The sequence below is a fragment of the Gilvimarinus chinensis DSM 19667 genome, from assembly GCF_000377745.1.
Classification (GTDB): Bacteria; Pseudomonadota; Gammaproteobacteria; order Pseudomonadales; family Cellvibrionaceae; genus Gilvimarinus; species Gilvimarinus chinensis.
The window spans coordinates 160730-267227 of the sequence record NZ_KB898710.1; the positions used below are offsets into that span (position 1 = coordinate 160730).

The window sequence follows — 106498 nt, forward strand, 5'->3', positions numbered from 1 at the left end:
AAGACGGCCGCGCCACCATTATGATGCCGCACCCCGAGCGAGTGTTCCGCGCGGTGACGAACTCATGGCATCCGGATGACTGGCAAGAAGATGGCGCCTGGATGAGAATTTTCCGCAACGCGAGAGTGTTTGTGGGGTAAGCACCGGAGACAACCGCAATATGAAAAAGCGAGCCAGTTGGCTCGCTTTTTTTTTGCTCAGAAGAAAGAGTGTTATGCGAGAAATCCAGCTGTTTTCGAGTCGCTTGGTTTGGCGAAAAGTAAATAGTTAAACCATACTCAGAGAGGGCAAAGACCTGAGGTACCTAATAAAAATTTGCAAGACAAAATCCTGCCGGCAAACGGCACGAATACGCTGAAATATAAGTTGAATACTGTAGAAGAGGAATACGAAAATGGGTGTGAATAACATCAGCGAGGGAAAGTGTCCTGTTATGCACGGCTCTCGGACCAAGTTGGCGGATGAACGCACTGGTAATGAACACTGGTGGCCCCATCAGTTAAATTTGAGCATATTGCATCAAAATCACCCCAGCGCTAATCCGCTGGGGCAGGCGTTTGATTACGCCGCCGAGTTCAACAAGCTGAACTTGGCCGAAGTGAAACAAGACATCGAGAAAGTTCTAAAAGACTCGCAAGACTGGTGGCCGGCGGATTATGGTCACTATGGCCCCTTTATGATTCGTATGGCCTGGCATAGCGCGGGTACCTACCGTTTGGGTGACGGTCGCGGTGGTGCACGCACGGGCACCCAACGCTTTGCACCGCTCAACAGTTGGCCGGATAACGGCAACCTGGATAAAGCTCGTCGTTTGTTATGGCCGATTAAGAAAAAGTACGGCAATAAACTCTCGTGGGCAGATTTGTACATTCTTACCGGCAATGTGTCGCTTGAGTCTATGGGGTTTAAAACCTTTGGTTTTGCCGGTGGTCGCGAAGATGTGTACGAACCCGAGCAAGACATCTACTGGGGCGCCGAGAAAGAGTGGCTGGCCACCAGCGATAAAGAAGGCAGCCGCTACAGTGGCGAAAGAGATCTGGAAAACCCTCTGGCCGCCGTACAAATGGGTTTGATTTACGTCAACCCTGAGGGGCCGGATGGCAACCCCGACCCTCTGGCTTCGGCGCGGGACATTCGCGACACCTTCGGCCGCATGGCCATGAACGACTATGAAACTGTCGCCCTGACCGCCGGCGGCCATACCTTTGGTAAAACTCATGGTGCAGGCGATGCTGCCAGTGTTGGCCCCGAGCCAGAGGCCGCCGACATCGAGCTGATGGGCCTTGGCTGGATTAGCAGCCACGGCTCGGGTAAAGGCAGTGATACCATTACCAGCGGCCTGGAAGGTGCTTGGACGCCTACTCCGACCCAGTGGGACATGAGCTATTTCGACGTGCTGTTTGGCTACGACTGGGAGCTGGCGAAAAGTCCGGCGGGCGCGCACATCTGGGTACCCAAAAACCTGCAGGACAAAGACCGCGCACCGGATGCCGAAGACGCCAACAAGCGTGTCGGTATCATGATGAGTACCGCCGATATGGCCATGCGCGAAGATCCCGAGTACCGCAAAATCTCCGAGCACTTTCATAAAAACCCGGATGAGTTTGCCGATGCGTTCGCCCGTGCCTGGTTCAAATTAACCCATCGAGACATGGGGCCAAAAGCTCGCTATTTAGGTCCAGAGGTTCCCGCTGAGGAGTTAATTTGGCAGGACCCAGTGCCAGAGGTAGAGCATCAGCTGGTGGATGATGGTGATGTGGCTACCTTGAAAGAGAAAATTCTCGCATCGGGACTCAGTGTGTCTGAGCTGGTGTACACCGCCTGGTCTTCGGCTTCTACCTACCGTGGGTCGGATATGCGCGGTGGCGGCAATGGCGCGCGTATTCGTCTGGCGCCGCAAAAAGACTGGGAAGTCAATCAGCCCGAGCAACTGCAGAAGGTTTTATCGGTGCTGGAGGGGATTCAACACCAGTTTAATGGTGCGCAGTCGGGTAATAAGCAAATATCCGTGGCGGATTTGATTATTTTGGCCGGCTCTGCCGCCATTGAAAAAGCCGCAAAAGAGGCGGGCATGAATGTTACCGTGCCTTTTAATCCGGGCCGTGGAGATACCACCGATGAGCTGACCGATGCCGAGTCCTTCGAGCCGCTGGAGCCAGAGGCTGATGGCTTTAGAAACTACAGCCGCAAGCTGTACATTACCTCGCCCGAGGAAATGCTGGTTGATAAAGCGCAGCTGTTGGGCTTGAGCGCGCCGGAAATGACGGTGCTAGTGGGCGGTATGCGGGTGCTCGGTGCTAACTACCAGGGCAGCACAGACGGCGTGTTCACTGACAGGCCCGGCCAACTCAGCAACGACTTTTTTGTGAATGTCACTGATCTAAACACCGAGTGGAAATCCACTGGCGAGAACGCTTACGAGGGCCGCGATATGAAGTCCGGGGCACTTAAGTGGACGGCTACGCGAGTGGACTTGATATTTGGTTCTAACTCACAGTTACGTGCTCTGTCTGAAGTGTACGCACAGGACGATGCCAACGAGCGTTTTGTGCGTGACTTTATCAGCGCTTGGGTAAAAGTAATGAATGCGGACCGCTTTGATCTGTAACGGATGCCTCTTGGCCAAGGGTCGATAGATCCATTGGCCTTATGTTGAAAATTAGCCCCAGTGGGGCTCGTTTTTTAGACTACCAGCCGTTGATTACCTTACGGAAATAGATTGATTCGCTAGAGCCAATACAAAATAACTGCTCGCTTAAAGTCCATGCCATACCCTCAAAGGTTTTATATTTCTGTTATTGCCACGGCGTTTTTCCGTATGCTGCTTTAGCCTTTTCTGGGGTGAATACGAGCGTCTAATGGACACTTTTAACCGTGGGTAGTTCTGCCCCGCAATGCTTACAGTGAGCCGCGTCGGCTTCGTGACCGCTGCGTTTGCATTCAGGGCAGTGGCGGCGGTAGCGATCACGTTGCATTTCCTGGGCAAGCTCTGCTGTGAGAATGCCGGTAGGCACAGCGATGATGGAGTAACCGGTAAGCATGGCCGCTGCTGAAATTATTTGGCCCAAGATGGTTTGTGGCACTATGTCCCCATAGCCCACTGTAGTGATGGTAACGATGGTCCAGTAAATACTTTTGGGTATGCTGGTAAACCCATGAGCAGGACCTTCAACCATATACATCAATGAGCCAAAAATTACCGACAGCACCAAAACCGACGAGAAAAATACAAATATTTTTCGCCGTGCCAAAAGCATGGTGCGCATCAACAGGTTAGCTTCGCTCAGGTATCGGGCCAGCTTTAAAATCCGGAAAATGCGCAGCACCCGCAACAGACGAATAATCAGCAAGTTGTTCGCGCCCGGTATAAAGAAGGCCAGATACGAAGGCAGTATTGAGAGCAAATCGACAATGCCGTAAAAGCTTTTTACATAAGCCCAGCGCCTTTCGGCGCAATAGACACGGGTTAGGTACTCGGCAGTAAACAGCAGCGTAAATGTCCACTCCGCCGCCCTTAGCCAAAGATCATACTCGCGTACAATCCATTCCACAGACTCCAGCATTAGCACGAGAACACTGATGCTGATGGCCCAAATTAAACAGACATCGAATAACTTTCCGGCGGGGCTTTCCCAGCCAAAGATAATTCGGTTCAGCTTCTGACGTAAGCTTTCATTCGCTGGCGGCGAATATTGCTCGGTAGGCTCTGTTGGGTCCTGGCTTGTCGTTTCTGGCGCTGCCATACGCATCCTGAATTCAAAGTGAATTTGACCCGATTGTACGGGTAAATAGGGTTGCCGTCATGATTCCTGTGCCCATACCAGGACAATGGGGCTTAGAGGTGTCTCTCTATTGAACTAAGCCGGCTCTTGTAACCTCCGGCATTCGAGCTTGTAACTCTTACCAAATACTCACTCCCGCATTCCTTTCGCACCTATCGCAAGCACTTTTTATAAAACGATAACGTTTTGTTTCGCTGTTGGACATGATTGTTTTTTAAACGTATCTGCACGAATTCGCACATTATTCTGTGCGTTGATCACATTGATCTGGGAAAAATGTGAAGAAAATCTAACTCCAACTGGGTGCGCAAAGATTCTGGCATGAGGGTTGCGATAACCCGTGCGTAATCGCTTAACCCCTGTCTGTTAGCGATCTGTATTTAGGATGATTTAGGAGTAGTACCTATGATTAAGCAGGTTTTTTCAGTATGTGTTCTGTGCGCGTCTTCGGCTTCCGTATTGGCTCAGTCAGCAGACAATGGCTGGCGCTTTGAACCCGAGCTCTCAGTTGGGGCCGGTTATGGTGTGACTAAGATGAAAGACGGGGATTTTGATGAAGATGAAGCCGCTAAAAAGGCTTTTGCTCTGGTCAAGTTTAACGAATACATCGGCGTTGAAGGTGCCTACATTGATTTTGATGAGGCCAGTAACGACGTTGTCACTTTTGACCCGTCGGGTGCCTCTCTGGCGCTGATTTTAGAAGCGCCTATTACCAAGGTTTTTTCTCTCTACGCGAAAGGCGGTCAGCTTTGGTGGGATAGCGACACGCGCTTAAATACAGATGTGGCTAACCTGGAAGAGGAATTTGACGGCGATGATACCTTCTGGGGTGTGGGTACAAAATTTCAGCTGGCCGAACACCTAGACCTGCGGGTTGAGTATGAACGTTTTAATTTTGATATCGAACGAGACGAAGTCAATGTGCTGCAAAGTGAACCGCTGAATATGGATGTGGATTACGCCAGCGTCAACTTACAGTACACATTCTAATACCACGGACTTGGGGGTAAATTCAGGGCGCTTAGATTTTCCTGAGCGCTTAAATTACCAAACCATTGAGGTGATTTTATGAGTACTTTACGTAAATCTCTGTATACAAAATCGGCTGTTATTGCTCTTGCAGGCGGTTTGCTAGCTTCTCCAACTGTGTTGGCGGACGAAATGAAAGAGGCAGGCGAGCGAAGCGTATACCAGTCGTCGGTTAATTTAAAATCTTTCTCCCAATTGGATCAAGACACAAGCGGGAAGATTGAGTATCCCGAGTTGTCAAAAACCTATGAGAAGGATTTGCAGCAGCGCGACTGGAATAAAGACAAAGTGATGGATCGCTTTGACGATAACGCCGACGACGCATTAAACAGTGAAGAATATGCCGTTTTTGCACGGGAATTACTGCGAAGCGATAGGTTGTCTGAATCCGAGCAGCACACTGGTGGCCAAGCGCACTCACTGGCCAGTCATCCGCAGGGTTCCGGCATGAATGCTGAAATGGACGGTGAAGGGCAAGGCGTTGCGCAGTACAACACCAACGAAAGCCCGAAATCTGTACCAAGCGATGGTCCTTCGTTAGCATCCGCCCCAGCGACTCAGGCCAAAAACCTGGAGGGGCGCGATGTGGTGAACCGCGAGGGTAAAACCCTTGGTGAGATTGAAAAGGTGATAGTGAAAGACAATCGCGTGACCGATCTTGTGATCAGCGTCGGCGGTTTTATTGGCATTGGCGACAAGGACGTGTTGGTGGACGCCCGTCAATTGAAGGCCGAAGGTAATCAGATTGTGTGGGATACGCCGATGAGCGAAGACCAGCTGGATAATTTACCCGAGTATCGTGCAGAGCAATACTCTGTGAACTATTAATTTTTGTGGTTGTTCGCAATATAAACCTGCCTTCAGGTTACCCGAAGGCAGGTTTTTTTATTTAAAGCCATTATTGGTTTAACAAGTGTTAATAAAAATCCTGCTGCGAATTTTGATGGATAACGCTGGCTTTAATATCATCGCAGTCGTTATGCAGTTCGACCAAACCGATGCCGCACTGATTGAGTAAACGATCGTGCTTTTGTCCGCATACGTGCCGCTGTCGTATTCGCATGCGTCGTCGCTTGGTGAACATGTTCAATGGCGATCGACTGGCGTAAAGCCATCGGTTGAGTCTGTCGAACCATTTCAGGAGTGTGTCTGGAAAAGTGTTTTTTAAACCGCTGGCGGTAATTTGGGTAATCTCAGGGCTGCACTTACGCCGACGTATGGTGACATCGTAAACAAATGAGTAATGCACATCACCGGATAAAATAATAAAGTGAGGTGGCGTTTTATGGTGAGAGAAAATGTTCAGCATCACGTTGGCCGCGCCCGGGTGAGCCATCCAGTTTTCCGCATCCACCATCAGGGCCTTTCCAAAAAAAGTAAATATTCTCTGAACCACTTCAATCAGTTTGACCCCGAAGACTGGACTTGGCGATACCATGATCACGCTTTTATGGCCAATCAGCTTTTGTTGCATATCCGTCAGCGCTTCCCAATCCATGAGCCCGGAAGGCCGATTGGCATTGGATTCTGATCGCCAGCGTCGGGTACGGGTATCCAGCACCAGGATCGGCGGCTGGGTGTCGAGTTCGTAATGCCACTGTTCCCAATTCAGTAAAGTGTCGACCAGTTGATCCTGGTGGTTTAGTGTTTGCCCGGCGAATACAGAATCCAGCTTTGCCATTAAGGGGGTAAAGGTTTCCGGGTTATTGCCCCATCCCTGACACAACCAATAGGCGATAAGGGCATTGCCGATAATACGACGTGAAAATGGATGGCCGTAGGCGGTCTCTTCCCAGCCGCGCGTAAGGTTCCAGTCATCGGTGACGTCGTGATCATCAAAGATCATATACGTCGGTACATGAGCCAGCAGTCTTTGCACTTTATCCAAACCTGCCGCGAAGTCATTGATGGCCTTGAGCTCTTCAAAATACTGCTCGTGGTATTGCGTTTTTACGCCCGCCGGTGGCGTTTTCAGGTTCACCAGATCCCAGCACAGCGGAGACCAGGTAAGTATGTACATGGCCAGCATTTCACTGAGGGAAATTAAATGATTATGCGCTCCGACAGAGGTGAAAATTGGCTTTTCGGCGCCGCCGAAAAAAAGCTCCAGCAGGTCGCGGTTCCCTTTATTGCGTGGGAGTAATTGATCGCGCTGGTAGTAGTTATTATCGCAGCGAAACAGCGCTTGGGTATCGTCAACAGTGGCACCACTGAAATGTTCACCGGCAAGGCCCAGTTTCTCGATTAGCTGATGAATGGCACTAAGCATCGGCCCTGCCACATCGTCTGCGTAAACTTGGTCGCCGGTCATTAACAGTAAAGCGGGCGTTTGTTCACTATCGTGCCGTGTTTGCGCCATGAAGGTATCGGCAGCGCACAAACCATCCTCTCCTAGGTGATGGGGCTTGCGGCAGGAGCCATGCAATAATCGCTTGAGGGTCGGCTGGATAATAAAACTGGGATGAGTCTCGTCGTTGTAACACAAGTGAGGAAGGCGGTCTCGCAACAGGGTTTGTTGCTCGCCGTTAAATATTATTTCGTAGCCGATAGCCGCACCCTCGGGCAGTGGTGTCGACAGGTCCAGCTGCAGCAGTTGCATATAGCAGTGAGTGCCCAGCGCGACCTGTTGTTGCTTGGGGGTATAGGTTTGCAGCTCGTCATCTGGGAGGTGCAGTTGCAATTCTATACTGCAGCGGCAACTGGTACACAGCCACAAGGTGATCGTTGTGGCGGTGGTATGGCGCAGTAGGGGGCCTGCGAGAATCAGCGGCAGATCTGTCATAGCGGGGTAAGTCCGTTACAGCATGGTTAAGGTGTTGCCTGAGGGTGTTCAGTATGCAGCTCAGTGCGTAGCTTATAGAGAATGTATCAGTGGTTTTAACACATTCAGTGGATGGTAACGAAATTAAATCTATGATGAGTTGCCACTATCCAACGACTGCACACAAGTTCTAAAATTGGCTCATGAGTCTTAAACATATCGACAAATTATTACATCCTGCATCGGTAGCTGTTATCGGCGCCTCTAACCGAGCCAATCGGCCCGGTAACGCTGTTATGCGCAATTTATTGCAGGCAAATTTTGCCGGGCCCATCATGCCGGTTAACCCAAAGTACTCGGCCATAAACGGTGTGCTCGCCTACGGCTCGATCAACGAGCTGCCCGTGGTGCCAGATTTGGCGATTATCTGTACCCGCGGTGATCGCGTACCGGACATCATCGAGCAGTTGGGCGAGTTTGGTTGCCGCAATGCCATCGTGATTGCGGCGGGGCTTGCACAGCTTCAGGTGGATGGTGGGAGCGTGCAAGAGGCTATGCTCGCCGCAGCGCGGCGCTGGCAGATGCGTATTCTCGGCCCCAACAGCCTTGGGCTTATGGTGCCGGGGTTGGGGTTAAATGCCAGCTACGCCCATACCGCTGCCTTACCCGGCAAGCTTGCCTTTGTCAGTCAGTCGTCTGCAGTGTGCACCACTATTCTGGATTGGGCTGAAAAGCGCGGTATTGGCTTTTCCCATTTTATTGCGCTGGGTGATGGCGCCGATGTGGATTATGACGAGCTGTTGGATTATTTGGGGCGCGACGCCAAAACCAATGCCATTTTGTTGTACGTAGAGTCTATTCGCAGCGGCCGTTTGTTTATGTCCGCCGCGCGGGCCACCTCGGTATATAAGCCGGTTCTGGTCATTAAAACTGGCCATACCCTGCAAAGCCTTGAGGCCGCGGCCACCGTTGCTGCAGATCAAATCGGCGCCGACAGTGTGTACGACGCCGCCTTCCGCCGCGCGGGGATGTTGCGGGTGGGAGAGTTACGCGAGCTGTTCGCCGCCGTAGAAACTCTCGCCCATGGTAAGCCCATTCACGGTGAAAGACTTGCCGTACTTACCAATGGCATAGGCCCGGCGCTGATGGCGGTGGATACGCTCATCAACAATGGCGGCCGACTGGAAACCCTTAGCGAACAAACCCTGCAGCGATTGCGCGATGTGGTGCCGGTAGGTGGGCACAGCGGCAACCCGGTAAACTTGTTGGGCGATGCTTCGCCAGAGCTGTATCAACGGGCGTTAGACATCCTTTTAGACGCGCCAGAGGTTGATAATTTACTGGTATTACACGGCCCCTCGGCGCTGGTGTCCGGAGAAACCTACGCGGCCAAAGTGATTCAAACCATCAAGCGAAAACCGGGGCGCATCCCCAATGTGCTGGTTGCGTGGATGGGCGAGGGGGCTTCGGTGGCGGCGCGGCAAAAATTCTCGCGCGCGGGGGTTGCATCGTTTCGTACACCCGAAGGGGCTGTGGGCGCGTTTATGCATATGGTTCAATACCGCCGCAACCAAAAACTGTTACTGGAAACACCCGAGTCGGTACCTGCCGGCATCCCTCACGATATTCTCAGTGCTCGCAAAGTGGTTAATCTGGCCCATAGCCGGGGTGACAATCAGTTAACCACCGAAGATATTGTGCCGCTTTTGCAGGCGTACGGTATTAAAACCTTGCCCACCTCTACCGCACTGACTCCTGGTGAAGCGGCGCTGCAGGCCTCAAGCATCGGCTTTCCGGTAGCGCTTAAAATTGTCTCGCAGGATATTTTGCATAAATCGGAAGTGGGTGGCGTGGTTCTCAATTTACACGCCGCGCAAGAGGTGCACCAAACCGCCGAGAACATGTTAAAGCGCGTGGCCACCACTTATCCCAACGCCCGCGTCGAAGGCTTCACCTTACAGCAAATGGCCCGGCGCGCCGGTGCGTACGAGCTGCGCATTGCCGTAAAAAATGATCCGGTATTTGGCCCGGTTATTTTGTTAGGCGAGGGCGGCACCGAGCTGGATACGGATCGCCATACCGTCGTCGCTCTGCCGCCATTAAATATGGCGCTGGCCCGGTACTTGGTTATTCAGGCGCTGGCTGAAGGTAAAATCCGCGACCGCAACTTGCAGCAGCCGCTGAATCGTCACGCGCTTGAAGTACTGCTGACACAAGTAAACCAAATTGTTATTGACCACCCGGAAATTCAAGAGCTGGATATTAACCCCGTGCTGGCCTCCGGCGCCGAGCTGACGGTGCTGGATATCAGCGTTAAGCTTGGCGACCCCAATGCACGACAGCTCGCCATCCGTCCTTACCCCAAGGAGCTGGAAGAAAACATTCGCTTGAACAATGGCCGCGATGTCATTTTGCGGCCTATTCGCCCCGAAGATGAGGCAACTCATAAAGAGTTTGATCGGCGCCTACTGGGGGTCGATCGCTATAACCGTTACTTTTCTGAAATGCCAAGCCTGGGGCACGAGCAGTTAGCACGGCAAACACAAATTGATTACGACCGTGAAATGGCGTTTATTGCCAGTGCTGTATGTGACGATGGACGCGAAGAAACACTGGGCGTTGTACGCGCCTTAATGGATCCGGAAAACACCGAGGGCGAATTTGCCGTTGTGGTGCGCGCCGATATGAAAGGCCAGGGCCTGGGCAAGCGTCTGCTAAAAAAAATGCTCGACTACTGTCGTGATAGCGGTATTGACTATTTAACGGGCGAAACCATGCTGCAAAATCACGGTATGGCAGGATTGGCCCGCTCTTTGGGTTTTGTGGTAAAGCGCGATATGGACGAGGGCGTTATTACCATGCGGTTTGATTTTAAACCGTTACAATAACCATTGTATCTGCTTGGTAGTTTTTCAGTTGTTTATAGAAAACTATTGAAAGAAAGATTAACTTCCTATGAAAGTACCTGATAGCGTTGTGCCCCTTCTACAAAAAGTAACCTCCCAGCGGGCATGTGAAATTGAGTTTTGGCGGTATTTAAAGGAAGAGGACTTTCTCGATTCCCTTTTTCAGTTATCTGATGAACTAATGCTATCGGAAATAGAAGAGAGTTCTCTTCCAGAAGGTTATTTTCTTGTGGCATACATATTTAATTGGGAGACCAACTGTCAATTCAGTGATTGGTATGCGATTGAAAATAAGCGTGATGAAATGGAAAAAATCATCTTATGCTATCGAGAAGTTGGATTATACTCCGAGGCCGCTGCCTTAACGAAAGCGGTTAAGGCTTGGGAGGTAAGTCAGCGAGACGAGGCGGCAGTGAGTCTTGCGTACAAGTCTGTATCAAATAAATACAGTGATGAAGACGTACGGTTCGAGTATTTAGCAGACTTCTTTTCTCGGTATTCCGATTCCTGCTTTTACGAGCACTCCTGCTGAACCAAGGTAAATGCAGCTGAAGTGCTCGCTGGTGATATTTTGTATCGCTTTAGCTTAGAAGCTCTGAATCGGCATATCCCGCCACCTTGATGCTGGCACCGCAGGCTCCGGGCAATCCGGATAATCACCACGGTCTTCGTGCAACAGCGTTGCTACCTCGGTAAGCACAGCCGGTTCGTGGGTTTCTGGCGGTGTGATAAAAATCCCTTTAGTTCGCAGCCATTGGCCAAGAGATAAGCTGCTGCTGTAGCGCACGATAGGCGCGGCCAGTACCAGGCCGGCCAGCACCGGGGTCATCCACCAGAAGAACACGGGGGTGAGTACGTAGGTGACGGCGCCCCAGGCGATCGCCACCAGGGTGGCGGGCAGGGTATGAGCAAAGGCTTCGCGCCACGGTACCATACGCCCTTCACGTGCCTGAGCGTTCCAGCTGACTTTGTGGCCCACCAGTACCGAGATCACAAAGTAGGCATGAAACACCATCATCAATGGTGCAATTAAAATGGCAAAAGCGGTTTCGACCACCGCACCAATCATCAGTTTAAAGGCTCCGCCAAATTCTCCGCGCCGATGTAGTAAAGCGATAATTACGCCGAACACCTTGGGCAAAATAAGCAGCGCCACGGTTAAGCTGAGCAGGGAAAAAATTAACCCGGTTTTAGCGATGGGCCAGTTGGGGAATAATTGAAAACCGGAGGTAAAAAATTCGTTGCTGGTGGTGGCACGCACGACCGCATCGATACTGCTGAGCGCGAGCATACTAAGCCACAGTAATGACGACACGTAGGCGACGGCACCTTGAAAAAAGTGTAAGCGACTTAACCCATGCAGGCCTTTGCCACGGATAATCCCCATGTGTTGAATATTGCCCTGCACCCAGCGTCGGTCGCGGGTAGCGTAATCGAGCATATTGCTGGGCACTTCTTCGTAGCTGCCGCGCAAGTCGGCCAGCAGTATCACATCCCAGCCTGCGCGCCGCAGCATGGCAGCTTCCACAAAGTCGTGGCTGAGAATTTCACCGCTAAACGGGCCGCGGCCTTTCAGCTCTGGCAGGCCACAGTGCTGCATAAATGGCTCGATACGAATAATAGCGTTGTGGCCCCAGTAGTTGGCCGTGTCGGTTTGCCAAAAGGCGAGGCCGGTAGCGAGCATCGGGCTGTAAAGATCGGCGGCAAACTGCAAAAAGCGACCGAACATGGTGTGCTGGCGTACCGGTACTGGAACGGTTTGCACCAGGGCGGTTTTGGGGTTTTGCTCCATGGCGTGCACCAGCGATAGCATGCACTCGCCACTCATGACGCTGTCGGCATCCAGCACAATCATCGATTCGTACTTGTCGCCCCAACGACAGCAAAAGTCGCTGACGTTACCGACCTTGCGCCCAGTGTTCTTAACTCGACGCCGATAAAAAACTTTTTCCGCAAGCGGGCCCAAGCGTTCACACAAGCGCTGCCAGGCACCGGCTTCGGCGCGCGCGATTTCGGGATTTTGTGTATCGCTGATAAGGTAAAAGTCGAAGGCGTCCAATTGGCCGGTTTTTTCCAGGGAGCGCAGACTTGCCTCAAAGCCCGCAATAACGCGAACCGTGTCTTCGTTGTACACCGGCATGACAACAGCGGTGCGAGTGCTGACTTTCGGGTACGGGTCGGGTATCGATGTTTGTCGCTTTAACGTAAGGGGGTCCAGCTGAAACAGCTGTAATACAAAGCCGATAGCGCCGCTAGTAAAGGCGAATACGATCCAGAGAAACGTAATGGCGAATAAGCCTAACAAACTTATTTCAAGCCAGGTAATGTCGTTGGGGCGCAGAATTTCAAACATCATGCCCACGCCTAGCGCTCCTAGCACCAGTACCATGGTGAAGAAAAGCACCCGGCGTGCGGTTATGCCCGGCATAGCGATGGTATTTTCCGTCAGATGCTCTGCGTCGCTTGCGGGGTTTTGCTCGTCGGTTGATGGTTGCGACGACATTTTACTGTACAGCGTCGGGGTACCAGACATAGCTCCAAACCTCGCTCAGTTGTTGGTCGCGCATGGATAAAGACACTTGCATATCGGCAGGACCTTCGCCTTCGGGAATCAGGGTAAAGGCGATCCGCCAAGTACCGGGTGCGGGTAATGATTGAACCACCACGTCGGTAATTTCACCCCCGGTGACGGCGGTTTTTGCTTTCAGCTCGGCCTCGGGTGAAATGTTGTGCAACTCGCCGCCGCTAAAGTCGATGGCAAACTTACGGTGTGAGCGAGGCGGTCCATCCTCCTGGCCCGGAATGGCGGCCCAGCCCGTGCGCGTGCGCTCTACCTGGGCGAGAGATTGCTCGGGCAGGCGGTCTTCAAAGGTACGCAGCTGATAAGCGTACAAATGTTCGGCTTTGGGCTGCAGGGGTTCCTGCGGTACCCAATAGGCAACGATGTTATCGTTGGTTTCGGAGTTGGTGGGAATTTCCACCAACTCAACCCGTCCGGCACCCCATTCACCTTTAGGGCTTACCCACAGGCTTGGGCGTTCAGCGTAATGAGCTTCAGCGTCTAAATAACTGTTGAAGTCGCGGTCTCGCTGCAGCAGGCCAAAGCCTTTGGGGTTAGTTTCCTGCAGGGAGGAAACACGCAAAACCCTCGGATTGCTTAGCGGGCGCCAAGTCCAGTTGTTCTGAGCGTTTTGCACCAAAAGGCCGTCGGAGTCGTGAATTTCAGGGCGAATATCGTCTACGTAGCGTGTACTGTTTTCGCCGTGAAAAAACATACTGGTTAAAGGTGCGACGCCAACTTTATTAATTTCGGTGCGCGGGTAAAGCGCAGCATCCACATCAACAATGGTGGGGGCGCCGGGCTTTAGGGTGAAGCGATAAGCGCCGCTTATGGATGGGCTGTCCATGAGTGCTACCACGGTTAATGTGGTTTGCTCTTTATCGGGCTGTAGCAGCCAGAAATCTCGAAATACCGGAAACTCCTCACCGCTGCTTTCGGCTGTATCTACGGCAAGACCTCTGGCAGAAATGCCATACACCTGCCCCGGCCCCACAATGCGAAAGTAGGTGGCACCCTGAAAGACAATAAATTCGCTTTTGCGATCGGCCTCGTTGAGAGGGTAGTGCACTCGAAAACCCGCGTAGCCGAGATCGGCCGTAACAGCGTCGGCGATGGGTTTAGCCTGATCACCGTAGCGGAAAAATTCGGGTTTAAAAGGAATACGGGCATTGGCACCGGCGCGGTCTACGGTGGTGATGTTGACCGGCTCATTATAGTAAAAGCCCGGGTGAAAAAACTGCACTTCAAACAGCGAGTCGTGCTGCCACAGGCCAGCTTCGCGACGAAAATGAATGGAGCGGTATTGTTCGTAATTCATCTCGCGCAAGGTTTGCGGCACATCGTATTCGGGTTGCTGATAGGGCTGTTCAGCAAGCTTAGACGCGCGACCTTTGGCGATGTTGAAGACAACATCGGGCGCGTTTTTTTCTGAAGTTTGCGCAGCTCCTGGCATGGAAATGCCACTAAGCGCAAGGCAGGAAAAAAATAACAGCGCGTAGAAAACCTTACTCGCCAGTTTGGTTTGGGCAGGCCTTGAAGAATCACGGTAGCCGCGCGAAACATTGCTCATGGAGGTATCCCGGGTAAAGTTGACCAGACAGAACCCTCATATCAGCAATTATTTTGCCAGTTCATTAATTGTGTTTTAAAAGGCTTAATTTGAGTCGAAAAGGTTTCAACGTCGAGAAAAATGATCATTTTTGTGGGTGTTAAAAGGCTGGGAGCAGGACGAGGTAAAAGAGTCTTTGTAGGCTTTACACGGCGATGGATAATCGTTGCAGAGTGGTAAGCATTAAAGTTTGGCAAGACCTTTTATATGAGCAACAACACTGCGACCCAGCGCGGGTAGGTCGTACCCCCCCTCTAGCATAGAGACAATGCCTTTGCAGTCTGGGTGAGTGTCCACATAGTCGCGTAGGGTTGCACTTACCCATTGATAGTCCTGCTCAACCAGGCTGACCGACGACATATCATCGAGCAAATGGGCATCGAACCCCGCCGATATAAACAGTATCTGCGGTGCGAAATTTTCCAGCGCGGGCAACCAGGCTTGTTCTACAGCGCGGCGAAACTCAGTGCCCTTAGCCGTAGCCGCGAGAGGGGCGTTGACGATATAAGGGCGGTCAGGTTGAGTGTCGGTGTGGGGGTAGAAGGGGTGCTGGAACGTTGAGCAAAACAGGACTCGGGGCTCGTCGAGAAAAATATCCTGCGTGCCGTTGCCGTGGTGAACATCAAAATCGAGAATAGCGACGCGGTTTATGCCGGCCTGATCCAGCGCATAGCGAGCGGCAATGGCAATATTATTGTAAAAACAAAAACCCATGGCACGGGCCCGCTCGGCGTGATGTCCAGGGGGGCGAACATTGCAAAAGACGGCTTTTGTGGTGCCCTGCAGCACTAAATCCACGGCTTGCGGGCCGGCCCCGGCGGCGTGGCGTGCCGCCGTTAACGTGTGTGGGCTCATCCAGATATCATCGGCAAAGGTACGCACGCCGCGCGAAGGAGGCATACCCTCAAGGCTTGTTAAATATTCTTTGTCGTGTACTGCATGTAACTGTGCATCGGTGGCAGGCTGGGCGTCTCGTTCGCTGATGACAAACTCTAAGCCACTGGCGATCAGCTGATTGCGAATGGCCTCAATGCGCTCGGGGCATTCGGGATGCCCCTCGGGGGATAAGTGTTCAAGGCAGCTCGGATGGCTGATGATGATCATAACGGTTGAGCCCAGACTAGAGTTTTAATTTCACTCCTAGTCTACTCAAAAATGCACCAATCCACATAATGACCAGAGCGAATCCGACAGACCACAAAATGCCAGCGGTTCCGGAGTCGAATAATACGGGCCGGTAAGCGATGCCCATCAAACCAAAAGCGGCAATAACGATGTAGGGCAAAATATAAACCAGTAGCGGATTTGCCGCTGCCGGAGCAAAAAACTGGCACCAGCGGTTGTGGCCGCGGACATCCACCAGCCAATAGGTGAAGCAAAAAATTAAGCTGCAGAAAAATACGCTAAACAATCCCCAGCTGGGTGTCGCCCAGATTTTTGAAATGGGCGAAACTTGCCACACCTGAAGCGCAAGAACGCCACTTAAAAGAACGAACAGGCTGGCGGATAGGGTTTTGCTGCCAGACAATTGAGTATTATAAAAAAGCGTCGAGAGTGCCGCGCCCGCGAGCACGATCGCGGCGTGAGTGTTGTTACGATTGTTTTCTTGCACAACGGCAAAAACCGAGTTGGCGTCGGCGTGAATATTTTCAATAGCAAAAAACAAGGCGAATAAAATCAGAGCGCCGCTGACAATAAACGCCAGGTGAGCTGCTGCGCGGCTGGTGTTTAACGACAGTAAATAAACGACACTGGCCATTAAATAGGCCCAGCCGATTAACCCTAAAATGCCCCACCATTGGGTCGTCATACCCTGGCCATTATTGCCTTCGTACAGGTACCAGAGAGTCAGCAGTAATAGAGCGCCGAGCAGTTTGGGTATACGGCTGGCGACGGAAGACCAGTGCCGGGGGTAGTGACACCAAATTAACAGCACGGCGGCGTACATCAACAGTACCCATGCGTTCATGGGCAGCGCCATGGCTTCCTCGTCGTAACCACTTATAGTGTTGACCATAAATACCCCGATAACGATCAAGCTGAGGCTGCGCACCAGTACATGGCCAAAAATGTCTCTTAGGTTATCCCCTTTGTTCAGCCGTGCCGCCGTGGCAAAGGGTATGGACATGCCAACGATAAATAAAAACGCCGGGAAAACTAAATCGACAAACGTCATGCCGTCGACATCGGCCGGTAAGTGTTTCATCCAGGTGGGAATGTTTTGCACTCCGGCCAGTTCATTCACGAACACCATGGTAAGAATGGTAATGCCGCGGAAAACATCGATGGAGAGTACGCGCTGCGCTGCAATGGATAGTTGAGTCATGTAAGCCGATGTTGTTGTTATTGTGAGTGGCGCACCCGTATAAGCGGGGTGCGCCTGCGAAGGTGTTATTGCCCCAGCTTTTTCTCCAGCTGCTGGTTCTCTCGCTCAATATGTTTAAAAAACTCCGGATCGCTTAAGGCGCTGGCGGCGTCTTCGTCAATGATCAGTACCGCGTCTTTGTGCAGTTGCAAGGCTGACGCTGGGCAGGCCGCAGTGAGTGGGCCTTCGACGGTGGCTTTAATAGCCTCTGCTTTGGCGGAGCCGGTAGCTAACAGCACGACTTTTTTCGACTCTAATATCGTGCCTATGCCCATGGTGATGGAAAGGTGAGGCTGGTATTCACCCTCGGCAAAAAAGCGTGCGTTGTCGTCAATGGTGGCTTTGGTTAAGGTTTTTACCCGGGTGCGTGATGCCAGAGAGCTGGACGGCTCGTTAAAGCCGATGTGACCGTTGCGGCCAATTCCCAGCAGCTGGATATCAATGCCGCCGGCGGCGCTAATGGCTTGTTCATATTCCTCACACGCAGCTACTGGATCGGCGGCATTACCCGGTGGAACCTGAGTGTTTGCTTTGTCGATATCCACATGATCAAACAGCTTTTCGTTCATAAAAAAACGATAGCTTTGTGGGTGGTCGCCATCGAGTCCCAAATACTCATCCAGGTTAAAACTTTTGCTGTGCTTAAAGCTCAATTCGCCCTTGTTTGCTAACGCAATTAATTCGTTGTAGAGGGCAACCGGAGTGGAGCCTGTGGCCAGACCCAGTACCGAGTCGGCTTTTTTGTTCAATTGTTTTTTGAAAATTTGTGCCCCGTAGGCGGCGACTTCAGCGGCGTTTTTTAAAATAACGACTTTCATTGTTGCTCCGAAAATTAATGTTGTTTGAAATCGCCAGCCACCCAGGTGGCGGTGACAGAAAAGTCATCGGTAAAGTGGACTAAATCCGCGCGATAATTCTGCTCGATACGACCGAGCTGGTTGTGCAATTGCAGGTACTCGGCCGGGTAGAGTGACGCCATGCGCAGACACTCGTCGAGGCCCAGGCCAACATCCTGATGGGTAATGCGAACCGCGTCGATCATGCCAATGGCGCTACCGGCAAGTCGGCCTTCGGCATTCACCAACGCGCCGTCTTTTTCAAAAATTTCTTCGCCGTAAATAGTGAACGATTTCTGTACGCTGCCCACAGTAGACATGGCATCGGTCACTAAATAGACCTTACCTTTGGGTTTGGCGTTGATCGCGGTGCGTACCGAGGCCGGGTGAACATGGTGGTTGTCGCAAATAATGCCGCACCAGGTGGTGTCGGTATCCAGCGCCGCACCTACCACGCCTGGCTCACGACCGGTTTGCGGGCGCATGGCGTTGTACAAGTGAGTAAAGCCGGACAAGCCTTCCTCTACCGCTTGCACTACTTCTTCGTAATGGGCATTGGTGTGCCCGGCACAGACGATAACCCCGGCCTCAACCAGCTGGCGGATTTGGCCGGGCTTAGCGTGTTCTGGGGCCAGCGTCAGCATCACCTTGGCATCGCCAATGTGCGTTAACCAGTCGAGGTCTTCGCCTTCGATCTCGCGAATATACTTGGCATTGTGGGCACCGCGTTTGTCCATATCGAAAAAAGGCCCTTCGATATGAATACCAAGCACACCGGCCATCTTTTGTTTCAGGGCGTCGCTAACGGCTTTAACGCCCGCTTGGTGGGTGTCGCGCGTGTCGCTGATGAGCGTCGGCAACATGCCGGTCGTGCCGGTAGGGCGGTGGCCGTCGAGCATGGTTTGCAGAGCACTGACACTGGTGTCGTTAGTAAAAAACGCGCCGCCGCCGCCATTGACTTGTAAGTCGATAAAGCCGGGCGCGAGAATACCGCCGTTGAGCTGCACGATTTCGGCGTCCGGATACGCTTGGACAACGTTGTCATTTTCAAGTAAAGCAAAAATTTCTGAGCCGTTGATAATCAAGGCCTGGTTGTCTATAAAACCGTCGCCGGTAAAAATTCGGGCGCCCATTAAGGCTTGTTTCATGGTGTTTTACCTGTCGCTTGTGTTCGCTTGCAGACATTATCGGCCGAGTGTGGTGATTTTGCAATCAGTGACGCAGGTGCTAGGGGCGCGCAGCAGATTTGGTAAGGCCGAAGCGGTTGACCAAATGAGGCGCGGCGGTTATGGTGTGGGCCTGATTTCTCCTGTCATTTATTTTAAGTCGCATAGCGTGAGAGAGTTGTTATGAAAATTGCGTTAATGAACGAATTTAGCCAAGCCGGTAAAAACCCTATTATTCTGCAAGAGTTGCAGGCGGTGGGCGCCGAGCAAAATCACGACATTTTTAATGTGGGGATGGATGGCGATAACGACCATCGTTTGACTTACATTCACCTGGGAATTATCGCCAGCCTGTTGTTGAACTCTAAAGCCGTGGACTTTGTCGTCAGTGGCTGTGGCACTGGCCAGGGCGCACTGATGTCGTTAAATGCTTATCCCGGTGTGTGCTGCGGCTATTGTATTGACCCTGCCGATGCCTACTTATTCGCGCAAATTAACAATGGCAATGCGCTGGCTTTGCCTTTTGCAAAAGGTTTTGGCTGGGGCGCCGAGCTGAATATCCGTTACATTTTTGAAAAAGCTTTTACTGGCGTGACGGGCCAGGGCTATCCGCCAGAGCGTCGTGAGTCTCAGGTTGCCAACGCTGGCATTTTGAACAGCGTTAAAGAGGCGACTTCAAAGAACTATCTGGATGGTCTGAAGGCGTTAGATCCCGAGCTGGTTAAGCAGGCTGTCGGTGGTGAGCGTTTCCAGAAGTGCTTTTTTGACGGTTGTCAGCACGCGGAAATAGAAGCGTTTGTGCGCAGCTTTATTTAAATCGACGTAAATAAAAAAGCCCGGCATGTGGGTAACATGCCGGGCTTTTTATGTCCGATAACGCGAGATTAACCGTGGTTAATCACCATAACATCGGTATCAAGTGCATCAATCAAGCGCTCTGCGGTATTACCGCGGCGTGTTTTCGTCATGCCGTTCTGACCCAAAGTACCCATTACCACTAAGTCGGCATTGATTTCTTCGGCAACCTTCGAAACAACGTCTGAGGTGTAGCCGTGATCGACGTGAATGTGGTCAGCAGACAGACCCGTCTCTTTGACCAGGCGGCCGCGATCAGGGTAATTCATTGAATCCATATAGCCGTTTACAACGTGCAAATCTGCACCGTATACGTTTGAGATATAGCGTGCACTGGAAAGAATTTTTTCATTCAGCTCGATTTGCACGTCGCGCGTGGCTTGGAAGTTAACCGCAGCAAGCACAGTTTTGCGTTGGTCGTGAGCGCCAGGACGAATCAGAACCACTGGGCAATAAGCGCCTTTGAGCAGATCCCACTTCGATTCGGTAAACAGGAAGCGACGGCTGCTGGTGGTTTGCGCGTGCACAGGCAGATAAATTAAATCGGCGTTGGCGCGCTTGGCCGATTGCATGATGGATTCTTGCCATTCCGATGACCAGGAAACCTCCACCAAGTGTTCAACGCCTGCTTCGGTTAGCACTTTGCGGATTTTTTCTTCAAACCAGCTCTGATCGCGCACCAGATTGGCGTTGTAGGCTCGGGTGTCTACCGCATCGCCATCGACGGCGACAAACACGTGTACAAAAGGTTTGACCTCTTGTAACTGTGAGGTCATTTTTACGCGTTCCAGAGCGACGTGTTGCTCGTCGTTCGGGTCCACAACGACAAACATCTTCTGTTGTTTGGACATGGGTTCTCCTGCGTATCCCTGTAAAGTTAATGAGCCGTAGCTCTCTATTATGAGCCGTCAAGCATAGCAACTTGCCGCGCTTGTGGGTAGCGTGGTGTTGCCGTTATCAGAGTACAATGGCGCTTTTTTGACAAAGAGCAAGCCCATCTATGAGTCAGTTACACGCTATCGCCTTTGGCGACCTGTCCCTAGAGCAACAAGCCAGCTACAGCAAAACCTTGAGTGCTGAAGATATAGCACTGTTCGCCGCCACCAGTGGTGATGTTAACCCGGTACACCTGGACGCAGCCTATGCTTCCACCACGCCCTTTCAAGAACCGATCGGGCATGGCATGTGGTTGGGGGCGCTGGTGTCTGCCGCTATTGCTACTCGCATGCCGGGGCCTGGCTCTGTGTATCGTGCGCAATCGCTGCAGTTTAAGCAGCCCATTAAAGTGGGTGATACCGCAACGGTGACTTTGACTGTGACCGGTTTGAAGCCACGCGTTCGCTTAGTCACTATTGGTTGTGAGGTTCACAATCAAGACGGTGTGCTACTGGCTAAGGGGGAGGCCGAGGTGATAGCCCCGGCTGAGGGTGGCGTGGTGCAGGCCCCGGATTTACCGAAAGTAACGGTTGAGAGGTAGCGCTCTGTGTTTCGGCGACTTCTGTGCTAAGCCAGTGGGGGTGGCCACCCGCCCAATTCTCGCCAGCGATTAACGATCAGACAAAACAGCTCAGCGGTTTTTTCGGCATCATAAGCTGCTGAGTGAGCCGCGCTGTTGGAAAATTCGATGCCGGCAATCTGGCAGGTTTTGGCCAGTACGGTGTGGCCGAACGCCAGTCCCGATAGCGTTGCGGTATCAAAGCACGAGAAGGGGTGAAAAGGATTGCGTTTAATCTCGCAGCGCTCGATGGCGGCGTTGACAAACCCTAGGTCAAAGTGTGCGTTGTGGCCCACCATGACCGCCCGGGTGCAACCGTTGTTCCGCACTGCGCGGCGAATGCCCTGCAGCAGCTCTGTCATCGCCATGGGCTCTGGGTCTGCCATGCGTTCGCTGCTTTCTAAATCAATGCCTGTGAAATCCAGTGCAGATTGCTCGATATTGGCGCCGTCAAAGGGCTCGATGTGAAAGGCCAGTGTCTCGTCAGGGCGCACCAGACCATCGTCATCCATAGTCAGGGTAACGGCGGCCACTTCCAGGAGGGCGTCTCGGGCACTGTTAAAGCCCCCGGTTTCCACATCCACTACCACAGGAAGAAAGCCGCGAAAGCGCTGCGCCATGGGTGAGGCATTGTCTTTTTCAAACTCGGGGGGCTGGGGCTTCACAAAAATTCCTTAAGCCTTGATTTGCCAGTTGATGGTTTCGCCGGCGCACAGGGGCACAATAGTTTCATTTAAATAGGGCAGGGTTTCTGGTAATTGCCAAGGGGTATTGGTGAGCGTAATGCTCGAGTCGTTGCGTGGCAAGCCGTAAAAGTCGGCACCGAAATGGCTGGCAAATCCCTCAAGCCTATCCAGCTTGCCAGCACGATCAAAGGCCTCGGCGTAGAGCTCAATAGCACTGAAAGCGGTGTAGCTGCCAGCACAGCCACAGGCCGCTTCTTTTTTGCTTTTAGCGTGCGGGGCCGAATCGGTGCCCAGAAAGAATTTGGGGTTACCGCTGGTAGCGGCTTCAATTAACGCCTGTTGATGGGTGTTGCGTTTTAGTATCGGCAGGCAGTAATAGTGGGGCTTAATGCCGCCCACCAACATGTGATTGCGGTTGTAAAGCAAGTGGTGTGCGGTAATGGTGGCACCGATATTGGCCGGAGCCTGGCGCACAAATTCGGCGGCATCGGCGGTGGTGATGTGTTCTAACACAATTTTCAATGCGGGAAAGTCATTCACGACCGGTGCGAGCACGGTTTCAAGAAAGACTTTCTCTCGGTCAAAAATATCAATGGCTGTGTCGGTTACCTCACCGTGAACCAAAAACAGCAGGCCCTCTTGCTGCATGGCTTCGAGCGTGCCGCGAATATTGTTAATGTTGGTCACGCCAGAGTCAGAGTTGGTGGTCGCGCCTGCTGGGTACAGTTTGCAGGCAACCACGCCCGCGGCTTTAGCGGCGCGAATATCGTCGGCGGTGGTGTTGTCGGTCAGGTACAGCACCATCAAAGGTTCAAAATTACCCTGGCTGTGCGTCAAAATGCGTTGGCGATAGGCCACTGCCTGTTCAGCATTCAGTACGGGCGGCACCAGATTGGGCATAACGATGGAGCGCTGAAACTGCCGTTCGGCGTCAGCGACTGTACGTTTTAATGAATCACCATCGCGAAGGTGAATGTGCCAATCGTCGGGGCGGGTGAGGGTAATTTCTCGGTTCATGGGGCTTCGCTGTCTGTTAAAGGCTCGCATCCTAGCAAAATTGCCGCTAAAGCGCAGCCGTAGCTAGCCGATACCCTGTTTGAAATAACCATTGAGGTCGCTATGTTTTCCGCTGCACGTTTATTGGTCGCTGGTTTTGTTGTGCTTAGCAGTGCCCTTTTGGGGGGACATGCTGGTTGGGCTGCAACTTATTCTGGCCCTATGGAGACCACTCGCTGGAAAAACGACTCCAGTGTGTTTGCGTGTAAGTTGTATCAACAGGTGCCGCAGTGGGGGCGCGCGGTATTTTTACATCGCGCAGGGGAAGAGCAGCGGTTTTATCTCGCGCAGGTGAATCGGCAGTTAGCCCCCGGTGCTGCGAACTGGTATTCGTTAACCCCGTCCTGGCGAGCTTTTGGGCAGCATCAGAGCGTAGCCAGTGCGCAGGTTACTGAATCCACAGAGCCTGTTAGCCATAATTGGCGAGAGTCGCAATTATTGTTAGAGCAGTTGCGAGAGGGTAATCAACTGTTGCTGCGCGGGCAGGCCTGGGCTGCACGTGGTGAGCATGACTTTGCCGATATTGTCATTGAGCCGTTGGGTTTTCGGGGGGCACTGGATGATTTTCAGCGGTGCCTTGGTTCTTTGCTGCCGGTTAATTATGATCAAATTCATCGCAGCACCGTGCACTTTGCTGGCGCTTCGGATGAATTTAATGACGACGAGCGCGAGCTGTTGGATAACCTGACACGCTATGTTCTATCAGACCCTTACGTAACGGGCATTGTGGTGGATGGCCACACCGATGGCTCGGGACTTCGTGCCGATAATTTAGAGTTGTCTCAGCGTCGGGCGGAGTTTGTTGCCAACTATCTACAGGAGCGGGGTATTTCGGCGGATATGCTGCAAGTGCGCTGGCACGGCGAACGCTACCCTATAGCGTCAAATCGTACTGTAGCGGGTCGGGCTGAAAATCGTCGAGTAACGATTAGGGTGGATCGTTTCGAGCCACCAGAGGAAACTCTGGCCCAGTCGCGCTAGTTGGTGGCGCGACACTTCACCGAGAGTGCTGGCGCCGTTAAATTTTTGTAATGGGTCGCCTGGTTCGGAATTTTTGCAGTCAGTTTGTGTCCAAGTCGCCGCTTTTATACAGCCCTGATTCCAGTCAGGCGCGTGTAACTCAGGCCCTGTTGAGGGTGTGTTTGGTACTTACGATACAGAGGTATTCACTGCATGCAGCAAAAAGTGTTCATCATCAAACTGTTGTTGGTAACTTGCTTGCTTTTTACCGGTTTAATGGCGCGCGCGGCGGCACTGCCGGAATTTACGGATTTAATTGAAAAGAGCGCGCCGGCGGTGGTAAAGATCACTACCAGCAAAACCATAACCACTCAGGGGTCGCCATTTGGTCAGTCCCCGTTTGATCAGCACGAATTACCTCCGTGGTTTCCTCAGCCCTCCCCCCAAGAGCGACATTCCGGCTCCATGGGGTCTGGTTTTCTAATTAGCACCGATGGCTACATAGTCACCAATAATCACGTGATTGATGGTGCGGATGAGGTAAATGTACGTTTGCACGACAAACGAGAATTTGTAGCTGAAATCGTCGGTGCAGACCCTCTTTCAGATTTGGCGTTGTTGAAAATTGACGCTGATGATTTGCCAAAGCTTAATTTCGCCAAGGCGGATACGCTAAAAGTCGGCCAGTGGGTGGTGGCCATAGGCTCGCCTTTTGGGCTTGATTACTCGGCCAGTGCCGGTATTGTCAGTGCAAAGGGACGCTCTATTGGTGCCAACCAAAGCCAGTATGTGCCATTTATTCAGACCGATGTTGCGATAAATCCGGGTAACTCGGGCGGGCCTCTGTTCAATATGGACGGTGAGGTTGTGGGCATTAACTCGCAAATTTACAGCCGCTCCGGTGGTTCGAACGGTTTGTCCTTTTCTATCCCCTCCGATGTGGCGGAGGAGGTGGTGGCTCAGCTCAAGGATGGCGGTCGGGTTGAGCGCGGATGGTTAGGTGTCATGATTACAGATGTTAATCGAGATCTTGCTATTTCTTTTGGGTTGGACAAGCCTGTAGGCGCTTTGGTAAACGATGTAGAGCCGGACAGTCCCGCCGAAAAAGGTGGGTTAAAACCCAGTGACATTATCATCGCCTTTGATGGCGAAGAAGTGCTGGATTCGGGCATGCTGCCGCAGCTGGTGGGTCGCGTCGCACCAGGCACAGAGGTGGACGTAACCGTTATGCGTAACGGTAACAAAGAGACACTTGAAGTAACCTTGGGAGAGCGTGAGGTGAAAGGCGGTGTAGCGGATGCGGCGGGAAGTAAAAAAGGCGGCAGCCTTGATCGCTTGGGGCTGAAGCTGGATGAAATCGATCAGCGTTACCGTGAACGTTGGAAGCTGGATGGCGGTGTGTTAGTGCGTCAAGTAGAGCCCAACTCGCCAGCGGCGGATACAGGTTTGCGCCCCGGCGATGTGATTGTTCAGCTGGGCTACGATGAAGTGAATACTTTGGATGACTACGAGGCGTTGGCGGCGAGCCTACCAGCGGACAAATTGTTACCAATACGTTTCTATCGTCGCGGTCAACCCATGATTCGTACCATTCGTATCGAGAATGAATAAGTATTCGGGGTGGCGTGCGCGCGCGTCGCCTCATCTATATCTTATCTGTATACTGGCGCCATCTTTATATGGCTGGAGTATGTAGTGGAAAGAAATCGACTGTTTTGGGGTAGCCGCCGCGGCATGCTTGAGCTCGACTTAGTGCTGCTGCCGTTTTTGGATAATGTCTACCCCGGGTTAGAGCAGGCCGACAAGGAGCGTTACTGGAAGCTGCTTGAGTGTGAGGATCAGGATATGTTTGCGTGGTTTTTACATCGTCAGGACCCGGAAGACCCTGAATTACAAAGGATTGTGAAAATTGTCCGCGATAATACCGGAATGCCGAGACAAAGCTGACAGCCCTCTGCCCCGGCATTTTCACGGTCGGGTCTATTTGGATGCTGATATTCTTCCCTCGGCCCATCTGCGTGTTGTTTCTATTGTCGTCATTGTCAGTGCTTTTCTGTTGACGCTTTTGGCTTTTTACCCTCTGTTGCCAGACTCCTGGCTTGTATTGTTGAGCGTGTCGTTTACAGAAGCTGCTTGTGGAGTGTGGTGTTTGCGAGCAACACCTATGAGACGATTGCGGCTGGATCACACGGGGTGGTCTCTCGCAGAGGCAGCAGGTCCGCTACTGCCGGTTGCAATTGAGAGCGAAGTGAAGCTTTGGGGGTGGTGCGCGATAGTTGGTTTTCGTTATCGCGGTGGCCGTCGGGTGCGGCTGGTGATATTACCCGATTCCATGGCTCCTACCGAATACCAGCGTTTAAGGGTGTGGCTCGTCACTCAAGCCGGCCCTTAAGCGCTGACGATAATATCTTGAGCGGCAAAGTTGGTGGGCACCAAAATGGTATCTCGGGCTATAGCGCTCATATCCGGGTGGTCCAATGAATAGTGCAGCCCCCGACTTTCTTTGCGCTCCATGGCTGAGCGGATAATAAGTTCTGCCACGGTGGCCAAATTACGCAGTTCGATTAAATCCCCACTGACTTTATAGTTGCTGTAGTACTCGGCAATTTCTTTTTGCAGCAATTTGATGCGATGCGTAGCGCGTTCAAGACGTTTATGCGTGCGTACAATGCCGACGTAATCCCACATAAAGCGGCGCAGCTCATCCCAGTTGTGCGAAATAACAACATCCTCATCGGAGTTGGTGACTCGGGACTCATCCCAGTTAGGAGACACTTGTGGTGCAGGTACGTTTGCCAGTCTGGATGCTATATGTTCGGCGGCCGATTGAGCATACACAATACATTCAAGCAACGAGTTGGAGGCCATACGGTTAGCGCCGTGCAGACCGGTGAAGGAGGTCTCACCAATCGCGTATAGGTTTTCTAAATCTGTTTGGCCATTGTTGTCTACAACGATACCGCCGCAGGTGTAGTGTGCAGCCGGTACCACAGGAATGGGGTCGCGTGTGATATCGATGCCAAACTCTAAGCAGCGGGCTTTTACAGTCGGGAAGTGTTCAGTGATAAATTCAGGTGATTTGTGGGATATATCCAAATAAACACAGTCACACCCGAGGCGCTTGATTTCGTGGTCGATAGCTCGGGCTACAATGTCGCGTGGCGCCAATTCGGCACGCTCATCAAATTTGGGCATAAACCTTGTGCCGTCGGGTAAGCGTAAATACGCCCCTTCGCCGCGCAGAGCTTCGGTCATCAAAAAGCTTTTGGCCTTGGGGTGGTAAAGGCATGTAGGATGAAATTGGTTGAACTCCATATTGGCCACCCGACAGCCTGCGCGCCAGGCCATGGCAATACCGTCACCAGAGGCGCTGTCGGGGTTGCTCGTATACAGGTAAACCTTGCTGGCACCACCGGTAGCCAAAACAACGGTTTTGGCCTGAAAAACATGCACATGGTCATCGGCGCGGTTCAGAGCGTAGGCACCGGTGCAGCGTAGTTTGCGTGAGCCTGCGTCTGCTTGGGTTATCAAATTCAGAGCAACATGATGTTCAAAAATTTCGATAGAAGGATGATGTTGAACTTGCTCAATTAAGGTGCTGTGGACCGCTTTGCCGGTGGCGTCGGCGCTGTGAATGATGCGTCTGTGACTGTGTCCGCCCTCTTGCGTCAGATGATAGTCGTCGGAATTTTGTTCTCGGGTAAAATCTACTCCCTGATGAATCAGCCACTTTATAGCAGATTTGGAGCGTTCAACCGTAAAGCGCACGGCATCCTCATGGCACAGGCCGGAGCCGGCCACTAAGGTATCAGCAACGTGAGCCTCAATGGAGTCTTCGTCGTCCAATACGGCGGCAATGCCTCCCTGGGCAAACCAAGTGGAGCCGGTGTTTACGGCGCTTTTGCTAAGTACGGCCACTTTCGCGGATTTGGCCAGGCTGAGTGCCAGGGTGAGCCCTGCGGCACCCGAGCCGATGATGAGTACATCGTGATCAAAATGTCGATTCATAGAGCGTGTTCACAGTTTGTCAGGGGCGGAGTATAGCAAGAGCCGGTGAGTAAATAAGAGTCTTTTACGCTGCTGCACGGGCTGCGGGATCATAAAAGCGTATAATTAGCTTGGAACTTCTCATAGAAGATATTGGTCTATGGGGCCATTGCAAGTGGCGCTAGAAGCCCCGATGTTACGCGTTTGAAGACAAAAAGGTTACCGTCTGTATGGATTGCAGGCGTAGAAATTAGAGTATCACCCGAATATGCCGGGTGTTTTGGGGGTAGTGAATGACAGCGCAACCGGCGCCAGACACCGATCAACAACTGGTCGAGAGAGTTCAAAAGGGTGATAAGCGCGCCTTCGATTTGTTGGTTATTAAATACCAGCACAAAATTTACTCCATTATTGGCCGTTACGTGCGAGATCAGGCGGAAGTACAGGATGTTGCACAGGAGGCATTTATAAAAGCGTATCGCGCGCTGGCTAAATTTCGTGGCGAGAGTGCGTTTTATACCTGGTTGTATCGTATTGCGATTAACACGGCGAAAAACCACTTGGTTTCGCGCTCGCGCCGTCCACCGGCTTCAGATGTCGAGGTGGATGAAGCTGAGTTTTACTCGGGTTCTGATTTGCTGAAAGATACTGAGACCCCGGAAAGTAATTTGCTGTGTGCCGAAATTCAACAGGCAGTGGATGGGGCCATTCGTGATTTGCCCGAAGACTTGCGCTCAGCGGTCACTTTACGTGAGATGGAGGGGCTGAGCTACGAGGATATTGCAGCCATTATGGATTGCCCGGTAGGAACGGTACGGTCACGTATTTTTCGCGCACGAGAGGCGATTGATAAAACGATTCAGCCATTACTTTCTAGTAGCGAATAAAAAGCTGAACATTAGCTGAACCTTTATAGACAGGGAGTGTCTGATCGGAACAGCGGGTGTAAATCTTTGTAATTCTGGCTCTGCTGCGCTATGTTAGCGAACGTTAAATTGCGCCACAATGCTAGATTCACCAGACCATGAAAGCGCTAGGCGCTATATGTAAAGGTAACGACGAGCATGACAGATAAGTTCGAGGAACAATTGGCCGAATCCCTATCGGCTGCGGTCGATAGCGAAGCTTCTGAGCTGGAGTTAGCTCGTATCCTCAAAGCCTCGGCGGACAGTAATCAAGCGAGACTTAAGTGGTCTCGTTATCAGGTTATCAGTGCCTCGGTGCGCCGCGACATGCCAGAACAAATGGCCCCCAGCGGTTTTGCGAGTCGTATCAGTGAAGCATTGGAGGACGAGCCAGTTTACAGTGCTCCGCGTCAATCACGTTGGCTAGTGGGCTTGGGCCGTGTTGCTGTGGCGGCGTCTGTCGCCGGTGCGGTTATTGTCGGGGCTCAATTTTATCAGCAGGATCCCACCGGCAATGCGGCTGGCATGGTCGCTGAGTCTGGTGCAAGTGCTCCAGCGCCTGCAGATGTGTCTCTGCCAGCTGGCTTCAATGCGCCGGCTCTGTCTGCCAGGCCAGTCAGTGTGCAGTCGGGTTATCAGACCATTCCACGGCGTCAGGTGGTGGTGGAGCCACGCCGCGCCGATGTTCAAGTGTCTAACGAAAAGGTTCGGATTTATCTGCAGCAGTTGTTGGAGCAACACACAGACCATGCTGCGGTTAACAGTGCCAGTGGTGTCGTGCCACACGCGCGCGTTCCTCTAATTGAAGAAGAGTAAATCATGAGTCGGCTTGCCGGCGCCTTGTTGCTGACGTTATTGCCGTTCAGTGTTGTACAGGCGCAACCCCTCCCAGACGAGACTATACCTGTCTCGTCTGCCAGTTCTTCGGCCCTTTCTGAAGATTCCGCCATTCGCTCGGTAAGCGAACTGCTGGCAAAAGTGACCCAGCAGCAGCGCCAGCTCAATTATCAAGGCATTTTTACCCACCAAGACAGCAACGGCAGCGACAGCTTTCGGCTGCAGCATTGGGTGGAAGATGGAATTGAATACCAGAGGGTTTATTATTTGCAGGGCCCGGAGCGAGAGGCGGTTATTAACAAGCCGCTAGGTTGTCAGGGAGCTGCAGAGCAACTGTTATTGAATCGCGCGGCCGGGTTACAGGCGCAGCATTCACAACTCGAGAAACTTTATAACTTTCGCCTACTGGGTGTGGATCGCATCGCCGGGCGAGAGGCGACGATACTACATATCGTACCCCGAGACCCTTTCCGCTTTGGCTATGTATTCAGTATAGATCGCGCTACAGGCCTGGTGACAAAGTCGATTCTACTGGATGAAAATCAACGTCCGGTCGAGCAGTTTCAATTCGTCGAGTTGGAAACCGAAATACCCGTAGAATCCTTTGCCAGCTCTACCGCCCCTAAGGTCTCGCATCAGGTGCGCGCCGAGGACATGACCGATTGTGGTGTCGCTGCCAAGGCCGAACCTGCTGTATGGCAGTTAGGTTGGGTTCCTGAGGGTTTTGCCTTTGCCGGTGAGCGTCAGGTGCGCGATAACATTCAGATGCTGATGTATACTGACGGCTTATCAACGTTTTCGGTGTTTCTTGATCCTGCGGCGCAAGATGTCGCTATCGAAGCACGTGCCAGGCGCGGCGCTACCAATTTTTATCTTGGTGGTGTGACTCGGGGGCAGCAGCTGTATCAGCTGACTGTGGTTGGCGAGGTGCCCGCCAGTGTGGCAGAGCGAATCGGGCAAGGGTTACAACCCAAATCTTAAGGCGTATCGAGTTATCCAATGTTAGTCGAGTCGGGAAAAATTGTTGCAGTAGAGGCGGACGGCTTGTGGGTTGAAACCATAGCCAAGTCCACATGCGGCAGTTGCGCGGCACAAAAGGGTTGTGGTCAGAGTTTGCTGGCAAAATTTGCCGGTCATACGACGTTTATCTGGGTGTCTTTGGCAGGGCGTGATGCAGCGAGCTATCAGATTGGCGATGCGATTGAGCTTGGAGTTCCCGAGCAAGTGGTCGCTAATGGCTCCATACTGGTTTATCTCTTGCCGTTACTTACGCTGCTCGCTGCAACGGTGAGCGCACATCAATTCGGCACGGGTGAAGGTTGGACAACGATTGCAGGGCTTGGGGGGTTGTTGCTTGGCGGTGCCTTCGTACGTTGGCGAGCTTATGTAACCCGCCACGACAGTCGTTTGCAGCCAGTACTTCTGGATGATCAGCAACCGCTTAAATTCGCTTGAATAGCCCTTGTTCCCTCGCCATTAGGTAATTCCGCGATACCTGGCACCTTGGTCCATAAGTTTTGGCTCAACTGTGAAAGATTTTGTGCTTTATCTTCAACAATCCAGCGGCTTATCGCAGCGGAAACGTCAGGGTAGGGGGTTGGTGCCGGACGGGCCGCCTTTAACCACTGCGAAATAATTTCATGTGACAGCCTGTGGGCGGTAGTGGCGTAGCCCAGTGCCTGTAACGCCAGAGCGTTAGACTGTTGCTCCATTTGCCCTATTACCGGTTCCACCAATAATTTCTTTCCCAATTCAATAGTCTCACTTGGTAATTCAAACCCTGCGCTGGAAATTACCCCTTCGCTTGAGTGCAAATGCGCCTGAAAGCCTGAGCGGGAAAATGGACATAGTTGTATATGTCCCATATCTTTCGCTTCGGCTAGCTTGTGATAGACGTAGAAGCGATACTCGGTAAAAGGTTCAAGCAACTTTAAAATGTCGTCTAGGTCTGCGAAGGGCAAGTACACTAATATCTGATTTTCTTTAAAGGTATTGTTGTGGTTGGAGGGCTCGACTATCGGTGGCAGCAGAGGTTGATCAAAGTGATGCCAGTGCACGCCAACAGGGGTGTCAGTGGGGGCAAACCAACGCATGAACGTATCGGTAACCAGGTTGTTGGCCCGTTTGGGGATGGGGTACAAAAACGAATTTTGATGGGAAATGCCAATGGATCTGACTCCTTGCTTTCTCGCTGCCCAAGCGGATACTGGCTCAAAGTCACTGACCACCAAGTCATACTGTTGCATGGGTAAGGAGCGGATGTCACGGTAAAGCTGTAGAAGGTTACTCTTGAGTACAGTTTTGGTCATCTTGACCTTGCCTTTTTGGGTTTGCAAGGTCATGCCTTGATAGCATTGGAAGTCGCCAAAAATCTCCATATCGAAAAAATCAGATTTGGCGCGCCCCGAAAATAACCAGTCTACCTGAACATCGTAATCCGCCAATGCACGCGCCATGGAGCGTGCACGTGTCAGGTGACCATTACCCGTTCCCTGTACGCCATAAAGTATCTTCATCCTACCAATCCTGTATACATGAGGCTGCCGAGCATTGCACAAGCGGAACCGAGAGCGGCCCCCGCGACTATATCTGAAGGGTAATGGACCCCCAGCAAAACACGAGATACGCCGATTAAGCAAGCCAGTGCATAGGCTGCGAGAGCGAATACGGGAAAGAACATCAGGATTAAATAGGCAAATACAAAAGCGGCCGCTGTGTGGCCCGAGGGAAAGCTAAATTGATCCGATGGGGTAATCCAGCTTTCAAACATGTCAATTTTTACGGCGGGGCGATCACGTTTGATAACATTTTTCAAAATTAGGTAGAGCCCTACATCCAGCGCATAACAGCACAAGCCCATGAATAAAAAAGTATCACTATGGGGCACTTCAAATGCAATCAGCGCGAGAGCGATAGTGGCATAAAGCGGGCCATCGCCGCAGCGAGATATCCAGCGAACTGTGCGCCGGTACGGAAATCGTTTAGTGACGTGCAGCCACATAAATGCCAGGGTGTCGAGCTGGTGGACTCTCTGCAAAAAAGCATTCATAGTTTCACCCTTTGTGCGTTATCGGTGGGGACGGCTAAGAGATACCACCGCAGTATGACGCTTGTGTGACAGAATTTTTAAGGGGGTGTGACGAATGAAGCCAGGTAAAAGAGGGGTTACCCGAATAGCACATGCTTTGGGCTATTCCCTGCAGGGGTTGGGAGCGGCATGGAAGTTTGAAGCTGCTTTTCGCCAAGAGGTGATTATGGCTTTTGTACTGGTTCCCAGTGCATTTTTGTTGGCGACTAATCATATTGAATTGGTACTGCTTATCTCCAGTGTTTTTTGGGTGTTGATTGCCGAGTTGATTAACTCAGCGGTAGAGGCTGTGGTCGATCGCACCGGCTCAGAAATTCATGAATTGTCCGGACGGGCTAAGGATATTGCTTCGGCGGTAGTGCTGCTGAGCTTAATTCTCTTAACGGTGATATGGGGAATTATTGCCTGGAACCGATTTGCTTGAATCGCTGACTATTTTGTTTTCGCAATAGGAAGTTAACGGCCAGGAAGGCTAGTATATTGAAGAGAGTCGAACTGACGCGATAGTGTCGACATCATCAGGAAGTGATTTATGAGTGCAGCGAGCCCCCGGTCGTCCGTATCTAATGCCACATTGTTTGGCCTTATCCTTGTTATTTTTCTCGGTTTGCAGGCCTGCTCTAAAAAGCCACCACCGGCACCAGAGGTAAAGCCTTCGGTGTCTGTGTACGAGGTGGCTCTGCGGCCCGTGGGCACCTACCGGGAGTTTGTAGGGCGCACTGAGGCTCGAAAAACTGTGGCTTTGCGGGCGCGTATTGAAGGTGAGCTGAAGCAGCGGGGTTTCGCTGAAGGGGCCGCAGTGCTCCAGGGACAGTTGTTGTTCGCTATTGAAGACTCACCCTACATAGCTGCGGTACAAGGCGCTCAAGCTGAACTTGATCGCGCTCGAAGTGAAGTGGATCGAACCACGAAAGAACTTGCCCGCGGTGAGCAGCTGGCCCCAGAAGGCTACTTGAGCCAGCAAGATCTGGATAAATTAGAGGCTGCTGCCAGTCAGGCAAGGTCGACGTTAAAAGCTGCTGAGGCGCAGTTGGAATCGGCAAGTATTAATCTCGGTTACACACGAATTACCGCTCCTTTCGATGGTGTGATAGGCAAAACCCGTTACAACGTGGGAACTATTGTTGGCCCTTCCAGCGAGCCACTGGCTGAGCTCTCAGCTTCTGACCCTGTTTACGTAAACTTTCAACTTGAGGAAAGTGCTTACATCACGTATTTGCAGCAGCGCCAGCGTGAGGGCAAGCTCAATCAGTCGCCCCCTGTGGATATCAGCATGCGCCTGCCAAATAACGACATTTATCCAGAATCGGGATCATTAAATTTTGCCGATACGCAAGTGGAACCGACGATGGGCACCGTTAGCCTGCGTGCCGAATTTCCCAATCCAGACGGCGTTGTGGTGCCAGGTATGTACGTTACTTTGCTGGTAGAGGGGCGAGAAAAAGACAATTTACCGGTGGTTCCGCAGGCTGCGGTGCAGGCTGTGCAGGGTGGCTATTCAGTTTTGTTGGTGAGCGGCGACAATACTGTCGAGCAGGTGATTGTTCGTATGGGAAGACGTTTAGGTCCCATGTGGGTAGTAAAAGAGGGGTTGCAAGTAGGCGACAGGGTTATCATCGATGGTTTGCAAAAGGTGCGATCAGGAATTGAAGTTGAGCCTGTAGTACATCAGGTAGATTTCGTTACTGGGGCTATTCGCCCCCACAACCAATAAGGTGGGCTGAGCTTATGATCAGCCGGACGTTTATTTATCGCCCTAAATTTGCTTTTGTCATTTCCATTGTCATTACCTTGGTTGGATTGCTTGCACTCAATAGCTTGCCAGTCAATTTGTATCCTCGCCTTGCTCCCCCCAAAGTGCAGGTATCGGCCGTGTACCCTGGAGCCAGTGCGCAAGTGGTAGAAGAGGCTGTGCTAAGGCCACTAGAAGAGCAGATCAACGGTGTGGAGAATATGCTCTACATAGAGTCTTCTGCATCAAACAACGGTGCGGCCAGTATCACGGTAACCTTTGCCACTGGCACCGATGAAAATATCGCCCAGGTCAATGTACAAAATCGGGTCTCATTGGCGACGCCCTCTTTGCCGCAAGAAGTTACCCGGCAAGGGGTTACGGTACGTAAGCAGGCCAGCAATATGTTGTTGGGGGTCAACCTGGTTGCAAAGCCAGGCTATGAGCATTTTGATGAGCTGTATCTCAATAATTATGCCGATAGTTTTTTGGTGGAACCCTTGGGGCGAGTTCCGGGTGTCTCTGATGTTAACTTAATGGGCGATAAGGCCTATGCAATGAGGTTATGGTTAAACCCTGATCGCATGCGTGCTTTGAGTGTAACAGTAACGGATATTACTCAGGCTTTAGGTGAGCAGAATGTGATTGTTGCGGCGGGTAAGTTGGGGCAAAACCCCGTGCCCGATGGCCAAGTATTTGAATACAGCATTCAGGCGCAAGGACGGTTGCAAAGTGCGGATGAGTTTGGCGATATTATTTTGCGTGCTGATGACCAAGGTGCCGTCGTAAAGCTGCGTGATGTCGCACGGGTGGAGCTGGGCTCGCGCAGCTATGGAGTTACTGCGAAATTAAGCGGAGCAGAAACCGCTTTTATGGTGATTTATCAGTTGCCGGATGCAAATGCCTTGGATGTGGCATCCGGAGTGCGGGCGCAGATGCAGGCGTTGGGAAAAAATTTACCTGAAGGAATGGAATACAAACTGATTTTTGACTCCACTGTGTTTATTACTCGCTCAGTGGAAGAGGTTGTTGTCACGCTGTTGCAGGCTGTGGCCTTAGTCATCGCTGTGGTGTTTTTATTTTTACAGAATTGGCGTGCAACGCTTATACCTTCCATTGCAATCCCTGTCTCATTGATTGGCACTTTCGCCTGCATGTTGGCGCTGGGTTACTCCATTAACTTAATCACTTTGTTTGGTTTGGTGCTGGCCATTGGTATCGTTGTGGACGATGCAATTATCGTGATTGAAAATGTTGAGCGTGTGCTGCACGAAGATAAATGTACGGTACGTGAAGCCACGCTTAAGTCCATGGCACAGGTTAGTAAACCAATCATTGCAACCACTTTGGTGTTGCTGGCGGTATTCGTGCCGGTAAGCTTTATGCCGGGTATTACAGGGGTGCTTTATCAGCAGTTTGCTGTGACTATTTCTTGCGCGGTACTCATTTCTTCTATTAACGCTTTAACGTTAAGCCCTGCACTTTGCGCTGTGCTGCTACGGGAGGAGAATAAACCGGCGAGGTTTATGGCTCCTGTGGAGGGCGCTATTGAAAAGTTAACTGCTGGTTATAAAACTATTATAGGGAGCATGTTGCGGCGTTCCGCTCGAGGTGGTGTGGCGCTGGTGTTGATTGTGGCGGGGTTAATTTGGTTGCTGATGAATCTACCTAGTGGATTTGTTCCTGAGGAGGATCAAGGCTATCTGTTTGTGGACGTACAGCTTCCCGATGCCGCCTCGAGTCAGCGTAGCGTTGCAACGTTAGACCGGATTACCCATATAGCGTTGCAGCAGCCTGGTGTTAGTGATGTGATTTCTGTGGCCGGTTTCAGTGTGCTGTCTGGCGCAGGGTCAAATAATGGTTTTGCGGTGGTGGTGCTGGACGATTGGGAGGAACGCACTTCGCCAGACTTAAGTGTGCAAGCTATTCTGGCCCAGCTGTACACAAAGTTTAATGCTATCACCGAGGCGCGAGTGCTGGCTTTTAATTTACCGCCGATTCCCGGTATTGGTGTTTCCAGCGGTTTTGAATTTCAGTTACAAGACACGGCAGGGCGCTCACCGGGTGAACTTGCTCGGGCGATGAATGGCTTGGTGTACGCGGCCAATAGCAGTGGCGATTTGTCTCAGGTGTTCAGTACTTTTCGTGCCAATGTACCGCAGTACTTTCTCAATGTGGATCGAAATAAAGCGAAAGCCCAAGGCATTGCCATCAGCGATATATTTACCACCCTGCAGGCCCAGTGGGGTTCGGTTTACGTAAATGATTTCAGCTTTAACTCACGGACTTATCGCGTGATGATTCAAGCCGATGGTCCCTACCGGTTAAAGCCTGAAGATTTGCAGCACTATTATGTGCGTAATTATAAGGGTGAAATGGTGCCTTTATTGACCTTGGCGAGGCTTGAACCCGTTCAGGGGCCTGTGAGTATCAGTCATTACAACCTTTACCGTTCCGCAAAACTTACCGGTAATCCTGCGCCTGGCTTGAGTTCGGGACAGGCTATTGCCGCGATGGAAAATCTGGCTGATACACATTTACCGGACGGGTTTACCTACCAATGGTCCGGTCAGTCTAAAGAGGAGATCGACGCGGGCAATCTGGTGCCAGTGTTGTTTGCGTTAGCCTTTTTGTTTGTATATTTGTTTTTGGTGGCCATGTACGAAAGCTGGACCATCCCCATAGCCGTCATTATGGCGGCACCTCTGGCCCTATTCGGTGCACTCTTTACGTTACAGTTGGCGGGTTTAACCAATAATCTTTACGCCCAAATAGGTATGGTGTTGTTGTTGGGGATGGCCGCTAAAACTGCGATTTTAATTGTGGAGTTTGCCATGGAGCAGCGCAGCGCGGGCGAAAGTATTGTGAATGCTGCTTATCATGCGGCGCACTTAAGGTTTAGAGCGGTGTTAATGACGGCGCTGTCATTTGTGCTGGGGGTATTGCCGTTGATCTTTTCCAGTGGTGCGGGCGCGGCTTCGCGTATCTCTTTGGGGTTTACCGTGTTTGGGGGGATGATGGCAGCGTCTATTTTAGGTACATTGCTAGTACCGCTGTTTTACTGGGCGATACAAACTGCCCGGGAGCGCTTTGGGGGGCCGTCTAAATCTGGGCAAGAGGTGATTGCCAGCTGATCCTTTTCCTTAATAAAGTCCCCATTTAAAGGGGGCTTTACCTTACTATACCTGTTTTACAGTTCCTTACGTGTCGGTGCTGCCTAAGGCGTCGGCCGAGCCGTAGAATCCCCAAGCATAAACGTGTCCATTAAAGGTGAACGATAAAAATGCTGTACTTGTTTCGCAATGTATTTTCCGGTGTACCGCTAGGCGTTGGCCTGTTGTTGCTGAGCGTGGTTTTATCCGGATGTTCTGACTCCGAACCCTCGAAACAAGCCCGAAGCGATAACAAGCCTCGCCCGGTGATTGCAGCTCAAATTCACTACATCCCCGAGCGGGTTGAAGTTGAAGCCGTAGGCACGTCGCGTGCACTGCACTCAGTAAATATTCGACCTCGGGTCGCAGGTCAGGTGGATAGCGTCCAAATTCAACCTGGGCAAAAAGTAAATCAGGGTGCCGAGTTATTCACGTTGGACAGCCGCGATGAAGAGTTAGCGCTGCGTAATGCCGAGCTGGAGCTTGCCGACGCTGAGCGTTTGCTGGAGCGTTATCGTCAAACCAAAGACAGCGGAGCTGTAACCCAGTCGGCATTGGATGATGCTGATAGCGCAGTGGCGCGAGCCCGAGTAGCGGTGGATCGTGCCAAAGTGAACTTGGCCTATCAGAAAGTACTAGCACCGTTTACGGGGTATGTGGGTTTTACCGATATAGACCCCGGTGCCTGGGTAGATACCAGTACCACCTTAACCACGCTGGATGACCGCAGTCGTTTGTTGGTTACCTTTTCTTTGCCTGAGCTTTTATTGGGCCAAATTGATGTCGGCCAGAAAATTGCCCTGTCTACCTGGCGTGAAAAAGACACCATTGCTGAAGGCGATGTAGTGGAAATTGACAGTCGAGTGGATGATAGCGAGCGTATGTTTCGAGTTCGCGCCCATGTCGATAACACAAATGACGCGCTGCGCCCCGGTATGAGCTTCCGCATTGCATTGCAATTGCTGGGCAATGAATATGCGGTAGTCCCAGAGGTCTCACTGCAGTGGGGGGCTCGGGGTTCTTATGTGTGGGCGGTCGTTGATGGTATCGCTGAGCGGCGTGTGGCCACGATTGTTCAGCGCTTAGCGGGTAAGGTATTGGTGGATGTTGATTTGCCGGAAGGCGCACTGGTTGTGCTGGAAGGCATTCAAATGGTTCGTCAGGGGATGGCAGTCAGGGTAGACCAAATAGTGAACGCTGATGGAAACCCAGTGAGAGAGGGATCCGGCCCAGCAGCAGACATTACCGAGGTGAACGGTGACTGAGCATCACGAGAATTTGCATAAGGAAGATATTGCCAGCCTGAGCATTCGCCGTCCGATTTTAGTATTGGTATTGAATTTATTGATTGCCATTGCAGGCTTGGCGGCCGTTAAGGCGGTTGAAGTGCGAGAACTGCCTGATGTCGATCGGCCCGTTGTTTCGGTACGTGGTGTTTATCCGGGGGCGTCGCCTGAAACCATGGATGCAGAAGTCACCAGCATAGTTGAAGGTGCGGTGGCCAGAGTATCGGGTATTCGCAATATTCGCTCTTCCAGTGAAGAAAACAACATGCGCCTGCATGTGGAGTTTTCTCCCACGGTGGACTTGAACAGTGCCGCCTCGGATGTGCGTGAGGCTGTCAGCCAAATTGAGCGCGACTTACCCCCGGATATTGAATCTTTAACCGTAGTCAAAGCGGACCCAAACGCCAACCCTATTATCAATCTGGCGATGGTGAGCGATAGCCTTAACGAACTGGAGATGACCCGTCGGGCGGAGCAGGATTTAATTCCTGAGTTGATATCCATTGACGGTGTGGCAGATGTCGTGCTTTTTGGTGAGCGGCAAAAAGTGTTGCGGGTAGTGGTCGATCCTGTGCGCCTTGCGAGTTTAGGTTTATCGGTAAACGATGTTGCCGATGCGTTGCGTCAGGCACCTTTTGATGTGCCTTCGGGTAGCTTTCGCTCTGGCGATTTAGAGCTTTTAGTTCGTGCCGATGCATCAGCAGTTACCGAAGAGGCGCTGCAAGCGATCATTGTACGCGGTGATACTCGCCTGGCTGAGGTTGCTCAGGTGTTCTTTGCACCGGAAGACACCAGCTCTTATGTGCGTCTGGATGGCTCGCCGGTAGTGGGGCTTGGGATTGTGCGTCAGTCGCAGTCCAACACCTTGGATATTGCAGAGCGCGTGCATGCGGCTGTTGCACGTTTGAACGAACGATTTAGTGATTCGGAGCTGATTCTAACGGAAGACAGCGCTGAATTTATCAAAGGGGCCATGCGAGAAGTACTCATTAGTATGGCGCTGACGGTGAGTATTGTTATTTTCACCATCTGGTTGTTTATCGGGTCGCTGCGCGTGACGCTGATTCCCAGTGTGGCAATCCCCGTGGCACTGATTGGTACCGTCGCTGCTATTTGGGCGATGGGATTTTCTCTCAACATTCTTACCTTGCTGGCTCTGGTGCTGGCCACTGGACTGGTGGTGGATGATGCAATTGTTGTGTTGGAAAATATTCAGCGGCGGCGACATCAGGGCTTAGGTGCCCGCGCGGCAGCGGTATTGGGCACGAGGCAAGTGTTTTTTGCGGTGATTGCCACCACAGCGGTATTGGTCTCGGTGTTTGTACCCATCGCCATGCTGCCCAGTACCGCGGGGCGTCTATTTCGTGAGTTCGGCTTTGTGCTTGCGTTTGCGGTAGGTATTTCGTCGTTCGTTGCGCTCTCACTTGTCCCTGCTATGGCTGCGCGTATTGTACCGGAACGTAAAGACGAGGCTCACCCGATTCGCGATCGTATGACCGCTATTGGGGATAGGTTAGCCGGCGTTTACGGTCGCTCTCTAGAGCGGGTGTTGCGTTTTCGTTGGTTGGGGTTATTGCTAGCTTGCACGGCGATTGTGGGGGCTGTGCTGGTTTACCATAACGTCGACCAGGAGCTTCTTCCTGAGGAAGACCGGGGTGTTATTTATGTGGATGCCACCGGGCCTGACGGTACTGGGTTAGAGTATACAGCCAGGCAGGTAGCGGCTATGGAAGATCGCGTGAAGCCCTTGCTGGAATCGGGTGAGGCGACTCATTTGTTCAGTATTGTAGGCCGCTATGATCCTAACCGCGGGCGAGTAATTCTACCTTTGGCGGATTGGGAGCAGCGCGAGCGCAGCCAGCAAGAGATGATGTCGCAATTGCGTGAGCCTATGTCGGAAATTCCAGGTGCTTTTGTGCGCATCTCTACGACAAACAGTTTGGGATTATGGAGCGGTGGGGGCGGTATAGACATAGCGCTCGTGGGTAGTGACTACCAAGAGATTTTTGCTGCGGCAGAGTTATTTGCCGCCGCTATTGAAGATCAATTACCTAATTTGTCCCAGCCAGATATTCAATTTCAGCCTACCCAGCCCCAGCTCGCCGTAACGATTGATCGGCGTCGTGCCTCGGATTTAAATATTCCTTTGGAGAATATTTCCACCACTTTGCGTGCAATGGTCGACGGCTATGACTTGGTGGATTTATCGGTCGCCGATGAAGCTATCCCGATTATTATTGAGTCTTCCGGTGATCAGATTAATGACCCAGGGGACTTGGTCAACTTGTTTGTCAGTAACGCGGATGGTCGCTTGCTGCCTCTGTCCACCGTCGTCACCTTGAGTGAAGAGGCGGTAGCGGCTGAGCTGGACAGACACAAGCAGCGCCGAGCTATTGAAATTGATATTGATCTGGCCGATGGCTATCCGTTGCAATCCGCCGTGCAGGATTTACGAGGGTTAGCCGAGCGCGAACTGCCGCCGGGCATAGGGCTTATTTTTCTTGGGGAGGCCGAGACTTTAGATGAAACCTCACAAGAAGTAATGCTCACCTACATAATCGCTCTGATCGTTGTGTTTTTAGTGTTGTGTGCTCAGTTTGAGAGCTTTTCCAGTGCGGTTATTGTTATGTTGACGGTGCCCTTTGGTGTAGCGGCGGCTATATTCGCCCTGTTACTGACGGGTACCAGCATTAATGTTTATTCTCAAATTGGTCTGGTTATGCTGATTGGGCTGATGGCAAAAAACGGTATATTACTGGTGGAGTTTGCCGATCAGCTCCGTGATCGTGGCGCCGATGTTCTGAGTGCTGTCACTCGGGCGGCGAAAGTGCGCTTACGTCCAATTATGATGACGATGATGTCCACTATTCTGGGTGGTTTGCCCTTGATTCTAAGCGCCGGGCCAGGGGCTGAAGCACGCACGTCCATTGGTTGGGTGGTGTTCGGCGGTTTAGGCTTGGCGGCGGTGTTTACCCTGTACCTTACTCCGGTGGTGTACGTGATTGTGGCGCAGTTCTCCAAGGCCCGTGCGGAAGAAGGGCAGAGATTAGAACAGGAGTTGGAGCAGGCTCGATATATTCCCGACAGTGGTGAACAGTGAGGGGAGGGGCTGCATGCGTTACAATAGGGCCACACCAAATGAGGTACCTATGAACCCTGTACAAGATACCATTGAGCACGCTTTGCGCACTGAATTCTCACCTGTGGTGATGCAGGTCGTGAACGAAAGTCACATGCACAGCGTGCCGCCGAACTCCGAAACCCATTTTAAAGTTACCCTGGTGAGCGAAGCATTTGTCGGTAAGCGGCAAGTTCAGCGCCACCAGGCGGTGTACGCGGTGCTGCAGGAGCAGATGGCGGGGCCGGTTCACGCCCTGGCATTGCACACTTTTGCTCCTGATGAGTGGTCGGATACTGCAGTGCCTGAGTCGCCGAATTGCCTGGGGGGAGGGGGAAAATAATCATTTCTTGAGCGAAATCAAGACATTTGCTGGCTGTATAAAAAACAACCGGCTATAATCTCGCCCCCTATTTTGACCTTCAATATACGATTGACCGGAAACCGCACGAGCATGAGTGAAATAGTTGTAGCTGCCCTGTATAAATTTGTTTTGTTGCCTGATTACAAGGAGCTTCGGCAGCCGTTGTTGTCGGAGTGTGAGCGTTTAGGGCTTAAAGGAACCCTACTGCTGGCGGCTGAGGGGATTAATGGCACTATTTCAGGTACTCGTGCGGGGATTGACGGCCTACTCAGCTATTTGAAAAAAGATGAGCGGTTTGCTGATCTGGAACATAAGGAATCCTTACATCAGGATAAACCATTCTACCGCATGAAAGTGAAGCTCAAAAAAGAGATTGTCACTATGGGGGTAGAAGGTATTGACCCTAAGCAGATTGTGGGTACCTACGTAAAACCGAAAGACTGGAATGAGTTGATCAGTGATCCGGAGGTGCTGGTGGTTGATACCCGTAACCACTATGAATACGCCATTGGTTCGTTTGAGCGCGCAGTTGATCCTGAGACTGAAACGTTTCGCGAGTTTCCTGAGTATGTGAAAGATCATCTCAGCCCCGAAAAGCATAAGAAAGTTGCGATGTTTTGTACGGGCGGAATCCGTTGTGAAAAGGCCACCGCCTACATGAAAGAGCAGGGCTTTGATGAGGTGTATCATCTTGAAGGTGGAATCCTTAAATACCTTGAAGAGGTGCCAGAGCAAGAGAGCTTATGGCGAGGTGAATGCTTTGTGTTTGATAACCGTGTGGCGGTGAATCATAGTTTAGAGAAGGGTTCGTTTGATCAATGCTATGGCTGTCGGCACCCGATTACTGAGCAGGAGAAGGACTCGCCGCAGTACCTGAAAGGAGTTTGTTGCCCCCATTGCTTTGATTCATTAAGTGAAGATCAGAAAAAACGGTTTGCTGAGCGACAGAAGCAGATTGAGCTGGCTAAAACTCGCAACGAAGCTCACATCGGTGCGCCCCCGCCGGCTCGGCAGCGTAAAGCTAGGTTAAGTGGCGAATAAACTTTTGACCGCCTTTGCTTACTTGTCGTAAAACTGTCACCTTTCATCAGTAATCTCTTCTGCCCCGTGTTAAATGCGCGGGGTGTACTATCACTTAACATAGGCCCAAACAATGGACTTTGAATCCTGGGAGGTTGATTTAGCCTCCGGTGAGGCGAAGCACGCAAGCGGATGTGTAATCCGCGTCGAAGGGGACCCTCAAAACCCCACGTCGGTAGATCCTAGCAACTTCCCTAAAAATCTTAACTTTGTAGATCAGGCCCGATTATTACGGTGTGGGGTACAGGCCCTGGAAAATGCTGCTCGGGAAGTTGGGTTCACGGGGCAATTCACGGCTCGAGAAGATCGCGCGGTAAAAGTAAAAAGTCGAACGGCACAAGAGCTTGAGCGTCAAGCGCGCATGTTTGCCGAAAATCCGGGCAAGCCAAAGCGCGCGGTTTTATCATTGAAAAAAACGCCCACTTCCGATCGTTAGCGGTTAACCAGAAGGCCGCGTAATTGCAGCTGGGTTTTGTGTTGATCCAGTAATTGCATCATTTGATCAAAGTCTTGCTGAGCAATATCCAGGCCGTTGACAACGATAAGATCCTGGCTGCCGTTGTATACCAGACTGTTCAGTTCACGGTTGGTCTTGTCGATGGCGGCAAAAATCTTATCGGTGGTGGCCTTATCGCGAAAGATGCGACCTTGATCGGTCATGCGTAAATAATCATCACACTCCGTCAGCCAGTCTTTGCGTTGCTCCAGCATCTTTCGAATGTTGTTCATCCCGCCCTTATGACCATTGGGTAATTGTTCAGCTTGGTATTTTTCTAAGCTTTTATAATCTTGGATAAGAAAGTCTGCACGGGTGGTGCTGCAAAAATCTTTGTTTAAATAGCTGGCAAATTTAACCCCGTGTTTTGCTTCAGCTTTCTTTTCACAAGCGTCGTCACACGCCCCAACCCAGCTACTACCGCAAAGGACGAGAACAACCAAGGCCGCAGTTATTGGTAGTTTTTTCATAAGAGCTTCACCTTAATTATCATTTTTGTTATGTAGTTCACGCTCTGGGTATATACGACTTTGTATTTTAGGTCAAGTCTTTGCCGAAATTTACGTATTTTTATGAAATTTTGCACCGATTTTGGGTGAGGGTATTTCGAAGAGTTTTAAAAAACGACCAATACAGAGGTTGGTCGTTTCCCAGAATCAACTTAATGCTGCAAGGCTTTTTGCACTAAATTTGCCATGTCTGGAGACAGGTCTATCTGTAGAGCAGCTTCGTGTCCTAGAGGCGACATTTTGTTCCAGGTTTTGCGGATGATGTCGATCAGTTTGCTTTCATCATGCTTGCTGGCGAAGTCCACTAGATAATATTTGAGAAACACTAGGCACACGACATCTTCAAGAGTTTGAACTTCAGGGTCTAATTTAAGCCGCTTTTTTTGCAGCATATCTGAAACTCTCTGGCAGTCTTCAGAGTGGAAACCATTGGCCTGCATTATTTCAGCCGTGCGCTGAGCATGATGCTTTGCCAGCTGAGTGCGCCATTTTTTATAGCCAGCTTTATCCATGGGGTAGTCGGCACGAGGGATAATCCAGCGCTCGATATGCTGAGCACGAGCTGCTATCTGTAAATGAGCGGAAGCATCAGGGGTAAATAGCATCAGTTCTTCACTCATGCGCTGGGAGTAAAGAAGCTCTTTGGGCGTCCCATTCTCTAGGTGGGGGTCTTTTTTATTGGCCGCATCAATTTCGGTGAGCGTAGCGTGTAATAAAGCTGTTTGAGACATTGGGTATCCTCAGTCGGAGTGATGGGCAAGATTGTGCAGGGCTGTGGAGTCGAGAATTTCAAGCTCTTTGCCGCAGGCCGTAATAACTTGTTGTTTTTGCATTCGGGAGAAAACTCGGCTAACGGTTTCCAGGGTTAGCCCCAAAAAGTTGGCCATATCCCCTCGTGACATAGGCAGGGTAAACCTTGTTGCCGATAGGTTATGCCTCTCATGTCGTGCAGACAGACTCAACAGTAAAGCGGCGACACGAGTATCTGCGCTGGCATGTCCAAGCAGGCCAAAATGGCGCTGCTCGCTCGTTATTTCGCGGCTGAGTAATTGTAATAAATTGCGTTGTAAGCCGGGTACTTGGCGGCTGAGCGACTCCAGTTTAGAAAATGGAATGGCGCACACAGATGTTGTTTGCAGCGCCTGAGCACTGTTGCTTAACCGGTTGGTGGCTGGGCCGTCTAACCCGATGACCTCGCCGGCCAAATGAAAGCCGGTGATTTGTATTTCACCTTCACGGCTGGTTTGCCAGGTTTTAATGGCACCAGATCGGATGGCATAAATTGCGGTAAAGTCATCGCCTGAGCGATATAGTATCTCCCCTTTTTGCAGGGGTTTTCCTTTTTGTACTATGGCATCAAGGCGATCGATATCCGAAAACTCTAATGACAAGGGTAAACAGATACCGCTTAAGCGACAATTGCTGCAGTGGTTAAAGTCGCGATTACCTGAGTGTGAAGTGCAGGTATTGAGTAGGTTTGGCATAATAAGGTTTTAGCCGTTAAGCGGAAAACAGCCTTTATTTTACGTGAAATAGGTTTATAAATCTGGCGATAAGGGGTAAGGCTGCTGAATTTTTAATCGGTAGTAATGGTGCCAGCGTTTTCCTGTTAACCAAAAAGTGTTTGAAGCTTCATGATAGGCGATACCGTTGAGAACATTATCCGCAGCAACCTGCGCTTCTCGTTGCGTGAGTTCAGTCAAATCGACCCAGCCTACAACGCTGCCGCTGATGGGGTGGATGGCAACTACGAAAGAGCTTTGCCATATATTCGCCCATATCAATCCATTGCTGTATTCCAGTTCATTTAATCGCTTGACCGGTTGGCCACTCCAAGTCACCTCCAGTTTCTTTAGCTCACTAAAATCGTTCGTGCTGTGCCAATAAAGTATATGGCTGCCGTCGCTGCGAACTAACTGGTTGTCTATTGCTGTTAAGCCCCAGCCCTGACCCGTGTAAGTAAATTCACTTTCGATACTCCCCGTATCCGGATGGATGATCCAGCCTTTTTGTTGTTGCCAACTTAATAAATAGATACGCCCGTTGACCTGGCTCAAGCCTTCAGCGAAATATGGCGCGGGTAACGGTGTATGCCATAGCGTTTGGGTGTTCTGTTGATTGGGCAAGCTGGTCTTGACTACGTAAGACCGACCTCTTAGGCCGCTGCTTTCGATAAGCTGGTTTCCGTCAAACTCCAGACCCTGTGTAAAAGGGCGGGTATCGCGGGCTATAACATCGATAATTTGATAGTTTAATTGAGGGGGGGCAGCGACACTTGAAGTCGCACTCAGCAGCGTTGAAAAAAATAAAAAAAAGAGTCGATACGGGTTTGCTGACATGATGCTACTGACGTTGTGTGGGCCTTTGAGTTTGGACATAATAACATCAGTTAACAAATAACAAGGCTAGTGGTATGAAGCGTTTACGCTCGTTTGTCGTTCTAACTTTACTTGGTGGCCTCGCGGTAGTTCTGCCGATTACTATTTTTGTTTTACTTTTGCAGTGGTTGGTTGGGGTTATCGTTGACTTGACGGCCCCGCTGAGCGCTTGGCTTGCGAGCTATATAACAGTCAACCAGTATACCGCCGATGTGCTGGGTGTTGCGGTGGTGCTCGGCGCGTGTTTTTGTATCGGCCTGCTGGTGAAAACCGGCATAGGGCGCTGGCTGCAGCGTATGGTGGATGGCGTATTATCTCGTCTGGCTCCTGGCTATAGCACCATCAAAGAAATGGTGGTGCAGATCATGGGAGGGGAAGGCAATGCCTCGCTGTTAAATGGAAAGGTGTGCCGTGCTTATATTATGGGTAGTTCCAGCCCAGTCTGTGTAACAGGAATCGTGACGGCAGAGCATAGCGATGGCGGTTACACCGTCTATGTGCCGACCGCTCCGGTGCCTACTTCCGGATTTGTTTACCACTTGCCCCGTGAATGCGTCACCCTGCTGCCAGATATTTCCGTTGAAGCGGCGATGCGTACGGTGATTGCCTGTGGTAGTGGTTCGCAAATTATTATGCAGTCCACCATTGAACTCACAGACGCTTAAGAAAGCGTTTTTCAGCTTGATATGAGGGTGAGTGGGGTAGGCTAAACCGGTATCCAGTGGATACCCCACATAGCAGTTACTGACGAATAATATTGCGGAGAATAAACCGCGCCGGATGCAGTGCCTGCGCCAGGTGTTGGGTAAGGGGCGGAGTCTCGCGGTTAATAAGGGCGGCGAGAAATTCTGCGCACAGGGGAGTGTAGGCAAGTCCTCGCGAGCCATACCCGGTATTTAGATAAAGGCCCGGGTGATAGCTTGCTTCGCATTCAAGCCGAGCTTTGGCATTTTTACTTAGAGGGGCAAAGCTCTGCTCTAATTGTTGAGCGTCAGGGGCTGGACCAACCACAGGTAAGTAGTCTGGGGTGGTGCAGCGCAGGGCGGCGCGGCCTTTCAGTTGGTCATGGGCAGAGTTGCCGAGGCTTGCTTGCAAAACAGGGCCGAAATCACTGAGGTGGGCCATATTTTTTAGGTGGTCTTCCTGGCGTAGTTGGGTGTCTGTCTCTGCGAGGTTGAACGTCGCCCCTAGGCTATGATGCTGTTCCCAGGATGGGGCAATATAGCCCTTGGCACAAAGCACGGTGCGCAGCGTTTCGCTTTTCGCAGTGGCGGGGATGTGGGTGACTTGGCCACGAATCGCTTTGAGCGGTAAATGCCTTGTTTGCGTAAAGGATCCACATTGTTGCGCCGTGGCGAGAACAAGCACCTCGGCCGTAGCTTTAGATTCTCCGTTATCATCCAGCGCTTGCCATAATGAATCGACTTGTTTTATCGCAGAAATAGCTTGCCCAGCTTTAAAACTGATCAATGGATGGTTAAGTAACTGCTCACACACTGCCGGCGGGTTCAACCAGCCACACCCATTGAAGTAAAGCCCCCCATGGTTGAGTGGCACCCCAGCCTTTTCACTGGCTTGCCTGTTATCGAGCCAAGTGGCAAGTGCGTGTTTCTCACTGATGCGCTGATATTGCTGTGCCTGCTTTTCACTGTAAGCGAGTTGTAGCACACCGCAGGGGGCGCCTAGCGTTGGCCCCATGCGCCAAAAAGGGCGGTAGTGTCTTTGTGCAAACAGCAGAGAATGCAGATTAAAGTCCGGCAAGGTCTCATTTTTATGGCTTAACTTCGCGTAGAGTACCCCCTGGCGATTGCCCGAGCCATGTTGTGCTGGCTTTGCTTCGCTGTCTAATACCTGAACATGCCAGCCGCGCTCGGCAAGTGCTCGAGCGGTGTGGCAGCCGGCAAGGCCAGCACCTATAACAATGGCGTGTCGAACACCGGGCGGCTGCGTACTGCGCTGGTATATTCCCGGTGCATGCCGGTGTTGTGAATAGTCCGTAGACGATGAACAACCCCCGTCATACCGAGCGCTGATCATCTCTCTTTTGCGGCCGAAACCGGGGACTTTCTGAATACTGAAGCCGGCCGACGTTAAGCCGCGTTTTACTACACCGGCAGCACTAAAAGTAGCGAGGGTAGTCTGTTCCCGCGATAGCAGGCCTATGACCCGGAAGAGCTCTTCCGACCACATCTCTGGGTTTTTACTGGGCGCGAAACCGTCTAGAAACCAAGCGTCGACGGTGAAGTTGGGTGTTTGCCAGCGAGGGTCAGGGCTTGGCAGCAGTTGGGCAAAACCGTCGGCGGCATCAGCAATAAGTAAGCTCAGGCGCACGCCGGCAAAGTTCAGGCGGTGGAGGCCCGGCGGAAGATACGTTGGATAGGCGTCTATCAGTTCGTTCGCCAGCGATGACAATTCGGGCCAGAGTCTAAGTGCCCGTATCAGGTCGGGCTTGCTCAGCGGAAATTTTTCGCAACTGACAAAATGCAGCTGTGCGGTGCTCGGGGCGTGCTGCTGCCACAGCTGCCAGGCCGCAAGGAAGTTTAGGCCGGTACCAAATCCGGTCTCGGCGATAGTAAATACCCCGGTTCCGGTGTCGTCTGTTGTCGTTAGCTGCTCAAAGCGCTTTTGTAACTGATTGTGCTCGAGAAACACATGTCGGGTTTCGGCCAGCCCGTCCTGACGAGAAAAGTACACATCGTCAAAGGTAGAAGACAGGGGCTGCCCCTGTTCATCCCAGATAAGACGAGCCTGGTCGGGTGAGTGTGGGTTCACAGTGAGAATTCACGCTTCAGTTGTTCGCACCATAGACTGATGCGCTCTTCGCTAAGATCGAACTCGTTTTCATCGTCCAGAGCTAACCCTACGAACTGTGAGCCGTCTGCCGTCAATGCTTTGGAGGCCTCAAACTCGTAGCCTTGGCGGGGCCAGTAGCCGCACGGGAGGGCGCCTAAAGCGGTTACCTTGGCATGCAAGTACCCCATGGCATCGAGAAACCATTCTGGGTAACCCACCTGATCCCCCAGGCCGTAATGAGCGACTTTTTTACCCTGCCATTCAACTTGATCAATCTCGTCCCAAATCTCTTCCCAGTCTTCTTGAAGCTCACCGTAATCCCATGTAGGGATGCCGAGAATCAGTAGCGAGTAAAAGCTCGCTTCGATAATGGGGGTTTCGGCAATGTTGTATATATCTATGAGCGATTCGCCCAGCGTCTGGCGTATTTTTTCGGCAGCCATTTCGGTGTAGCAGGTGGAGCTGCCGTAAAACAGGGCAATGGGTGCGCGACTCACAGTGCGGACGTCCATTGAGGGAGCCATTGCAGCGTTAATTGTTCTGGGTCATCGCCGCTGCAGGCATCCAACACCAGGGGCTCGCCAATACGCGTAGCACCCAACTCGCTCATAGCGTGATCAATCGCACGGCCGGCCTCAGCGAAGGTGGCATAGCTGCTGTCGCCAAGGTTAATGACACCGTAGCGACGCCCAGCGATATTGGGGAAGTCGCGGGTCAGGCCCAAAAAAAGCGGCTGGATATTACCGGGTAAATCGCCGGCCCCTGTATTTGAGGTGCAAATTAGAAGAATGTCGTCTGGGTTATCCGTAATATCGGCTACCTCAGGCAGAGGGTTAACTACTGCCTCGTAGCCATTGGCTTCCAGATAATCTTTAGCACTGGCGGCCACCATTTCAGCGGTACCCATTTCAGAACCCACCAGAATTTGAATGCGGGGCATACCTAGACTCCTGCCAAAAGGCGACCATCATAATGGTTTTACAGGCATTCGTTAACCGGCGTTACTTGACGCCACTAAGAACCAGAAAAACCCAATTGACGCCAGGCTTCGTATACGATTACCGATACGGCGTTAGACAAATTCATGCTGCGACTTTCGGGCAGCATCGGAATGCGCAGGACTTGATCGGGCGGCAAGGATTCTCGGATGCTTGCAGGTAGTCCTCGGGTTTCGGGGCCGAATAATAAAAAATCGCCTTTGGCGAAGGCCGTATCACTGGGCCGAGCTTTGCCTTTGGTGCTGAGGGCGAAAATACGCTCGGGTTTGGCGGTATCTAAAAACGCTTGCCATCCAGGGTAGGTCTGCATATCACGCCATTCACCGTAGTCCAGGCCTGCCCGGCGCAGGCGTTTATCGTCCAGCTCAAAACCTAACGGTTCGATCAGGTGGACTTGGCAGCCGGTGTTCGCCGCCAGCCTGATGATATTGCCCGTGTTGGGTGGAATTTCCGGTTCAAATAAAACGATATGAAACATGCGTATCTCTTAATCGGCAACAGTTGTGATGGTGCTTATTCTACCGCATTTGCCTTTAGACATTGATTGTCTTCAGGGGGTTTGGCCAAGCCCATGTGCTGACCGTACGAAGGTTATCTTTTACTCGCGCTATAGTCCTGCTTTGTGGTGGTGAAGTAAGCTGGCCTGGCTTTTGCTCCTCTCCTCCTAAATCCAATGCCCCCCGCAATCCCGGGAAGATCAGCACGATTAGGGTGCGTTTTTGCGTTACAACTCTCTATTTGAGTGCGTTTTGTGGTTTGCTCTTTGAGTCAAAGTGGTGCAGCAGGGGTGGTTAGTCTGGTGCGGTGAGCGCTATGAGGTGGCAGGTGTGACTGGAAAGAAGAAAAAACTCCTTATTGTAGGTAATGGTATGGCCGCTGGGAGGTTGCTGGACGAGCTGATAAAACGAGATGTTTCAGGCTTTGAGGTGACCGTTATTGGTGACGAGCGTCAAGGCAGCTATAACCGCATTATGCTGTCGCCGGTGTTGGCAGGGGAGACCGACGTGCCAGCCATTATTGGCAAGCCCAGCAGCTGGTATCGCGACCGCGGTATTCGTTTTGTCAGCGGTGTGCAGGTGAAAGCCGTTGAGCGTGAGCGCAAATGTGTGCTCACCAGTGAGGGCAATCGCTTGCGTTACGATCACTTAATTTTGGCCGTGGGTTCCCGCCCCGCCAAAATTCCTGCTGAAAATCAGCAATTGAATAATATTTACAGTTTTCGCACATTGCGCGATGTAGATCGCTTACTGAATGTGGCGAGATTTCACGATAGGCAAAGTCGTAAAACCGATACCGATGCATTGGTCATTGGTGGCGGTTTATTGGGTCTGGAAGCTGCTTACGGCCTCGCATTGAAAGGCTTGCGTGTGACCTTGGTACATCGGTCGGGTTGGCTTCTGAATCGCCAGCTGGATAAAACCGCAGGCGGTTATTTGCAACGTGTGCTTGAGGAAAAAAACATTCGCTTTATTTTGAACGATGAGGTGGCTCGTTTCAGCGGTTCGCACGAACTAAAATCCGCTGAATTAAAATCCGGACAGTCTCTTAGTTGTAAGCTCTGCGTGATTGCCACGGGTATTACCCCCAACAAAGAGCTGGGTTTGGCTGCTGGGCTTAAAGGTGCGCGTGGGGTTGCGGTAAACCCTTATATGGCCACATCCGATGAAGACATAAGCGCCATCGGTGAGTGTGTGGAGTTTAAAGGCGAAACTTTTGGTTTGGTAGAACCCATTTGGCAGCAGTGCATTACGTTAGCCGAGCGTTTGTGCAACAACATCAAGCTGCCTTTTGAAAACACTCCGGTGCCTACCAAGCTCAAGGTGTCGGGGGTTAACTTATTTTCCGCCGGTGATTTTATAACGACCGATGAGCATCGCGAGTTGGTGTATCGCGATGATAAAGCTGGCATCTATCGTAAATTGTTATTGCGTGATAACCGAATTGTTGGCGCGGTGTTGTTTGGCGATGCCCGCGACGGTCAGGATTACTTCACGATGTTGAGTGAGAAAAAAGACGTTAGCAAGATTGCACCTTTTCTGTTGATGGGTCGAGCTTTTTATCAAGATAGCGATCAGCAGCAAGACAGCGACGGAGCGGTGGCCGCCTGATGAATATGCCAGAGAAGTTAATCGCCTCCGATACGGTCAATACCACCTGTTGTTATTGCGGCGTGGGTTGTGGTGTTACCGCCGCCGTGGCGGATAATCAAGTAGTGGCGGTTGCCGGAAACACCGATCACCCCGCCAACAAAGGCCGTTTATGCATCAAAGGCTCCTCACTGCATGAAACGCAAAGCTCACCGGATCGTCTGCTTACGCCCATGCTTCATGGCAAGGCCGTAAGCTGGGATACTGCGCTGGATTATGGTGCCAGTAAATTTCGAGAAATTATTGAGCAGCATGGTCCAGATGCCGTGGCGTTTTATTTGTCCGGTCAATTGCTTACGGAAGACTATTACGTTGCCAATAAATTGATGAAAGGTTTTATTGGCACCGCGAATATCGACACTAACTCACGTCTTTGTATGGCCTCGGCTGTGGTTGCTCATAAACGCGCCTTTGGTTCGGATGCTGTGCCCGGTTGCTACGAGGATTTAGAGCAAACCGATCTTTTGATTTTGGTGGGTTCAAATACTGCCTACGCTCACCCTGTGGTTTATCAACGCATAGCCAAAGCTAAAGAAGAGCGGCCCGAGATGAAGATTGTGGTGCTGGACCCGCGCCGCACCGCCACCTGCGAAATTGCGGATATTCATCTGCCTTTACGACCAGGCTCGGATGCTTATTTCTTTAATGGCCTTCTCAGTTATTTGGCAGATACCAACGCGTTGGACCGAGAGTTTATTGCGGCTCACACTAACGGTTTTGAGGAAGCGTTAGCGGTAGCGCAAGGGCAAGTTCCCGATGTAACAGCGGCCGCGCACTTATGCCAATTGGACCGTAACGACGTGGTGCGTGTGTATCAGTTATTTGCCGGTAACGAAAAGGTGGTCACGGTTTTTTCGCAAGGCATTAACCAGTCGTCATCCGGAGTGGACAAAGGCAATGCGCTTATCAATTGCCATTTGGCAACAGGAAAAATAGGTAAGGTAGGTGCAGCGCCTTTTTCTATTACCGGGCAACCCAATGCTATGGGTGGGCGCGAAGTCGGCGGCTTGGCGAATCAGCTGGCGGCGCACATGGGTTACGACAACTCCGACGATATTAACCGCGTTGAATCATTTTGGCAGGCGCCCAATATGGCTCGCAAGGAAGGGCTAAAAGCGGTGGATATGTTTCGTGCCATTGACGAAGGTAAGATTAAAGCCGTGTGGATTATGGCCACAAACCCTGCGGTAACCATGCCCGAAGCGGGTCGAATCCGCGACGCCTTACAAAAGTGCGAGCTAGTGATGGTGAGCGATTGCATTGGCAATACCGATACCGCCAAGCTCGCCGATGTGGTGTTACCCGCGACCACCTGGAGTGAAAAGCACGGCACAGTCACCAACTCCGAGCGCTGTATATCTCTGCAAAAAGGTTTTTTAAATGCGCCGGGGCAGGCGCGTCACGACTGGCAAATTATGTGCGACTTTGCCGCCAAGCTGGGTTTTTCTGAGCATTTTGATTATCCGCATCAGGTGGATATTTTTCGCGAACACGCGGCGCTCTCCGGCTTGGATAATAACCACAGTCGCGGTTTTAATATTTCGGCGCTGGCGGATATAAAACGGGAGGATTACGAAAGCTTTACTCCCATTCGCTGGCCCGTTACCACGGGCTCGCCCAAGGGTACCGACCGATTATTTGGCAATGGCCAGTTCTATACTCCGGATGGCCGTGCGCGGTTTATTCCTATTCAGGCGCGTTTACCGGTGCACGAGCCAACGGCTGAGCAGGTGATTTTAAACACTGGCCGTATTCGTGATCAGTGGCACACCATGTCGCGCACGGGCACGGCGGCCAAGCTGCTGGGTCATGTTGACGAGCCTTATATCGATATTCATCCGCACGATATCGAGCGCTTTGGTTTGCTTGAAGGCGATCTTGCGGTGTTGGCCAATCAAGGGCAACGCTATTTTGGTCGGGTAAAAGCCGCCCGCTCGCAGCGACCGGGCGAGGTGTTCGTGCCCATGCACTGGAACGGTAAGTACGCGGCGTCCAGTTGTGCCGATGCGCTGGTGAATGCGGTGGTTGATCCTATTTGTGGACAGCCTGAATTTAAGCACAGCCCGGTGCGCATTAATCCTTTCAAACAAGCCTGGAATGGCTTTTTGGTGTGCGCCGAGGATATTCAGCCACACTGTGAGTACTGGGCCAAGATTACACTCGACGGCGGCTACAAATTTCGCCTGGCCGATGGCGAGTTCCCTGCAACATGGAGTGATTGGATAAAAAACCAGTTTCCGCTTATCGGTGACTGGGTAGATGTACACGATTCTCACGATCAGTTTTACCGCGCGGCGGGTTTTAGCGATGGACGCTTGCAAGTGGTGTTCAGTGCGGCGACCGATAAAGTATCGGCGCGAGAAATGCGGTGGCTGGAGCAGCAGCTGGGTGAGGAAATTGACAGCAATACACGATTTGCGATTTTGGCGGGTATTCCCGGTGCTGGTGTTGAGGATGTGGGAGCGATTGTCTGTTCGTGTTATCAGGTCGGCCAAAACACCATTGCCAAAGCGATTAAAGGTGGTTGCACCAGTGTTGAAGCGTTGGGTGCAAAGTTAAAATGCGGCACCAATTGCGGTTCGTGTATTCCCGAGTTAAAAGCCTTAATGCGCTAGGCTGCAGGTTTATTTACCAAATATACAGATAGCTCAAACTAACACTGTCGTAGTCGCCGGCAATTTTGGATTCAATGGCTGTGCTAATGGCCGCGCGCAGGGCGTGCTTGCGGTGTATCGGGTGCAGCAGTGTCAGTCCCGCGCGGGAGTTTTGCAGCTCAAGCTGCTGGGGGCCGTCACCCACCGTGGCGGCGCCGCCTTTGTACCAGTTGATGTCAAAAGAGGCCCAAGTGCCGTTTTTGAGTACATGCACCAAATGAAATTCTGATGATAGTAAGGGCTCTTGGCTACGGGTTTGATTGAGGTAATCGTCGTTATCTTCGTAAAACCACGCGCCGAACTCTCCTTCAAACAACCAGCGTTCGCTGATGGGTGCAATAAAACCCAGTGCGGGCTTTGCTGCCCAGCGATTAGTACCGGCGTTAAACAGCCGGTCGCTGTCGTATCCACCGGTGGGAATGCTTACCATGAAGCTGGCGCCCACAATCAGCTCGGGGTTTTCCACCAGCTGCTTAAATTGTTCGCCGTTCATGCTGGGTGCGCCAACAAGGTTAATGGCGAGGCGAACGCGGGGGTCCGCGTCGGTACTGATGGAGCGCTGTTTAAATTCGCCGTTGACGAAGCCTTCGGAATCCCCGTGCACGAACGGGTAATTTAACTGCAGGCTGCTGGTACGACCGAAAAGATCAAAGGTGCGTTGATAGGTCAGCGACAGAAAATTGAGTTCTACTTCGGCGCCTTCAACCGGGGTGGACGGGTCCGCGAGTACATCGCCTTGCGAGTGCTGGTAGCTTACTACCGCAACGTTGGTTCCCTCTGGCGCTGGCCAGTAAGCTCTGGGCGCCAACTCTTGAGCGTTAACCTGACTAAAGCCGCCAAGAAACATAAGTATCCGTACTAAAAACGTGGGGCTGGCTCGCATTGAGAGAATCCGCTGAATAAGTGCAAACTCAGTATAGCTGGATCGCTAGCGCCTTTACTATTGTTCCGCAGGCGGTGTTTCCAGGCGAATGTCCACGGCGAGCTCATCGGCAATAACATCCAGATTGTCGTGCAGGTCGTTGAGGTTGACTCCGGCGGGCACGTGAATAACTCCGGTAGCTTCAAACATGGGTTCGCCAGACCAGGGCATGCTGGAGGTGTCGGTTTCCAGTTCGTCGACGCTGATGTTGCGCTCGGCAAACGCTTGAGAAATTTCCACCACAATGCCGGTTCGGTCCGGTCCTACGACACTAAAGTGAAATGCTTTGTGCTCGGCTGAGTTTGTGGGGCTGGCTGTCTCAACCACCACTTGCAGTCCGTCGCCGGACAAACCTTTGAGCGCCTGTTGCAGTGCCTGGCAATGTTCCTCGGCCACGCCAACCTGTAGAATACCCGCAAATTTACCGGCCAGATGAGACATACGGCTTTCCAGCCAATTGCCTTGGTGGTCATTGATTACCTTGGCCAGTTTTTGTACCACACCGGGGCGGTCGTCGCTGATAACGGTAAGAACGAGATACTGATTCACAAGAGTTCCTTATTGTTGTGTCACGCACGAAGGGCCGTTGAGTAGTAAGGCCATAACCATATCATAGGCGAGTATGATCATTCCTTACCAGCATTTACCTGTCAGTACGTTACAGGCTTTGTTAGAAGAATTTATTACCCGCGAGGGCACCGATTATGGCGAAAGTGAGATTGAGCTGGGTACCAAGGTCACTCAGCTGCGCGATCAGCTAAAGCGCCAAGAGGTGGTGATCGTCTTTGATCCTGCCATGGAAACCACAACTTTGGTGGCCAAACGCGAGGCTGAGGCTATGGGGCTTATGGATGAATAAACTCAATCTTTTGTTCGAGCGCTCATCTGCCAAGGCGCCGGTGTTGGCCTTGGCTCACGGGGCTGGCGCGCCTATGGACAGTGAGTTTATGAATCACTACAGCGCCGCGTTAGTGGCTGCAGGGGTCAGCGTATGCCGCTTTGAATTTCCGTATATGCAAGAGCGCCGCAATAGCGGTAAAAAGCGCCCGCCCGATCGCCAGCCGATATTGTTAGAGACTTGGCATAGGGTGCTGGATGCATTGGCTAATGAGCGGTTGTTTATTGGTGGTAAATCCATGGGCGGGCGTATGGCTGCTACGCTGAGCGTTGAGCGCGAGCAGGCGGGGGTGATTTGCCTTGGCTATCCTTTTCATCCGCCCGCTAAGCCCGAAAAATTGCGCCTTGAGCCCTTACAGGAATCAACTTCGCCGATGCTGATTATCCAAGGCAGTCGAGATAAATTAGGCAACCGCGAAGAAGTGGCTGGTTACTCATTGGCGCCAACGGTGAAAGTGCACTGGCTGGATGATGGCGATCATGATCTAAAGCCCAGAGTAAAAAGTGGCTTTACCCATCAATCACACATTCACACCGCGGCACAGTTGACCGCAGACTTTATTTTATCTGGAGAAGGTTCGTGAACCACCTGTATCTGCATTGCCGCCCCGGCTTTGAAAAAGAATGCGCCGCTGAAATCACCGATTTGGCCAACGCCGCTGGTTTTTTTGGTTACAGCAAAGCCGAGCCCGGTACTGCCTTAGTCACTTACGTCACACACGAGCCAGAGGGTGCTTATAAACTGATTCGTCAGCTAATGTTTGCCGATCTTATTTTTGCTCGCCAGTGGTTCGCTGGTACGCCGGTTGCGTTACCTGACCCCACGGACCGCCTGACACCACTGTTGGCTGAAACTCAAAAGTTGCCAGCGTGTTGCGAATGGTGGAGCGAAACTTTAGATACTAACGACGGCAAAGCGCTGTCGGGATTAAGTAAGAAATTTGCCAGGCCGTTTACTCAAGGCTTAAAGGCGCACTCGCTACTGAGTGCGGGCAGTAAGTTGCGTTTACACCTGCTGTTTTTGTCAGGCAGTGAAGCGCTACTGGGCGTGTCACCGCTAGCCAACAGCGCGCGTTGGGCCATGGGCATCCCCAGGCTTCGCCAGCCTTCGCAGGCCCCTAGCCGGGCCACCTTAAAGCTGGAAGAGGCCTGGCATCATTTTATTCCCGCCGCCGAATGGGAGCAGCGCCTGGCCGGTGGTATGCGCGGCATTGATTTAGGCGCTGCTCCCGGCGGGTGGACCTGGCAATTGGTGAATCGCGGTATGTTCGTTGATGCGGTCGATAACGGCCCCATGGCCGACTCGCTGATGGAAACGGGCCAGGTAAAGCATCATGTGGTGGATGGATTTGTTTACCAGCCCAAAAAGCCAGTGGACTGGCTGGTGTGCGATATCGCCGATAAACCCGCTCGGGTGGCGCAAATGATCGGCCAAAGGGCCGTGCAGGGGCAGTTTCGCGAGGCTGTATTTAATTTAAAACTGCCCATGAAGCAGCGCTACGCCGAAGTGGTAAAGCTGCGCGAACGGCTGCAGGCGCTGTTTGCTGAGCACGAGCTGAGTGCCGAGTTGGCGTTTCGCCAGCTTTACCATGACCGGGAAGAGGTGACCGGCCATATTCGGATAACGAGCTGATTACTTTTTCAATAGCGTGATTTTTTCAAAATCCGCAAGGGTGGGGTTAAGCTGGTTTAAGGTGTCATGTCGCTCGTCGCTGTAGTACCACTGTTTCCAGTCGTGCAGCGAGCGCCACTTCGACAACAAATAGCGATGGTTGGGTCTTTGGATGTCTTCCAGTGTCTCGCCATTGATAAAGCCAGGGGCACGGTGCGCCGCTTCCAACGCTTGTTGTGCGGCTAAATCGTAATTGCCTTCCATGCCATCGGCGATGTGTCTTTCAACCAAAACGTAAATCATTGCGGAGCTAGCCTTTTATACCGGTTTAGGCGCACGTCCGATACAATGGCGCCTGTGCTTTTATTGTAACGTAAAACCGTAAAGGCGAAAGGGGTAAAGTGCTAGTGTATTTCGCCGTGTTGAATTATCCATTCAGCCAGTTTTATCCATTCGTTAAGCAGTTTGTGGATTGACTGGATGGATTGTTGCGAGTGCAGAGGTGTGTTGAGCCAGCCATTTCCTATCTCGGTGAGCGAGGCGATAATGTCGCCAATTTGGGTGGCGCCCAGACAGTTGAAAAGTTCATAAACATCAATTCGTTGCTCTCTATACAAAGGCTGCTCTTGTAAGAGTTTTGTCAAAGAGTTGGCCAGCGCGGGTTGAGGTTCACGTAGTAAAACAGCGGTTAACTGCAGGGTGTGGTGGTTAAACCCGAGCAATGAGATGGGCTTTTCGATAGAGCTTTGATACAGCGATGGCATGATACAGACTCCCGCGCCACAAGCGCGCAACGCCATGAAAACCGGCACCTTGCGGTACCTGCAACTCGTCGCTGTTAGAAATGGTGTTGGGGTAAACGGGCGCAACAGTGCAAGTTGCATCACGTTAAAGTTTAGCAACGGATGCTCGGGGCAGCCGTAAATTGATAGATGATCTAACGCTATGAAACAAGAGATTGATAATTTTTTAGACACCAGCGGATTATTGTGTCCAGAGCCCGTTATGATGCTGCATCAGGCCGTGCGCTCAATGACGGCGGGGCAGGTTATTGAAGTCAAGGCCACGGACCCATCAACGACGCGCGACATTCCCAAGTTTTGTTTGTTTTTAGGGCACGAACTGCTGGAACAAGGCGAAGCCGAAGGTGTGTTTAATTACACCATTCGGCTGAAAAAAGAAGAGTGTTAACCCGCCAGTGATAATTGTCGGGTTAAGATATTAGATGCGAGGCTTACTTAGTTTTCGTCAACTAGCATGGAAATTGCCGCCAAAGCTTCCGGGTCTTCCGCTTTGATTTTGTTGGCGATTTGATGCTGGAAAAAATAACGAAATTCATCGTTAAGCTGCGCCGAGTACAAACAGTCGTCACCGGGTAATACGGGCGTGCTGCTGACTTTACTGGCATCGGTAAGCATGCCGTAAATATTGCCATCGTGCAGCAGACGCCAGCTGACAACCTCCACCAGAGTTAACTGATGGGTGGTTTCATTGGCCAGAACCGCGTGGGTGCCAATGGTGTCCGGCAGCTCTTGCACGACATCGTCATCATTGTCGCACTCAAGCTCGTAGTATTCGGCGGCGGTTTCCAGCTCAATAATTTTGTGCATGGGCGCGTCGAAAAACACCTCGTCTATACCGGCGTCGTAGTACCCCTCCCATTGACCGTTCAGTGGGTCGAACACATCGGTGCAGGCCACTATATCGTTGAGCCAGGGCACCAGGCCCACCACCTCACCGTTGGCGCGCAGGCCCCAGGCGAGCACTTTAAGGCTAAACAATTTGTCGGGGTTGCTTTCGTTGGAGTAGAGCATCTCCAGGCCGTCTAACTCGGGCGACAGGCGAATAAAACGTTCGTCGTGAAGCTCGCGATAGGATTTGCCAGAGAAAAAGTCCACGACATTGTCGTTGTGGCTTTTTGTGGGGGTCTTCATAATACACCTCCTGGATGAGGCCGATGACATCGCCGAAGGCGGCGTCGGGAAGGCTTGCCGGAAAATTTCGCGCCATCACTACATAAGGTATATCCTAAACCGCTATAGCACAATACTTGTGATGCAAATTTTCCCTAAACATTTTTCACTGATGCAAAGCGCACTTTTGACCGCGCCACAGAGTTTGAGATTTTGACTGCTTTTGCCCACCAAGTTACTCACAATTGCCACGCTTTGGTTCGGATTTTTAATTCCTGTTTCGAGGAAAGCGAGTCCACCTGCTTAACCGGTGGTGCCAGCGAGCCGCTGTATACGCCGGCAGATCAGGGCCAACCCGCCTGTATTTATTTCAGCCACGACTATTTTGCCAGTGCTTTGCACGAGGTTGCGCACTGGTGTGTGGCGGGACCGGCGCGGCGAAAGCTTGAAGACTACGGATACTGGTACGCGCCAGATGGCCGCAGCGCCAGCCAGCAGGCAGAGTTTGAGCGGGTAGAGGCCAGACCGCAGGCGCTGGAGTGGGTGTTTTCGGCCGCAGCTGGGTATCGGTTCCGAGTCAGTGCCGATAACCTGAATTTAGGGCTGGGGCCCTCCGATGATTTTAAAGATGCCATTTTCAGCCAGCTGCAGGGGCTGCGCGAGCACGGTTTGGCACCGCGCGCCGCACGCTTTACGCAGGGGTTGTTGAGTTTTTATCGGCCGGGTTTGGACGTTGCTCAGCTATTGGGTGGCGGCGATACGTTTAAGAGGGACGCACTTTGAGCCGGGCGCCCGTGTGTTTGATCGACGCCTCGATTTACATCTTTCGCTACTATTTCTCTATGCCGCCCAACTGGTTTTGTGAGGATAATGGCCATTCCACCGAAACGGTCTACGGCTATACGAATTTTTTGTTGGGCTTTCTTGAGCAGCATAACCCTCTTTGGGTTGCCGCCTGTTTTGATGAGAGTTTGGGGTCCGGCTTTCGGTATCAACTGTCGCCGGATTACAAAGCTTCGCGTGCGCTGCCCGACGAGGCCTTGGCGTTTCAGCTAGAGGCCTGTAAAACGGCGACGCAATTGCTGGGGGTGCGCACCTTTGCCAGCACCACCTACGAGGCCGACGATTTATTGGCCAGTCTTTATTCTGATTGCACGGCGGAGGATACGGCCATCGCTGTGCTCAGCAGGGACAAAGACTTGGGGCAAATTCTCGCCCGCGAGCAAGACTTTTTATGGGATTACAGTGCTGAGAAAAAGCACTTTGGTGAAGATGTTAAAGCGCGTTTTGGCGTGCCCCCAGATCAAATGGCCGAATTGCAGGCTTTGGTGGGGGATGCCTCAGATGATATTGCCGGGGTGCCCGGTGTCGGTATAAAAACCGCTGCCGCGCTGTTGAACCAGGGGCGAAGTTTGCAGCAACTGCTGGAAGATCCAGGCCAGATTGCCGATTTTCCCATTCGTGGGGCTCGCAGCCTGGCACTAAAAGTGGCTGAATTCAAACCGCAAATCGCACTCGCCTTGCAACTGGTGACGCTAAAAGGTGATTTGGCGCTTATTAAAAGTCCTGCCGAGATTACCTGGAAGAAGCCTGATACGGAGACTTTTACCGATTTTTGCCAGCGTATGGGCTGGCCCGCTGTTGCTAAAAGGGCGCGGCGCTTGATGGATAGATAGGATAAAACCCGATGAAAATAATTGCCGATGAAAACATCCCCTTGGTGGAAGAGTTCTTTGCTGCCGACGCCGAGATTACGCGAGTGCCCGGGCGCTCGCTGACACGAGAGCAGCTGGGCGACGCTCAGGCGCTTCTGGTGCGTTCAGTTACGCAGGTAAACGAAGCCTTGCTGGCGGGCTCGGACATTCAGTTTGTGGGCACCTGCACCATCGGTATGGATCATCTGGATCAAAGCTATCTGCAAAAGCAGGGTATCGCTTTTACCAATGCGCCCGGCTGCAATGCCAATTCGGTGGTTGAGTACGTCTATGCTGCCTTATGTCATTTGAACGTTGATTGGCGCAACCGCACTGTAGGAATCATTGGTTGCGGTAACGTTGGCGGTGCGCTCTACCGGGCGTTAAGAGCCCAGGGCGTAGAGTGCCGCTGCTATGATCCGTTTTTAACGGCGGCGGACAATCCGGATTTAACCGAGCTTGAAGACGTGCTGCAGGCGGATATCGTCAGTATGCACACCCCGCTCACAACCACTGGGCCGTACCCCAGCCGTCACTTACTGACCAAAGAAAAAATGATGCAGCTCGCGCCCGGGGCGGTGTTGCTCAATTGTGGTCGCGGGCCCGTGGTGGACAATCAGGCATTGTTACAGGTACTGCGCACTCGTGAGGACCTGCAAGTGGTGTTGGATGTATGGGAAACCGAACCGAAATTCGCCTTGCCGCTGCTGGATCATGTGCGGCTGGGCTCGCCCCACATTGCCGGCTACAGCTTTGATGGCAAGCTTAAGGGAACTTCCATGATTTACCAGGCGTTCTGCAAGCATTTTGGCTTGGCAGAGCAAACCCGCCTTGGCGATGTCACACCCGCCGTGGCTAACAATCAACTGCACACCGATATCAAGGCCTCCGACTGGGCGGTAATTTGCGATTTGGTGGGGCAGGTGTATGACATTGAAGACGATGACCGCGCCATGCGTAAACTGGCAAGGCAAAGCCGCGACCACGGGGTGGACTTGGGGCAGGGGTTTGATTTACTGCGCAAGCACTACGCGATTCGGCGTGAATTCAATAATTATCAACTAGCGGAGGAGATTAAAAAAGAGCCGCTGGCGAAATCGCTAGCGGCTTTAGGGTTTCATTTGAACAATGAAAGAGACTGACAGATGCGTGAGAACGCGTGTCTGCAGCCACTATAGCCGGCAATTATGAAATATTTATGACCATGCTCACTCTAGGTTTGATCATTAATCCCTTGGCTGGCTTGGGGGGTAGTCTTGCCCTGAAAGGCAGTGATGCGCCGGATACGCTGGCGCAGGCGCAGCAAGCGGGAGTAGAGGCGCAAGCGCCGCGGCGAATGCAGCGCGCTTTAGCCGCGCTGCAGCCCTATACCGACAGGCTGCGTATTGTTACTTACAGCGGTGAGATGGGGGAGTGGCTGGCTCGCACTATGGGCTTTTCCTACCAGCTACTCGGCAGTCCAGCCGGTGCCGTGACAAGCGCGCAGGATACCATCAACGCTGCACGCTGCTGTAAAGACGCGCAGGTGGATTTAATTGTCTTCGCCGGAGGCGATGGCACCGCACGCAATATTGCCGATGCCGTCGGTGTATCGGTGCCGTGTCTTGGGGTTCCCGCTGGAGTAAAAATCCACTCCGGCGTTTACACAACCAGCCCTGAAGCGGCGGGCCGAGTCTTGCAACGCTTGGCGTCGGGCCAGTGGGCGCCTTTGCTGGAGCGTGAGGTGCGCGATATCGATGAACAGGCATTTCGCCGGGGCAGGGTAAAAGCGCGCCACTACAGTGAATTGCTGGTGCCCGAGGCGCCGGATGCTCTGCAGCAGGTTAAAAACGCTGGGGCGGACATTGATGAGCTGATGCAGCTGGATGTGGCTGAAGGCGTCATTGAGGGCCTAGACCCGCAAAACCTTTATTTGGTTGGGCCGGGCTCAACCACCTATGTGATTTTGCAGCAGTTGGGGCTTGAGGGCACACTGTTGGGGGTGGATATGCTGAGAGGCGGCGAGCTGATTGCCAGCGATGTCAACGCTGCGCAGATCCGCTGCGAACTCGATAATCACCACGGACCAGTCAGTATTATTGTCACCGCCATTGGCGGCCAGGGGCATATTTTCGGGCGCGGCAACCAGCAACTGGCCAGCGATATCATTGCCCGCGTGGGTCGCGACAATATAAAAGTGGTGGCCACCACGGAAAAGCTAAAAGCCCTGCAGGGGCGGCCGCTGTTGGTGGATACCAATGACCCTGAGCTTGATAATACCCTCCGTGGCATGATGACGGTCGTTACCGGCTACCAAAACCACGTTCTTTACCCGGTAGGAGATACGCATTGATTCTTGATTCTGCGCCCCTGGCGCGGCTATTGGCCGATTTCGACCAATCACACACCCCTGACAGTCGCCGCTTGTTTCATGGTCGCGGTCAGTGCTACCCGGGCTTTGAGCATATCGTGCTGGATTATTACCATCCGGTCATCGTACTGACGCTGTTTGCAGAGGCCGCTGACAGTGATTTAACCCAAATCATGAATGATTTGGCACCGCTGCTGGCAAAAGGTGCGGCTTGTGTGCTGTTGCAGCGGCGTTATTTGCCCGGCGCACCAGCTGAGGTTTTTTACGGTGAAATGCCCGAGCACTGGTGTGCCCGCCGGGGGAATGTGCGGTTTCAGTTAGCGCTCAACGGGCAGCAGAACCCGGGTTATTTTCTCGATATGGAGCCGGGGCGACAGTGGTTGGAGCAGCGGGCGAATGGCAGGCGCATTCTTAATTTATTTGCCTATACGTGCGCGTTTTCGGTGGTGGCGGTGGCGGCTGGTGCCGAATGTGTGGTGAACGTGGATATGAGTAAATCGGCGCTGGCGCGGGGGCGTGATAATCATCACCTTAATGGGCTCGACAAAAAGCGCAGCCAATTCTTACCCGAGCAAATTTTAAAGTCGTGGAGCAGGGTGAAGCGCCCGGGACCTTACGATATTGTTATTTTTGATCCGCCCAGTTTCCAAAAAGGCAGTTTTGTAGCCACGAGAGATTATGCCAAACTGGTGAGACGCCTTCCTGAATTGATGCCCTCCGGTGGGGAGGTGCTGGCCTGCTTAAACGCCCCGGAGCTTGGGCCTGAATTTATCGCGGAGTTATTCGCCGCAGAGTGCCCGGCCGCCGAGTTTGTGGAGCGCTTGCCGGGCTCGGCGGATTTTCCCGATGCCGAGCCCGAACGTCAGTTAAAGCTATTGCATTACCGGTATCCGGGCTCGCTGTGATGCTTGGCCGTTATGTCGCCATGCGTTAGCGGTTTAGCAGAATCTGCATAATGGCATCCACCGCGTTTGATGAGCCACCTTTAAGGGCGGCGCGCACGAGGTCGATGGCCGGGGCAAAATCTCCGTCGATATCACTGTTGTCCAGGATCGGGTCAAGTTGCGCATTAATGTGCGTAGCCTGATTTGCCAGGCGCGAGCGGCAGCTGATAAAGCCGCTCAGCAAGGTAAAACCTTTATGGGTTAGCGTGACCTGGTCTACCGCCTCCTGCCGAATGGTGTCCTCGTAGCGGATATAGCCTTCATCGGCGAGCCAAATTAACGCACTCAAGCATGCCATGTGCCGCGGGCTGTGAAGGCCAAACTCATCCGGCGAGTCTGGCCCGGCAATGTCTTCCACAAACAGCGTTAGCTTGCGTGGAAAGCAGCCATACAACACATTGAGCGCTTTGGCGGTGTCTTTATGAAAGTCGCTGATATGAATATCACCCATTGGTTTTCCTGCCGGTTACTGCGTGTAGCGTTCGATAAAGTGGCCGAAACGCTCGATGGCTCGGGTGAGTTCATCTTCACGGGGCAAAAAGACGATGCGAATATGGTCCCGCTCGGGCCAGTTAAACGCCGTGCCTTGCACCAGCAGAATTTTTTCCTGGATTAGAAAATCCAACACCATTTGCTGGTCGTCGATAATCTTGTGACGGTTTAAATCGATTTTCGGAAACAGGTACATCGCCCCTTTGGGCTTTACACAGCTCACGCCGGGTAAATCGGCCAGAGCAGCCAGAGCCGCGTCGCGCTGGTCACGCAGGCGGCCGCCGGGAATAATCAACTCGTTAACACTCTGGTAGCCACCCAGTGCGGTTTGCACAGCGTACATGGCCGGTACATTGGCACACAGACGCATGGAGGCCAGCATCTCTATGCCTTCTAAATAATTTCTCGCCTTGTGTTTGGCACCGCTGACAATCATCCAGCCCGAGCGAAAGCCCGCTAAGCGGTAGGATTTTGATAGGCCGTTAAAGCTGATGCAGAGGGTGTCGCGTACCAGCCGTCCCAGCGGCACAAACTCGGTGTCATCGTAGAGAATTTTGCTGTAAATCTCGTCGGCGAAAATAATCAGGCCTTTTTCTTCGGCCAGTTTGACGATTTGCTCCAGCACTTCCTGGCTGTAGACCGCACCTGTAGGGTTGTTGGGGTTAATCAACACAATACCGCGGGTTTTATCGGTGATTTTGGCTTTGATGTCATCAATCGCCGGGTACCAGTCCGATTGCTCGTCACACAGATAGTGCACGGCTTTACCGCCGGCGAGGTTTACAGCCGCGGTCCACAGTGGGTAGTCCGGGGCGGGAATGAGCATCTCCTCGCCGTTGTTGAGCAGCGCCTGCATCGACATCACAATCAGCTCGCTAACGCCGTTGCCGAGATAAATATCCTCGATGTCTACGTTGGGAATACGCAGTTTTTGGCACTCTTGCATGATGGCTTTACGGGCCGCGAAAAGGCCGCGTGAGGCAACATAGCCTTCGGCATTGGGAAGGTTGTAAATGACGTCTTGGATAATTTCATCCGGGGCCGAAAAACCGAACGGCGCAGGGTTGCCGATGTTCAGCTTCATGATGCGATGGCCTTCTTCTTCCAGCCGGTAGGCGTGCTCAAGAACGGGGCCGCGAATGTCGTAGCAAACACCGTTGAGCTTGTCGGATTTTTTAATCGTATTCATTTACAGTAAACTGCCTTCAAATAATGTGAGCCCGGCGTGTTGAATGTACGCCAAATGGTAACAATCATCCTGTTTGCCGGGCGTAGGTGTCAAGGAAATCGTTATGTCCGAGTCCGATAAGTTCTCAGAACAATATTTTCGCGAAAAACTCAGCCCCGAAGAGTATTACGTGCTGCGGGAAAAGGGCACCGAACGCCCGTTCACTGGCGCTTACTGGAATGTATTTGCCGATGGTCAATACCATTGCCGCGCCTGCGGTGAAACCTTGTTTGAAGCCGAGACAAAGTTTGATGCCGGTTGTGGTTGGCCCAGCTTTTACGCGCCGGTTAATGGTGAAGTCATTCACGAAGAGTTTGATGCAAGCCATGGCATGCGTCGCACCGAAGTGCTGTGTAAAAACTGTGGCAGCCATCTGGGGCATGTTTTCCCCGACGGGCCCGAGCCCACAGGTTTGCGTTACTGTATCAACTCAGCGTCGATTGACCTGGAAGAAAAGAGTTAGTCGTAAATCTGTTTTTTCTTCCAGTCATCATCTTCTTCAAACGCTTCCCATTGCTTTTGCGTTTGCTGTTCTTCTTTTATGGTGGGGTCGGGAGTCGCCTGCTGGGCGTTATACTCGGCTTCCAGCTTGTTAATAATAGCGCTGAGCTGCTCCACTTGTTTTTTTACATTCTGTCGCGCGGCTTCTTTTAATAGCAGCTTATGCGCCAAGGTGTAGTAGTGGATAGCCAGGCGAAGCTTGTTGTCGGCTCGTGCCTGCTTAGCTTGTTGGGTGTAACTGTCGATGGTGCTTTGCAGCAGCAGGCGGCGAATCTGTGTGTTGTAATGGGATGCTTCCGCTGATGCCAGTCGTCCCTTTTCACTTTGGTTGGAAATGTAACGCTGCAGCTCTTGCAGTAGCGGACGAATTTGGGAGGCTTGTGCAGACGTTAAGCGGGTTTTCTCGGCGTTGCCGGGCAAGTCTTCAAGCTGCTTATTGAATAGCTGTAATTCGGCATCGTGCCCTGCGTGAGGCTCCAGCTTCATCAGCTGCTCGCTGGTGTTGCATAAAATCCGATAAATAAACTTGTGCAAGTCATTGGATAGAAACCCCACCGGAAAGCTCTTCGCCATATGCTTAAAAAGCTCTAAGCGTTTATGCAGTGCGGTAAGAATACGATTTTGCTGTTTGCGCTTTTTCGCCAAGTGCTGGTTGATAAATACGTAGCAGACCAGCGCGGTCAGTAGAAATACCAGCCCGGCGATCAGATAAACTGACGACATTATGTATTACCGGTGAACAATCAAAGCCCGAGAGTAGCGCATTTTGGCTCATTACGCAGCATTAGGTTTGTATGTGGAGCGCTGGCAGGTGTTCTGTTTGAGCGCCTTTTGAGCGCTTTGTGGCTATCTTGAGCAGTTCGGCAGGGTCTCTAAGTCATTGTTTAAGCTCTTAAAAAAAATCGTGACGAAAGTGTTGACAGCCGGTGCAGGTCTATCTAGAATGCGCCCCTCTTTTGACGAGACGCTTGTCCCCTTCGTCTAGAGGCCTAGGACACCGCCCTTTCACGGCGGTAACAGGGGTTCGACTCCCCTAGGGGACGCCATGCGGAAATAGCTCAGTTGGTAGAGCACAACCTTGCCAAGGTTGGGGTCGGGAGTTCGAGCCTCCTTTTCCGCTCCACTTCCCTTTTACAGGGCAGGCAGTGTCAATGTTAAAAGAGAATTAGGTTAAGTCCTACGTCCCCTTCGTCTAGAGGCCTAGGACACCGCCCTTTCACGGCGGTAACAGGGGTTCGACTCCCCTAGGGGACGCCATTGCGGAAATAGCTCAGTTGGTAGAGCACAACCTTGCCAAGGTTGGGGTCGGGAGTTCGAGCCTCCTTTTCCGCTCCAAATTCAAAAGGGTCAGCGTACTGCGCTGGCCCTTTTTTGGTTTAGCTTTGATCTTCCCAGTTTGTTTGGATGATTTTGGTTAATTCTTGTTGCCGTAGCGGCAATGTAGGCAATAAATTTGCCGCCGACACTGGCAGCCCGCGCCTACCAGTGTGCAACTGTTATACTCTCCCGCCTAATGCAAGCCCAGCACCTTAGTGCGCTCTTGTTCGTAATCAAAAGATCCCTGCGAATGAATAGCGTCGTGTAGCCGTTCATCGAGCCGCTGAAAGAGTTCAATTTCTTCGTCGGGCATGTAGTGCAGGCAGTCGCCACCAAAGTGCCACAGCAAGTCGCGCGGCAGTAATGGCGTCAGATGGGGGTAAGCCGCTATGGTGCGGCACATTACCAGTTGCCCTGTTTCGGCGTAGTCCGTACCGTTTAGGCGAGGTAGGGATTCCAGCTGCTGCAAATATTGCAGTGCATCTTCGTCGCCATCGTCATCTATAAAGGGCGGTTGCTGCTGTACGGCATGAATAAACCGCGCCAATAGTTGTTGAATGGCGTGGCGATAGGTATCGGCGGCGCTGGTGTTGGACATTTTGGCTCCAGTGGGTGTGTTCGGTAATCAACTTTCAGAGGTTATTATGACAGCTGCGCTTTCGATTAAAAATCTGCGCAAAACCTATGGCAATAATTTTGAAGCACTGAAGGGTATTTCTCTTGAGGTTCAGGCCGGTGATTTTTTTGCGGTGCTGGGGCCAAATGGTGCGGGTAAATCGACGACCATCGGTATTATTTGTTCGCTGGTGCGTAAAAGCGCGGGCGAGGTAAGTGTTTTTGGTCATAGCATCGACACCGACTTTTCCTCTGCCAAACAAGAGCTTGGCATAGTGCCGCAAGAGTTTAACTTTAGTCAGTTTGAAAAAGTGCGGGATATTGTGCTGCAGCAGGGCGGTTACTATGGCTTGCCGCGCGCTAAAGCGGCCGAGCAGGCCGACAAGTACTTAAAAAAGCTGGGTCTTTGGGATAAGCGCGATACACCGGCGCGCATGTTATCCGGCGGTATGAAGCGTCGCCTGATGATTGCCCGGGCGCTGGTGCATGAGCCACGGGTGTTGATTTTGGATGAGCCTACCGCTGGGGTGGATATTGAGCTGCGGCGCTCCATGTGGGAGTTTTTGCGCGAAATTAATGCCCAGGGCACCACCATCATTCTTACTACTCATTATCTGGAAGAAGCAGAGAGCCTGTGTCGCAATGTGGCGATTATTGATCACGGTGAAATCGTGCAAAACACCAGCATGAAATCGCTATTAAAGCGCCTGAACAAAGAAGTCTTTGTGTTTGATGTTGAGGGCGAGCTAAAAAAAGCGCCCGAACTGGCCGGCCATATCGTCGAGTGGGTGGATGAGCACTCTTTCGAAGTAGAGGTAGAAAAGGGGCAAAGTTTGAATCATCTGTTTGCCGAGCTAACCCGGCAAGGCCTGGAAGTGGTGAGTATGCGTAATAAGGCCAATCGTCTTGAAGAGTTGTTTGTCTCTTTGGTGGCCAGCAGTCGAGGGGAGGGGACCGATGGAGTTTAATGCTCAGATGGTGGCGCTTGGCACCATTGTTCGTAAAGAGATCAAACGTTTTTCCCGTATATGGGTGCAAACGCTGTTACCGCCGGTTATCACTATGTCGCTGTACTTTGTGATTTTTGGCAAGTTGATTGGGTCGCGAGTCGGGACGATGGATGGCATCAGTTACATGCAGTTTGTGGTGCCGGGGCTGATCATGATGGCGGTACTCACTAATTCTTATACGAACGTCGTTTCGTCTTTTTTTAGCGCTAAATTTCAGCGTTCGATAGAGGAGTTACTGGTGTCGCCGACGCCGAATGTGATTATTTTATTGGGGTACTGCGCCGGCGGTATGGCCCGTGGCTTGTGTGTGGGTGCCTTGGTGACGGTAGTCGCGCTGTTTTTTACTGACATTCAGGTGCATAGCTGGCCTTTAACCGCGGGTATTATTTTTCTGACGTCGCTATTTTTCTCGTTGGCGGGTTTTATTAACGCGGTTTACGCCAATACATTTGACGATATATCCATTGTGCCCACGTTTGTCCTTACGCCACTTACCTATTTGGGTGGGGTGTTTTATTCCGTGAGCTTGCTGCCTGAGTTCTGGCAGTGGGTGTCACATTTAAATCCGATTTTGCATATGGTCAGTGCGTTCCGCTATGGCATGCTTGGTACCGGCGGAGAAAATGTGGGTTTTGCGTTTGCGGGGTTGATCGTATTTACCGCCGTGTTGTTTGCCGTGGGTTTGCATTTACTGAAATCGGGTAAGCGGTTACGGGCTTAAAAGGGTTATATCTTATGGCGACTATTAAAGACAGCCCGCTGGGCAAAAGCAGCGCTTATGTTGCGCAATACGACCCGTCTTTGTTGTATCCCATTGCTCGCGGCGAGTCTCGTAAGGCGCTGGGGCTGAATGATGCGCTGCCATTTTTCGGTGAAGACATCTGGACTGGCTACGAGCTTTCCTGGCTTAACGCTAAGGGGTTGCCGCAGGTGGCGCTTATCGAATTCTGTCTGCCCTGTGATAGCCCGAATATTGTTGAATCCAAATCGATCAAGCTGTATTTGAATTCGTTTAATCAGAGTCATTTTTCGGGCGCGGCTGAGGTTCAGGCGTTGATTACGAAGGATTTATCTCAGGCTGCAGGTGCCACGGTAACCGTGAGTTTACGTTCAGTGAATGAAGTTGATGCGGGGTTTGTTGGCTTTGCGGGGGCTCCGCTTAACGCCACCTGCTTGGACGATTTGGATATACATATCGATGAGTACACTCCCAATCCCAGCCTTCTGTCAGCTACCGCTGGGGAGGGTGGCAGCTTCTTTAGTAACTTATTGAAATCTAATTGCCCTGTCACGGGCCAGCCGGATTGGGCCAGTGTGTGGGTCAGTTGCACCGGGGTCAATATCAATCCTGAAGGGTTGCTGCGCTATATTGTGTCTTATCGTGAGCATCAGGATTTTCACGAGCACTGTGTTGAACGTATGTTCTGCGATGTGCTGGCTCAGTGCCAGCCGACAACCCTTGAGGTTTATGCGCGCTACACCCGTCGCGGCGGCTTGGATATTAACCCGTACCGCGCAACGGCAAAGCAAAGTGCTCCCAGACTGAGGCTGATTAGACAATAACCTTGTCGTCGAGTTTTTCGGCCGCCTTTTTAAGTGCGGTAATAACGCGATCTTTATCGTAATTTTTCACTTTGTCCAGGTCGAGGTACATGGAAAACCCCTCGGCCCGATCTTCAAAATAAGTTTGATTGCGACCCAAGTCTTTGCGTAGCCCAGCCACCTGATACACTTTAACCGGTGCACTGAATCCTTTAACAGTAATGTCACCTTTATCGCGGCATAGCACCGAATCTTTTACCAGTGACCAGGTTTCATGGGAAATCAGAATTTCATCCGGGTCAGCGGCGGATTCCAGGCGGCTTGCCAGGTTTACGTGGGTGCCGAGCACGGTGTAATCCAAATGGCTTGAGGTGCCGAAGGTGCCGACCGTGCAGTATCCGGTATTGATTCCCATACGAATTTGCAATGGCTTTTTAATGCCCTGATTCCACCACTCCTGCTGTAGAGATTTCATGCGTTTTTTCATGGCTATCGCCATTTGTACGCAGCGTAAGCAGTCATCTTTTACTCCTTTGCTTGCGCTATCGCCGAACAGCACCATTACCGCATCGCCCATAAACTTGTCGATGGTGCCTCCGAAGTGGGTGACGATCTTTGTCATTTCCGTCAAATATTGGTTGAGAAGTTCGGTCAGGGCTTCGGCCTCCATCTCTTCCGAGAGCTGGCTAAAGTCTTTGATATCGGAGAAAAAGACGGTGATTTTTTTGCGCTCGGCCTGCAGGGTTTCATCGCGGCCCTGGTTTACGGCTTGCCAAACGGCTGGAGCTAAATAACGAGATAATTTGTAGGCCCGTATTTTATGCCATTTTTGCTCGTTAATAAGTTTGGCGTTGTTAAGTTTTAAGCGGTGGAAGCGCTGATGCATATACGCGGCATAAGCAAGGAAATAGGTAAGAATGCCAATCAAGCTGACGGCACTGATTTCGAAATTGCTGTTAAAAATAAGCTGTGGTTTGTGGATGAGTAGACTGAGCCCAACCCCACATGCGAGAGCGGTGTTATCCTCCAGCCAACGCCTTAAGCCTCCATTCAAAAGCGCGTTGAATTGAACCATGGCGAAAAACAAAATGCTGGGCAATAAAGAGAAGTTAATTAAGTTGAGGATGACTCCGATAATGGCTGCGTCGGCATAGGTAAACCAGCGTTGTACCTTTTGCTGTTGTTTAGGCTCTTGATTACGACTAAAAACAAAACTGCCGTAAGCGTATGCAAGCAAAAAAACAATCGCTGCAATATAGGTCCAGTTGATGTCTTTCCAGTCCATCATTGCTGCCAGTGTTCCGCCTGTGGCAAAGCACATAAGGGTGCGAAAATAATATTGCTGCAGCGTTGTGTCTGAGTGTTTGATGTCGTTGGTTGTAGTCATCGTCAGGGTCTTGGTCTCGCGTAGGGCAGAGTCATCTGGTGCCACATCTTATACATTAAGTGCTGTAGACGTCTATGCTGGCGGTGATTATGTTACCCCTTGCTGCGAAGATCCAAATAGCGTTCTTCGAGTTCGGCGTATTGGGCCTCCAGCTGAGAGTGGCGCTGCTGTAAATCCTGCTGGCCAGCATCCTGTTGGCTGTCTCTTAGAACCTGATTTTCCTTCTCAAGCGAGTCGATGTGGTTTAAAAGATCTTTTGTCTCAAGAGTAAATTGATGCAGGGTGGCGCGCATATCATCCATTTCGTGTTGTTGGTCGATGGTGTTATTCAGCGCTGACTCAAGCTCATTGAGTTTTTGAGTGCTGGCTTCTAGTTCGCTTTCTAGCAGTTGTACACAGGTTTCTGATTCTTTCACGTAACGAAGTTGTTGTTCTAGTTGGTCCTGGAGCTGCTGGATCACGGCTTCTTTTTCTTCTGCGCTTTTAGCGTCCAGAAGTTGCTGTTGCAGCTTGTTAATTATCCGGTGTTGATCGGCGGCTACATTGCGCAGTTTGTTCAGCTCGTCTGCGGTACGTGGGTCGGCACGGGTTAGGGTGATGCGTTCAGGCTCAACACTGGAGGTTGAGGTAGGTTCAGAGCCGGTGGCGGCGATAATGCTGTGATGAATGTCGTCGTAGAGGCTGTTATATTGATTGAGGAGCGCGCTGAATTTTGCGGGATCTTCTACTTCATCTTGCATGGCCATTAATTGTTCGTAGTAGTGCTGCGCCTCAAGGCGGGCAGTTTCCCACTGCTGTTCCATTTCAAAAAATAGCTTTTTAAATTGTTCTAGATTTTGTATGCGTTTTTCAGCTGTTGCCAGTGCTTGATCTTGATTGGGCTCTGCGTTTAATAAATTGAGAAATTTCTCGCCAGCTTGTTCCCATGTTCCCTCGGCAGCCTCTGGCCCTAAGTGCGATAGCAGGTGATAGTGAATGGCTGCTAATTGTGCGCTGGGCGATAGGCTCTCTGTGGGGGTGTTAATATCACCCTCGGGGGCTTGGCTGAAGAAATGTTTGCTGGTGTTTTTCAGTTGGTCTTCAAGTGGAGTTTGGTGCTCGGTGTGCGCCGCTGAACGCTCGAGGCTTAGGCGCAACTGCTCTTGTTGGCGTCTAATCAGTCTGCGTAATTTTCGTATATACAGGTAAATCAGTAGCCCGGCCACAAGAAGTGCCAGGGCTGCTTCTAGCAATACAATCAATAAAATTGATGGCATCAGCAGGTAACCTCGAATAATTGTTATAAATGAGAGATCTTTTTGTCGGTTTATTATGGTTCAAGCGGCTTATATATGCGAACTCTTGCGCCGAAAGCCAGGTTTGGCTTGCTACAATATTGCTTTTGGGTAATTTAGGAGTGCTTTAATGGACGCAGTAACGGCTTTAACGCGGCGGGTATCGGTGGCTAAATTACAAGAGCCGGGGCCCTCCGATGAGCAGTTGTCTCAGTTGATCGGGGCGGCTGTGCGGGCCGCAGATCACGGCCTGCTTCGGCCTTGGCGGTTTTTATTGGTTCAAGAGGAGAGCCGCAATCGTTTGGGTGAGGTGTTTTGTGAAGCGGTGCTCGCCGATTCAGCTACGGTCAGTGAAAGTGTTCAGCAAAAATTTCGCAATATGCCACTAAGAGCCCCTTGTTTAATGGTGGTGATTGCTTCTATTCAAGAGCACCCTAAAGTTCCCAGGCAGGAGCAGATCATCTCGGCAGGAGCGGCGGCACAAAACATTATCAACGCGGCTTATGCTCTCGGGCTTGGTGCCATGTGGCGTACAGGGGACATGGCGTATCACCCTAGAGTATTGAAGGCACTGGGACTGAAGCCACATGAAGAATTGGTCGGTTATATTTATCTGGGGACACCGGTAAATCAACCGGGCGAGCCTAAAGCTGTAGATGTAGCGCCATTACTTCAGCATTGGACTAATAAGTAATTGATTTTATGCCTTCGGTTATGTAGGATTGCGCTCCTCTTAAACAGGGGCTAACTTATTGTTTTCGGCGGATAAACCGCTGCAGGCATTACCCCTGATTTAATGCGGGTGAGGTGGCCGAGTGGTCGAAGGCGCACGCCTGGAAAGTGTGTAACGGGAAACCGTTCGAGGGTTCGAATCCCTCCCTCACCGCCATACAAAAAACCGCCGAAGGTCGACTGACTTTCGGCGGTTTTTTATTGGGTTAAAGGTAGGCGGGAGGCGTTCGGCCGCGCCTCTGCATCCTGCAGTTGCGGCATTTGTGCATCTCTGCACATCAGCCCCGAAATAGCGTTCGATCATTTGCCGGGAGTAAATGGAACCGCTTGAAGGGAGTCGCTCAGTGATTAAGTGTTGAGGCCTCTTCGGCAACATTGAGTCTTTGTTTTTGTTGTGGACTGTTTGCGGCAATTGTGAGGGGCTTTGGGGCTTTGGCTGCGCGCTCAATGATCAACCTGTTCAACCCTTAAGCAAGAGGGGTGGGGAAGTTAGAAAAAAGAGATTTTTTTCTTTTAAGCGCTTGACCTTGCGGGGGGGAATCACTACTATACGCGCCTCCTAACGACGCACTCGTAGCTCAGCTGGATAGAGTACTCGGCTACGAACCGAGCGGTCGGAGGTTCGAATCCTCCCGAGTGCGCCATATATACTAAAGCCCGTCCTGTAAAGGATGGGCTTTTTTATGCCCTTAAGTATTGTTTAGGAAGGGTGCTGCTCAATAATGGTGAGAGCTTGGAGGTAGTCGCTCAATCTATAAGCCTCCTGGGTTTATAGATAATGCTTGAGTCTTGGGTGGCTTTTTGCTCCTTAGGGCAGTGTTATTTGCGCTACAATAGAGTGATTAAATTAAAAAGAATAAAAGCTCGCCAGCTCTTGGTGGGCTTTTTTTGTTTTTGGGTGGGGCTATTTACGTTGTGCGGAGGTTGTTGAGATAAATGAGCAAGGTAAAGCAGTACTTGTTGTTAATGTTGATGAATTTTCGCGTAGTTCGGCGCGGCAAGCTCAGTGCATTTATGGGCTTGGAAGGTGTGCGCGGCAGTGTGTTTTGGGTGTGAGTTGACTTGCCTCGCATTCTTGGAGATTGTTTCAGCCCCCGCTTAGCGGGGGCTGTTTGTATCTGGATAAAGTGATTAAGCTAAAGCAAGATTCATTAAGGTTGGAGAAAGTGATGCGTGTGTTGATTGTGTTGACGTTGTCTGCGCTCATATACGCTTCCCCAGTCTCAGCGAGCATGCAGGGCTATGCTCAGGTAACGCCGGATGGTAAAGCGGCCGTTGCGACGGTTCAGCCACGTGCTACCGAGGCGGCAATGACTGTGCTGAAAGAGGGGGGCAACGCCGTGGATGCTGCTGTCGCTGCTGCCTTGGCGTTAGGCGTTGTTGATGGCCATAACTCTGGAATAGGTGGGGGCTGTTTCGCTATTGTGCGCTGGGCTGATGGCAGCATAGAAGCGTTGGATGGGCGCGAGATGGCTCCTGCTGCTGCAAGTCGTGATATGTATGTTCGCGACGGGGTGGTGGTTAAAGGTTTAAGCCGCACCGGTGCTCTGGCCTCGGGGGTCCCGGGGTCGGTGGCAGTGTACGACTACATGTTAAAAAAAGGGGGGGCTCTGGCCCGTGACAAAGTGTATGCACCGTCTATTGAGTTGGCTCAGAAGGGATTCCCCATTGATCAGATTTACGCCGATCGTCTGGCGCGGCATCGGCAAACGCTAGCAGGTTTTGAAGGTTCTGCGGCGGTGTTGTTGAATGCCGAAGGTCAACCTTGGCCTGCCGGACACCTGTTACAGCAACCAGATTTAGCCGCTACCTACCGTGCTCTAGCCAAAGAGGGGGCTGATTATTTCTATCGCGGCGAGTTCGCTCAGGCGGTAGAGCGCTGGATGAAAGCCAACGAAGGCCTGATAACTGCCGCTGATTTTGCTCGCTACAAGATGCTGCACCGCAAGCCGGTGTACAGTCAGTATCGAGACTATGAAGTGGTTGGCTTTGGGCCGCCCAGCTCGGGTGGCGTGCATGTGGCGGAAATTCTGAACACGCTGCAGACGTTTGAATTGGCCGAGCTGGATGAAGTGTCTCGCTATCATGTTATCGCTGAAGCCATGAAGCTTGCCTTTGCTGATCGAGCCTACTGGCTGGGCGACCCGGCCTTTGTCGATGTACCTAAAGGGTTGGTGAGTGATGAGTATGCCCGCAAGCGTGCGGCCTCAATCAGCCTGGAGCGAGTGCAGGAAAATGTGCAGCACGGTACGCCAAAGGGGTCGGATATCAACTTATTTGATAAGCACACTACTCATATTGCAGCGGCGGATAGTGATGGCAATTGGGTCGCGATTACCACGACTGTGAATACGGACTTTGGCTCCAAGGTGATCATTCCGGGGACGGGTGTGGTGATGAACAACCAGATGGATGATTTTGTTGCCCAGCCAGGCGTTGCCAATATCTACGGTCTGGTGGGTAGTGAAGCTAATGCCGTTGCGCCGGGTAAGCGACCGTTGTCGAGTATGAGTCCTACGCTTTTATTAAGGGGCGGTAAGCCGGTTATGACCCTGGGGGCAGCGGGCGGGCCGACCATTATTACTCAAGTGGTGCAGGCGATTGTTCAGCATATCGATTTGGGTAAACCCCTTTATGAGGCTTTAGTCAGCCCGCGTATACACCATCAGTGGCAGCCGAACACCTTATACCTTGAGCCGGTGGCCAGTGATGCCTTGCGCGATGGCTTGAAAAACTTGGGGCACAACATCAAGTCTCTTGGTCCTTATGGTTCAACCCAGGCGATTGAGTGGCGTGATGGCAAGTTTACGGCGGTTTCAGAGCCCCGTCTTGAGCAGCGTAATAAGCATTAATTATTTGCTGAGCCTGATAGATGCCGCTGAAAGGCCTGCTCCAGTGCTTCCGGATCACGCTCTCGCTTAATGTCGTCAAAAAAACCGCTGGCCTCAGAATAATTGAGCCGTAAATACATAAGCCATTGCTTGATCCGATTTCCCGCGTACTTTTGGGGGTATATCGGCAGGCTGGTGCGATAGTAGTCGTGCAGGATTTGGCAGGCCCTATGCCAAGGCATAGGGTTGAAGTGAATGCCGCTGTGGTAGGCCTTTATTTGCTGAGCCAGGTCCGGGCAAGCCAGCAGGCCACGGCCGAGCATCATGTCTTCACAGCCGGACTGTGTGCGACACTTAATGTAATCCTCAATACACCAGATCTCGCCATTGGCGACTATGGGTATGGCCAGCGCCTGGCGAATGTTGCCGATGCAGTCCCAGTAGGCGGGAGGCTTGTAGCCGTCGGCTTTGGATCGTGCGTGTACCACCAATTCATCGGCACCGGCGTCTTCGCAGGCCTTGGCGTTGTCCATATAATTTGAGCGATCGGCAAAGCCCAGTCGAATCTTGGCGCTGACGGGGATGTCGCAGGGGACAGCTTTGCGGACAGCGTTGACGACGTCAAAAACTCGGTTTGGGTCGCGTAGCAGGCAGGCTCCACCATCACTTTTATTCACGGTTTTGGCGGGGCAGCCAAAGTTTAGATCAATGGCTTGTGCACCGGCACGTACCGCGCGGCGTGCATTTTCGGCCATAGGTTCGGGTTGACCGCCCAGAAGTTGCAGCTTTACCGGTGTTCCTGAGGGCGTCAGGCAATTGTTATCCAGTTCTGGGCATAGGCGGCGAAACACCCGTCGTGGCAATGGTTGATCTACAACTCGTACAAATTCAGTGACGCATTGATCAATTCCATTGTTGCGGGTCAGGATGTCCCGGACTAAGTAGTCTACGACGCCCTCCATAGGGGCAAGGTGTATTCGCATAAAGAAAGTTTGGTGCTGTGAATAAGTTGGGGCGGCATTCTACCTTAATTTGAGTCTTTCGCAGCGGCATTTGAATCGTGAAGTTTCTGTTAAATTTGAGCTAAATCGGTCGATTTTCGCTGAAATAGTAGCTAAAAGTTCCTAACGGATTGTGAGTTTGATTTTCGCGTCTTGTAAGTTAATGAAAGATAAGAGAAAATGCTCGGCCGTTTTTAGCGGGCCCGAGGCCTTACAGGCATCGGTATCGTCATTTCCAGAAGGTAGTTGCTATGCAAGAAACATTGTTGCAGCAGGGCACGGATCTCATGATTTATGGCATGGGCACCGTCATAGTGTTTTTAACATTATTGGTGATTGCGACCGGCGTCATGTCCCGCGTCATGTTGCGCTACTTTCCCGATCCGGTTGCGATCGAGCCGAAAAAAGAACGTCGGCCCAGTGCTGCTGGCGATCAGGTGGAGCCGCGTATTCAAAAGGTCATTGAAGAGGCGATCCGCAAGCACCGTAACTCGCATAAGTAATAGCGCATTGCGCTCTATGCACCGAACTATGACAGACTAACTTGGGGTAGAAACGCCATGAGCGAGGCTAAAAAACCACTGGGTATTACCGATGTGGTCCTGCGCGACGCGCACCAGTCACTGTTTGCCACCCGCATGCGTCTTGACGACATGCTGCCAATTGCAGAAAAGCTCGACTCCGTCGGTTTTTGGTCGTTAGAGACGTGGGGCGGAGCTACTTTTGATAGCTGCATTCGCTATTTGGGTGAAGATCCCTGGCATCGCATTCGCGAGCTGAAAAAAGCCATGCCAAAAACCCCCATGCAAATGTTGCTGCGCGGTCAAAACTTGTTGGGATATCGTCACTACGGCGACGATGTGGTTGAAAAATTTGTCGAGCGTGCCGCTGTAAACGGTGTTGACGTATTCCGCGTTTTCGATGCCATGAATGACATGCGCAATATCGAAGCGGCGCTAAAAGCGGTTAAAAATCAGGGTAAACATGCTCAGGGCACAATTTCTTATACCATCAGCCCAGTACATACTTTAGAGGGCTGGGTAGAGCAGGGTAAGCGCATTGAAGATATGGGCGCAGATTCTATCGCCATTAAAGACATGGCGGGCCTGCTGAAGCCTTATGTGGGTTATGAGTTGGTTAAACGTCTGAAAGAAAGCTGTTCTATCCCCATTCACATGCAAAGCCATGCTACTACTGGCCTTGCACACGCTACCAACCTCAAGTGTGTCGAGGCTGGTATCGACAACGTCGATACGGCTATTTCTTCCATGTCTATGACCTACGGTCACAGCCCCACCGAGACCTTGGTAGCTACGCTTGAAGGAACCGAGCGCGATACCGGTTTGGATATTCACTTGCTCGAAGATATCGCCGGTTATTTCCGAGAAGTCCGTAAAAAGTACGCGAAATTCGAGGGCGCGCTTAAAGGCGTCGATTCTCGTATTCTGGTGGCACAGGTACCGGGCGGTATGCTGACCAATATGGAAAACCAGCTGCGGGAGCAAAACGCGACTGACAAGTTAGATGACGTGCTGGCAGAAATCCCTAAGGTACGCGAAGATTTAGGCTTTATTCCTCTGGTGACTCCCACCTCGCAAATTGTTGGTTCCCAGGCTGTGTTGAACGTGCTGACTGGCGAGCGCTATAAAACCATCACCCGTGAAACCGAAGGGGTGCTGAAAGGCGAATATGGTGCAGCACCGGCCCCCGTCAACAAAGAGTTGCAGCAGCGAGTGTTGGGCGATAAAGACCCAATCACTTGTCGTCCAGCTGACCTGATTGAGCCAGAGTTTGCCAAGTTGACCGATGAGCTGCTGCGCGAAGCCAGTGAAAAAGGCATTTCACTGACAGAAGGCGAAGGCCAGGTGGATGACGTGCTTACTTACGCACTTTTCCCGCAGGTTGGCCTCAAGTTTTTACAAAATCGCGGTAACGCGGATGCCTTTGAACCTGCGCCTACCGGCAAAGAGGGCAGCGTCCCAACCACCGATAGCGGCGATGAAATTTACACCGTTGAAGTCGAAGGCAAAAAATACTCGGTAACGGTTGCAAACGGCGGCGATATTACCGGTATCGGTTCCGTTGGTGGTGCGTCGTCCACCCCTGCTGCACCGGCGGCCGGTGGTGCCGGTGAACCAGTACCAGCCCCCTTGGGTGGTACGATTGTGCGCCTGGCGGTTCAGCCTGGCGAGCAGGTTGCTGAAGGCGATACCTTGTTGATTCTGGAGGCCATGAAAATGGAATCTGAAGTCAGCGCGCCGCGCGCCGGAACCGTCGCCTCTATCAATGTGCAAGCTGGCGACGCTGTTGCTGCTGGCGATAATCTGCTGAGTATCAGCTAATTTGCCCGGTTAATTTGAGAGAAGACTATGCAGAATTTTTTACGTCTTTGGCACGACTCGGGCATTTACCACCTGGATATGGGCCAGGGGTTTATGATGCTGATTGGGTTGGGCCTACTGTTTCTCGCCATTCGCAAGGGCTTTGAGCCTCTGTTGTTGGTGCCTATCGGGTTTGGTTGTATTTTGGCCAATATTCCCGGCGCGGGCCTGTCAATGTCGGCGGTTGAAAATGCTCTTTATTCTGGTTACCCAGAGGTTGTTGCTCCTTTGGCTCAATTGCTGGGTGAGCAAGCCGACGCAGGGATTAAAGCGCTGACGGCGGCTTATCAGCAATCACCTGCGGCGGTGCAGGCTGACGCTTATCGTTTAGCAACCGACTTAGGGTACGCCAACGGCATGCTGTACAACTTTTACAGTGTGGCGATTGGCAGTGGTGTAGCGCCTTTGGTGATCTTTATGGGGGTCGGTGCCATGACCGACTTTGGCCCGTTGCTGGCCAACCCGAAAACACTCTTTTTAGGGGCTGCCGCGCAATTTGGTATTTTTGCCACGGTAATGGGCGCTGTGGGATTATCGGTAACGGGGGTTATTGATTTCTCCATCGCAGATGCCGCTGCCATTGGTATTATCGGCGGGGCCGACGGCCCTACCGCTATTTATGTTGCCAGTGTGCTGGCGCCTGAACTGTTGGGTGCTATTGCGGTAGCCGCGTACTCTTACATGGCGCTGGTGCCTATGATTCAGCCGCCGATCATGCGTTTATTGACCACGAAGGAAGAGCGTGTCATCCGTATGGAGCAGCTGCGTGTTGTATCGCGCCGGGAGAAAATTGTGTTCCCGCTGATTTTGCTGGTGTTGGTAGCGCTGATTTTGCCAAGTGCTGCGCCACTGCTGGGAATGTTCTGCTTCGGTAACCTGATGCGTGAATGCGGTGTGGTTGAGCGTTTGAGCGACACAGCGCAAAATGCGCTGATTAACATCACCACGATTTTTCTCGGGTTGTCGGTGGGTTCGAAGTTGGCTGCGGACAAATTCCTCGATCCGAAAACCCTGGGCATTTTGGTGCTGGGCATTGTTGCCTTTGGTATCGGTACCGCTATGGGTGTTCTGACGGCGAAGTTTATGAACTTGTTTGTGAGGCAGAAAATCAACCCACTGATTGGTTCGGCCGGGGTATCTGCGGTGCCAATGGCGGCTCGTGTGTCTAACAAACTGGGGCTTGAAGCAAACCCGCAGAACTATCTGCTGATGCACGCCATGGGGCCGAATGTGGCCGGTGTGATTGGTTCGGCAATCGCGGCGGGCGTCATGATTTCTATTGTCTCCTCGCTGACTTAATACGTTCTATACTCCTTTCTTTTGCCGCCGCACGTAAAGTGCGGCGCTTTTTATGAGGCACCCCGTGTCTGACTTTCCTTTTTTTTCTGACATTGATCATCCGGCGTTGCTGCAGAACCTGCAGCGAATGGGTATTGAGCAACCCACCGAAGTGCAAGAGCGCACAATTGAAGCGGTGCTGGATGGTGCCGATTGCGTGGTCTCTGCTCCTACCGGATCGGGTAAAACTTTGGCGTTTTTACTGCCTGTGATGCAGACCCTGCACAGCGAAAGGCGGAAACCGGGTCGTATCCGGGCACTGGTGCTGTCTCCGACGCGTGAGCTGGCGCGGCAGATTGTAGAGCAGGGGCGTAAGCTTTGCGATCGAGATGCGGTCAATGTGGTGGCGCTTACCGGCGGTGATCACAAACAAACGCAAGAGTCTTATCTGCGCGATGCGGATTTACTGGTTGCCACACCCGGCCGGTTGGCTGAATACGTGGGTGAAGCGCGTATCGATTTGAGTGCATTGGAATTTTTGGTGGTGGATGAGGCCGATCGCACCTTGGATATGGGGTTTGCCAATGAGGTTACCCAGATTGCACTTAATTGTAATCCTGAGCGCCAAACCCTGTTGTTTTCCGCCACGTTACAGGGCGCTGGGGTAGAGGATTTTATCGCCGCACTTACCGATCCGGATAAGCGAGCGAATATTCAGATAGAAAGTGCCATGGATAAGCGCGCCATGGAAAAAATTCTGGTGGATGATCGCGAACACGTAGCGCGACTTTTGCCAGTGCTGTTATCCGAGCGACGTTTTCGCCGCGCCATTGTATTTGTGAACAAGCGTGAGCAAGCAAACACCTTAAATGAGGCGATAAGACAAGCGGGCTGTCGTTCGGCAAGTTTGCACGGCGAAATGGACGCTCAGGCGCGCAAGCAAGTACACAGGGCCTTTACGGCCGGTGAGGTGAATATATTGGTGGCCACGGATTTGGCCGCGCGAGGGCTTGATATCTCGGGCGTGGATTTAGTGGTCAATGCCGAGCTGCCTTACAATGTGCCAAGCTTTATTCATCGCGCGGGTCGTACTGGGCGAATGGGAAAAGAGGGTTGTGTTATTTCCCTGGTGAGTGCACCGGCCTGGAACCGCATGGCGGCCATTGAAAAGTTTCTGGGCCGCGCTGCCGATAAGGTTAAAGTAACGGGCCAAGAGGCAAGTTACAAAGGCCCCAAAAAAACCCGAGCCTCCGGTAAAGTGGCGGGGACAAAAAAAACCGCCGCACAAAAGAAAAAAGCGGCCAAGTCTAAAAAAGACGATAAGCCTAAAATTAAGCAGCGCCTGCGCGACCGGAAAAACGTCGGTAAACGTCGCAAGCCTAGCGAAGCGAAACCCGCAAACGAGCATAGTCCCCCGGAAGAATAATTTAAACGAGCTAGCACCCGAATAAGGTAGGTTCAGGCTATGTTGCAATGGATTCGAAACTGGCGTGAAAAAAGCATCGTCAAAAATAATCCCATTGACGAGCGCGACTGGCAACAGGTTGTAGCGCAGCTGCCACTGTTGCGTGGATTGTCAGACACCGAGCTCTCTGAGCTGCGTCGATTGGCCATTTTATTTATTCACGAGAAGGATTTTGTCGGTATACAGGGGCAAGTGTTGACCGGCAATATGGCGCTTTTGATTGCGCTTCAGGCTTGTTTGCCTATTTTGTACCTGGGTATCGACTGGTATCGTGGTTGGTCGTCAGTGATCGTCTACCCTGCAGCGTTTAAGGCCTCGCGCACTGAAGTCGATCAGTACGGTATCGCCCATGAGGTTGAACATGACTTATTGGGTGAGGCCTGGACTCAAGGCGGTGTCATTTTGGCTTGGGATGATACCGCTCAGGCAGGTGTGATCGATGGTCATAATCTGGTAATTCACGAATTTGTGCATAAGCTGGACATGCTAAATGGTGCCGCTGATGGCTTTTTCCCTTTGCCTGCGGACATTTCTGTTAAGGATTGGACGGAAACATTTAGTCGAGCCTACGAAGACTTGACCGGCCGAGTTCAGCGCGGCGAGAGAACGCCGATTGATCGCTACGCGGCGACCAACGCCGCTGAGTTTGTGGCAGTCACATCGGAGGTGTTTTTTGAGTTACCGACGCTTTTAAAGGCCGAGTATCCAGACGTGTTTCGGCTTTACACGGAGTTTTATCGCCAAAATCCAGCGCAAAGATTGGCCTAAACGCTATCAAACTTTCCCTGTTTTACGCATCTGTTTAGGGCGTATGACGTTTCTAAGAATCCTTTGTGACAGTTTCTGGTGCAGACACCTCGTTCGGTTAGAAAATCGCTAAAAGCCGTTGACCAACACAATAAATTGGGCTTAGTATCAATTTCGAGGGTACATATTGTGTTTTAGGCGTACCGCTTTAACACTTCAATACCCGGGCTATTTTTTAATACATCCAACCACAGGAGTGATTTTTCTTCGCGTAATCTGGAATGGCTCGTCGCGGGCCGCAGACACAAAATGGCCTGACACGCGATGCGCCAGTGTTAACTTTGAACCGAAAGGGACAATACCCATGGCGAAAAGATCTCACGCAAGACGCAACAACCACTACGATATGGATGATGCTTACTCCGCCGGCAAAGGCCGTAGCAAGTCGGGGCGAAAGCAGCGAAGGGATGACGGCAACATTGTCGAAATGAAATCCCGCTCCCAGCAACTCGAAACCGCCTACGCTCCACAGCGTTCCAGCCAACCTCTCCACGCCAGAACCTCCGCCCAACAGCAGTACATCGACGCGATAAAATCCCACAGCTTAACGTTTGGCATCGGTCCTGCGGGTACCGGAAAAAGTTACTGCGCGGGCGCGCTAGCCGCCGAAGCCTTAGAGTCGGGAAGAATTGAACGGATTATTCTGACTCGGCCAGCGGTTGAGGCGGGTGAGCAGTTGGGCTTTTTACCGGGCGCGTTGGATGAAAAGTTCTCGGTGTATATCGATGCGTTCCGGGATATTCTGAACGAACGGTTAGGTGCGGGTACGGTGGATTATTGTTTGCGCCACGGGCGCATAGTTGCAGCTCCGCTGGCGTTTATGCGGGGTAAAACCTTTAACAATCGTACCTTTGTGGTGTTGGATGAAGCGCAGAATACCTCTGTAGCGCAAATGAAAATGTTCTTAACCCGTATTGGTGAGGACTGCAAAGTCGTGATTAACGGCGATGTAGAGCAAAGCGATATTCGCGGGCCTAACGGGCTTGCGGATGCGGTGCAAAAACTGGGCGACTTAAACTCCGTATATGTGCACAAGTTTGCCCGCGAAGATATTGTCCGCAGCGGTCTGGTGCGGGATATTATTGATCGCTACGAGCTTTCTTGAGGCATCTATACAGTCAGCTTGACGGCTCCAATCGGAGCCGTTTTCCTCTCTCTTCCGCATTGTGGCAATAACCGTCTAGGATGTAGTTAAAGCCTGTTATCGGTTGTAATAGTTAATCCATGGCAAAGGCATATAAATTCGCATACCATACAACCAATCCTTATAAGAGAAATAAAGGAAATTAGTGATTTTTATATCATAATGTGTGTACTATGATGAAAAATGTGCCTAGCCGTGTAAGCGGTTAAAAGAACCGATATGATTTAGCCAATGAGTGATTCACCTGGTTGAGCAATTAGGCACTAATGACATGGTATGGCGGGTTACGCCCGTATGGGTGGTTAGGCAAAAATTTGAAATTTGGTGTGAGGGAAATATATGCGTTTACTAACACGTTTAAAAGGACCGGTGGCGGCCTGCTTGACAGCAGCCTGTGGGATCAGCTCTATGGCGTTGGCGCAGGCACCTGAGAACAGTCGGGATGCTGTCATTAACGCGCTTGATTACAGCCCTGAGATCCGCGAAGCACTGCATACCTTTCAAGCCGCTGATCACAATGTAGGCACAGCCCGGGGGGGATATTTTCCATCCATCGATCTGACAGCGGGTACGGGTAAGATGGAGCGTGACTACGATGATCGTGATGATTATACGACTAATCGTGCTGAAATATCTGTAACTCAGTTGCTGTTTAATGGCTTTCGCACAGTGGGCGAGGTTTCCCAGCTGGATGGTCTGCGTCAAGTGCGTTATCTGGAGTTTTTGGACTCGGTAGATAATGTGGCGCTTGAGGCCTTTATTGTGGCAGAGCATTTAGTGCGCTATCGTAAATTGTTGGATTTAGCTCGTGATAATTACGATGAGCATTTAGATGTTCAGCTGCAAATTCGAGATAGAGTTGAGCAGGGCGTGGGACGCCGTGCAGACTTGGATCAAGTGGATGCGCGTGTAGCGTTGGCGGAATCTAATTTGATCACTGAGGCCTCTAATCTGCACGATGTAACCGCTAAGTACCTTAGATTGGTGGGTGAGTTACCGCCACAGGTTCTTGTACCAGTTGATCTTACGAAACAGGATTTACCGGACGACATTAAGCAGGTTCTGTACGATGCATATACTGGCAATCCAGGCTTTCATGCGGCGGTTAAAAATATTTCTGCGGCCCATGCGTCGGTCAAAATTGAGCGTTCCAGTTATTACCCACGCTTAGAACTTCGGGCGCGTTATGGAACCGAGCAAAACTTAGGTGTGTTTGATGATCGCTACGACCCAGATGACTTCGGCAATGAAGGGGCTGTCGAGCTTGCGTTGACTTATAATTTGTTCAACGGTGGCAGTGATCGTGCGGCAGTAAAGCGCTCGTTAGCCGAGGTGGATGCCGCTAAGGATCAGCGAGATCAGGCATGCGTAAACCTTCGTCAAACCACACAAATTTCCTTCAACAATACTCGTCAGCTAGAAGATCAGCTGGTAGCGCTGCGAAATCATCGTGATGCAAGTAACCGCGTTCGCGCCGCTTATAATGAGCAGTTTCAAATCGGCCAGCGTAGTTTGCTGGATTTGCTGGATGCAGAGAATGAATACTTCCAGTCTAGTCGCGCTTTGGTAAACGGCGAACACGATTTAAATATCGCTTATGCCGAAGTGCTTGAATCCACTGGAGACCTTCTTCCAGCATTGGAGATTGTCGGAGAGCGTATGCCTTTGGGAGATGAGCTAGAGGATGGCTTGGCAGATGTATCAGTAGACCCGGCGTCAGCTTGTCCTGCCATTGCACCAGGGGCAGATCATGGCACCAACCTGGTGAGTGAGGTCTTTAATTTACAGATGGACGACCTGTTTGCTCAAAATAGCAATGTGTTAAGTGGGGCAGGTCAAAGCCGTTTAAATGAAGTTCTTGCGAAGTTTCAGCGAGAGGGTACCGTAGCAGGCGCGTGGGTGAGTTACAGCTTATCCGCTACAAGTTCGGTGGTTAATCAATCCATAGCTGCTAGTCGTGTAACTGCTGTGCGCGATTATCTGGTTTTCAATGGGATGGAAGTGGCGAAAGTTAAAGAGTCCACCGACAATCTCTCCAATGTGCAGCCGGCTTCCGATCTGATCGAAATTACTGTGCGTTACGTATCTCATTAGTGTTAGGCTCAACTGTTAAGCTAGCGAATAGCTGAGAATGAACGACACGATTTAAGGGCCGCGTGATTCTATGAGAGATTATTCAAGCGAAAGCGACCGTTCTGCATTGCGGGGCGGGCCGCTTTTGGCTTGCTTAGTAGGCTTAGCCAAAATACACGGTGTCAACACCTCGGAAACCACGCTGTTGGCTGGTCTGCCATTACAGCGCGAACAGCTGACACCGTCATTGTTTCAGCGTGCGGCGTCTCGGGTTGGAATGGCCAGCCAGCTTTCTCAGAGACCTCTGCGAGATATTAACCCTTCGCTTATGCCGGCAGTGCTTTTATTGCATGGCAACTCTGCTTGTTTACTTTTATCGATTGACTTTCGTCGTGGCGTAGCCGAAGTGGTTTACCCGGAGTTATCCGATACTGCTGTGGAGGAGTCGCTGGATACGTTGGCCGAAAGTTACGCTGGGCGCGTCATTTATTGTCGCCCGAAGATTAAGTTTTCAGGCCGCAATGCTGATATTCATCAGTCCCCTCGCGGACATTGGTTTTGGGGGGTGATAAAAGCCCATCGTAGCTTGTACCGGGATGTTTTATTTGCCGCGTTTATGATCAACTTGTTTGCTTTGGCTATGCCGCTGTTCGTCATGAACGTCTATGACAGGGTGGTGCCTAATTTTGCCATTGAAACATTGTGGGTGTTGGCTATAGGGGTGGGCCTCATTCTGTGCGCTGATTTGGCTATGAAAATGGTTCGCGCGTGGTTTGTAGACTTGGCGGCAAGCCGTATCGACATTACTTTATCGGCCAATATTATGGCGCGTGTACTCGGTATGCGAATGACCGAAAGACCTGCTTCTGTAGGCTCATTTGCGGCGGGTTTACAGGCGTTTGAGTCGGTAAGGGCCTTCATTGGTTCAAGTACTATTATTGCGTTTATCGATTTACCTTTTGTGCTGGTGTTTTCACTTGTTATTGGGCTGCTTACCTCTTGGTGGCTGGTCATTCCCATAGCCGTTGGAGTGTTGCTCTGCTTACTTTATGCCGCGACTGTTCAAGCAAAAATGCACGAGCTGTCTTTATCCAGTATGGAGGCAAGTGCGTATCGTAACGCGGTGTTGGTTGAAAGCTTGGATGGCCTGGAGTCGTTAAAGACTTTAAGTGCAGAAGGTAAGATGCAAAGATTGTGGGAGCGGGCAACAGTTTATCTCTCTCGCACAACCACCAAAATGCGGCTTCTATCTGGCTCTGTTACATCGGGAGCTTTATGGGCCCAGCAGCTAGTGGCTGTCTCCATCATAATTGTTGGCGTTTATTTGATCACTAAGGGAGACTTGACGCAGGGCGGTCTTATTGCGGCGTATATGCTGTCGTCACGAATTATGGCTCCAGTGGGACAGAGTGCGGCTTTGATGATGCAGTATCACCAAGCTGCCACCGCACTTGAAAGTGTCGATCTGGTTATGAACAAGCCCATAGAGAGACCGGCCGATGCGCAGTGGATTAGTCATCCTCGATTGCGAGGGCGCCTTGAGTTTAAACGTGTGTCTTTCAAATACCCCAACGATGATCGCGAAGTGTTGCGCGAAGTTTCTTTTGTTATTGAGCCCGGAGAAAAAGTGGCTATTTTAGGGCGTAATGGTTCGGGAAAAACGACCGTTGAGAAAATTTTAGCCGGGTTGTATTCCCCTTCCGCCGGTAGTGTTTTGGTGGACAATATCGAAGTAGGGCAAATTGATCCGGCACAATTGCGGCACAATATCGGTTATGTGCCTCAGGATATTCATTTGTTTCTGGGTAGCTTGCGAGACAACATTACGATGGGAGACCCTTCGGCCAGCGATCAGCGCTTGATGGAGGTTATCAATGTGTGTGGGTTGGCTGAATTTATCAATAATCATCCTCAGGGTTTGGCTATGCCTGTGGGGGAGCGTGGGTCTTTATTGTCAGGCGGTCAGCGACAAAGTGTCGCTATGGCTCGGGCCCTGATCAATGACCCTGCTGTGTTGCTGTTGGATGAGCCAACCGGGGCGATGGATCACTCAACTGAAGAGTTCTTGAAAAAGCGAATTCAAGAGTACGCCCAGTCCAAAACCATGCTGGTGATTACTCATCGTACATCCGTGTTGTCATTGGTTGATAGGATTATCGTAATGGACGCGGGCAAGGTGGTCGCGGATGGTCCGAAAGAAAAAGTGATCGAGGCGTTAAAGCAAGGTCGTATCGGGAGGGCTGATTGATGGCTCAGACAGGGGAGCAGAAACAGTTCACTCTGATCGGCCGGGCCATTCGCAAACTGGGGCAACCACTCAGTGGTTTAGTAGACCGGCTTTGGGCTCGTTGGATGTCACCGAGCGGGGATCATAATAAAGATTGGATTGATGATGCCGATTGGGCGCGCATTCAGCAGAAGCCTGTACGAGCCCGCGGGCTTTTGTACGCTATGTTAATGATTGTTCTCGCGTTGATTGTCTGGGCGTCTCTAGCTTACATCGACGAGGTGGCGCGTGGGCAAGGCAAGGTCATTCCTTCAAGTCAGACGCAAATAGTGCAGTCTTTCGATGGTGGAGTGGTTCAAGAGATTTTAGTGTCTGAGGGGCAGGTGGTGGATAAGGGCGATGTGCTTATGCGTATTGACCCTACGAGATTCTTATCCTCGTTGCGGGAGAATCAAGCACAATATTTATCTCTGCGAGCGAAGGCTGCCAGATTAAAAGCTCTTGTTAATGAATCTGCCCTGGATATACCAGCGGAAGTTCTGGAGGTTGAGCCGGCATTGGCTATTAATGAGCAAACCCTTTATAAATCGAATTTAGAGCAGTTGCAGCAGCAAACTTCTCAAGCTCAGGCACAATTAACGCAACGCGAAGAAGAGCTAAACGAAATTGAGGCCCGTCTGACTCAAGTGAGGCGGGCGTTCGAGCTCTCTAGCAGAGAGTTGGCTGTAACTCGTCCTTTACTCGGTAGCGGAGCTATCTCTGAAGTAGAAGTGATACGCCTAGAGCGAGATGTGGCGAATGCTGAAGGAGAGTTAAATCAGGCGCGAGCTCAGCGTGAAAGGGTGATTGCGGCAATCGCTGAGGCGAATAATAAACTGCAGCAAGTGGTTCTGGCTGCAAGGAACGAGTGGAGGGAGGAGTTGTCCGAGGCGCTCGCTAAATTATCTACTCTTTCTGAGTCCAGTGCGGGCTTGGCTGACAGAGTTAAATACGCCGATATAAGAGCCCCGGTTAGGGGAACGGTGCAGCGATTATTTATTAATACAGAGGGCGGCGTCGTACAGCCTGGCAGCGAGGTGTTGGAGATGACACCGCTGGATGATCAACTGCTGATCGAAGCGAAAATCCCACCAAAAGATATTGCTTTTTTGAGCCCGGGACAGGAGGCCATGGTGAAGTTTACGGCCTATGACTTTACCGTGTATGGCGGTTTACAGGGAGAGCTGGAGCATATTAGTGCTGATACCATCACTGATGAGGATGACCAGACGTATTATCTTGTGAGGGTACGTACGCGTGAGGCGAACTTTGATGAGGCCCACCCTATTATTCCAGGCATGACGGCTCAAGTAGATATTCTAACTGGAAAAAAGACAATTCTTTCCTATTTGCTCAAGCCCATATTAAGGGCGAAGCAAAATGCCTTAACAGAAAGATGATGCGACCGGTATTTATAACAACAAACAGTGTTCAAACGTCTCGTTGGCAGAGTGCGTTTTCTGATGCGAAGATCTACTGTGACCCTGTTGTGGGTGCTGTGCCAGTGGATGCCGACACAATCGTCTGGATTTTATTGGACGGGAATTGGCAGCAGCACTTGGTGTCAGTCTCAAACCTGGGGGCTAAAGTAGTAGCTTTGACCCTGAATGAATCGGCCACTGAGGCGCGGCGTTTAATTGCCTTGGGCGCGCGTGGGTATGTCCATGCTTTAGCCGTCCCAGAACTGCTGCTGAAAGTCAAAAAGGCTGTGGAGTACGATGGCCTCTGGTTGGGGCAGGATTTAATGCAGCAGCTACTGGCACCGAGCGAGCGGTCTCCGGTTATAGGGTACGAGAAGCTAAGTGTCCGAGAAAAAGCGGTAGCCGAACTGGTGGCACAAGGGCTCAGTAATAAAGAAGTGGCACGTCAGTTATCTATTACGGAGCGTACCGTAAAAGCGCATTTAAGTGCTTGTTTCGAAAAGTTAAATGTCAGAGATCGTATGCAGCTGGCTATGCATGTTAGGCCTCTTATTCGCGCGCTATAACGTCTATACTACCCCTTTATAGAGAAATGGAGTTAACCTGCCTGCCTGCTTGGGACGGGTTGAGTGCCGGCAAGAATGTGTCAGGGGTAAGAGGATATGCCTGTGGTTGACGTACGTATAGTGTCGATTCAAGGGAAGGCTTGGTTTAGAACCGAAGATGGCCGTGTTTTTTCAATTGAGCAAGGTCAGCTGTTTGAACAGAAAGGTGAGCTGATCTTGGACCGCGGAGCTAAGCTGGTGCTCAGCTTTGGCGATACCGATAGCCATGAGTTCGTAGGGCCTGGAAAGTTAGCGATTGACCCCGCGTTACCGTCAACCGATAACGAAGATGAGCTAGAAAGCCTAGATGCTCAAGATTTTCAGTGGGTGTTGCAACCCGCTCAAGAACAAGACTTTTCTAACCAAGAGTTAGGCGCTCAAATATCCGAAGGTTGGCACTATGTAGTGGTGTTGAGACGAGTCGGTGAAGATTTAGACGGTTTTCGCCCCATAGGTGCGGTGCAGAATCTTGAGCCCGACCTGTTTACTGCGCAAGCGGCAAGACTTTTGGGGGATGAGCCACTTGATCCAGACCCTGTAGACCCGGATCCAGATCCCGTTGGCCCTGACCCTCTGACCCCCGTTGTTCCTCCTGATCCAGACATCCCTAATCGCCCTCCCGAAACGCAGGATTTGTATTTTACAATTCCAGAAGACACGTCTATCGATAGCGATATACCTGGCTCTGATCCGGATCGCGACCCACTGACCTACACCATTATTGCTGACCCCGAGCACGGAAGCGTTACCCTTGACCCCGAAACCGGGGCTTTCGTCTATACGCCCGATGCAGATTATTTCGGTCCAGATCAATTTCAGGTGGCTGTAAGTGATGGTCAGCAAACGGTTAGCCAGACCACTTATATCGAGGTTACACCGGTAAATGACCCGCCGGTGGCAGAAGATCTGTATTTAACCACGCCTGAAGATACGCCTATCCCTGGCGGTATCACAGCCAGCGATGTCGATGGAGATACTTTAACTTATACCGTAATTACCCCCCCCAGTTTTGGTGAGGTTGAATTTAATGAACAGACTGGTTCATTTAATTATCAGCCCGGCCTGGACTATGTGGGAGAAGATCAGTTCACCGTATTGATCGATGATGGAAATGGAGGGACAACCGAAGCGGTGGTTTATATTACGGTTACCCCGTTAAATGATCCTCCGGTTACACAAGATCTTTACATTACGACGCCAGAAGATACACCCGTGCCCGGTGGCATTGTCGCCAGCGATATCGATGGCGATGCACTAACGTATACCGTCGTCGATCAGCCAGCTTTTGGCGAAGTAGAATTTAACAATACAACCGGTACGTTTGAATACCAGCCGGACCCGGACTACGTGGGTGAAGATCAGTTTACTGTATTGGTAGACGATGGTAATGGCGGCACAGCGCAGGCTGTGGTTTACATCACGGTGACACCTGTTCAGGATCCGGCCATTATTTCGGGTGACGATATAGGCGCTGTCATCGAAGACGAAAGTGATCCGACACTGCGGGATGAAGGGAAGCTAGAAATTTCTGATCCTGACGCGGGTGAAGAGCAGTTCGACCCTAATTCAGTGATGGCCCAAGGCGATACGCTCGGTTCTATGAGTTTAAGCTCCGATGGATCTTGGCAGTATCAGCTGAGTAATTCCGATGCTCAGTATTTAGCCGCAGGTGAGCAGCGTATAGAAACCTTTACTGTTGCCAGTGTAGACGGTACTACAGCAGAGGTTGAGGTGACCGTAACGGGGGTGAACGATGCGCCTGAGGTATTTACAGTCAGTGGGGACACTGACAGCGCCACTTTAACGGAAACGAACGATCCGTTAGCCGCATCGGGGCGTTTGAGCACAACGGATGTGGATATAGCGGATTATGTACGAGCCGATGTAATAGATGTTCAGATATCGGGCAACAGTGGCTCTTTAAGTAATTCAGCGTTGTTAGCAATGTTAAGTGTCAATAGCGGTGATGTTATCGCATCAGGTGATGCCGAAGGGGCGGTGAATTGGCGGTTTAACAGTGGTAGTGAGGCGTTTGATTTTCTTCCCCAAGATGACACTCTGACCCTTGAGTATACGGTAGAAGTAACGGATTCATTTGGTGCTAGTGCTACTCACCCGGTGACAATCCTTATCACTGGTACCAATGATGCTCCTGTCATCACGGGTGGGGATCAAGGCGAAGTCATTGAAGACGCCAGTGATCCTGAATTAACGTATAACGGTCAGCTTGAGGGGTACGACCCAGATGGTAATGAGAGTGCTGTAAATGATGCCATTGCTCCCATTGCCGTAGGGACTGTGCTCGGTAGTCTCAGTATCACTGCTGATGGTGCCTGGACCTATGTAGTTGCTAATGCTGATGTGCAGTATCTTGCTGAGTCTGAAATCCGCGAAGAGCGCTTTTTAATTACTACCGCCGACGGCACTCAGCATGAAATGATCGTACAAATTCACGGTCGTAATGATGCCCCTGAGATTTTTCTTGAAGCCGGGGATAGTGACACTGCGAGCCTGGTGGAATCTGATAGCGCTGCACAAGCTGACGGTAACCTTTCTGCAGAAGACGTAGATGTTATAGATCAGGCTACAGTGTCTGTTTTAGATGTGTCAGAGAATATTCCAGGTGCATTTGATAAAGCTCTTTTGCTTTCAATGTTTAGTGTGGACTCTGGGGCCGTTATCTTATCTGGTGAGACCTCTGGTGATATCCAGTGGAGTTTTGATAGTGGTGATGAAACCTTTAATGTCATACCCGAAGGTGTTCAATATATTCTCACCTACACAGTACAAATTACTGATTCAATTGGTGCAATAGATACCCACGAAGTAACCATTACTATTACAGGAACGGACGACAAGCCAGTATTTACTGGTGGTGATAGCGGGGGCGTTACTGAAGACTTAAATGTCCAGCCAGGAAATGTTTTAACCTACAGTGACCAATTGTTGGGTTTTGATCCGGATTATGGCCAGTCTCAAATAAACGACAGTATTCCCCCGAGGGCGATAAATAATGTTCTTGGAAGTTTGGTAATTGATAGTTTAGGAAATTGGACCTACGAAGTAGATAATGCCGCTACACAATATCTTGCGCAGGGGCAAAGTAATTTTGACCTGTTCCAGGTGACTACGGTAGATGGGGCCACTCATGTTATTGCTGTGCAAATTCATGGTACTAACGATGCTCCTGTGATCAGTGTTCAAGTCGGCGATGCTGACACGGCTTCATTGTTAGAGTCTAACGAGAACTTACGCACCGAAGGCACCTTAACTGTATCGGATGTGGATGTGCGCGATACGGTAACGCCAGTTGTTGATTCGGTTTCAGTGACCTTTGGTGGTTCGGTAGCTATTGATAACGCGACTTTGTTATCAATGTTTAGTGTAGATGCCGTTGCGGTAATTTCTTCTGGCGATACGACAGGGAAAATCAACTGGTTGTTTGATTCGCAAAGTGAGGCCTTTGATTTTTTAAGTGAAGGTGACTCTCTGGTACTTACATACCTTGTATCGGTAGAAGACAATTTTGGCGCGGTTGATCAGCATGAAATATCGATTACCATAACCGGTACCAATGATAAGCCTAGGCCCGTCCCGCAAGGTATAGACGATCAGAAAAATGAAGATCTTGAATTAATTGCGGCCGTCGATATCAGCAGTAGTTTTAATGATGTTGATAACGGCGATGTATTAAGTTTTTCCGCTACTGGATTGCCGCCAGGACTAAATATATCCGCCAGTGGAGTCATTACCGGAACTCTCGACAGCAGTGCTTCTGTGGGCAGCCCCTATGTAGTTGAAGTCACTGCTACGGATGCTCAGGGTGCCACCGCTGTGCAAGAGTTTACCTGGGTAATTACCAACCCCGCTCCTGACTTTATCAATGAAACCACCGGTGTCGATGATGACACTTATGAGTATACCGTTTACGAAGGCGTAATTACTGAAACGGCTGTGATTCAGGCACAAGACCCAGACGGGGATAGCCTAAGCTATAGCATCATAGCGGGAAATGAAGATGGCCTTTTTGCTATAGATTCGGCCACCGGGGAAATGCGAATAACCCGTGAGGTTGATGACCCGGATTTAGGGGTGCGAGAGCTGATTGTTGAGGTTGACGATGGAGAGGGAGGACGCGACCTTGGCACGGTAGTAGTGACACTGCTGAACGTAAATGATCCGCCTATTGTATATTCGGACCTTGTTCAGGTGCAGGAAAATCAAGGGATAGATGCCCGTGTACCAACACCTTTTGATATTGATAGTGCAATAGACCCACTCGGCTATCAATTAATTGATGACAGTGGAATAACTGGTGGCAGCCTGACATTTAATGCAGATGGCTCTTACTATTTTGATACCTTGACGGATTTTGAATATCTGGCACAAGGGGAAACAACCACGGTCAGTTTTACCTATCGGCTGGAAGATTCGGAACCAGACTTCGACAATAACTCAATTTTTAGCGATCCTGCCACAATCACAATTGAGGTTGTGGGGGTGAATGACGTGCCGAGCTTTAGTGGAGAAGATACAGCGTCGATTACAGAAGACTCTGGGGTCTATGATGCTTCTGGAACTTTACTGGTTAACGATGTGGATGTGGGTGAGTCTGCTATTGATGCTACTCGCCCGCCTGTATCACAGGGTAATAACCTCGGTAGCCTGAGTATTTTTGCCAGTGGTGAGTGGAATTATACGGTCGATAATGCTGACCTGCAGTACCTCGCCGCAAATGAAGTCCGGGAAGAGGTGTTTACCGTCTTTTCGGTAGATGGTACCGAGCACTATGTCAGCATAACTTTAAATGGTGTTAATGATGCACCTAATATTCGGGTAAAAGGAAGTGATGTTGACTCTATAAGCCTCTCTGAAACGGATGAAATCTTGTCTTCCGGTGGGCGCTTAAGTGTTACGGATATCGATGTGGCTGATGTCGTCACTCCCTCAGTGACCAGTGTCAACGTGCAGTCCGGAAACTCGGGCAGTTTGAATAACAGCGCTTTGTTGGCAATGGTGAGTGTGGATGTTGGTGCTGTGGTTAGTGGTGGTGCAACCGACGGTAAAATTAATTGGACCTTCGACTCTGGAAATAACGATGCCTTTGATTACCTGCCGGAAAATGACAGCCTGGTCCTTGAATACGTAATTACTGCTACAGATTCGGAAGGCGCGACTGACTCCCAAACCGTGACCGTTACCATCGTTGGGACAAATGACGAGCCCGAAGTGTTGGATGATGTTGTATCGACCGATGAAGACACTCCTTACAGCGATGTTGTTCCTACCGCGATAGATGATGATGGCAGTGTATTAAGTTATACCACAGCCGGTAGCCCCGCTTTGCCGTCAGGACTGCTCACGTTTAATGCGGATGGCAGTTATACGATGAATCCGGTCGGGGCCTACGATTATTTGGCGCAAGGAGAAACAACCGAATTTGTTTTCAGTTATCGTGCGTTAGATGATGCTGGTGATGTCAGTGATTTCGGGCAGATCACGGTCACAATTTTGGGGGTGGATGACCCGACTCAGGTAAGCACTGGTTCAGGAACAGTTCGGGAGGATACGACATTCGATGCCGCTGGACAGTTGAAAGTATTCGATATTGACAACCCTAACATGTCTTTTGTCGCAAATACTTATAGTGATGCGTATGGCACTTTAGTGGTGGCGACCGATGGTAGTTGGAGTTATACGTTAAATCAAAATTCAACAGTTGATGCTTTAGAAGCTGGTGAGACACACAGCCAGGTTTATACCATCAGCCTGAGTGACGGAGGGGATTCTGCCACTGTTAATGATGATAATGTGACGACAACGGTAACCATTGATATTAAAGGCGTTAATGATATTCCCACGGTGGAAGACCTCAACTTCAGTGTTTTGGAAAGTAATAATCTTGAACTTCGAAGTGTTGCTGGTAGCGATATAGATGGCACTATCTTTGGGTATGGCGTTCGCACCGATGTTGAAGCTGGTATTTTAACATTTCAGCCCAACGGGATTTTCCGCTTTCAAACGAATGGTGAGTTTGATTACTTGGCGGCTGGTGAAGAGCACAATGTCAGTTTTACTTATGCCGCGGCAGATAATAACGGTGCTTTATCTGAATCTGGCACGGTGACGATTACGATTATCGGTGTAGATAATGCGCCGGTAATAGGTACTGGTAGCGGTAGCGTTGTAGAGGATCTGGAGCCAACCGCTACCGGTGTTATTGCGGCGAATGACATTGATAATCCAAATTTAGAATTTATAGCCAGTACTTATGTTGGAGCGTATGGCGATTTAACGGTTAATGCGGATGGCTCCTGGAGTTATACGCTAAGGTCTACCGATGCCGATCCTTTGGATCAGGGCGATGTTGAGACGGAGACTATTAACGGTGTGGCACTTAATGACGGATCGGTAACGTCAGTTTCAATTGATATTACAGGCACCAACGATGCTCCTTTGCTAAACCAACCATTAATAACGATATCGGTGAATGAAGACAATACCTTAAACGACTACAGCTTATCCTCTGTAAGTGATGTTGATAGTGACGATAGTGTGGGCGGCTATACCCTGATTGATGGTTCTGAGTTCCCGGCGGGTAGTTTAATCTTTAATACTGATGGCACATTTACCATTGACCCCCGCTTCCAGTTTGATCATTTAAATGAAGGGGAGTCTGAAGAGGTATCGTTTACCTATCGCGCATTTGATAGTCATGGGGAAGCCTCGGACATAGGCACTGTGACTGTTACCGTAGAAGGGGCAACAGATGGCCCTAGCGATCCAAATGTGGTTGAAATCGTTGAAGGCGATGCGCCAGACGAAATTATTGTTACAGGAGGACCTCTCGATAACTTTGTTCAAGGTACTTATACCGATAGCTCGGGCTATGGTGAATTAGTCGTAGACTCTAACGGTTACTGGACTTATACCTTAAACAACCCGGCCTTAGCAGACGAAATTGCCGCAGGTGAAGACGTTACTCTTAATATCAATGCCGGTGGCAGTGATGATGTGACCGTGACGATAATAGGAACTAATGATGAGCCAGTTGTTACTAATGTTGGTTGTGGAACCTTTGAAACGGGCGAAAACTCCACTTTAACGGGTAGTGTGCCGGTCGGTACAGATGTTGATGGCACTGTCGTGTCGTATCGAGTTGTTGACTCTTCAGGTTTGGCGGGAGGGTCAATCACCTTCAGTAATGATGGAACTTTTATATTTGATCCTGGAACTGCATTCGACCCGATGGACGCTGGTGACATTCAGTCGCTGTCTTTTACTTATCAAGGAATTGATAACAATGGGGCGGTCAGTAATGTTGGATCCGTTTGTATCACTATTAATGGTGAAGACGATCTGCCCTCTTTGACTACCGGTTCAGGCTCGGTAATAGAAGACGATATGGCGAACAACAGCGCAGCCGGCGCTTTGTCTTTTACTGATATTGATGAAGATGATGCTGCTGGAAACGCAGTCTTTGTGGTTCAATCAAATTCGCAAGGTACCTATGGCAGCTTTAGCATAGATGCTTCGGGTAACTGGGTTTATACGCTTGACAATAATGATCCTGATACTGATGAGCTAAATCATGGAGAAGCAGTAACTGAGACCTTTAATGTCAGCAGCGATCGGGGTGATACAACCGTTACGATTACAGTAACAGGTACTAATGATATTCCCGTTATTGATTCCAGTGACCCGAATATAGCGGCGACAACCGATGAAGATTCTATTCTCAATGGTACCTTACCCTCTGCAACGGATGTTGATAGTTCAGGGCGTATCGTGGGGTATGTCCAGAATGGTGGATTGATTTATTCAAGCGATTCTTCCGCGGCGCCAGGTGAGCTGATTTTTTATGCCGACGGTAGTTATGTGTTTGACCCAGTCGGATATTATGATTATTTGGCCGAAGGGGAAAGTACAACGGTTGAGTTTAGTTTTTCCGCTGTTGATAACGAAAGTGGTGTAAGCGTCCCCCAGACGGTAGCAATTACCATAACTGGTGTGGATGATGCGCCGGTAATTAGTTCGGCTACTGTGACTGTTTCGGAAGATGATAGTAACCCCGCTGCTAGCGGAAGTTTAACGGCTGATGACCCCGACGGCGATGCTGTACTGACCTTTAACCCAGAAACCATTGAGGGTACATACGGTAGCCTCACTATAGATGCAAATGGTCAATGGACTTATTCGTTGAGTGACGACGCACAGTCACTCGGTGCAGGTGAAACCGGCGTAGATACAATTAATGTGGGCCTGTCCGATGGCAGTAGTACCACCGTAACGGTTAACGTAGAGGGGATAAATGATATCCCTACGGGTGAGGATGTTACTGTTACGATCGACGAAGATTCCAGTATCAGTGGTGTACTTCCTGCGGCTACAGATGTCGATGGAAATGTAATTGCTTACCGCTTGGCGGCAGGCAGTTTTACTGGTCCTGGTACAGTGAGGGTTAATACCGATGGCAGTTACACTTACGACCCTGGTGACAGTTTTCAGGGGCTTGATGCCGGTGATACAGCTGAGGTGAGTTTTCAGTATTTAGTTCAAGATAATAACGATGGCATCAGTGAGCCTATAACAGTGACCATCGTAGTAACTGGCGTTAACGATGCGCCCACCTCCACCGTCATTGAGGATCAAAGCAGTGACGAGGGTGCTTCCATTTCACTAAACCTGTCTAGCTATTTTAACGATGTTGATGAAGACAACGTTTTTACTTTTTCGGCCACGGGCTTGCCGCCTAGTTTAAGTATTGATTCCAGTACGGGAGTTATTAGCGGAAATTTAAATGCCGATGCTGCGGTTGATTCTCCTTACTCCGTTGAAGTGACGGCAACGGACTCGGAAGGTGTTTTGGTTAGTCGCAGCTTCACTTGGTCTGTTAATAACCCGGCCCCAGACTTTGTTAATGAAACGTCGGGGCTGGATGATGATATGTACACCTTTGTCGTGAGTGAAGATGACGCTTTGGGCACAGTGGTTGGATCGAGTGTTGCCGTTGATCCAGACAGTGATGAATTAACTTACGCGATAGTGTCTGGAAATGCTGCCGGGTTGTTTGCTATGGACACGGCTACAGGCGAGATAACGCTAGCTCGCACTGCTGGCGATGAAGATGTAGGTAGCTATAGTCTGCAGGTGCTAGTGGATGATGGTGAGGGCGGCACAGATACCGCAACGGTCAATATTGACGTTGCTAATGTGAACGATGCTCCTGTTGCTTATACCAATACTCTTACTGTTGATGAGGAGTCAACTGCGACACCATTGGGATTGAGTTCTCCTGTTGATGCCGATGGAGATAGTTTGACGATCACCGTTACATCGCTCCCCGCCGTGGGAGTGATAACTTTATCTGATGGAAATGCCGTAGAGATTAATGACGCTTTAACTCAGGCGCAGCTGACAGGGTTGCTATATAACGCTCCGGATGAGATTGCGACGGCTACTACGGTAACCTTCAGCTATACAGTGGATGATGGTCAGGGAGAGTCGAACAGTGTACAAACTGGTGGCGTAGACATAACCATCAATCCTGTCAATGATGCTCCGGTGGCAGTAGACGATGAAGTATCCAATGTGCCGAATAACAGTGCCGGTTACATCATCGATGTATTAAGTAATGATGTTGACTCTGATGGTGATGCTCTCACGGTTATTTCTGCTTACGCTCAATTTGGTGAGGTTTCAATTAATTCGGACGGTACGCTCACCTATGTTCCCGACACTGATTACTCGGGAGAAGACTCTATTGTATACAGAATTAGTGATACCTCTGGTATGACAGATGTAGGGAGGGTAGCGATTACCGTAAGCGATGCTTCCGTAGCTGCAGCGCCGGCGAGCTACTCAAGTACTTGGAAAACACAGGCGGCACCTGAAGCTCTACCACACGGTAAGAGCAGCCGTTTGAAAGTAGCGGATTTGCTTGAGGAAGATGATGGCGATTGGTTGGGGCAGGCTTTGCCCGGGGATGAGTCGCCCGCGTATCAAACCTATACTTCTTCTGCGAGTGCTGGCGAAGGCTATAGTCGAGGTGGCTGGTCTTTGCCGTTCGTATCTAATGAGTCTTTAGAAGGCACTAATTTTTTCGAGCCTTCCCAGCAAAATATAGATTTCTAATAAGTACAGGCCATTGACACCATACCGTCTCCGTTTAACTGAACGGAGGCGGTATTCTTACATACTGTCCTTTTGGACAATAGACCGCACCTTCCTATCACCCTATAGTCATAAACAATACCCGAGGTCCGTTTTTGGGCTCTCAATTCACTTATTGTTGTTAATGGGTTAATAGATTATGGCTAATCAATCTGCGTCAGTTATCTCACTTCAAGGTCGCGCCTGGGCTAAAGACTCCGAAGGTAATCTACGAGAGCTAAAAGTTGGTGATGTACTTGCCGCGGATGAGCAGCTGGTAAGTGAAGCCAATACGCAAATAGTACTGGACTTTGGGGGTGAAACCGCCAGTCTTACAGGGGCTCACACTGTTTCCATGAGTCCCGACCTGTGGCCAGAAACAGCAGCCCTCGAGTCTCAGGCCAGTCTGCTTGAGAGTCAATTTGAAAGCATCCTCGCCAGCCTTGATAACAATGATGAAATGCTGCAGCAGCACCAATTTAATGATATCTACGCTTCTCTTGATGTTAATGATGAGCTTCTCGGGGCCACCCCCTTCGAAGTCATTCTTAGTGCTCTAGAAGTCAATGAGGACTTACTTCAAGACAATCAATTTGCGGATATTTACAGTAGTTTAGCGGCGAATGAAGCATTATTAAAAGACAGTGACTTTTCCACCATATACAACTACTTAGCTGAAAACGATGCGCTTTTGTTGGATGCGCGAGTCGATGATTTGCTTGCCTCTTTGCAGGCTAACGAACAGGCTCTGTTAGCGGGCGATGGCGATTTGTTAGACCAACTCGGGGAAGCGCCTGCAGCGGGGAGTGCCGGTAGTGAAGGTGGCAACAGTTTTGTTCGCCTATCGCGCATCAATGAATCGGTTGCAGATCCAAACTTGAGTGTGTTCTCGGCCCGAGCAGGTCAATCGCAAACGTCTCCCGAGTCCGATGTTCGCGCCAATGAAGCTCCTGAAATAGCCGCTCAATCGTTCAGCACCTCTGAGGATACGCCGCTTGAAGGGCAAATTGATGTCGCTGACCCGGAGAATGATGGCCTGACGTTTGTATTGATCGGTGCACCGGCTAATGGCCAGGTGCAGATCGATCCGCAAACGGGTGATTTTGTTTACAGTCCTGCGGAGAACTTTAACGGCGATGACAGCTTTACCGTTCAGGTGAGTGATGGCCAGCAAAGCACCACAGAGGTCATAGCGGTTCAAGTTCAACCCGTAAATGATGCGCCCCAAAGTAACGACGAAACCCTCACTACCCCTGAAGATACCCCGGTATCAGGTCAGGTCGAGGCAACAGACATTGACTTGCCCGAGGGCGATGCACTTGTCTTTAGCCTAACAACTCCTCCCGAGAATGGTGTTGTTTCGTTAGACGAAAGCACTGGTGAATACACTTACACGCCCGCTGGCAACTACAGCGGTGAAGACAGTTTTGTTGTGACTGTGACTGATTCGGCTGGGGCCACAAGCACCTCTGTTATTGATGTGACGGTGACTCCTGTAAATGATTCGCCTGAAGCGGTAGACGATAGCGTCGCTACCACAGCAAATACAACCTCCACAGGCAATGCGTTAGATAATGATTTCGACACAGACAGCGAATCGTTGAGTGTTTCAACATTTAGTATCTCTGGCGATGCCACGGTTTACACCGCTGGAGATACTGTTGCCATTGACGGTGTAGGTCAATTTCAGTTGCTGGCCGATGGCAGTTTTAGCTTTACACCGCTTACAGGCTTTGGAGGGTCAATCCCCGAGGTCACTTATACCGCAACCGATGGCGAGCTTACCGATACGGCTGTAATCCGTTTTGCGGATATTCCAGCACCGGGGCAACCCGGGGGGCCAGCATTGCCCGTTGCCAACATCACTTTGGATACCGTCACTGCAGACAACTTGATTGACGGTAGTGAAGCAAACCAAGACATTGCTCTCTCTGGCTCTGTGTCAGGTGATGCGAAAGAGGGTGATGTTGTTTCTCTGGTAATTGGCGGAAACTCCTACAGCACGGTAGTTACAGGTAATGGCACTTTTTCAGTGGTAGTACCCGGTAGCCTCCTCGCTGCAAACAATAGCGTTTCTGCGTCGGTGGCGGGTCAGGATCCTGCTGGAAATAATTATTCGGCTTCTACGGTTGTAAATTATGAGGTAGATCTCTCTGGGCCAAGTATCAACATTATTGATGGCAATGGAAGTGAAGTGGGGGAGCAGTTTAGCCAGGAGGCCAGCGCAGAGAGCGTTAGTGGTGAAGTAGTTGTATCTGCAACTTCAGGTATTAGTCAAATCACCGTTAATGGTGTAAGTATTATTAGTTCCAACCCGCAGACCCCTATATTGATCGAAGGTGATTTTGGCTCGCTCTATATAGATGGTTACGATGTTAATACAGGCCAAATTACTTATACCTATACTGAAAACGGTAACGCTGAAAATCACTCTAATGGTGATCAAAGTGTTATCGATCAGTTTACTTTCAGTGTCACAGATAACGCGAATACCACTACCACAGATGTGCTGGACATATTGATTGGCGACACGGAACCAGAGGCCGTAGCTGACAGCTTTGCAGCCACTGAAGATCAAGTGTTTTATGGCAATGTGAGCACCAATGATACGCAAAGCTCTGACGGTAACACTTACAGCGTAGAGGAGGGCGGTGGCCCTTCATTCGGCACGGTTAACATGAATGCCGATGGTACATTCGACTACACCCCTGACGCTAATTACAACGGCAATGACAGTTTTACTTATACCGTCGTGGACGGAGATGGGGATGTTCGCACGTCGATCGTTGAAATCGCGGTAGCTTCTGTCAACGACGAGCCGGTGGCGGTGGCCGACAGCGCCAGCACCGCGGAAGACACGGTGCTCACGAGCAGCGTGGATCTGGATGCGAACGACACGGACCTGGATGGCGACAGCCTGAGTGTGGTGGCGGGCACGTTCACCACGAGCGAGGGCGGCACCATCGTGATCGCCAGCGACGGCAGCTACACCTACACGCCGGCGGCGAACTTCACCGGCACCGACACGGTGGACTACACCGTGACCGACGGCAG

At 51.2% G+C, this 106498-nt stretch carries 88 protein-coding genes and 6 tRNA genes (1 of these 94 only partly in view); 60 read left to right on the forward strand and 34 right to left on the reverse strand.

The window, feature by feature from the left end; all coding sequences use genetic code 11:
* Positions 1–140, forward strand: the end of a protein-coding gene (gene purL / locus D568_RS0114170) for a phosphoribosylformylglycinamidine synthase (RefSeq protein ID WP_020210268.1). 3733 nt of this gene lie to the left of the window's left edge; the window shows 140 of its 3873 coding nt (coding positions 3734–3873); the start codon falls outside the window, past its left edge; its stop codon occupies positions 138–140.
* Positions 141–394: 254 nt separating this feature from the next.
* Complete coding sequence (katG, locus tag D568_RS0114175; RefSeq protein ID WP_020210269.1) at positions 395–2608, forward strand: catalase/peroxidase HPI; 2214 nt, start codon at positions 395–397, stop codon at positions 2606–2608.
* A 247-nt stretch (positions 2609–2855) separates the two neighbouring features.
* On the opposite strand, the gene D568_RS0114180 is transcribed toward katG, so the two are convergent.
* Entirely contained in the window at positions 2856–3743 is an 888-nt protein-coding gene (locus D568_RS0114180; RefSeq protein WP_020210270.1) for an ion transporter, read from the reverse strand.
* Positions 3744–4187: 444 nt separating this feature from the next.
* On the opposite strand from D568_RS0114180, the gene D568_RS0114185 reads away from it, so the two are divergent.
* Together D568_RS0114185 and D568_RS21175 are read left to right on the forward strand one after the other, a co-directional pair.
* Positions 4188–4772, forward strand: a complete 585-nt coding sequence (locus D568_RS0114185; RefSeq protein ID WP_020210271.1) for an outer membrane beta-barrel protein — start codon at positions 4188–4190, stop codon at positions 4770–4772.
* A 78-nt stretch (positions 4773–4850) separates the two neighbouring features.
* Positions 4851–5639, forward strand: a complete 789-nt coding sequence (locus D568_RS21175) for a PRC-barrel domain-containing protein (protein ID WP_020210272.1) — start codon at positions 4851–4853, stop codon at positions 5637–5639.
* A gap of 88 nt (positions 5640–5727) precedes the next feature.
* Here D568_RS21175 and D568_RS0114195 read toward each other — a convergent pair whose 3' ends face one another.
* On the reverse strand, positions 5728–7593 hold the full coding sequence (locus D568_RS0114195; protein ID WP_020210273.1) for a metallophosphoesterase family protein: 1866 nt from the start codon (positions 7591–7593) through the stop codon (positions 5728–5730).
* A 182-nt stretch (positions 7594–7775) separates the two neighbouring features.
* Between D568_RS0114195 and D568_RS0114200 the strand changes: the two genes are divergently transcribed.
* Both D568_RS0114200 and D568_RS0114205 read left to right on the forward strand, forming a co-directional pair.
* Complete coding sequence (locus D568_RS0114200) at positions 7776–10460, forward strand: bifunctional acetate--CoA ligase family protein/GNAT family N-acetyltransferase (protein WP_020210274.1); 2685 nt, start codon at positions 7776–7778, stop codon at positions 10458–10460.
* Between the two features lie 67 nt (positions 10461–10527).
* Positions 10528–11010 (forward strand): hypothetical protein, encoded by a 483-nt coding sequence (locus tag D568_RS0114205; protein WP_020210275.1) that lies wholly within the window; start codon positions 10528–10530, stop codon positions 11008–11010.
* Positions 11011–11064: 54 nt separating this feature from the next.
* On the opposite strand, the gene mdoH is transcribed toward D568_RS0114205, so the two are convergent.
* The 6 genes from mdoH to nagA form a co-directional block, all read right to left on the reverse strand.
* Entirely contained in the window at positions 11065–13011 is a 1947-nt protein-coding gene (gene mdoH / locus D568_RS0114210; protein WP_020210276.1) for a glucans biosynthesis glucosyltransferase MdoH, read from the reverse strand.
* A complete protein-coding gene (locus tag D568_RS0114215; protein ID WP_020210277.1) occupies positions 12983–14608 on the reverse strand; it encodes an OpgD/OpgG family glucan biosynthesis protein in 1626 nt (541 codons plus the stop codon). The genes mdoH and D568_RS0114215 overlap by 29 nt, the downstream gene beginning before the upstream one ends.
* Positions 14609–14830: 222 nt before the next feature.
* Positions 14831–15751, reverse strand: coding sequence for a histone deacetylase family protein (locus tag D568_RS0114220; protein ID WP_020210278.1), 921 nt, complete (start codon positions 15749–15751; stop codon positions 14831–14833).
* Between the two features lie 16 nt (positions 15752–15767).
* Positions 15768–16973, reverse strand: a complete 1206-nt coding sequence (locus D568_RS0114225) for a DUF5009 domain-containing protein (protein WP_020210279.1) — start codon at positions 16971–16973, stop codon at positions 15768–15770.
* A 65-nt stretch (positions 16974–17038) separates the two neighbouring features.
* The gene (gene nagB, locus D568_RS0114230; RefSeq protein ID WP_020210280.1) at positions 17039–17830 is read right to left on the reverse strand and encodes a glucosamine-6-phosphate deaminase; all 792 of its coding nucleotides are present in this window, start codon (positions 17828–17830) and stop codon (positions 17039–17041) included.
* Positions 17831–17844: 14 nt separating this feature from the next.
* The gene (gene nagA / locus D568_RS0114235) at positions 17845–18996 is read right to left on the reverse strand and encodes an N-acetylglucosamine-6-phosphate deacetylase (protein WP_020210281.1); all 1152 of its coding nucleotides are present in this window, start codon (positions 18994–18996) and stop codon (positions 17845–17847) included.
* A 201-nt stretch (positions 18997–19197) separates the two neighbouring features.
* On the opposite strand from nagA, the gene D568_RS0114245 reads away from it, so the two are divergent.
* The gene (locus tag D568_RS0114245) at positions 19198–19830 is read left to right on the forward strand and encodes an RpiB/LacA/LacB family sugar-phosphate isomerase (RefSeq protein WP_020210283.1); all 633 of its coding nucleotides are present in this window, start codon (positions 19198–19200) and stop codon (positions 19828–19830) included.
* 68 nt (positions 19831–19898) lie between these two features.
* On the opposite strand, the gene D568_RS0114250 is transcribed toward D568_RS0114245, so the two are convergent.
* Positions 19899–20720 carry a universal stress protein gene (locus tag D568_RS0114250; RefSeq protein ID WP_020210284.1) on the reverse strand — a complete coding sequence of 274 codons (822 nt, stop codon included), beginning with the start codon at positions 20718–20720 and terminating at the stop codon, positions 19899–19901.
* 149 nt (positions 20721–20869) lie between these two features.
* Here D568_RS0114250 and D568_RS0114255 point away from each other — a divergent pair, with 149 nt between their 5' ends.
* Positions 20870–21346 carry a MaoC family dehydratase gene (locus D568_RS0114255; protein WP_020210285.1) on the forward strand — a complete coding sequence of 159 codons (477 nt, stop codon included), beginning with the start codon at positions 20870–20872 and terminating at the stop codon, positions 21344–21346.
* 26 nt (positions 21347–21372) lie between these two features.
* Here the strand turns inward: D568_RS0114255 and rnt are convergent, their stop codons facing one another.
* Together rnt and pyrC are read right to left on the reverse strand one after the other, a co-directional pair.
* Entirely contained in the window at positions 21373–21984 is a 612-nt protein-coding gene (rnt, locus tag D568_RS0114260) for a ribonuclease T (protein ID WP_026287058.1), read from the reverse strand.
* A gap of 54 nt (positions 21985–22038) precedes the next feature.
* Positions 22039–23067, reverse strand: a complete 1029-nt coding sequence (pyrC, locus tag D568_RS0114265) for a dihydroorotase (protein WP_020210287.1) — start codon at positions 23065–23067, stop codon at positions 22039–22041.
* A 102-nt stretch (positions 23068–23169) separates the two neighbouring features.
* Between pyrC and D568_RS0114270 the strand changes: the two genes are divergently transcribed.
* The 4 genes from D568_RS0114270 (at position 23170) to D568_RS21850 (ending at position 26458) form a co-directional block, all read left to right on the forward strand.
* Complete coding sequence (locus tag D568_RS0114270; protein WP_020210288.1) at positions 23170–24087, forward strand: MotY family protein; 918 nt, start codon at positions 23170–23172, stop codon at positions 24085–24087.
* Positions 24088–24279: 192 nt separating this feature from the next.
* Positions 24280–25677 carry a Do family serine endopeptidase gene (locus tag D568_RS0114275; protein WP_020210289.1) on the forward strand — a complete coding sequence of 466 codons (1398 nt, stop codon included), beginning with the start codon at positions 24280–24282 and terminating at the stop codon, positions 25675–25677.
* An 84-nt stretch (positions 25678–25761) separates the two neighbouring features.
* Positions 25762–26013: an FAD assembly factor SdhE gene (locus D568_RS0114280; RefSeq protein WP_020210290.1), complete on the forward strand. Its 252-nt coding sequence runs from the start codon at positions 25762–25764 to the stop codon at positions 26011–26013.
* On the forward strand, positions 25976–26458 hold the full coding sequence (locus D568_RS21850; RefSeq protein WP_169334805.1) for a protein YgfX: 483 nt from the start codon (positions 25976–25978) through the stop codon (positions 26456–26458). The genes D568_RS0114280 and D568_RS21850 overlap by 38 nt, the downstream gene beginning before the upstream one ends.
* Here D568_RS21850 and nadB read toward each other — a convergent pair.
* On the reverse strand, positions 26455–28074 hold the full coding sequence (gene nadB / locus D568_RS0114285) for an L-aspartate oxidase (RefSeq protein ID WP_020210291.1): 1620 nt from the start codon (positions 28072–28074) through the stop codon (positions 26455–26457). The genes D568_RS21850 and nadB overlap by 4 nt on opposite strands.
* Positions 28075–28346: 272 nt before the next feature.
* Here nadB and rpoE point away from each other — a divergent pair, with 272 nt between their 5' ends.
* From rpoE to D568_RS0114305, 4 genes are all read left to right on the forward strand, one after another.
* A complete protein-coding gene (rpoE, locus tag D568_RS0114290) occupies positions 28347–28940 on the forward strand; it encodes an RNA polymerase sigma factor RpoE (protein ID WP_020210292.1) in 594 nt (197 codons plus the stop codon).
* 177 nt (positions 28941–29117) lie between these two features.
* On the forward strand, positions 29118–29774 hold the full coding sequence (locus tag D568_RS0114295) for a sigma-E factor negative regulatory protein (protein ID WP_020210293.1): 657 nt from the start codon (positions 29118–29120) through the stop codon (positions 29772–29774).
* 3 nt (positions 29775–29777) lie between these two features.
* Positions 29778–30776, forward strand: coding sequence for a MucB/RseB C-terminal domain-containing protein (locus D568_RS20265; RefSeq protein WP_020210294.1), 999 nt, complete (start codon positions 29778–29780; stop codon positions 30774–30776).
* 18 nt (positions 30777–30794) lie between these two features.
* Positions 30795–31250 (forward strand): SoxR reducing system RseC family protein, encoded by a 456-nt coding sequence (locus tag D568_RS0114305; RefSeq protein ID WP_020210295.1) that lies wholly within the window; start codon positions 30795–30797, stop codon positions 31248–31250.
* Here the strand turns inward: D568_RS0114305 and D568_RS0114310 are convergent.
* Both D568_RS0114310 and D568_RS0114315 read right to left on the reverse strand, forming a co-directional pair.
* Positions 31226–32311, reverse strand: a complete 1086-nt coding sequence (locus D568_RS0114310; RefSeq protein ID WP_020210296.1) for an MJ1255/VC2487 family glycosyltransferase — start codon at positions 32309–32311, stop codon at positions 31226–31228. The genes D568_RS0114305 and D568_RS0114310 overlap by 25 nt on opposite strands.
* A complete protein-coding gene (locus D568_RS0114315; protein WP_020210297.1) occupies positions 32308–32844 on the reverse strand; it encodes a phosphatase PAP2 family protein in 537 nt (178 codons plus the stop codon). Before D568_RS0114315 ends, D568_RS0114310 begins: the two co-directional genes overlap by 4 nt.
* 94 nt (positions 32845–32938) lie before the next feature.
* Here D568_RS0114315 and D568_RS0114320 point away from each other — a divergent pair, with 94 nt between their 5' ends.
* From D568_RS0114320 to D568_RS21930, 8 genes are all read left to right on the forward strand, one after another.
* Positions 32939–33307 (forward strand): diacylglycerol kinase, encoded by a 369-nt coding sequence (locus tag D568_RS0114320; RefSeq protein WP_020210298.1) that lies wholly within the window; start codon positions 32939–32941, stop codon positions 33305–33307.
* Between the two features lie 108 nt (positions 33308–33415).
* Positions 33416–34597, forward strand: coding sequence for an efflux RND transporter periplasmic adaptor subunit (locus tag D568_RS20270; protein WP_020210299.1), 1182 nt, complete (start codon positions 33416–33418; stop codon positions 34595–34597).
* A gap of 14 nt (positions 34598–34611) precedes the next feature.
* Entirely contained in the window at positions 34612–37749 is a 3138-nt protein-coding gene (locus D568_RS0114330) for an efflux RND transporter permease subunit (RefSeq protein WP_020210300.1), read from the forward strand.
* A 149-nt stretch (positions 37750–37898) separates the two neighbouring features.
* The gene (locus D568_RS20275) at positions 37899–39032 is read left to right on the forward strand and encodes an efflux RND transporter periplasmic adaptor subunit (protein WP_020210301.1); all 1134 of its coding nucleotides are present in this window, start codon (positions 37899–37901) and stop codon (positions 39030–39032) included.
* On the forward strand, positions 39025–42153 hold the full coding sequence (locus D568_RS0114340) for an efflux RND transporter permease subunit (protein ID WP_020210302.1): 3129 nt from the start codon (positions 39025–39027) through the stop codon (positions 42151–42153). Before D568_RS20275 ends, D568_RS0114340 begins: the two co-directional genes overlap by 8 nt.
* 49 nt (positions 42154–42202) lie before the next feature.
* A complete protein-coding gene (locus D568_RS0114345) occupies positions 42203–42514 on the forward strand; it encodes a BolA family protein (RefSeq protein WP_020210303.1) in 312 nt (103 codons plus the stop codon).
* A 111-nt stretch (positions 42515–42625) separates the two neighbouring features.
* Positions 42626–43576, forward strand: coding sequence for an oxygen-dependent tRNA uridine(34) hydroxylase TrhO (trhO, locus tag D568_RS0114350; protein WP_020210304.1), 951 nt, complete (start codon positions 42626–42628; stop codon positions 43574–43576).
* A gap of 112 nt (positions 43577–43688) precedes the next feature.
* On the forward strand, positions 43689–44051 hold the full coding sequence (locus D568_RS21930) for a hypothetical protein (protein ID WP_020210305.1): 363 nt from the start codon (positions 43689–43691) through the stop codon (positions 44049–44051).
* Here D568_RS21930 and D568_RS0114360 read toward each other — a convergent pair.
* The 4 genes from D568_RS0114360 to D568_RS0114375 form a co-directional block, all read right to left on the reverse strand.
* Positions 44048–44581, reverse strand: coding sequence for a hypothetical protein (locus D568_RS0114360; protein WP_020210306.1), 534 nt, complete (start codon positions 44579–44581; stop codon positions 44048–44050). The two genes, D568_RS21930 and D568_RS0114360, sit on opposite strands and share 4 nt — an antisense overlap.
* A 191-nt stretch (positions 44582–44772) precedes the next feature.
* On the reverse strand, positions 44773–45351 hold the full coding sequence (locus D568_RS0114365; protein ID WP_020210307.1) for a DUF4202 domain-containing protein: 579 nt from the start codon (positions 45349–45351) through the stop codon (positions 44773–44775).
* Positions 45352–45360: 9 nt separating this feature from the next.
* On the reverse strand, positions 45361–46104 hold the full coding sequence (gene fnr, locus D568_RS0114370) for a fumarate/nitrate reduction transcriptional regulator Fnr (RefSeq protein ID WP_020210308.1): 744 nt from the start codon (positions 46102–46104) through the stop codon (positions 45361–45363).
* A 54-nt stretch (positions 46105–46158) separates the two neighbouring features.
* Positions 46159–46998 carry a glutaminyl-peptide cyclotransferase gene (locus D568_RS0114375; protein ID WP_026287059.1) on the reverse strand — a complete coding sequence of 280 codons (840 nt, stop codon included), beginning with the start codon at positions 46996–46998 and terminating at the stop codon, positions 46159–46161.
* A gap of 35 nt (positions 46999–47033) precedes the next feature.
* On the opposite strand from D568_RS0114375, the gene D568_RS0114380 reads away from it, so the two are divergent.
* Positions 47034–47663 (forward strand): DUF502 domain-containing protein, encoded by a 630-nt coding sequence (locus D568_RS0114380; RefSeq protein ID WP_020210310.1) that lies wholly within the window; start codon positions 47034–47036, stop codon positions 47661–47663.
* Positions 47664–47739: 76 nt separating this feature from the next.
* Here D568_RS0114380 and mnmC read toward each other — a convergent pair whose 3' ends face one another.
* From mnmC to trmL, 4 genes are all read right to left on the reverse strand, one after another.
* A complete protein-coding gene (gene mnmC, locus D568_RS0114385; RefSeq protein WP_020210311.1) occupies positions 47740–49770 on the reverse strand; it encodes a bifunctional tRNA (5-methylaminomethyl-2-thiouridine)(34)-methyltransferase MnmC2/FAD-dependent 5-carboxymethylaminomethyl-2-thiouridine(34) oxidoreductase MnmC1 in 2031 nt (676 codons plus the stop codon).
* Complete coding sequence (gene fldB, locus D568_RS0114390) at positions 49767–50303, reverse strand: flavodoxin FldB (protein ID WP_026287060.1); 537 nt, start codon at positions 50301–50303, stop codon at positions 49767–49769. The genes mnmC and fldB overlap by 4 nt, the downstream gene beginning before the upstream one ends.
* Positions 50285–50731: a flavodoxin domain-containing protein gene (locus D568_RS0114395; protein WP_020210313.1), complete on the reverse strand. Its 447-nt coding sequence runs from the start codon at positions 50729–50731 to the stop codon at positions 50285–50287. Before D568_RS0114395 ends, fldB begins: the two co-directional genes overlap by 19 nt.
* 74 nt (positions 50732–50805) lie before the next feature.
* Positions 50806–51267: a tRNA (uridine(34)/cytosine(34)/5-carboxymethylaminomethyluridine(34)-2'-O)-methyltransferase TrmL gene (gene trmL, locus D568_RS0114400; protein WP_020210314.1), complete on the reverse strand. Its 462-nt coding sequence runs from the start codon at positions 51265–51267 to the stop codon at positions 50806–50808.
* Between the two features lie 349 nt (positions 51268–51616).
* Between trmL and D568_RS0114405 the strand changes: the two genes are divergently transcribed.
* Both D568_RS0114405 and D568_RS0114410 read left to right on the forward strand, forming a co-directional pair.
* Positions 51617–52897: an NAD(P)/FAD-dependent oxidoreductase gene (locus D568_RS0114405; protein WP_157497887.1), complete on the forward strand. Its 1281-nt coding sequence runs from the start codon at positions 51617–51619 to the stop codon at positions 52895–52897.
* The gene (locus D568_RS0114410; RefSeq protein ID WP_020210316.1) at positions 52897–55551 is read left to right on the forward strand and encodes a nitrate reductase; all 2655 of its coding nucleotides are present in this window, start codon (positions 52897–52899) and stop codon (positions 55549–55551) included. The genes D568_RS0114405 and D568_RS0114410 overlap by 1 nt, the downstream gene beginning before the upstream one ends.
* Positions 55552–55564: 13 nt before the next feature.
* Here D568_RS0114410 and D568_RS20280 read toward each other — a convergent pair whose 3' ends face one another.
* Positions 55565–56473, reverse strand: a complete 909-nt coding sequence (locus D568_RS20280; RefSeq protein WP_083915374.1) for a transporter — start codon at positions 56471–56473, stop codon at positions 55565–55567.
* Between the two features lie 57 nt (positions 56474–56530).
* Positions 56531–57061, reverse strand: a complete 531-nt coding sequence (locus D568_RS0114420; protein ID WP_020210318.1) for a glycine cleavage system transcriptional repressor — start codon at positions 57059–57061, stop codon at positions 56531–56533.
* A gap of 73 nt (positions 57062–57134) precedes the next feature.
* Between D568_RS0114420 and D568_RS0114425 the strand changes: the two genes are divergently transcribed.
* From D568_RS0114425 to rlmM, 3 genes are read left to right on the forward strand one after another with little or no spacing between them, the layout of a single operon-like run.
* A complete protein-coding gene (locus D568_RS0114425; RefSeq protein ID WP_020210319.1) occupies positions 57135–57371 on the forward strand; it encodes a YheU family protein in 237 nt (78 codons plus the stop codon).
* Positions 57364–57993: an alpha/beta family hydrolase gene (locus D568_RS0114430; protein WP_020210320.1), complete on the forward strand. Its 630-nt coding sequence runs from the start codon at positions 57364–57366 to the stop codon at positions 57991–57993. Before D568_RS0114425 ends, D568_RS0114430 begins: the two co-directional genes overlap by 8 nt.
* Positions 57990–59042, forward strand: coding sequence for a 23S rRNA (cytidine(2498)-2'-O)-methyltransferase RlmM (gene rlmM / locus D568_RS0114435; protein ID WP_020210321.1), 1053 nt, complete (start codon positions 57990–57992; stop codon positions 59040–59042). The genes D568_RS0114430 and rlmM overlap by 4 nt, the downstream gene beginning before the upstream one ends.
* Here the strand turns inward: rlmM and D568_RS0114440 are convergent, their stop codons facing one another.
* Complete coding sequence (locus D568_RS0114440; protein ID WP_020210322.1) at positions 59043–59324, reverse strand: antibiotic biosynthesis monooxygenase family protein; 282 nt, start codon at positions 59322–59324, stop codon at positions 59043–59045.
* A gap of 101 nt (positions 59325–59425) precedes the next feature.
* The gene (locus tag D568_RS0114445; protein WP_020210323.1) at positions 59426–59821 is read right to left on the reverse strand and encodes a hypothetical protein; all 396 of its coding nucleotides are present in this window, start codon (positions 59819–59821) and stop codon (positions 59426–59428) included.
* Positions 59822–59966: 145 nt separating this feature from the next.
* Here D568_RS0114445 and tusA point away from each other — a divergent pair, with 145 nt between their 5' ends.
* Positions 59967–60212 (forward strand): sulfurtransferase TusA, encoded by a 246-nt coding sequence (gene tusA / locus D568_RS0114450; protein ID WP_020210324.1) that lies wholly within the window; start codon positions 59967–59969, stop codon positions 60210–60212.
* 47 nt (positions 60213–60259) lie between these two features.
* Here the strand turns inward: tusA and D568_RS0114455 are convergent, their stop codons facing one another.
* Positions 60260–60955, reverse strand: a complete 696-nt coding sequence (locus tag D568_RS0114455; RefSeq protein WP_020210325.1) for a hypothetical protein — start codon at positions 60953–60955, stop codon at positions 60260–60262.
* A 192-nt stretch (positions 60956–61147) separates the two neighbouring features.
* On the opposite strand from D568_RS0114455, the gene D568_RS0114460 reads away from it, so the two are divergent.
* The 5 genes from D568_RS0114460 to D568_RS0114480 are packed head-to-tail and all read left to right on the forward strand — an operon-like array spanning position 61148 to position 65883.
* The gene (locus D568_RS0114460) at positions 61148–61717 is read left to right on the forward strand and encodes an elongation factor P hydroxylase (protein WP_020210326.1); all 570 of its coding nucleotides are present in this window, start codon (positions 61148–61150) and stop codon (positions 61715–61717) included.
* Positions 61714–62610, forward strand: coding sequence for a 5'-3' exonuclease (locus tag D568_RS20285; protein WP_020210327.1), 897 nt, complete (start codon positions 61714–61716; stop codon positions 62608–62610). The genes D568_RS0114460 and D568_RS20285 overlap by 4 nt, the downstream gene beginning before the upstream one ends.
* 11 nt (positions 62611–62621) lie before the next feature.
* A complete protein-coding gene (locus tag D568_RS0114470) occupies positions 62622–63770 on the forward strand; it encodes a 4-phosphoerythronate dehydrogenase (RefSeq protein WP_020210328.1) in 1149 nt (382 codons plus the stop codon).
* 56 nt (positions 63771–63826) lie between these two features.
* Entirely contained in the window at positions 63827–64960 is a 1134-nt protein-coding gene (locus D568_RS0114475) for an ATP-NAD kinase family protein (RefSeq protein WP_245551641.1), read from the forward strand.
* On the forward strand, positions 64957–65883 hold the full coding sequence (locus tag D568_RS0114480; protein WP_020210330.1) for a class I SAM-dependent methyltransferase: 927 nt from the start codon (positions 64957–64959) through the stop codon (positions 65881–65883). The genes D568_RS0114475 and D568_RS0114480 overlap by 4 nt, the downstream gene beginning before the upstream one ends.
* 25 nt (positions 65884–65908) lie before the next feature.
* Here the strand turns inward: D568_RS0114480 and D568_RS0114485 are convergent, their stop codons facing one another.
* Both D568_RS0114485 and D568_RS0114490 read right to left on the reverse strand, forming a co-directional pair.
* The gene (locus D568_RS0114485; protein WP_020210331.1) at positions 65909–66373 is read right to left on the reverse strand and encodes a hypothetical protein; all 465 of its coding nucleotides are present in this window, start codon (positions 66371–66373) and stop codon (positions 65909–65911) included.
* A 15-nt stretch (positions 66374–66388) separates the two neighbouring features.
* Complete coding sequence (locus tag D568_RS0114490; RefSeq protein WP_020210332.1) at positions 66389–67603, reverse strand: pyridoxal phosphate-dependent aminotransferase; 1215 nt, start codon at positions 67601–67603, stop codon at positions 66389–66391.
* 103 nt (positions 67604–67706) lie between these two features.
* Here D568_RS0114490 and msrB point away from each other — a divergent pair, with 103 nt between their 5' ends.
* Complete coding sequence (msrB, locus tag D568_RS0114495; protein WP_020210333.1) at positions 67707–68105, forward strand: peptide-methionine (R)-S-oxide reductase MsrB; 399 nt, start codon at positions 67707–67709, stop codon at positions 68103–68105.
* Here msrB and D568_RS0114500 read toward each other — a convergent pair.
* Positions 68102–68866: a hypothetical protein gene (locus tag D568_RS0114500; protein WP_020210334.1), complete on the reverse strand. Its 765-nt coding sequence runs from the start codon at positions 68864–68866 to the stop codon at positions 68102–68104. The genes msrB and D568_RS0114500 overlap by 4 nt on opposite strands.
* Before the next feature lie 247 nt (positions 68867–69113).
* Here D568_RS0114500 and D568_RS0114505 point away from each other — a divergent pair.
* The 4 genes from D568_RS0114505 (at position 69114) to D568_RS0114520 (ending at position 69478) form a co-directional block, all read left to right on the forward strand.
* Positions 69114–69189, forward strand: a tRNA-Glu gene (locus D568_RS0114505).
* Between the two features lies 1 nt (position 69190).
* A tRNA-Gly gene (locus D568_RS0114510) sits at positions 69191–69266 on the forward strand.
* 58 nt (positions 69267–69324) lie between these two features.
* Positions 69325–69400, forward strand: a tRNA-Glu gene (locus tag D568_RS0114515).
* Between the two features lie 2 nt (positions 69401–69402).
* Positions 69403–69478 (forward strand) — tRNA-Gly (locus D568_RS0114520).
* 175 nt (positions 69479–69653) lie between these two features.
* Here D568_RS0114520 and D568_RS0114525 read toward each other — a convergent pair.
* Positions 69654–70058, reverse strand: coding sequence for a PA2817 family protein (locus D568_RS0114525; protein ID WP_020210335.1), 405 nt, complete (start codon positions 70056–70058; stop codon positions 69654–69656).
* A 46-nt stretch (positions 70059–70104) separates the two neighbouring features.
* Between D568_RS0114525 and D568_RS0114530 the strand changes: the two genes are divergently transcribed.
* Genes D568_RS0114530 through queF form a run of 3 tightly spaced genes read left to right on the forward strand, consistent with a single transcriptional unit; the run spans position 70105 to position 72648 of the window.
* Complete coding sequence (locus tag D568_RS0114530; RefSeq protein WP_040516913.1) at positions 70105–71043, forward strand: ABC transporter ATP-binding protein; 939 nt, start codon at positions 70105–70107, stop codon at positions 71041–71043.
* The gene (locus tag D568_RS0114535; RefSeq protein WP_020210337.1) at positions 71033–71806 is read left to right on the forward strand and encodes an ABC transporter permease; all 774 of its coding nucleotides are present in this window, start codon (positions 71033–71035) and stop codon (positions 71804–71806) included. The genes D568_RS0114530 and D568_RS0114535 overlap by 11 nt, the downstream gene beginning before the upstream one ends.
* A 14-nt stretch (positions 71807–71820) precedes the next feature.
* Positions 71821–72648 carry an NADPH-dependent 7-cyano-7-deazaguanine reductase QueF gene (gene queF, locus D568_RS0114540; RefSeq protein ID WP_020210338.1) on the forward strand — a complete coding sequence of 276 codons (828 nt, stop codon included), beginning with the start codon at positions 71821–71823 and terminating at the stop codon, positions 72646–72648.
* Here the strand turns inward: queF and D568_RS0114545 are convergent.
* Positions 72638–74014, reverse strand: coding sequence for an adenylate/guanylate cyclase domain-containing protein (locus D568_RS0114545; RefSeq protein WP_020210339.1), 1377 nt, complete (start codon positions 74012–74014; stop codon positions 72638–72640). The genes queF and D568_RS0114545 overlap by 11 nt on opposite strands.
* A gap of 92 nt (positions 74015–74106) precedes the next feature.
* The gene (locus D568_RS0114550; RefSeq protein ID WP_020210340.1) at positions 74107–75270 is read right to left on the reverse strand and encodes a coiled-coil domain-containing protein; all 1164 of its coding nucleotides are present in this window, start codon (positions 75268–75270) and stop codon (positions 74107–74109) included.
* Positions 75271–75418: 148 nt separating this feature from the next.
* Here D568_RS0114550 and D568_RS0114555 point away from each other — a divergent pair, with 148 nt between their 5' ends.
* The 4 genes from D568_RS0114555 to ggt all read left to right on the forward strand — a co-directional run bounded on the left by D568_RS0114555 (position 75419) and on the right by ggt (position 78872).
* Positions 75419–75982: a nitroreductase family protein gene (locus D568_RS0114555; protein ID WP_020210341.1), complete on the forward strand. Its 564-nt coding sequence runs from the start codon at positions 75419–75421 to the stop codon at positions 75980–75982.
* 107 nt (positions 75983–76089) lie between these two features.
* Positions 76090–76177 (forward strand) — tRNA-Ser (locus D568_RS0114560).
* 410 nt (positions 76178–76587) lie between these two features.
* Positions 76588–76664 (forward strand) — tRNA-Arg (locus D568_RS0114565).
* Positions 76665–77189: 525 nt separating this feature from the next.
* On the forward strand, positions 77190–78872 hold the full coding sequence (gene ggt, locus D568_RS0114575; protein ID WP_020210343.1) for a gamma-glutamyltransferase: 1683 nt from the start codon (positions 77190–77192) through the stop codon (positions 78870–78872).
* Here ggt and D568_RS0114580 read toward each other — a convergent pair.
* Positions 78869–79834 (reverse strand): tRNA dihydrouridine synthase, encoded by a 966-nt coding sequence (locus D568_RS0114580; RefSeq protein ID WP_026287067.1) that lies wholly within the window; start codon positions 79832–79834, stop codon positions 78869–78871. The two genes, ggt and D568_RS0114580, sit on opposite strands and share 4 nt — an antisense overlap.
* Before the next feature lie 269 nt (positions 79835–80103).
* Here D568_RS0114580 and D568_RS0114585 point away from each other — a divergent pair, with 269 nt between their 5' ends.
* The 12 genes from D568_RS0114585 to D568_RS0114640 form a co-directional block, all read left to right on the forward strand.
* Positions 80104–80355 (forward strand): OadG family protein, encoded by a 252-nt coding sequence (locus tag D568_RS0114585; protein WP_020210345.1) that lies wholly within the window; start codon positions 80104–80106, stop codon positions 80353–80355.
* A gap of 57 nt (positions 80356–80412) precedes the next feature.
* Positions 80413–82194 carry a sodium-extruding oxaloacetate decarboxylase subunit alpha gene (gene oadA, locus D568_RS0114590; RefSeq protein WP_020210346.1) on the forward strand — a complete coding sequence of 594 codons (1782 nt, stop codon included), beginning with the start codon at positions 80413–80415 and terminating at the stop codon, positions 82192–82194.
* A 27-nt stretch (positions 82195–82221) separates the two neighbouring features.
* Positions 82222–83532 carry a sodium ion-translocating decarboxylase subunit beta gene (locus D568_RS0114595; protein WP_020210347.1) on the forward strand — a complete coding sequence of 437 codons (1311 nt, stop codon included), beginning with the start codon at positions 82222–82224 and terminating at the stop codon, positions 83530–83532.
* A 64-nt stretch (positions 83533–83596) separates the two neighbouring features.
* Positions 83597–84937: a DEAD/DEAH box helicase gene (locus tag D568_RS20290; protein WP_051084069.1), complete on the forward strand. Its 1341-nt coding sequence runs from the start codon at positions 83597–83599 to the stop codon at positions 84935–84937.
* 39 nt (positions 84938–84976) lie between these two features.
* Positions 84977–85744 carry a M90 family metallopeptidase gene (locus tag D568_RS0114605; RefSeq protein WP_020210349.1) on the forward strand — a complete coding sequence of 256 codons (768 nt, stop codon included), beginning with the start codon at positions 84977–84979 and terminating at the stop codon, positions 85742–85744.
* Positions 85745–86087: 343 nt separating this feature from the next.
* Complete coding sequence (locus D568_RS0114610) at positions 86088–86888, forward strand: PhoH family protein (protein ID WP_020210350.1); 801 nt, start codon at positions 86088–86090, stop codon at positions 86886–86888.
* A gap of 378 nt (positions 86889–87266) precedes the next feature.
* Positions 87267–89021: a TolC family outer membrane protein gene (locus D568_RS20295; protein ID WP_020210351.1), complete on the forward strand. Its 1755-nt coding sequence runs from the start codon at positions 87267–87269 to the stop codon at positions 89019–89021.
* A gap of 70 nt (positions 89022–89091) precedes the next feature.
* The gene (locus D568_RS0114620) at positions 89092–91248 is read left to right on the forward strand and encodes a type I secretion system permease/ATPase (RefSeq protein WP_020210352.1); all 2157 of its coding nucleotides are present in this window, start codon (positions 89092–89094) and stop codon (positions 91246–91248) included.
* The gene (locus tag D568_RS0114625; protein WP_020210353.1) at positions 91248–92666 is read left to right on the forward strand and encodes an HlyD family type I secretion periplasmic adaptor subunit; all 1419 of its coding nucleotides are present in this window, start codon (positions 91248–91250) and stop codon (positions 92664–92666) included. Before D568_RS0114620 ends, D568_RS0114625 begins: the two co-directional genes overlap by 1 nt.
* A gap of 104 nt (positions 92667–92770) precedes the next feature.
* Positions 92771–93253 carry a response regulator transcription factor gene (locus tag D568_RS0114630; RefSeq protein WP_169334806.1) on the forward strand — a complete coding sequence of 161 codons (483 nt, stop codon included), beginning with the start codon at positions 92771–92773 and terminating at the stop codon, positions 93251–93253.
* 102 nt (positions 93254–93355) lie between these two features.
* Positions 93356–103426 (forward strand): VCBS domain-containing protein, encoded by a 10071-nt coding sequence (locus D568_RS21715; RefSeq protein ID WP_157497889.1) that lies wholly within the window; start codon positions 93356–93358, stop codon positions 103424–103426.
* Between the two features lie 178 nt (positions 103427–103604).
* On the forward strand, positions 103605–106498 hold a 2894-nt coding region (locus D568_RS0114640), incomplete at its 3' end, for an Ig-like domain-containing protein (protein WP_026287069.1).

Bases quoted from the DNA above. Each gene is read 5' to 3' on its own strand.
- nagB (WP_020210280.1), bottom strand. From the start codon at position 17,830: ATGAAAGTCGTTATTTTAAAAAACGCCGCTGAAGTCGCCGCCTACGGG.
- D568_RS0114530 (WP_040516913.1), top strand. From the start codon at position 70,105: ATGACAGCTGCGCTTTCGATTAAAAATCTGCGCAAAACCTATGGCAAT.
- D568_RS0114250 (WP_020210284.1), bottom strand. From the start codon at position 20,720: ATGTCCAAACAACAGAAGATGTTTGTCGTTGTGGACCCGAACGACGAG.
- D568_RS0114295 (WP_020210293.1), top strand. From the start codon at position 29,118: ATGACAGATAAGTTCGAGGAACAATTGGCCGAATCCCTATCGGCTGCG.
- D568_RS0114375 (WP_026287059.1), bottom strand. From the start codon at position 46,998: ATGTCCAAACTCAAAGGCCCACACAACGTCAGTAGCATCATGTCAGCA.
- D568_RS0114440 (WP_020210322.1), bottom strand. From the start codon at position 59,324: ATGATTTACGTTTTGGTTGAAAGACACATCGCCGATGGCATGGAAGGC.
- D568_RS0114200 (WP_020210274.1), top strand. From the start codon at position 7,776: ATGAGTCTTAAACATATCGACAAATTATTACATCCTGCATCGGTAGCT.
- D568_RS0114310 (WP_020210296.1), bottom strand. From the start codon at position 32,311: ATGAAGATACTTTATGGCGTACAGGGAACGGGTAATGGTCACCTGACA.
- D568_RS0114620 (WP_020210352.1), top strand. From the start codon at position 89,092: ATGAGAGATTATTCAAGCGAAAGCGACCGTTCTGCATTGCGGGGCGGG.
- D568_RS0114305 (WP_020210295.1), top strand. From the start codon at position 30,795: ATGTTAGTCGAGTCGGGAAAAATTGTTGCAGTAGAGGCGGACGGCTTG.
- ggt (WP_020210343.1), top strand. From the start codon at position 77,190: ATGCGTGTGTTGATTGTGTTGACGTTGTCTGCGCTCATATACGCTTCC.
- rnt (WP_026287058.1), bottom strand. From the start codon at position 21,984: ATGGCGCAGCGCTTTCGCGGCTTTCTTCCTGTGGTAGTGGATGTGGAA.
- D568_RS0114245 (WP_020210283.1), top strand. From the start codon at position 19,198: ATGAAAATTGCGTTAATGAACGAATTTAGCCAAGCCGGTAAAAACCCT.
- D568_RS0114380 (WP_020210310.1), top strand. From the start codon at position 47,034: ATGAAGCGTTTACGCTCGTTTGTCGTTCTAACTTTACTTGGTGGCCTC.
- D568_RS0114455 (WP_020210325.1), bottom strand. From the start codon at position 60,955: ATGAAGACCCCCACAAAAAGCCACAACGACAATGTCGTGGACTTTTTC.
- D568_RS0114535 (WP_020210337.1), top strand. From the start codon at position 71,033: ATGGAGTTTAATGCTCAGATGGTGGCGCTTGGCACCATTGTTCGTAAA.
- D568_RS20295 (WP_020210351.1), top strand. From the start codon at position 87,267: ATGCGTTTACTAACACGTTTAAAAGGACCGGTGGCGGCCTGCTTGACA.
- D568_RS21930 (WP_020210305.1), top strand. From the start codon at position 43,689: ATGGACTTTGAATCCTGGGAGGTTGATTTAGCCTCCGGTGAGGCGAAG.
- D568_RS0114315 (WP_020210297.1), bottom strand. From the start codon at position 32,844: ATGAATGCTTTTTTGCAGAGAGTCCACCAGCTCGACACCCTGGCATTT.
- D568_RS0114410 (WP_020210316.1), top strand. From the start codon at position 52,897: ATGAATATGCCAGAGAAGTTAATCGCCTCCGATACGGTCAATACCACC.
- D568_RS0114490 (WP_020210332.1), bottom strand. From the start codon at position 67,603: ATGAATACGATTAAAAAATCCGACAAGCTCAACGGTGTTTGCTACGAC.
- D568_RS20270 (WP_020210299.1), top strand. From the start codon at position 33,416: ATGAGTGCAGCGAGCCCCCGGTCGTCCGTATCTAATGCCACATTGTTT.
- D568_RS20265 (WP_020210294.1), top strand. From the start codon at position 29,778: ATGAGTCGGCTTGCCGGCGCCTTGTTGCTGACGTTATTGCCGTTCAGT.
- D568_RS21175 (WP_020210272.1), top strand. From the start codon at position 4,851: ATGAGTACTTTACGTAAATCTCTGTATACAAAATCGGCTGTTATTGCT.
- mdoH (WP_020210276.1), bottom strand. From the start codon at position 13,011: ATGTCTGGTACCCCGACGCTGTACAGTAAAATGTCGTCGCAACCATCA.
- D568_RS0114525 (WP_020210335.1), bottom strand. From the start codon at position 70,058: ATGTCCAACACCAGCGCCGCCGATACCTATCGCCACGCCATTCAACAA.
- D568_RS0114195 (WP_020210273.1), bottom strand. From the start codon at position 7,593: ATGACAGATCTGCCGCTGATTCTCGCAGGCCCCCTACTGCGCCATACC.
- D568_RS0114220 (WP_020210278.1), bottom strand. From the start codon at position 15,751: ATGATCATCATCAGCCATCCGAGCTGCCTTGAACACTTATCCCCCGAG.
- D568_RS0114215 (WP_020210277.1), bottom strand. From the start codon at position 14,608: ATGAGCAATGTTTCGCGCGGCTACCGTGATTCTTCAAGGCCTGCCCAA.
- D568_RS0114365 (WP_020210307.1), bottom strand. From the start codon at position 45,351: ATGTCTCAAACAGCTTTATTACACGCTACGCTCACCGAAATTGATGCG.
- queF (WP_020210338.1), top strand. From the start codon at position 71,821: ATGGCGACTATTAAAGACAGCCCGCTGGGCAAAAGCAGCGCTTATGTT.
- D568_RS0114470 (WP_020210328.1), top strand. From the start codon at position 62,622: ATGAAAATAATTGCCGATGAAAACATCCCCTTGGTGGAAGAGTTCTTT.
- D568_RS0114625 (WP_020210353.1), top strand. From the start codon at position 91,248: ATGGCTCAGACAGGGGAGCAGAAACAGTTCACTCTGATCGGCCGGGCC.
- D568_RS20280 (WP_083915374.1), bottom strand. From the start codon at position 56,473: ATGCGAGCCAGCCCCACGTTTTTAGTACGGATACTTATGTTTCTTGGC.
- trhO (WP_020210304.1), top strand. From the start codon at position 42,626: ATGAGTGAAATAGTTGTAGCTGCCCTGTATAAATTTGTTTTGTTGCCT.
- D568_RS0114180 (WP_020210270.1), bottom strand. From the start codon at position 3,743: ATGGCAGCGCCAGAAACGACAAGCCAGGACCCAACAGAGCCTACCGAG.
- D568_RS0114185 (WP_020210271.1), top strand. From the start codon at position 4,188: ATGATTAAGCAGGTTTTTTCAGTATGTGTTCTGTGCGCGTCTTCGGCT.
- D568_RS0114595 (WP_020210347.1), top strand. From the start codon at position 82,222: ATGCAGAATTTTTTACGTCTTTGGCACGACTCGGGCATTTACCACCTG.
- D568_RS0114605 (WP_020210349.1), top strand. From the start codon at position 84,977: ATGTTGCAATGGATTCGAAACTGGCGTGAAAAAAGCATCGTCAAAAAT.
- D568_RS0114430 (WP_020210320.1), top strand. From the start codon at position 57,364: ATGAATAAACTCAATCTTTTGTTCGAGCGCTCATCTGCCAAGGCGCCG.
- tusA (WP_020210324.1), top strand. From the start codon at position 59,967: ATGAAACAAGAGATTGATAATTTTTTAGACACCAGCGGATTATTGTGT.
- D568_RS0114395 (WP_020210313.1), bottom strand. From the start codon at position 50,731: ATGCCCCGCATTCAAATTCTGGTGGGTTCTGAAATGGGTACCGCTGAA.
- nagA (WP_020210281.1), bottom strand. From the start codon at position 18,996: ATGAAACAAGCCTTAATGGGCGCCCGAATTTTTACCGGCGACGGTTTT.
- D568_RS0114205 (WP_020210275.1), top strand. From the start codon at position 10,528: ATGAAAGTACCTGATAGCGTTGTGCCCCTTCTACAAAAAGTAACCTCC.
- D568_RS0114330 (WP_020210300.1), top strand. From the start codon at position 34,612: ATGATCAGCCGGACGTTTATTTATCGCCCTAAATTTGCTTTTGTCATT.
- D568_RS0114545 (WP_020210339.1), bottom strand. From the start codon at position 74,014: ATGACTACAACCAACGACATCAAACACTCAGACACAACGCTGCAGCAA.
- D568_RS0114485 (WP_020210331.1), bottom strand. From the start codon at position 66,373: ATGGGTGATATTCATATCAGCGACTTTCATAAAGACACCGCCAAAGCG.
- D568_RS20275 (WP_020210301.1), top strand. From the start codon at position 37,899: ATGCTGTACTTGTTTCGCAATGTATTTTCCGGTGTACCGCTAGGCGTT.
- D568_RS0114610 (WP_020210350.1), top strand. From the start codon at position 86,088: ATGGCGAAAAGATCTCACGCAAGACGCAACAACCACTACGATATGGAT.
- nadB (WP_020210291.1), bottom strand. From the start codon at position 28,074: ATGAATCGACATTTTGATCACGATGTACTCATCATCGGCTCGGGTGCC.
- D568_RS0114360 (WP_020210306.1), bottom strand. From the start codon at position 44,581: ATGAAAAAACTACCAATAACTGCGGCCTTGGTTGTTCTCGTCCTTTGC.
- msrB (WP_020210333.1), top strand. From the start codon at position 67,707: ATGTCCGAGTCCGATAAGTTCTCAGAACAATATTTTCGCGAAAAACTC.
- D568_RS0114275 (WP_020210289.1), top strand. From the start codon at position 24,280: ATGCAGCAAAAAGTGTTCATCATCAAACTGTTGTTGGTAACTTGCTTG.
- D568_RS0114425 (WP_020210319.1), top strand. From the start codon at position 57,135: ATGATCATTCCTTACCAGCATTTACCTGTCAGTACGTTACAGGCTTTG.
- D568_RS0114475 (WP_245551641.1), top strand. From the start codon at position 63,827: ATGACCATGCTCACTCTAGGTTTGATCATTAATCCCTTGGCTGGCTTG.
- fldB (WP_026287060.1), bottom strand. From the start codon at position 50,303: ATGGACGTCCGCACTGTGAGTCGCGCACCCATTGCCCTGTTTTACGGC.
- fnr (WP_020210308.1), bottom strand. From the start codon at position 46,104: ATGCCAAACCTACTCAATACCTGCACTTCACACTCAGGTAATCGCGAC.
- oadA (WP_020210346.1), top strand. From the start codon at position 80,413: ATGAGCGAGGCTAAAAAACCACTGGGTATTACCGATGTGGTCCTGCGC.
- trmL (WP_020210314.1), bottom strand. From the start codon at position 51,267: ATGTTTCATATCGTTTTATTTGAACCGGAAATTCCACCCAACACGGGC.
- D568_RS0114555 (WP_020210341.1), top strand. From the start codon at position 75,419: ATGGACGCAGTAACGGCTTTAACGCGGCGGGTATCGGTGGCTAAATTA.
- D568_RS0114255 (WP_020210285.1), top strand. From the start codon at position 20,870: ATGAGTCAGTTACACGCTATCGCCTTTGGCGACCTGTCCCTAGAGCAA.
- D568_RS0114580 (WP_026287067.1), bottom strand. From the start codon at position 79,834: ATGCGAATACACCTTGCCCCTATGGAGGGCGTCGTAGACTACTTAGTC.
- D568_RS0114320 (WP_020210298.1), top strand. From the start codon at position 32,939: ATGAAGCCAGGTAAAAGAGGGGTTACCCGAATAGCACATGCTTTGGGC.
- D568_RS0114270 (WP_020210288.1), top strand. From the start codon at position 23,170: ATGTTTTCCGCTGCACGTTTATTGGTCGCTGGTTTTGTTGTGCTTAGC.
- pyrC (WP_020210287.1), bottom strand. From the start codon at position 23,067: ATGAACCGAGAAATTACCCTCACCCGCCCCGACGATTGGCACATTCAC.
- D568_RS0114585 (WP_020210345.1), top strand. From the start codon at position 80,104: ATGCAAGAAACATTGTTGCAGCAGGGCACGGATCTCATGATTTATGGC.
- katG (WP_020210269.1), top strand. From the start codon at position 395: ATGGGTGTGAATAACATCAGCGAGGGAAAGTGTCCTGTTATGCACGGC.
- D568_RS0114225 (WP_020210279.1), bottom strand. From the start codon at position 16,973: ATGACTCAACTATCCATTGCAGCGCAGCGCGTACTCTCCATCGATGTT.
- D568_RS0114345 (WP_020210303.1), top strand. From the start codon at position 42,203: ATGAACCCTGTACAAGATACCATTGAGCACGCTTTGCGCACTGAATTC.
- D568_RS0114500 (WP_020210334.1), bottom strand. From the start codon at position 68,866: ATGTCGTCAGTTTATCTGATCGCCGGGCTGGTATTTCTACTGACCGCG.
- D568_RS0114550 (WP_020210340.1), bottom strand. From the start codon at position 75,270: ATGCCATCAATTTTATTGATTGTATTGCTAGAAGCAGCCCTGGCACTT.
- D568_RS0114445 (WP_020210323.1), bottom strand. From the start codon at position 59,821: ATGGCGTTGCGCGCTTGTGGCGCGGGAGTCTGTATCATGCCATCGCTG.
- rpoE (WP_020210292.1), top strand. From the start codon at position 28,347: ATGACAGCGCAACCGGCGCCAGACACCGATCAACAACTGGTCGAGAGA.